Below are 115,343 nucleotides of genomic sequence, written 5' to 3' on the forward strand. Positions count from 1 at the left end.
AAAAGCTGAATTAGGAAATTACCTAGTTCAGTTTTTTATTTTAAAGAAAAGTATTATCTATATCTTTCAGCAAACTGTTCTGAATACATCTTTATATCATATTTCACATACACATAGGCTTTACTGTTACATAGTATGTTTTACCTTTACTATTGTGTACTTTGTATTGCAGTGAGCCGTTTACACTTACTTTCGCATCAATCGTAAATCCTAATCCCGCATCTACAGAACCAGCTCCATCTTTATCCTGCCAAGATGGAGCGTCATAGAAACGTAAATTGTTAATTTTAGAAACAACACGCTTACCTACAATAAATGGAAATTTCATTTTAACAGGTTATCCAGTTGACTAATAGGAGGAAATAAATATATGCAATTAAAAAAAAATCCAGAAGATCCGGTTTATCAGTTCTTAGCAGCTACATTTCACCAAGATACATTTTACGAAGAAGCATTCCAAGAGTTACTTGAAGAAGAAAGTACGGAATATTTACAAGACGCTGTTATTTTTCTAACTGAATTTATTCAAAGCGATTATAGTAATACAGAAAAAAATGAATACATACGGGTTTCTGCAGATGGAATATATTTTGATGGGTTAGAAATAACACCATTCGAATGGCTTGAACAAACAGTTGATTTATTAAAAAAAGCATTAAAAAATAAAATATAAACAAAAAGCCGTCCTTAATTGTAGCGCACTTCAATTAAGGACGGCTTTTAATGTTTATTTTTTAATATACTCATACCACCAGTCCCACTGATCCATCCAAGCTGTTATTTTATCAAGCTCACCATTTGGCAATACTTCTGTTTCTAAGTATGCCAATCCAGTTGACGGGTCAGAAACCACCTTCCCTTTAGTTCCACGCTCATTCATAGCATTTATTACTTCTTGAACCGGTGAAATGCCAAAACCACCAGATTTAACGTATTGATACCCAACATTGGTAACAGATTGTTCAGACTGCTTCTCTTCTGTAAACCAAGATAAAGGTTTGCTTCCTACAAGATAGTTTAAGTCACACTTGCCGATTCCAGGTACATTTCCTGTTTCAGTGTATTGCCAAATATCACAAGGATATGCTGGCTTATTACCGCCATAACGTGGAATCCATACAAAGTCATATTTCACGTTTGCCATTCTACATAATCAATTGCTTTATGATCTATCCCTAAATTAACAAGTGCCTTTCTTGGCGCTCCGATTCCTCCGAATAATTCAAGTATTTTAATCAAAGCCACCCCTCCCTTCTTGCTATTAAAATAGCGTTTTTATTAAATTTCCTAAATACAACCGCTTGTCGATTACACTTTGCCCTATCATTGCATTTACTATTAGTAATACGAACTTTTAGAGGTGAATTATATTGGACGAGTTTTTATCTTCTACTGCATTAAATCCGGGTTCGATTGGGCCGACACTTCCACCTATGCAACCCTTTCAATTCCCTACAGGTCCCACTGGTTCAACAGGTGCTACTGGACCGACCGGATCAATCGGGCCAACTGGGAATACGGGATTGACAGGGAACACTGGACCTACCGGCGACACCGGTTGATTTCCCGCATTATTGTTGGTCCTCTCCATATACCAGCTTGCTTCCATTCCTTTTTCATTTTCCCGACATAAGAAGGACTACGATCATACATAATGCTAATATCTTTATCTGGAATGCCTTGTTGATTCAATTCGCGCACACGCTCCGGAGTAAGTCCGATGGGTTTGTCTTTTCGTTTTCCACCGTGCTCTTTCGGTTGTGTATCAAAATATCTACCCAACTGACGTAATTCTTGACCAGTCGGGCAGTTTTTACAAACACTAATACTAAAACAAGCATTATCTGAACGATTGTAATAACAACGTCTGCATTTCTGTTCGATGATATCGCCAATTTCATATGTGATTTGAATGCGTTCTGCTTTCGTTTCACTCATTAACCAATTGGTTTCACATACACTATTCACTATCGATTCCATTCCTCTCTTCGCCCCTTGAATATTTTTTCAAAACCAATACATACTATTTTCAAGCCGCCGTATCCACGGCTAATACTTCTTTCTTTTGTTACAGCAGAAGCAGGTAGGTTCTTCACTTATCTGCTTTCTCTGTATATTTTTTAAGATATCGAAAAGACTACCTACAAGCTGTTTGAACTAGCAGCTTCACTCTTCTTGTAATGGGAAAGCAATTTATCACAATTGACTAGCTCATTCGACTCGCTGGCAGACAACCAAAATTGTTGTCTGCTTTTTGTATGAGATTTTTCACTATACATATACTACTCTTGAGCCTGTTTACCAATGCAAGCCATTTTGGTATTTTGAATTCCGACTAAGCTTTTTTATTGCATAGATTATTACATCTTTGACAACACTGGTTAAAAGCGCGTTTTCTGGTTATTCGTAGTTTTAATCCAGAATAATTTTTCTCCTATAAAGGACAGCAGGTACGACTGCTTGTCCTTTTTTACTTATACTGCGTACTTTCCTTTTGGGTAGCCTCGAACAACATTGCTCACGCTGCTCCCCTTTTCCCATTCTACAAACCTTTGTAACCAAGCTCCCCCAACGTTCTTGTATGGAAGGATATTGATTTTGACAGACGTACCTTATCTGTTAATCATTCCCTCTCGCATATTACCAAAGAGTTTCATGAGCCTAAAACATCTTCAGGAAAGAGATTAATTGTTTTACCTGAAATTACTCTGCTGGCTCTTCAAGGACATCTTCAAAAAATCAATGAAGAAAAAGAACGGTATGGCGATGGAAATAATAATTATGATTTAGTTTGCCCAACCTATAATGGTAACCCGTGCAATTTCAGAAGTTTGACACAGCTCCTGAAAAAGCTTATAAAGAAAAGTGAGGTTCCTAATATTCGTTTGCAGGATATAAGGCGTAAATCCGAAAATCGTAAGTAAACGATTAGGACATAAAAGAGTAGGGATCAAATTAGACACCTACTCATATGTATACCAGACCTACAAGAAAAAGCAGTCGAAGATTTTGCAGTTACGGATTTTGCATAAAAAATACTAGCTTATCCGTGTGACATTGAGAGGAGTCAAAAACATGAAAGAAATCAAATCTGAACAAGAATTCAAAGACATCATCGCGAGCGAGGAGCCAGTAGTTGTTAAGTTCTTTACTACATGGTGCCCGGATTGCGTGCGAATGGACAACTTTATCGGAGATGTAATGGAGGAGTTCAATAAGTTTGAATGGTATTCTATTAATAAAGATGAGTTCCCAAGTATCGCGGAAGAGTATCAAGTAATGGGTATTCCAAGCCTGCTTGTTTATCAAAATGGCGAGAAGCTAGGCCACTTACATAGTGCTAACGCAAAAACTGAAGAGCAAGTTACTGAGTTTTTAGAAGCATACTAAGATTAAAACCCTCTGAAAAATATTTTCTAGAGGGTTTTAATCTTTTTTCACAATTATCTTTCGTAGTTGTTTCGTCATTTCTTCAGAAGTGTAGTATACAGTTTCTTCATGACCAATGTACATAATTACACTCCTTTCTCCTTCATCTCCGAGGTATAAGTGTATACCCTTCGTATCACTATTTTCATATGTAATTAGTAGATCGTATTGTGGTGTTTCGCCTCTTCTCTTTTGTTTTTTCATGCCATTAAACATATTATTAATTTCATTGATTATTTGTTTGTCTTCTATGTTTAGAAAATAATTTTCATTTAATCCACCGTAGCCATTAAAAGTAGATATGGATACTTTAGAAATATTATGTTCCTTCACATTTTCAATATTTGATGAATTACACCCAGTCATTATAAGAACAATACATAGTAAGAAAAATATTAGTTTTTTCATTCTCTTCCCCTCCCACACCTTTAATTGTAAAAGAATTCTAATTAATTCCACACCCTAACTTTGCACTTTACAACATATTTTTCCTTAACGAAACTTTGTTATCCCCTTCTTAAAAAGCTATAAAACGTCAACAATGTTTGTATAGACCCACACGAGTTTCGTTTGATACTCTATGTATAGAAAGAAATTCCTTATAGGAAGGTGAGTGATTAAATTGGATTCTCTTTCTCATAAAGAAGCTGATAAAGGTGCTATTGTCAGCATTATGGCCTACATATTTTTATCCTCTTTGAAAATTATCATCAGTTATATTACCCTCTCTAGCGCATTACGTGCTGATGGATTGAATAACTTAACGGATATTGGTGCTTCTTTAGCAATATTAATTGGCCTGAAAATTTCTCGTAAGCCTCGCGACCCAGATCATCCATATGGGCATTCGCGTGCAGAACAAATCGCATCACTTGTTGCTTCTTTTATTATGGCAACAGTCGGATTAGAAGTTGTGATTAGTGCAATTCAATCGTTTTTAAATCCGAAACAAGCAGCGCCTAATGTACTCGCTGCGTGGGTTGCTTTATTTTCTGCCGTCGTAATGTATTTCGTATATAAATATACGAAAAAGATTGCGATTCAAACAAAGAGTAAGTCGTTAGAAGCCGCTGCAAAAGATAATTTATCAGATGCACTCGTAAGTATTGGTACAGTAATAGGTATAGTCGGATCACAGTTCAAAATGCCTATTTTAGACCCTATTGCCGCTTTAATTGTCGGTCTTATTATTTGTAAAACCGCATGGGAAATTTTTGTAGAAGCTTCTCATATGCTAACAGATGGAATTGACCCTGAAAAAATGGATGAATATGCTGATGCTATCGGGCATATTTCAGGTGTAGAACATATTGTAGATATTCGCGCTCGTATGTATGGAAATCAAACGTATGTAGATATTACAATTGAGGTTGATGCTCGAATGGATGTACGCGAAAGCCATTGTATCACTGATAATATTGAGGAAATGCTTCGAAAGAAATTCGGAATATACCATGCTCATATTCATGTGGAGCCCATGCAAAAAGAACCTATTATGACATAGGTTCTTTTTTAATGAACGCCTTATGAAATATAACACATAAAACGAGCCAGCTACCGCCCGCTGCCCACCCGGCCAATATATCAGATGGATAGTGCACGCCAAGATAAATTCGGCTAACTGAAATAGATAATACAACGAAGCTCGCTATAAAAATAATCAGCAACTTTTTATGCAATGAAATACGATCTTCTGTAATTGTGACGTATGCAATAAATCCTAAAAAAGCAGTAGCATTCATCGTATGCCCGCTCGGAAAGCTATATCCAGTTGCCGTAACAAGCTGTGTCACATCTGGTCTTGCCCGTTCATACCATAGTTTGAGCATACTGTTCAAATAACGAGATCCGTAATAATTTATTGTTAGAAGTAATGCACTTAGCAGTTTTTTTCTAACGAGAAAATACATTACAAGTATAATGAGTAACGGGAAATATATTCTTTTTGAACCGATAAAGGACATCCAAGTAAAATAGGTTGTCAAATAATCGTTTCGGAAACTTTGAATAAAGTGTGCGACTACATTATCAATTTTTTCAATACAAGCGGTATGATACGAAAGTGATAGTGCGACAAAACAAATGAGTAATGTACAACTTAACAAGTATAAATGTCGATATCGTTTCACATACATAACCTCACTATGCAAAAAAATGGAGCGGTTGTTTTAGTTTTCCTCTCCATTTCTTTTTTATGCATAGTTTATTAAAAAATATAATTGTTAATTTTTTGCTGCATCGTTGGAATATCTTCGCTTGTTACTGTAAAGCGAATAACCTTCTCATCAAGATCAAGCGCTTCTGCGAATAAACCAGCCAATCCACGTGATTTTCTATCTACTTCCATAATAATTTCTAAACGGTCGTAAGCACTTGGCAAGATTAATAATTCTAGTTCATCTAATTTCCCATAATACTCTCCGGAAACAGGCACAAACTCAAATTCTTGCGCAAATGGGACTTGCTTACGTAATCGATACGGTAATTCTTCGCATTCTATATGACGCGCTTTAAAACCTAATTGATTTACACTGTTTAATACACTATTCAATAGTGCATTCGGCAACACTTGGATATAGTCGCGGTCACTTGGATCAATACTACGTTTAATATCAAGGCCTGTATGAACCCAAACCGTTTTCATTCCAAGTGTTAGTGGCGCTTCGATTGGCATTGAAAACGAAAATGGAATTTCCACTTTTTCATTTGGCTCTACAGAAAATGGATCTGTTAAACGAACTCGCTCTAAATCATACGTTGCCGTTACTTTTTTATCATCCACTTCTCTTACATAAGACGTCGATAACGTTAAGTAAATGCTTTCAATTTGTTGGCTAACTGAGCCTCCAGTTATATGAACCTTTCCTACTATCTCTTCACCAACTATATACTCATCTTTTTCAAGAACAGTATCTACTTTTGCACTACCAATACCAACACTTGCTAAAAACTTTTGAAACATGGGGCCTCCATCCTTTCTAAAGCGTAAGCTACATCTTTTTTCAAGTCTTGTACATTCTCATAGTATGGCGCTTTCATTTGTAACATTCGCATTAGCATTTCGCGGTTATACTCTTCCAATATTAACTCTTCATACCAAGGTTTTTCTTTTTTTTCAGTGGATTCATAACCAGCATACAGTAAAAATAATACGAAATGACCGAGCGCATAAAAATCGCTACGAAAGTGAACTTCTCGCATCAAAGCTTGTTCTCCTTCATAAGTTGTAGCTCGCTCATCACCCTCACCTTTCAATTTAGCCAATCCAAAATCAATAATACTAATTTGATTTTCTTTCATTAATATATTCGGAATACGTAAATCTCGGTGAATGATACCTTTACTATGAAAAACCGAAACAATTCCTAATATTTCATATAAAATTTCAAAAACTTCTCGTTCTTCATATACATGCCCATCTAAGAAAATATAATCTTCGAAATTTTCTCCCGGCATATACTCCATCACAAAAAAGCTCTTTTTCTCCCATACGAAATGATCATATAGACTAGGAATTGCATGATGATTTAATGTTTGTAAAATCATTTTCTCTTGTTCAAATGATTTTCTACCAGACTCATATCTTTGTTTACTTTGTCTTAATTGTTTTAAGACTTTATATTTATTTATTTGTAAATCATTAACGACATATGTAACCCCATAACTGCCCATTCCAATTACTGATTCAATGCTATAACGTTCTGCAACAATTGTATTTTTTCGCAGTGGTCTATCAAATAAAGCTAGTATACGACGCCATTTCATCAGCTACTTGAAAAGAAGCTACGGCTTTTACGTTTTCTTTTATAATGATGATGCCCATAATCAGATGAACGTCGTTTATAATCGCTACTTGAATAAGAGCGCCCTCTACGGCGATAATCACTACTTGAATACGAACGATATTTTTTCTTTCCTAATAAAGAATCAATAATTTTTTTGAACATCCCTTCACCTCTTGTATAAAATTTCTTTTAATTATACCAATAATTGTAGTCTCTGTTTGTGACAAGTTTGTAAAGAGTAAAAAACGACGAGTTAAGCCCGTCGTTACTTTCAATCTTCCTCTTCATCAAAAACTTCATCAATCATGCATTTCTCTAATAAATACTCAAATGTAATATCTGCTAGGTCCTCAACTTCTTCTCTTTTTGGAACGTATCCTCTTTCAATTAGTTGCTCATAAAAAAACTCCGCAATCTCTTCCGTATCAATTACGACTTCAATTTCCTTCATGAGCATCACTCCTTTATTTCTGTTTTATGAAAAAATCTCAAAATTATGTATATGAGATTAGAAAAATAGTTTTTCTTTTTTTATAGGTCATATCTTTTGGACGAGGTGCATACGATGGTAGTACAAGCTATCAAAAAGGGGGAAATAATTATGGAATACCAATATGAAGTAGATCAAGAAGTAGGGCAAACAAAAGAAGAGTTCATGCATGAAGATCAATGGGCAGACTCTCTTATTAAATGGCTTTTTATTTTTTTAATAATTGTAGGCATACCTTATACTGCATATGTTGTTGTTCAATTTATTCTCTCTTTCTAGTTAACTATTTTTTCTCTGTCAATTTAACTAAATAATTATGAACAACATCCATAACAATTTTGTATTCTTCATCTTTAAATGTATCGAATAACAAATGATAATCATTATAAATATCTAATAATCCATCAATAATTTCTTGGCGATTCGTCTTTACACTTACTTTTTTCGAATTGTTAATTGACTTCAATTTTCCTAAATCCAATTTATTCATACCAGCTTTATCTTGTTTCATTTTCTTCAAAATTGCATTTGCCGTTTGTGCATTAGCAAGTAATGTTAAATCAGATTCATCAGCTTCTAACCATTCACCATCCGTAATTCGTGACAATTCATATATAGTATCTTCCCATGCATCATTTTTATATCTCCATACTTCTGTACGAAAACCAACAATACGAAAAACGTCTTTATCATACCCAGTTACTTGCACGAGATCACCAAACGTAAAGTTATAATTTAATTCAATCCACTCTGTGTCGCCCTTTTTCATTTCTTGCTCTGTTACGTGCTGCAAAGTTTGCTCAACGTAAAACCCATCGTGATTATTTACTTCGTATACGTAAACTCCATCTAAAACTTTCATATTTGTAACTTTCCCAACGGTTCCATATAGCGTAATCACGACAATGTCCCCTACGTTGTATTTAGGTTGTTTTTTCCTTGCCATCTATATCTCTCCTTTTTTTAACGTCGTGATTTTGATAACAGTATATGCAACCTACATAAAAACGCTTATCACAGAAGCTTATATTCATAAATTTTTTCAATAAAAAAAGTAGAATGTGTGTATAACTCAAAAAAGCTAGTAAATATACTAGCTTTTACTTAACATTTATGTTCTAACAGCAAAACGAACTTTAATAAAAAAACATAAGAAATACTTCACTTATTTTAAGTAATGTATTCCTTATGTTTTCATTTACGTAGCACTTCAATATCGTTATCTCTCTTGTATATATAAATCCCATGCTTCATCAAATATAGACATACTTTCTATCATTCCACTTAACTCTAAATATGAACTAATTTCATCATAGTCTTCAGATTGCTTCGGAAAGCTTAAATCATCATACATAGCCTCTGCTAAATCTGATATTTCATTTTTAAATAAAGCTGCACGGTGCTTCATCATATAATGGTAAAATGTCTTATTCAAAAATATTCCCTACCTTTCTAACTTGGGTACATTATACAAGGCGAAATAGAAAAAAACCAGCATAAAAGCTGGTTAAAAGTCGAAATAATTTCTTTTTAATAAACGTGGTCTTCCCATCAACTCTTCGTATGTTAGTTGTTTTGGCAAATCTTTCGTATAAATTAAAAACAACTGATCTTCAATTTCTTTTACAGTATGGTCTGATTGATAGTCCATTCCACATGAGGAACAAGTAATACATGGTGTCTTTTGGATTTCAATGGCTTTCGTACCATCTGGTAACTCCCAATATACAGTATTCAAGCTTTCTTTCGCTTCTGTACTGTCACACCACATACAATTCATACTGCGTCACCCTCATTTTTTTTGTCATCATCTAACTTTGCCATTTGCGCTTGATATTTTTTATCTTTTAATTGATCACGCTTATCACGTTTATCTTTTAAAGAAGCATGCGTTTCATTGACTTCATAATCTTTACGGCGATTCATACGTTGTAAATCATCTGGAACAAGATTAAATTTCTTATCACTCATCAATCCTGCAACACCGATATCAGAACGTTTCTCTTCATAAGTCGGATAAATTTCTTTAAAGTAGCCTTCTGCTCTTCCTGGGATATAGTTTTCTGGTTCTGGATACGTTGTAATAACCCCTTCAAAGTTACGAAGAACAACTTTATCCGCACTTTGTGAAATTAAATAGTTTGGCTGAAGCGCAATTTTTCCGCCTCCACCCGGTGCATCGACAACGAAAGTTGGTACTGCATAACCAGACGTATGTCCACGTAAGCCTTCAATAATTTCTAATCCTTTAGAAACTGGTGCACGGAAATGACCGATACCTTCTGATAAATCACATTGGTAAATATAATATGGACGAACACGAATTTTCACTAAATCATGCATAAGTTTTTTCATAATTGGAACGCTGTCATTAATTCCAGCTAAAATTACAGCTTGGTTTCCAATTGGAACACCTGCATTTGCAAGCATTTCACATGCTAGTTTCGATTCTTCTGTAATCTCAATTGAAGTATTAAAATGCGTATTTAACCATACTGGATGGTATTTTTTAATTATGTTACACAGGTTTTCTGTAATACGCTGTGGGAATACAACTGGCGCTCTCGTTCCGATACGAATAATCTCAACATGCGGGATTGCTCGTAAATTCTTTAATACATATTCTAAAATTTTATCATTAATTAGAAGTCCATCACCGCCAGAAATTAAAACGTCACGTACTTGTGGTGTTTCACTAATATAAGCAATCGCATCATCTAATTGCTTTTTCGGTACGCCCATCCCAATTTGTCCACTAAAACGACGACGTGTACAGTAACGGCAATACATAGAACATTGATTCGTTACTAAAAATAGTACACGGTCTGGATAACGATGCGTTAATCCTGGAACTGGTGAATCTTCATCTTCATGAAGAGGATCTTCTAAATCATATTTTGTTTTATATAACTCTTCCGAAATCGGTACTGATTGCATCCGAATCGGACAGCGTGGGTCATCAGGATTCATTAGCCAAGCATAGTACGGTGTAATGTTTAACGGGATCGTTTTCGTTGAAATTTTAACGCCTTCTTCTTCGTCAGGTGTTAAGTTAATTACTTTCTTTAAGTCATCTAAAGTTTTGATCGTATTCGTTAATTGCCAAACCCAATCATTCCATTGTTCTTCTGTAACATCTTTCCATAATTCAATATCCTTCCAGTGACGATTTGGTTTGTATACATCATGTAACATTGCTATTCCCCCTTTTTATACGCTCATCCTTTATATAAGCAATAATTATGCCAACTTCATATTCTTGATAAGTAAATGTGAGAAATACCCTATTATATATGAGGAAAAATATTTTCAAGTGCAGTACTAACACAATATTTACTATCATATTCATTACTTTTTATATATGTAAACGCTCTTTTATTGGTGCAAACACACAAAAACCGCCGATTATTCGGCGGTTTTGTCGTACTTGCTCAGTTTATATTGAAGCGTTTGACGCGGAATACCTAACATTTTTGCTGCTTGCAAAATATTCCCTTCCGTTTCAATTAACGCTTGATCTATTAATTCCTTTTCCGTTTGATGAAGAGCTTCCCTAAGCGGTAATATACTTTTATTTTTCGGAAGTTTCTCTTTCCTAAATGTACGTGGTAAACACTTTGCGGTTAATGAACTCCCTTCCGCAATAATGACAGCATGTTCAATCGTATGTTTTAACTCACGAACGTTTCCAGGCCATTGATAAGCTTGTAATCTTTCTTTCGCTTCCTTATCCATTTGAAGTACACCTTTTTTATAACTTTTATTATATTCTTTCAAAAAGTAAGACGCTAATAACAGTACATCCTCAGTTCTTTCGCGAAGTGGCGGGATATATAATGAAAACACATTTAATCGATAGTATAAATCAGTGCGGATTTTATTTTCTCTTAAACATACTTCTGGAGGCTGATTCATTGCAGTAATAACGCGAACATCTACTTTTCTCGTCTTATTATCACCAATGCGACGAATAACTCCATCCTCTAATACACGTAGCATTTTCGCTTGTAAATCGAGCGGCATTGAATTCAGTTCATCTAAAAACAATGTTCCACCATCCACAAGTTCAAATAATCCAGCTCGTTCAATTGCCCCTGTATAGCTTCCTTTTGTCGTTCCAAACAATAAACTTTCTAATAGCGACTCTGGCAAAGCTGCGCAGTTTTGTGCAATAAAGGGCTTACTTTTCCGTTTTGAAGCTTCATGAATCGCTTGCACAAATAGCTCTTTACCTGTTCCGGTTTCACCATATATTAAAACATTTGCATCAGTTGGCGCTACTTTTTGCGCTAATTCTTTCGTCTGTTTAAACCGAGCATCATTAGTTACTATCGTCTCAAATGCAACATGCTTTTTTAGCGCTTTTTTGCCAGATGATCGCTTTATTTTTGACTGTAAATCAACTATTGTATCAGTAAGTTTTTGAATTGTAGAATAGTCCTTTGCAATTTCAACAGCACCAGCAATATTCCCATCTATTAAAATAGGTAACGTCGTATTTACGGTACAAACATCTTCTCCATTTAAATTTTGATAATGCTGCACTTGATGTACAATTGGTTTTTTTGTATCTAGCACCTTCATCAATGTACTCGTGTCCCTAGATAAAGAAGGGAACGCTTCTAACAAATGCTTTCCTAACACTTTTTCAATTTTCGATCCATCATGTTTTGCCGCAACGGTATTGTAAAAAATCGTAATACCATTTTCATCTACTGCGTGTATAGCCTCATCAATACTGCCCAAAATCGCTTCAATGACTTCTTGTGTCGAAACTGCTAGCAATGTCATCCCCCCTTTTGCCGAAAATCCGGCAAATGCATGCCGGATTTTCGGCATCCCTCTGTGCGATTATAAGCATGACGATTCCGTTCTATTATTTTGATGAAATTTGTATATATTTCTATTGCTTATTTATAGTTAAGTGAAATTTTAATCAGTGGGGTTTTATTCATCCCCACTGATTATTATCCCGACTCCCACCTAACTGCTTTGCTTTACAGCCGAATTTTGAGGCGGGAGTCTTACTGCTTTCGAATAGCTAGATAAATCTTTCACCCATATATTCATATCTTCCAACTTATCAAAAATGTAGCAATTATTCGCGAGCCTTCCCGTATATGCATAGCCTAATTGATGAAAGGCTGCATTCATACCGAAAGATAGCGAACGAGCAATTGTATAGGAACAAAAAATAGATCTTTCTTGAAGTTCTTCCTCTAACTTAATTAGCAAACTTTTCATAAAACCATGTTTTCGATATTCAGGTAATGTAGCACAATTCGTTAATTCTGCATTACCTTCTTTTACATTCATTTCAGCAGATGCTGTGCTAATAATTTTCCCTTTGAATTCATAAACATAGTAAATTGTATCGTCTTCCTTCATCGTCTGCTTTACATAACTCGCTTCATTTAAAGGTGTCGGATAAACTTCAAATACTTTCCCAAAGACAATTGCTAATTCTTCCGCGTCCTCTTCTGTCGCTTTTCTTAACACAAACTCCTCAGGGACTATTTTTTCTTTCACTTCTTTTGCTTTTACACCACTTAAAATGCTATCTTCCTCATTCCAATGAATACTATTTCGTCTTTCATTGGAATGATATTTCACGAAAAAGTACGCATCGTGTCCTTGAAAATAATGAGGTATCGTTGCTTCCAATAAGAAACCGAAAGAGAGCCATGTTGAAACATGCTCTCCCTTTCCTTTAATAATACATTTAGTGAAAGAATGTTTCTCTGCTAATTTATCGATTGTTTGTATAATGTGCTCAACATTTCCTGTATAGTGATCAACTCTAACACGTTTATTAAAATAGTCTAATACCCCTTCTACTGTGTAATACTTTGTTTGTTCACTAAAAGATTCATAGTATTTCATTTCTTCACCTCACACCAATCTAGTAATGTACATGCAATTATTTTCGCGGCAGCAATCATTTTATCAACTTCTATATATTCGTTTGGATAATGTGCTACTTTCGTCTCTCCTGGACCAAATACTATCGTTGGTACGTTAGCGATTTGTGTGAACAAACCTCCATCTGTTCCCCATGGTGATGCTTCTATAATCGGTTCGTTCCCTTCAATTTCAACAAAATTTTGTTGAAGCGTTGTAATAAGCGGATGATTTTCTTCTAGTTCACCAGGAACCCATCTCGCTCCAAACCATTCTACTTCTACAGGATTTTTTACAAACCAACTATCCACCTCTTTTAATTCACCAATCCAGCCTTCAAATTCTTCTTTTGCTGCCTCTATAGTCTCATTCGGCGCAATACCACATCTTCCTTCTAAAATTAATGAATCGGGAACAGAACTTGGCCAGCTTCCCCCTTCAATTTTCCCAACGTTAATTGGAATTGGAATCGGAATCCCCTTAAATAATGGATCTGTAATTCGACCATTTCTCTTCTCTTCTAATTTTCTCAAATGATCTACAACAAACATACTTTTTTCTATTGCACTTACTCCTTCATAACGTGTACCACCGTGTGCTGCTTTGCCTTTTATATGTAGACGAAACCACATTGACCCTTGTTGTTTCGGAAAAAATTTCATATTCGTCGGCTCAGGAATAATAACGCCATCTGCCTTATACCCTCGTAAAATAGTTGCTAATGTTCCTGCCCCACCGCTCTCTTCTTCTATTACACTTTGAAAATGTATATCACCTTTTAGTTCAATACCACATTCAATAATTGCTTCCATCGCAAGCATAAGTGAGACATTGCCGCCTTTCATATCTGTTGTTCCACGTCCATATATGCGGTTTCCTATTTTCTCTCCACTATACGGATGATGGTCCCACTGATTTACATCCCCTTCTGGCACGACATCAATATGGCCATTTAAAATCATAGATTTCCCTTCGCCACTTCCTTTTAAAGTCGCTACAATGTTCGGGCTATCTGTAAAGCTCGTACGAGGTGATACGAAATAAGGGTGATCTTTTATTTCATTAAAAGCAGGCTCCCAAATATCGAGGTCTAGACCTAACTCACGCAACTTTTCAATAACAATTGCCTGCGCACCACTTTCATCACCAGATACGCTCTTTTCTTGAATTAATCGTGTTAAAAATTTTACGCTCTCTTCTTCATGACTCTCAATATAATCACAAACTTGTTTTTTTAATTGCTCCATATATTACAACTCCCCTCATTCAATTACTAGTAAATTTGAGCTTATTTGAAAATCAGCCGTCGTATGTCGTTTTACATCTTCTACAGTGTACGGACTCATTAATTCTTGTAAGACTAGTCCACTTGGAGTCACTTCCATTACAGCCATGTCTGTAATAATTAAATCTACACATTTTTTCGAAGTTAATGGCAATGTACATTCCGAAACAATCTTTGCATTTCCGTATTTATCAACATGATTCATCACAACAACGACCCGCTTCGCTTTTTGCGCTAAATCCATCGCTCCTCCAATACCTGGAACGCGTTTTCCTGGTACAATCCAGTTTGCTAAATCACCATGTTCACTTACTTGTAACGAACCAAGTATCGTAACATCAAGTAATCCTTTTCGAATCATGCCAAACGCCATGCAGCTATCGAAATAACTTGCTCCTGTAATAAGAGATGTTGGTAAACCCGCTGCATTACATAAATTCTCATCTTCATTCCCTTTACTTGGCGTTGGTCCCATACCGACAATACCGTTTTCTGCATGAAACATAACTTTCATATCTTCTGGCAAATGATTCGGTACAAGCGATGGAATTCCAATACCTAAATTTACAATCATGCCATTTTGAATTTCTCTCGCTGCACGTCTTGCAATCTTATCTCTCACTTCTACGCCCATACCCATTTCCAATTCACTCCTTCCGATGGCACGATATAATTTACAAATACACCTGGGACGACAATTTCTTCTGGATCTAAACTTCCAAGTGGAACAATTTCTTCTGCTTCTACAATCGTTATGTCCCCAGCCATAGCTACGTGCGGATTCATATTACGAGCGCTTTTATCAAATACCAGATTGCCAAACGGATCCGCTTTTTTCGCATATACAATTGCGACTTCAGCCGTTAAAGCTGTTTCAACTAAATATGTCTTTCCATTCATTTCAACTGTTCGCTTTCCTTCTTCTACAATCGTATCAACACCAACATCAACTAAAATACCACCTAGGCCTACACCACCAGCGCGAATACGCTCTGCTAATGTTCCTTGCGGAGAAAATTCAATTTGCAATCTTCCTTCATTTAATTGTCTTCCCGCATTTGGGTTTGATCCAATATGAGAAGTAACTAAAGATTTAACCCTTTCATTCGTAACAAGACGACCGATTCCTACATCAGGAAATCCAGTATCATTTCCTATTAAATTTAAATTTGTAATGCCTTTATCTAAAACAGCTTGAATTAAAGATGGAGGAGATCCAATCCCTCCAAATCCCCCAAACATTAATGTCATATCATCATGGAACAAAGAAATTACTTCCTCTACTTCTTTTAATTTACCGAATGTATTTGTAATAGTTGTCATGCGATACTATGCCCTCCTTTTTGCATCATCTCTTCCACGCTCTTTACAAAAATTGAAAGTAATTCATCTAACTCGGAATATGTAGTTGTCATTGGTGGTGCAACAAGCAGTGCACTATCCTCTTTTCCTGCTTGCCCTGAAACAGCTTGGTATAAGAGTAATCCATTTTTAGCCGCAACCGAAATAAGTTCCGACGCTTTTGTAAACGGTTGCAATTCTATTCCAATTAGCAATCCTTTTCCACGTACATCGGCAATGATTGTCGATTGCTGCTGAACTTTCTGTAAACCTTTTAATAAATACTCTCCCTTTTCTGCTGTTTTTTCAGGTAGATTATGTTTCTCCATATATTCAATAACAGCTAAAGCCGTTGCTGCAGACAATGGATTGGCACTAAGCGTATGTCCGCTCATTACAGAACGTGATCCACGTAAAATCGGCTCCATAACACGGTCACTTACAACTGTCGCTGCCATTGGTGTATAACCCGCTCCTAGCCCCTTACCAAGCGTCATAATATCCGGTTCTACACCCCAGTGCTCCATCGCAAACCATGCACCAGTACGACCAAGTCCAGTCATTACTTCATCCGCAATAAATAATATATCGTAATGACTACAAATATCTTTAATTACTTTATAATATTCTTTCGGCGGGACAATCGCGCCTCCAGCAGCCCCAATAATCGGTTCAGCGATAAAAGCTGCAATATGTTCTGCACCAATTCGCTCAATCGCTCTTTCTAGTTCAGTCGCACAAGCAAGCTGACAAGTTGGATATACCTTCTGTACAGGGCATCTGAAACAATAAGGAGCTGGAATAGTTGGATAATCTTCCAAAATAGATACGAAACGTTGTCTGCGCAGTGGATGCCCAGACATTGATAAGGCACCCATAGTAATACCATGATAGCTCATCCATCGTGACAAAATTTTATGTTTCCCTTGAATACCGCGCTCCTGAAAATGCTGAATTGCGATTTTCATAGCTGTTTCATTTGCTTCCGTACCACTATTTACAAAAAAGCTCCAGTTCAAATCTCCTACACTTAAATCACTTAACTTCTTCGCTAATTTTTCAGCTGGTTCACTCGTGAACTGTGACCTATATACGAAAGCAATCTCCTCTGCTTGTTTTTTAATAACGTCTGCAATCTCCTTTACGCCATGCCCAATACCTGCCGTAATTGCTCCTGACGAACCATCAAAATATTTATTTCCGTTTTGATCATACAAATATACACCTTTTCCATGTGAAATCATTGGATACGGCTGACCAACAAGTGGTTTAATTAAGTAATCGCGCATAGCGCTCCCCCATTTCTCCAATTTGTATATATATATGAAGAAAATTGACGTTTCTTTCATAAAAAAGAACCCTCTGCGAAAGCAGTGAATTTATCAAAAAACTATTATAAAATATACAAATGAGTGCAAAATATTAATTTAAAAACAGAAAATTCAGAACTCAAATCGAAGACCAACCCTTATCTGTACGCTTAAACACCCCTCCTTGATTTAAGATAACAACTAATTAAATGCTTTTTTAACATAATATCAGCTTCTCTCAATTGCCGACATTGTGTAAACTTCGACGGAACTCCCGTTATTCTCCTTCCTATTATCCTACTTTATATTGCATATTTTCAAACAAAATTCGACATTTCACTTCACTATATAGATAACAAACCACAATTGTCATAACTATTACTAAACAAGTAGCACCATCTATTTATAACAATAAAAAAAAGAACCGATTAACGACAGTAATCAGTTCGGCACGACGCTCTTTTATCCGATATTACCTTTTCCAGCCAGTTCACTTATTGGAAATAGAAATACTTATAGTGCAAATCCAACATTTGTTCCACAGCCTAAAGCACGAAATCCTCCATAACTAAATTCACACTACATACCCGGGATATCCAGATCCCCATTGTGCTCCTTCCTTCAAAGTCAAACTACCTTTCCTTTATAAATTATGTAGGACAATTACCAATTTGTATGTGTGTTTGCCTATAAATAAAAAAATCCCTATTTAAACTTTTCCTTTTAGAAAAACAGTTTTTTTCGCATATCTTCTTTCCAGCTTCGCATATAGTTGTAATGATGAAGGAGGAATGTTTTATGACTCAATCCGAAATTGAAAAATACGGACAAGAAGCTGCACGTTACGAACAACTTGCTCGTTACTACCAATATAGCAATCCTAAAAAGTATGTGGAACTCTATATGAAATACCATGATGCAATTACAAAACTTGTACAAGCATACGAAAAGAGAGATTCACAAGAAGCGACTTTGCCGTCACATATGAGAATTTTCCACACAGCTCCCCACACACCGGCAGTTGATATTATTGTAAATGGACAAAAAGTGATTAAAAATATTTCCTTTAAACAATTCAGTCCTTACTTATCATTAGTACAAGGTAAATACCGTATTGATATTGTCCCTGTTGGAAACGAAACTCCAATATTCTCAGCATTAGTACCCATAATGGGGAATCACACTTATACCCTTGCAGCGGTCAATAGCGATAATCATCTCCAATTACAACCTATTCTTGATAATACTCATTTACCATCTGGTCAAGCAAAAATACGGTTTGCACATTTTTCACCAGACACTCCCGTTGTAAATGTTAATTTGAAAGATGGGGATCATTTATTTGAAAATGTACTTTTTAAACAAGTAACAGATTTTTTACAAGTTAGCCCTGGTACAGCAGATATTGAAGTTTCACTTGCTGATTCAAAAAAAGTACTATTAACCATTCCTAAGTTCAACGTTGAACCAAATTCAATTTACACAATTTCAATAATAGGTTATTCGGCCGAGGACCCAAAGTTAGAGGCCGTTATACTTACAAATTAAAACAGTCTACACCATTCGTATGGTGTAGACTGTTTACTTTTGAAACTCAATTTGAAATTCTGTCCAGTCGTTATTCGAACGACACAATATGGATCCTTTATGCTTTTCTACAATTTGTTTACATACAAATAGTCCAATACCAGTTCCTAGCTTTTTAGTAGTTACAAATGGCTCAAAAATGGTTTCTACACTTTCCGCTGGAATCATAGGTCCATTATTTTTTATAACAATACGAATTGTGGTATCCTCTTCAAATACATCAATGATAATTTTCCGCTCTTCTTTCACCGATTCAAGAGCATCAATTGAATTCATTAAAATATTTAAAAATACTTGTCTCACTTCACTTCGGTAGCCAATGAGTGGAATAGGATACGGCAAATTTTTTTCAATCAAAACATTTGCATTAACTAAACTTGGATACAAGAATTGTATAATATCTTGAAACAAGTCATTTAGCCAAAAACGTTCCGATTCATTCCACATTTCTTTTTTCGACACAAGTAAAAATTGTGAAATCCTAAAATTCAATTGATCTAATTCATGTGAAATAATATCTAAATACGATAGATTAGGATGGTCTGTCTTCAATAACTTTACAAATCCCATAATTGAAGTTAGCGGATTACGAAATTCATGGACAAAACTAGCCGACATTTGCCCTAGAATCGTAAGCCTTTCTTTATGTGTTTCGTTTATATATTGCTGTTTTTCTTCTAAATTTCTCGTTATAATTTCTGAGTATTTTAAAACGGTATAATAAATTAATTTGTCAAAACAAGTATGTATTTTGGCCATAATCGGTTTCAGTTCACGAGCGCTTACATCCAATTCGCACATTGCTTCAAAAAGTTCATTTCTTCCCACATTTGCATTGTAGACAAAATCTCCAATATTCGCATCTGCCCCTGCACGCTCAATGGCAATTTTCTCACATAATGGTTGAAGATAATTAATATCTTTATCTTCCATAACAAGTTCGATAATTAACTCTAATAAATTTTCTCCATTTTGAACTACTTCTTGTTTAAATGGATCTTTTTCGGAAATTATCATTTTGTTTTTCCAGTTCTCTACGAATTGGTGCTTGTTGTTTTTCAAGTGCGAACAAAATACTTCTTTAATATCCTTATCGATTGGAAAAACCTCCATTCCCTCCATTTCCATACGACGAATACCCTTTATATTTTGAATATTAACACAAAAAATACATTTCGTTAATAGATTATTGTCACATTTTGTTAATTTCTGTTGATAAAATTTATTTTTCCTTTCTTATTAAATAAGTTTTATTCATATATCTCTTTTTCTTTCTCATTTTTTAATTATTTTTCTGTTCAAAACTACTTTTTTTTGCATCCTTTTTAATTCTTGCGTACAATAAGAATTGAAAGGTGTGAAAAATATGGTAAATAAAAATGTGGAAGATTATCTCCAAGAAGGCATATATGGCCAAAAGCAAAACAAACCAGAAGAACGTAATATGTATTTAACTACATTACGTGAGCGTGTAGAAATCGCTTTAACAATCGGTCAAGTAATGCAAAGTAATGTATATTCTGAAGTAGCTAGTAGCATGCGCTCTTCTCAATCATTACAAATATTCCTAAATGGTAGCATTGCTTACCCACATTTATCAAAATACATTAAATTAGCAAATGAAAAAAATGTTCCTTTTACAATTGTTCAAAATAAAGGTATTGAAACACCAATCGGTTTAGTACTATCTCATAGCACTGCTGTAGATAAAGAACAAATTTATGTAGAAGATGCTATTTTCAAACAAGAAATGAAGTAAAAGGTACACTTACTTAAATGAAATCGTTCCGTGAAACGTAAAACAAACAATAAAAAACGAGTATGGAATCGTAAACATTTCCTGCTCGTTTTTTATTGCGATGTTTAAGCTCAATCCACTTTATTTTTTAATACACACTAATTTCATTTCTGTCATTTCTTCTATTGCATATTTAATTCCTTCACGTCCAGTTCCGCTTTCTTTCACACCACCATAAGGCATATGATCTACTCTGAACGTTGGAATATCATTAATCATGACACCACCGACTTCTAATTCATCAATGGCACGCATTGCTTTACATAGATTGTTTGTAAATACACCTGCTTGTAATCCATAACGTGAATTATTTACTTGTTCTAAAGCCTCATCAAATTCTTTAAATGTATTTACTGTCATAAGTGGACCAAATACTTCTTGGCACTGAACAGATACATACTCTGGAACATTTGTTAATACAGTTGGTTCAAAGATCCTTGCATCACGTTTGTTACCACCGTATACAACATTTGCTCCTGCCTTAACTGCCTCTTCTACCCATGAACTTACACGTTCTACATCTTTTTTTGAAATAAGTGCTGATACATCTGTTTCTTCATGAAGCGGGTCTCCTACTACAACGTTTTCCATTGCTTTTGTTAATTTTGTAATAAACTCATCTATTTTGCATTCATGTACAAAAACACGTTGTACAGAAATACAAACTTGTCCATTATTCACAAACGCGCCCCATGTTACACGTTCAATTATTTCGTCTGTCAATTCAACGTCTTCATCAATGATAACAGCAGCATTTGATCCTAATTCTAACGTCACTCGTTTCAATCCAGCTTTTTGCTTAATTCCAATACCTACTTTTGGACTTCCTGTAAAAGTAATACAAGCAACGTTCTCATCTTTTACTAATGCCTCACCTACAACAGGTCCAGGTCCAGAAATTATATTGAAAGCTCCCTTTGGTAAACCAGCTTCTTCAAATAATTCCACCAATGCATATGACGAAAGTGGCGTTTGGTCGGCTGGCTTTAGCACTATAGTATTTCCAGCCGCAATTGCCGGACCTACTTTATGTGCTACTAAATTAAGTGGAAAATTAAACGGTGTAATAGCACCAATAACTCCGATTGGTTGTCGAATTGTATACGCTATACGGCCCTCTGCTCCTGGTGCCGCATCTAATGGTAACGTCTCACCATATATTCGCTTCGCTTCTTCAGCTGCAAACTTATATGTTTGAACAGTGCGATCTACTTCTCCCCGTGCAGCACGAATTGGTTTTGCAGCTTCTTTTGCAATAATCACTGCAAACTCTTCTCTTTTCTCATCCATTTTTTGTGCAACCTTTTCTAAAATAGTTGCGCGATCGTATGAAGATAATTTTTTCATTTCTTTCATTGCATTTTTAGCCGAAACTATTGCTTCCTTTACGTCATCTTCTGTACCTTGCGCAATCTCCGCTAATATTTCTTCAGAATATGGTGCATACAATGGTTTATACGTCCCTACTGATTTCCATACCCCATTTATATATAAATGCTTTTTCATAGTGGTTCTCCTTCCGAATATATATATACAATAATACATTGCATTTACTTCACCTAGTGAAAGGTCTAACTTATGTAATTGTATCATAGCCCTAACACCCCCAAAAACATTTTGCTCAAAAAAAACTCTGCTACAAAGCAGAGTTTATGAACTAATTTGTTCTTGGAGCGAAATCTTTTTTTCATCCCCCACAATAACAATCGATTCTGAAGGTTTCGTTACTTCCAACCTCTTAATATAGTGCCCATCTAATTCCTTCACACAAAACTTGTAGTTTTCAATTTCAATGGTATCTCCTTCGGCGATCTCAATATTTTTGGTTAGTATCCAGCCGCCGATCGTATCGACATCATCGTCGTCAATAGTCAAACCTAATAATGCATTCACTTCACTAACAAGTACTTTTCCTTCTAAAATTGTTTTCGTCTCACTAACTTGTTGGATTTCTGGTTGTTCATCAGTATCGAACTCATCTTGAATATCCCCTACAATCTCTTCTAAAATATCTTCAACGGTTACAAGACCTGATGTACCACCATATTCATCAATCAATATAGCAATATGCGTCCTTTCCCTTTGCATTTTTAAAAATAGATCATGAATGGGGATAGATTCAATTACTAGAATAATTGGCCTAATATATTGCTCGACTGTCTTTTCACTAACAACTCGATGCTTCACAAAATCTGTAAATATATCTTTAAAATTCACAAAGCCTATTACATGGTCCTTATCACCATCAACCACCGGATACCTCGTGTATTTTTCATGAGACATTTTTTGTAAAGCCTCTTCGGCAGGCATTTCTTTATTTAAAATATTCATTTCTGTTCGTGGTACCATTATTTCTTTCGCAATACGATCGTCAAATTCAAATATTTTATTTACATACTTATATTCAGATTGATTAATCTCACCGTTTTTATAACTTTCTGAAACCAACAACCGCAATTCTTCTTCTGAATGCACTTCGTCATGCTTTTTTGGTGGTTTCAACCCAAAAAATTTCGTAATTAGCCGCGCTGATCCATTTAAAATCCAAATGAATGGGAATGCAATACGATAAAACAAAATGAGTGGCTTAGCAACAAAGAAACTCACTTGTTCTGCTTTTTGAATCGCGAATGTTTTTGGAGCTAGCTCCCCTACTACCACATGAAAAAATGTGATAAACAAAAACACTAAAACTATAGCCAAAATATCTGCGAGTTGAGTGGGGACATTCCAATTAGCAAACAACACATCAAACATGTGCTTTAGCGCCGGTTTACCAGACCACCCAATCCCAAGAGCTGTAACAGTTATTCCTAACTGACAAGCTGATAAATATTCGTCTAAGTTTGTAATGACTGTTTTGACAGATATCGCACGATTATTTCCTTCTGCAATTAAATAGTCAATTCGTGAACTCCTCACTTTAACAATTGCAAATTCTGCTGCAACGAAAAATGCCGTCAAGGCAATTAAAACAATCACTATACTTATACTATATATGTCCAAATACTTTTCCTTACTTACAGTGTAAGCAAGGAAGCCACCTCCTACTTAAATTTATTCAAGTGAAGTAAGCATTCTTATACTCTAATAAAATTCTACATTAGCAACCACCTTTTTATATATTATATGCATACATAAAAAAGATATTTATAATTATGATAATCTAATTAACTTATTATCGTCAAACTATAATAATCTCAATTTTTCGATAAATAAAAATAATTTATATAAATCGTATATGCTAAACAGCTCAATTTCGTGAAAAAACACTTTCTTTGCCGATTCCACACTTCTTTTGTCACACCTGAAGGGAACTTACTACATAACTAGAAATCATTCAACAGGATATATATAGGAGGGATTATTTTGGAATATAAAACACCATTTATCGCGAAGAAATTAGGTGTTAGCCCAAAGGCTGTTGTCCGGATTGCACAACAATTAAATCTTACGATAGAAAAAAATAAATATGGTCATTTTATTTTCACACAAGGTGATTTAGATCAAATGTTAGAATACCATCGTTCTCAAGCAGACCAACCTCACAACGTTCAACCTACTCAAACAACATCATCAAATGATTTTGAGCAATTAGCAGCTCAATTAAATTCAATTACGAGAAGACTAGATCGAATGGAAGAACAAATGCTAGATAAAGCAAATGATGTCGTTACATACCAACTTTTACAACATCGCCGTGAAATGGAGGAAATGTTAGAGCGGATTCAAAAACTAGAAGCTGCCTTAAAAAAAGAAGAACCAATATATATTACTCCTGATTCAAAACCAACATATGAAAGAGAAAAGAAACCTAAGCGCCGCAAAATGATTTTTAGTATATTTGGACTATAAAATTGTAGACCCTTATTACAAGAATAAGGGTCTACTTTTTGTATGAAGAAAGAAGGCTGTAACATGACACCCTTCTTCATATATACATATTCATATATTTTTATTTTGTTAACATAATATTTTTACTGTATTCTGCAATAAGTGCCTGCGCATGAGCATTCCCTTGAATAATATCACGGAATTCTTTCAAAGAATACAAATGTGTAGCCCCTTTTCGAGCATGGATCCGTACTGGTACACCTTGTAAAGTATCATGAAACTGGAATGGATTATCTATCGGCTCAATTGGAAAACCGAGTGTAAGTAAATACATATACATTCTTTTTGTAACTGCTGCAATATACCATTCAGCTTTCGTCTCTAGCGCATGCATAAATAAAATAGCTGCCAGCCTTTTGAAATGTCCTCTCCCCCGAGACGTTTTCGCAATGCTTAACTTTCCTATTTCATATACATTTTTCAAATCTTTCACTAAATCATTTTTAGAAAACGGATAGAAAAACTCCGAATTTGATTGTTCAGGTACTGTATACTTAATACATTCTACTGTACCAATATGATGTTCATCTTCTATTAATAAAAATCGTGATGGATTTAAATTACGTTCTACAAACATTAAATTTCTTTCTTCACAAAAATCTCCCCACAGTTGCTCGAACCAAAAATGTTCTTCCTTTGTTTGAACACGCTGGAACATATTTACCCGCCTTTCCCATCGCCGCTCTGTTTTTTGATAACGCTTTCACTTACTATCATATAAGAACAAATCTTCGTATGCAACTAAAAATATTTACGTCTTATTATATTCTGCAAATTGAATTAAATTCCTATTTCACACTCTGTTCCCCCGTATGTACCATTTCTTACTTTCTTATACAATCGTACATACAAAGAAAGTTAATTTCTCTAATGAAAGATGATTATCATTTCAAATTCGACCCATGTTATGCCTCTTTCCTTATGGCATATAATTCTTCTTAACATAAAGAAATCCTTTATAAAAAGGATTTCTTTTACATTTTATTGCTTTTTAACCATTTTTCAAAAATTTGAATCATCCCGTGCTTTCCCGCCAACTTCTCTTCTCCTTGTTTCGTCTTATACGGATATAATTGTAAAAACACACCACAACCAGATTCTATTTTTTTACTATGCATATGACTCCCTGGATATACACAAATCACTTCATAAATTGCCCTACGATGAAAAACTCGTTTTCCACTTTGTTCTTCTACATACTTAATAGACCAGTATTTATACATTTGCTCCGTCGCTTTCGTATTACCAATAGGTTGAAAAATATTATACATAGGGCTATATTTCACTTCAATAATTATAGATGATTTATATACGTACTCCTCTTCTTCCTTTACATAACAATCTAGACGTATATCTGGCTTCTTTGTGTCTTCTCCATTATAAAAATTACTTCCTTTGCTAAGTGCAATAAGGGGATGTGTTTCAATTAGATCATTAAATGCGACGTGTACTTTTATATTATCTCTATGCAAGATAACTGTCGTTCCATCTTGTAATCCGTCTAAATAAAAATGTTCTTGTATTTGTTCACGGATAGGATTCTTATCTTCAAATCCGATTTGTTCTAATATAGAAATAACGATAAAAAAAGCGTAATACTCATACACTAAAAACGTTGGTTTATATACGAATAATAAAGATGGGGATTGCTCCGTTTGCTGCGGTAACAATTCTAAATGATGGAGTAATTGTTGATGTGGTATAGATAAAGTGTGCGAATTAATGTTAGCTGTTTCAGAAACTTCCCTCCAAAATGGAGAATACAATAAATTTCGAAAGTATTGCACGCTTTCATGTACGATATGAGCTAATATTTTATATTCTTGTATTTTCACAGAACTTTTACGTAAATCTGCTTCTTTCAGTAAATGTAGATTTCTATATTTTTGTTTTTCTCTGTCCGTGACGGATCCATTTCGTTCAATCGTTTTCATAATTGTTTTAACAGCTTGAAATTCGTCTGACTTTTTCTTCTTTTCTCCTTCTAGTATTTCAATCGTTTTACGTACAAAACTTTCTGCTTCAAGTAAATAATAATAGAATTGCATTGTTTTAAATTTAAGGAATGCATTTTCAATACTATTTTTTTTCTCCTTAAATTTACGGTTGTAATATTTCGCATAAAGCTTTCTTTCTGTCATAATGGCAGCTTTTCTCGTTGTCTTCCGCTCTTTCGTTTCCCAATTAAATTCGTGTACAAATTCCGCATTCGATTCTACTTTCTTAAAAATTTGTTTTATTCTTTTCATTTTTTGTGGCAATTTTCTTAACAATACCAAATAAGAAGAATCTTCAATATCGCTCAGTGCTGAGAAAGTTTTCTTGTAATAACCTCTATCTAAAATTAACTCGTTTAAAATTGACTTCACATAATCTTGAATCATTTCAAATTGGTCATCAAAAAAGTTTTTAGGAACAACTTGAAACGCCCCATAATAAGTTTTATCTTCTATACGCACTTCAAAATGATATAAGCCACAGCGCCACGGATAAAAAAATTCAGTTTTTCCATGTTCATACACTAATACTCTTTGTTTTTTTTCATTTAATTCATATTGTGATTCTTTTATATTCTTTTGTCCCTCATATACTTTATTCCATATGAATGTAATATCCATTGGATTTTGATAATGGAAATGCAATTTCAGTGGTTTTAATTCCTGTACCTTATAAATACATTGAACTAATGCTGTAGTAGACGTACAAAGGCGATTTAAAAGGATAAAATCGCCTTTCCCCTCAGTACCAATGATTAGCTTCAATACAAACGGGAGCGTTTCTTTCGTATCGACGATTGCTGTTTCATAACGCTCCTCATTTTGCATATCCATACAGCTCCAGTTCTCTACGCTTTTGTCTTATATAAGCTAAAGAATGTTCAAATGTAGATACACGATTTGCAAGCGGAGACTGTAAAAGTGGTATCAATATCGCTCCCCTTTTTGCTTCTTCAGAAAGTAGAGAGCCCACTGTCATTTCTGTCCCCCTTAATTTCGTTAATACGCGTTGCTTTATTTGCAAGTCAAAGCCTTCTTCCCTGCTAATCATATAGGACTGATTATTTTGGAACGGTATATTTTGCAAATACGTAGCGATTGCGTTTGCACATCGGAAAGAAATTCCTTTTGATGTATCGTGTGATGATAATACATCATGTAACTTATCCAATAACTCTAATTCCTCTTCAGTAAACACTTCAATCATCTCTTTATTCCTAAACCAATTAATTCGAAATTCTCCCGTTGTTACTTTCAGCGGAGGTTGCTGAACTACTTTCTCTTGTTCTATACTCATCTCGCAAAACGGAATTTTTTGTAACGTAATCAAATTTGTTCGATCTAATAATCGATCGGAAAGTTCTTTCGTCGTTTCATCAAAATTTACAGTGCCTACGAAAATAACATTCTCACCAATTTCCACTGAAGGCGGAATTTGATTTTCTATTTCTTGTACTTTCTCATACAAATTCAAAATACGATTTTGCTTTTCAAGTTGAAGAACGGATAGAAATGGAGTAAACCAATGCTCAATATGTGACATGTTCATTTCATCAAACACAATTATATACAATTGATTTGGGTTTTCTTTAGCCTGCAGCAATGTCCGAACTAACTTCGTTTCACTTTCAATAAAATTACCATTCGGATGAAGGTAGCCGAGAATATCATGTGGTTCTTGATACGATGGTGAAATTGGAATCCAAATTAATTCTTCACCATAACGTAACCCAAGTGCTTCTGCATATGCTTGCACAAAGCGTGATTTACCAACACCTGGTATACCACCAACAATCGTTAACATATTGGTTTTAACACTAATGTGAAAATTATATATATCTGTATCATCCAAATATAGTCCTTTTTTACGAACCATACTTTGTACATACTGCAAAAAAGAGGATTCACGCTCATCCCATTCCCAGTCCTCCTTTTGCATTTTAATATCCTCTGCTTCAACTAACTTACCTTCTTCAACAATTCGTTTATTTAGTTGCTCATACACATTCTCACTTACAAAATATAAATGATCATCTACCGCTATTTCTATATGTTTCATCCAATCGTTTATTTCAATATATTTGCATTCTTTTCTTTGCTCAAAATATGAAATTGAACTTATTGATGATTTTAACGATAAATTCCCATATAGTCTTCCTTCATACCATAATAATTCTGGAGGCTCAAAGTCTTTTGGTAATTTAGGCATAAGAAATGATAAATAACCGTTGCTTAACTTCCGTTCCAAAGACGCTCTCTTTTTATAATTCGAGACCTTTGGTGAAGGAATCAATTTATATGAAGATGCTATCTCCCTAGGCTCTTCTGTACATATTAATTCCAAAAATAAATTTCCTCGATCATAATAAAGACGAAACATAACTAATTGCTTTTCTAATTTACGCTTCTTTAAATCAGTAAAGATTTTTTCATTTTTTTTATTACTGCATAATCCTTCAAATAAATATTTTCCAGCCGGAAATAACTCTTGTAAAGTTAAGGGTAATGGAGAAAGGCATTGTACAAAGAAATTTTCTCCATTCTTCTCTCCCTCCGCTTTAGCAAACGTTCCAATAAACCTCATATAATACATTCGTTTTATAAAACTTGGATGAAGAGCTTTATGTAATTTCAACGTAGTCACCTTCTTTTTTCATACTATTCTTAGTGTATGAACTACAATCTAAAACTAGAAATAAAAAACCTGACGTCATCCGTCAGGTTCAAAAATAAAACGTATATTAATGAGAAGGAAATGCTTTTTTCTCTTGCAAAATGGCATTATGAGCGATTTTCATTTTAGCAAGCACGTACCGCAATCTATCTTCGGCATTTTCATCTTTATTTTGCTGCAACTCCGCCAAATTCTCTACAGAACTCGCTAAATTTTCAATCACTCCTCGTAGTTCAGGATGATGATTAAAAAAAGATTCTTGCACCAGTACTTTCCTTAAATCACTAGCTAACTCCATTATTCTAGACAACTGTTCTTTTTCTCCCATTTTCATCCCTCCTGAATATCTTATGTATTAAATATTCTCTAACCAAAGAAAAAAGCCCTTTAAATGAAAAGGACTTTTACATTTTTATATTTCCTGTCACAAGCATATAAAGTGATGTAATAGCGGCAATAACAATCGCCCACATCACATATCGCTCTTTACCTGCAAAACAACGATTCCCTTTTTCTTTTCTTGCAAACATATACACGAGAATCCCAATACCATATACGATTGAAACAAGCAGTAAATTCTTTAAACCAGCTGCGTAAATGAGCCATACAGAATATACAGAAGCAATTAATGCTAACAAACCATTCTTCACTCTCGCAACTTCCAGCTCTTTCGTAATGACTAATTTCAATTGATATAACGCTGATAATAAGTACGGCAGTAATATAGATGTTGACGCAATAAAATACATAATTTGATATGTCGATTGTGAAAACAGAACGATTATAAATATAGTTTGGGCAACGATATTTGAAATCCACAATGCCATATGCGGCGTTTGTTTCTTATTTGTTTTCGTAAAGACTTTCGGAAACACGCCGTCTTTTCCTGCTACGTGAGAAATTTCAGAAACAAGTAAAAACCAGCCAATTAATGTACCTACAAGTGACGCAACTAATCCAATATTAATTGCCATTGCACCCCATGGCCCAACAACATGTTCTAATACATGTCCCATTGAAGGAGTTTCTAAAACGGAAAGTTCTCCTCGTGTCATTGCTCCCATTGACAGAACAGAAATTAAAATATAAATAGACATTACTAAAATAAGTCCAAGTACTGTCGCTTTTCCAACGTCCCTGCTATTTTTAGCTCTTCCTGATAATACAACTGCTCCTTCAACCCCAATGAACACCCAAAGGGTTACAAGCATTGTATTTTTCACTTGACCTAGTACAGAGGAAACTGAGATAGTTCCTTCGCCCCAAAAGTCATGTGTAAATGTATCCCAGCGAAACGCTGTTACCATCACGACAATAAATAGTAAGATCGGAACTAATTTCCCAATCGTTGCGATAACATTCATAATGGAAGCTTCACGGATTCCAAATAAGATAAGAAAATGAAGTGTCCATAATAAAAGTGATGCACCTACGATTGACGCAACATTATTTCCACCTTTAAAAATTGGGAAGAAGTAACCTAATGTACTAAACAGTAACATAATTGTTGCAACATTTCCTAAAATACCTGCTAGCCAGTATCCCCAAGCACTGTTAAAACCAATATATTCACCGAATCCAGCTCGTGCATAACTATAAATTCCGCCCTCAAGCTCCGGTTTTTGTCTTGCTAACGTTTGATATACGAGCGCGAGTGGAATCATTCCCATTGCTGTAATACACCAACCAATTATCGTTGCACCACTATTTGCTCCTACTGCTAAATCATGCGGTAAACTAAAAACACCGCCACCAACCATCGTTCCAACTACTAATGCGATTAACGGAAAAAATCCTAACTTCTTTTCTATTTGTACCACCCCATCTGTCATTCTAGGTGTTATGTTCGTTCAACTATTAAAGTCACCTTTTTCTCTAATAGACGTTTCTCTTATATTTTTTCAGGAAAACATTACTTATTCTAAAAGAAAATGAAGAAAAATGGAATACTTTTTTGAAAAAATGTATAAGTATGCACGAAAAAACCGTTCATTTTGTAATAAACGGTCATTTCATACATATAAAATTGTATATTTATTGTAAAATTAACGAAGTAACTTCTTTTTTTGTAAAAATTGTTTTGCGACTTCTTCGCTACTTTTACCTTTTACGTTTACTTCATAATTCATTTTTCTCATTTCTTCATCTGTAATCTTTCCAGATAATTTATTTAATACTTTTTCGAGTTCAGGATATTTCTGTAACGTCTCTTTTCTTAATAATGGTGCTCCTTGATAAGGCGGGAATAGTCCTTTATCATCTTTTAGCACTTTAAGCCCATATTGCTCCAATTCACTATCTGTTGAATATGCATCGATTACGTTAACATCCCCCGATTGTATTGCACTATAGCGCAGTTTCGGTTCCATCGTTTTAACATTTGAAAACTTATAGTTATATAATTTTTGCATTCCTTTATAACCATCTTCACGATCAGCAAATTCTAATGTAAATCCTACTTTAGCTTCCTGTGCAATTTTTCCTAAATCAGAAATTGTATTTATGTTATTTTGATCTGCTATTTTTTTCGGCATGGCTAGTGAATATGTATTGTTATACTCCATTGGTTTTAACATAACCATATTATATTTGTTTTCCATTCCAATACGAGCTTGTTCATATACTTCATCACGATTTGTACTTTTCGGTTCTTCTTTCACGAAAGTAGATAAAGCTGTACCTGAAAATTCTGGGTATATATCTACTTCACCTGATTTTAACGCTTCAAATACAAATGCTGTTTTTCCAAGTCCCGGTTTTAATTCCACTTGTAAATCTGTATCCTGTTCAATAAGTTGCTTGTACATTTGAATTAATATTTCAGGTTCTGATCCTAGTTTACCGGCAATAACAATATCTTTCTTTTGGGTATTCCAAAGAAATGGAGCAGCTATCATTACTACAACTATACATATCGTCAATATAACGCGCTTAGAAGAGCGTTTCGGGCTCTCAAGTATGCGAAGTACTATATCAAAGAATAAAGCGAGTAACGCGGCTGGTACGGCCCCTAAAATGATAAGCGCATGGTCATTTCGATCTATGCCTAATAATATGAGCTTACCGAGCCCACCAGCGCCTATTAAAGCAGCTAATGTAGCTGTTCCAACAATTAATACCATTGCTGTACGAATACCAGCCATAATAATTGGCAATGCGAGCGGAAGCTCTACCTTCCATAATCTTTTCCAGCTATTCATCCCCATAGCTCTCGCCGCTTCTATAAGTGATTCATCTAATTCCCGTATTCCTGTATATGTATTTCGTAAAATAGGTAATAGTGCATACACAACTAATGCGATTATAGCTGGCAGTTTTCCAATTCCTACTAACGGAATTAATAGTCCAAGTAAAGCAAGTGAGGGCACTGTCTGCATAACAGCAGAAGTCCCTATTATAAATTCAGCCATCCGTTCTTTTCTTGTTAATATAATGCCAAGAGGCACCGCAATAATTACTGCAAAAAATAGTGAAATAAGCGATATTTGTAAATGCTCACTTAATGCACTTAGCAATTCTACTTTTCGTTCTTGGAACGTTTGAATAAAATCAGTCACTGTTTAGCCTCTTTCCTTCATTTGTTCAACAATGTAATTGACAATATGATGACTTGTTAATGCTCCAACATATTGACCATGCTCTTCAACCGGCACTGACTCTTCAGTTTGTAAGCGGACTAGTGCTTCTTGTAATGACGAATGTAAAGATAAAGCATTCCCTTCAACTCGTATACCCTCGTCTAGCGGCAATACCTCTTCTATACTCTTCCCCTCATACCAAGGTCGTCCACGATTTCCAATGAACTCCTCTACAAACTCATTTTTCGGGTTATGTATAATTCCTTCTGGTGTATCTAATTGAACAACTTTTCCTTCTTTCATTACACAAATACGATCACCAAGTGATAAAGCCTCTTGCATATCATGCGTTACGAACACGATTGTTTTTTGAATCTTTTTTTGCAGTTGTACGATATCCTTCTGGAGCTGCTCCCTACTTAACGGATCTAACGCACTAAATGGTTCGTCCATAAGTACAATTTTCGGGTTTGCGGCTAATGCCCGTACGACACCAACACGTTGTTTCTGCCCTCCCGACAATTCATCTGGCATACGATCACGATATACATCTGGATCGAGCCCAACCATCTGTAGCAAGTCATCGACACGTGCTTTTATTTCCTTTTTGGTCCATTTTCTCATTTCAGGGACAACTGCAATATTTTCAGCAATTGTCATATGTGGAAACAGCGCAATCTGCTGCAACACGTATCCTATATTCCAACGTAATTCATTTATATTATATTGTTGAATATCTTTTCCATCGATTAAAATTGAACCTTCTGTCGTTTCAATTAAACGATTGATCATCTTCATTGTCGTTGTTTTCCCGCAACCACTCGGACCAATGAGAACAAAAAATTCTCCTTTTTTAATTTCTAAATGCAATGAATCCACTGCTTTTGTGCCATCTTCATACGATTTGGACACATGATTAAATTGAATCACAAATACAACTCCTTTATTGTTGTTTCCTTTATTTTGATGGAATATGGAATTCATTTCAAATGATACGCATTATTTCTATATAAAAAAGAGCTCACATTTGAGCTCTAACGGTCGAACAATATTGTTTTCATAATAGCAGCATATTCACGCACATACATTTTTCTCTTAGAACGCATTGGTGTTTCTGCAGCTAATGCCTCCATCTTCATTCCTAAACGCCTTGCAATTATTTTCGTTCGATATAAATGATACGTATTACTGACAACTACCGCATGTTTTACATCAAATAAATCCATACTAAACTTTAAATTTTCATACGTATTTGTCGAACGGTCTTCCATTAAAATACGACTCTCATCTATACCATGTACCATTAAATAGTTTCTCATACTGTGAGCTTCCGGTATATCTTCATCTTCCCCTTGACCACCTGAAACAATTACTTTTACTTCAGGGTGAGAATATAAATATTCCAACGCTACATCCAAACGGTTTTGAAGTGATAAAGACGGTCTATCTCCAAATAACTTTGCACCTAATATAAGAACGTATGGAGAGTGATTACTCAATGTTTCACGAGCAACTTTATTCATTCGAAACGTCATATAAATAATGTATAGTGGCGGTAGTAATAAGATTATAAGTAATATCCATTTGTTCATAAATAAGTTAGCACTCCCTTTCTTTTTATTATATAGAAAAAGAAAGGGAGTAAGAAGTGTTTTTTAAACGATGGATTTATTAGACACATTCGCTTCCATTTTACGTTTTGAAATTACATAATAAAAAGCAATCCCTAATGATAGGATCAATATAAAGCTTAGTGCGTAAAACGGGATCATCACCCCTGCCTTAGATACGCCTGCCGTAAACAACATTAATAATACAATTCGAATTCCTGTACCAATTAATCGAAATAAGCTGTCCACACGTCCCATTACTTCATTTGGGATTTCTTCCATCATCAATACATTTCTCGCCACTCTCGTTCCAGCATTTCCAATCGCATGAAAAATCGCAAGTCCATATAATAACATAATGGAAGGCTCAATAATCATTGCGGTAATTGAAATTACATAAATGAACATCGTCATAACGATTGAAACTTCTGTTTTGACATATTTCATCATGATTGGAATACTTATTCCTGCAAGAACCGCTCCGACACCGTACATCATACCTTCAATTGCGTATACAGAGGCACTAGCTTTGAGTATATCTGAAATATATACTGGGATTAAATAATTTGCCATCATGACACCGATAAACGGCATATAAGTCGCTAGTAAAAACCAAAATAACTTAGGGCGCTTTTTCATAAAGTGAATTCCTTCGAACAATTGCTTCTTAAAGGTTACTTTCCCTTTTACTTCTTTTTTCTTTACATATGGTATACATAAGAACAGGAAAAATGCTCCTGCAAAAGTTAACATATCCACTAACAAGATCCATTTCAGAGAAATAATCTCAATTAAAAAACTAGCAGCTGCACCTGAAATAACTTGCGTTAATTGTCCTTGTATTTCCATCGTGCCACTTAAACTTTTATAATGCTCTGATTGAAATATTTCTTGGTTAAATGCAAATATTGTGGGATAGAATAATAGATAATAGAAAGAACCTGCTATATAAATAATAATGTAATGAATAGAATTGTATGATTGCCCAGCAAATCCCCAAATAGCCATCATTCCTATAATGGCTATCCCGATACCTTCGTTACATAACAATAAAGATTTTCTTGAAAAACGATCTATGCTTTGCCCAATGAATGGTGTTAGTAAAAACATGATGAGAGTTGCAACGATAGAAATATACCCAAACGTTGTCTCTCCCCCACTTTCCTTAATCAATAGCCACGGAATCGTAATCATAACAATCCCAGAGCCAATAGCAGATAAACTATTGGCTCCTAAAATGTAGTACAAGCGAGAATCATGATAAAGAGAGGACATATCACTCAACTCCTAGTTGTTTTTTCACCTCTTTATATACGCTCATATATGCTTTTAATTCTTTAACTAAATCATGAATCAATGGTTTTGCATCTTCTCCCAGTTCACCATCTTGCACATGTAATCCATCAAGTACTATTTGTTTTGGGATTGCATTTGCGTAAACGCCTCTAGCGACAATGCGCATACTATTTAATGCGTTTATTCCCCCTTTACCTCCTCCAGCAACTGCTAGCAATGCGACAGGTTTATGGATGAATTCACTGCTACTTAAGTAGTCTAACGAATTTTTCAGCGCTCCGCTCATCGCGTTATGATATTCTGGTGTACATAGTACTACTCCATCCGCAGCTTTCACTAAAGCTTTTAATTTTTTTACTGCCTCTAATTCACGTTGTGATTCTTCTCCATTATATAAAGGCAATTCCGCTACTGCTAAATCGTATAACTCCCCTTCAAATTGCTCTGCAATATATTTTGCCACAACGCGAGTTCTACCGAATTTTCTTGGTGTACCGTTAATTACGACTAGTTTCATAATTATTTCTCCCCTTTGTTTTCAAGTTATATTTATATATTATCAGAAATTTCTATACAAAACACAGTAAAAAGAGGGAAAAACTTTCATTAAATAGTATGAGAAATAAAAAAAACTCATACTTTCGTATGAGTTTCACAAAACTAATATTTCCTATTTTTTCACAACCTCATGTCCACCGAATTGATTACGAAGTGCAGAAACCACTTTTCCGTGGAATGTATCATCTTCTTGTGAACGGTAGCGCATAAATAATGACATAGCGATAACTGGTGCCGCTGCTTGTAATTCAAGCGCAGTTTCAACAGTCCATTTCCCTTCTCCTGAAGAGTTCATTACACCTTTAATGCCATCAAGTTTTGGATCATCTGCAAATGCTTTTTCAGTTAAGTCCATTAACCAACCACGGATAACTGATCCGTTCGCCCATACTTTTGCAACATCTTCATAATTGAAATCAAAATCACTTTTATCCAGTACTTCAAATCCTTCAGCGATTGCTTGCATCATTCCGTATTCAATACCGTTATGAACCATTTTTAAGAAATGCCCACTACCGACGCGGCCTGCATATGAATAACCATTTTCTACTGCTAAATCTTTAAATAAAGGTTCTAATTGATCATAAATTTCTTTTTCTCCACCAACCATTAAGCAAGCGCCGTATCTAGCTCCTTCTACACCGCCTGATGTACCGATATCTACATAATGTAAGCCAAAGCTTTTCGCTTCTTCAGCACGGCGTAACGTATCCTTATAGAATGAATTTCCACCTTCAATAACGATATCGCCTTCCTCTAATAATGGATATACATCTTTTAGTACTGACTCAACAACTTCTCCTGCAGGTACCATTACCCAAATTGTACGAGGCGCTTCTAATTCAGAGATCATTTCTTTTAATGTATGACGAGCAGTAATCCCTAATTTTCCTGCCTTTTCAACAAGCTCTTTATTTACATCGTATACAACTACTTCATGCTTATCTTCATGTAAGTGTTCCGCTAATGGGAATCCCATTTTTCCTAATCCAATTAAACCTAGTTTCATATTAATCAATCTCCCATTCTATACAAATATATTTAATAACGAAATTAATCCAAGTGCTACAACAGATAATATTGTCTCCATTGCGGTCCATGTTAATAATGTTTCTTTCACAGTCATTCCGAAATACTCTTTAATCATCCAAAATCCAGAATCATTTACATGCGATAATATTAATGACCCTGCTCCTGTTGCAAGTGCCAGTAACTCTACATTTACTCCTGGTGTACTTGCTGCAATCGGTGCTACAATTCCAGCTGCTGTCATCATAGAAACAGTAGCCGATCCCGTTGCAACTCGGATAAGTGCAGCAATTCCCCAACCTAATAATATCGGTGAAATATGCGATTCTTTCGCCATCTCCGCAATTGTAGTTCCGATCCCAGAATCTAATAACACTTTATTAAATGCGCCGCCTGCACCGATAACTAACAGTATGTTTGCAATCGGCCCTAAGCAATCGTTTGTAAATTGTAAGACTTTGTCTTTAGAAAATCCTTTTGCATAGCCAAGACTAAAGAAAGAATATATCGTTGCAATTAATAATGCGACTATTGGATCTCCAATAAAGTGCAATACTTGTGCAAGTTGACTCGTTTTGCTTAACGCTACTTCCGCAATGGATGCACCAAGCATAAGGAATACTGGAAGTAAAATAGTAAACAATGTATTTCCGAAACTAGGAAGTTCCTTCTTCTTATCTCTTTCAATAAATTGCTCCGCTATTTCTAATGGTACTTCTTTATGTATACGAGCACCGATCCATTTCCCATAAAGCGGACCTGAAATTATTGCAGTTGGAAGTCCGACAATTAATGCATATAAAATTGTCTTCCCTACATCTGCTTTAAATATACCTACCGCTGCCATTGCTGCTGGATGCGGTGGAACAAGTCCGTGTACAACCGACAGACCTGCTACTAGCGGAATTCCGATTGTAATAAGTGATACCCCTGTTTCTAACGCAATTGTAAATACTAACGGAATTAATAGTACAAATCCAACTTGGAAAAACACCGGAATCCCTACTAAAAATGCAACGAACATCATTGCCCAGTGAACACGCTTTTTCCCAAAACGTCCAATTAATGTGTTTGCAATTCGTTCAGCACCGCCAGACTCAGCCATCATTTTTCCAAGCATTGTTCCTAAAGCTAAAACAATCGCCAAAAACCCTAACGTATTACCAAGACCTAATTTAATAGAATCGATAATCCCCGGATGTTGTGGTGAAGTTCCAATTAAGGGCATCCCCATCGCTAGCCCTACACCAATTGCTGTTAAAATTAACGCGACAAATGGATGCCATTTTACTACCGTAATTAGTAAAAGTAATATGACAACAGCCGCTAGTACAATCCCAACTACCATTTCTCCCAATCCCCCTATTGTTTACGTTGGAAAGCAGCTATACAATCAAATTCTTCTTTCAAACGATTGTAAAGTCGTTCATACATATAAAACATCTCTAAATATAAAGCCGTATTTTCTTTATTCGGTACATGGTGATGGACAATATCAATCCAATCCTTCACCTCTTCAAGAGAATCAATTTTCCCAATTGCATACAAAGCAAGTGCCGCTGCCCCAAGCGCAGATGCTTCATGACTTTCTGGAACAAGCAATTCTTTCCCCATCATGTCAGATAACATTTGTCTCCAAAATGCAGACTTTGCAAAGCCTCCTGAAACACGTATTTCAGTAAGTGGCCCCGTACAATCACGAATGGCAAGTGCAACTGAATACACACTCATACAAACTCCTTCCATGACAGCACGTATGAAATGTTCACGTTTATGCTGAAGGTTAATTCCGAAGAATGTACCACGAGCATTTGCATTCCAATAGGGTGCACGTTCTCCAGATAGAAACGGTAAAAATAGCAATCCATCTGCTCCAGCTGGTACACTTTCTGCATACTTAATTAATAAATCATAAGGATCAATCCCAAGCTTCTTTGCAACTTCTTGCTCTGGGCTACCAAATTCATCACGTAACCATCTCAGTAATATTCCGCCGTTATTCGTTGGCCCACCGATAACCCAGTGCTCATCTGTTAATGCGTAACAAAACGTTCTTCCCTTTTCATCTGTATTGACATTTGATGAAATTGTTCGAACTGCACCACTTGTTCCAATCGTAATTGCAGCTGAACCAGGCGATATTGCACCAACACCTACATTTGCAAGAACACCATCACTCGCACCAATAACAACTGGAGTATCTTCATGAATGCCCATCTTTTGTGCTAATTCCGGTTTCATTCCCGATAAAATATATGTAGTTGGTACAGGTGTTGATAATTGTTCTGGTGACATATTTAACATAGTTAAAACATCTTCATCCCAGTTTAATGTTTCTAAATTAAATAACCCAGTAGCTGATGCAATTGAATGATCAACTACATAGCGTGAGAATAATTGATAAATGACATACTCTTTAATGGAAATAAATTTATAAGCAGTTCTGAATAACTCCGTTTCTTCTTCTTTCATCCACAGTAATTTAGAAAGTGGTGACATCGGATGAATCGGTGTACCAGTTCTTCTATAAATGTCATGACCATTCATTTGTTGTAATAGTTTTTCTGATTGCTTTGTGCTTCTATTATCTGCCCAAATAATAGAGCGCGTTAACGGCGCACCGTTTTCATCTACTGCAATTAAGGCGTGCATTGCTGTACTAATACCGATTGAAGAAATATCCTCTGGTGACACATTACTCTTTTCAATGGCAACGCTTACAGTTTTATATACAGCAGCACATATTACATCAGGATCTTGCTCAGCCCATCCGACGTTCGGTTGAATAATTGGATAATCAACTGCATGTGAAGCAACGACTTTTCCTTTTTCTGTGAACACAACCGTTTTTGTACTTGTGGTACCGATATCAATCCCGATTACTCTCCCCCTTGTTTCCATGCGAATCTTCCCTTCGTTTCTAGCAAAATACGATCTAGTAAACCGTTTACATGAATTAGTATATAAAATATTTTTTCATAAATCAAGTTATGAAAAGAAAATTTTTTTCATAACGAAAAATAAATCCCCTCATTCCATTTCACCTACATACTAAATTTAGCTTTTTCTTGCGGTAAAGTTACCTTATATTCCTTACGCAACACACTCTTTTTCTCTCATTAACAACGCATATTTGGTCCTTCCATACTTGCTACTCATTTGCATGAAAAGGGCGTTAAAAAACAATATTCATTATTAGGGGTCACGTCACATAGCCCACCAAGCTAAGAAAAGCAACTACCTCCAAAATGGGCATTCTGTGCATTTTGCTCTTTTTTTATTGTTTTAGTTTCACTCGTTCTTTTATCTTGATGGACATAGGGCGTGGCTCCCTACTATCACTTTTTCACCTTGTAAATATATGTTCCATACTATAAAATCTAATAGAATTTATATTTTTCTGAAAAATCAAAAATAAAATATGAACTTTATTGTATAATGTTGTAAAAAGATGTCGGAGGGATTTAATGTTATATAAAATATCTCAATTCACAATAAAACTTTCATCAATTCTTTTATCACTCTTACTATTACTAAATTTACCTTATTTATTTATCACTCAACAGGGATTCACTTTTCAACCAATTCATTTTTTTAATCAGATCGTTACTATGTTAAAACAGGTTTTCTCCCCTGAATCATTAGTAGTTATAGGATCAGACCCGAAATTTGGTCATTTCAAAAAGACACCATTATTTCCAACTGTTTTAGAACCTTACCTCTATTCATTTACTGTATTATTTGTAGCCTTTTTGCTTGCACTCTTTCTATCATCTAGTATGGCATTTTTTTATTTTTTAGCAAAAGATTATATAAAAAAATGGATAAACCGAATTGTATTCATATTAGAAGCTGTCCCTGATATGATGATGATGATTTGTTTGCAAATATTTTTCATATGGGTACTTCAGAAATTCGGGGAATCTCCTGTCACCATTATTTCTTTTAATGAAAATCGAGCTTATTTACTCCCTATTTTATCTTTAGCAGTCTTACCTACATTACAAATGTTTCGGATGATGGTGTTATACATAAAAGAAGAACATGAAAAACATTACGTAGAGGTTGCATATGGAAAAGGACTTTCATCAAGTTATATACTATGCATTCATTTATTCAAAAATATATCTATCCACTTCTTTCACCATTTAAAAACGATTTTTGTTTTCTTACTTTCTAACTTATTCATTTTAGAATTTGTTTTTAATATGGAAGGCATTATCCAATTTTTATTTAAGAAGGCGTTTATTTCACCTCCAGCTGCATTTATCATACTTGTTATGATTATTTTACCGTTTTATGCCATTTTTCAAATAATCTCATTCATGATGAATAGATGGCAAAAGCAATTGAAAGGAGCAGCATTATGAAATCTATTTGGAAATCAAAACGATTTTTAATCGGCTTTACTTATTTATTCATACTTGTTTCAGCTAGTTTTATTTATAGTTGGTTCTTTAAAGATAACATCCCAAAACCTCCTCAGTTACTTTACAATGACAATAACGAATTACTTGGAAAGGCCCCCTTTTCGCCATCGTTAATGCCGCCTTTTGGATCTGATCGTTTTGGAGAGTCTGTTTTCTTACAAATTGTAGAAGGAGCAAAATTCACCATTTTATTAGCCGTGGCAATTAGCTTCTTTCGAATTTTATTCGGAACATGTATAGGAATCCTCTTAAGTTTATACGCTCCAAAATTCAAGAGATTTTTCCAGTCATGCTCAGAAGTTTTTTATTATATTCCAACTCTATTTATCGCATTTATACTCATCACGCCCGTTAATATTGTAATCACATCAAACGCTGATAGATTAGACCCAAATATTTCATTTATGTTTTATCAAGTACTCGTACTTATTTTCGTCGCTCTACCTACACTTTCTTTATATATATCCTCAGAGGTTGATGAATTTATGAAACAAGATTACATTTTAAGTTCTCAATTGCTGGGTGCTAGCCGTTTTCATATTATCAAAAAACACTTACGAGTCTTATTACTTGATCGCTTATTTGTGTTATTCATGGAACATATCGTCCAAACACTCATACTCGTTATCCATTTAGCGTTGCTTAACATTGTAATTGGCGGGATACAAATGCGGGAACTCTATGACGGAGTGCCCAAACCTGTTTCTATATCTAATGATTGGGCAGGTCTTATTGGATTAAATCGTTATGAAATGAATCTTTCATGGTGGATTATTTTTTATACTCTCGTTTCATTCTTTATTACGATTATTTTTATTAAGCTTATGACAATCGGGATTCAAGATGCACTGAAAGCAAGAGATTCGCAAGTTGTAGCAATTAAAACCGTTCCAGATCATAAAAAATTTGTTAAAAATAAAGATTCTTTTTCGTTTGCAAATAAATTGAACCTTTAATCATTTCTCATTAATCGGCATTGCTATTAATGGAATATAAAGAAGATGATCCCCATTGAATACAGGGACCATCTTCTGCATGCCGTCTAACTTTTTTACATGTCCTTTGCTAGACTCATGCTTTTTATATTTAAAGTGAATTATTTACAATCACAATTATGCTGTTTAAAATCGATTACCATACGTCCTTGAATTCTACCTTGTTCCATTTCTTCAAATACATTTTGTACTTTATCTAGAGAACATGTTTGAACAACCGGCACTACTTTTCCTTCTGCTCCGAACATAAATGCCTCCTCCAGATCCTTACGAGTACCAACTAGAGAACCAACTACTTCAATTCCATCTAGTACAAGTCGCGGAATGTTTAAATCCATAGTTTCTACTGGTAAACCGACTGCAACGACTTTACCACAAGCACGTACTGCATCAACTGCTGAGTTGAATGCTACTTTAGAAACGGCTGTTACTACAGCAGCATAAGCACCACCAAACTCATCTTGAACAATCTTATCAGCAGGACCTTGAGAAATTGGATTGATAGTCATATCCGCACCAACCTCTTTTGCTAAAGCTAATTTATCGTCATTAATATCTACTGCAATTACCTTTGCACCAAATACGTTTTTAGCATATTGGATAGCTAGGTTACCTAATCCACCACAGCCATAGATGACAATAGGTTGACCAGGTTTAATGTCTGATACTTTTATAGCTTTATATGTAGTTACGCCCGCACATGTGATTGATGATGCTTGAGCAGGATCTAATCCTTCTGGTACTTTCACCGCATAATCAGCTGTAACAATACATTGTTCAGCCATACCACCATCTACTGAATAACCAGCATTTTTCACTTCACGGCAGAATGTTTCTCTACCCGTTACACAATATTCACAACGTCCACAAGATTGGAACATCCATGCAATACTTACACGGTCACCTATCTTTAGTGAAGTAACATCATCAGCTATTTTAGTAACAATACCTACACCCTCATGACCAAGAATACGGCCATCTGTATTTCCAAAATCATGATTTGCAACGTGTAAATCAGTATGACAAACTCCACAATACTCTACATCTACAAGCGCTTCACCCGAGTGTAACGGACGTAATTCCTTTTCAATAACTTCAATGTTTGCTTTGCTGTTTTTATTAACTACTACTGCTTTCATATGTGATCTCCCCTTTAGTGTTTTAGAGTTTTAATGAGTTTATCTCACAACTACTGTCCTCACTATTTTGGCTAATTATTGTACCAAATTTAAGTGTTCAATCATCATTACAGGTTCATCATAACATGGAATTTCATAAGCTTATTGTGAAATATTGAACAATATTTGAATTATTACCAAATACGTATTTTGATGTATCAAGCTATTTCTTAAATTTCATATGCAAAATATCGAGATTTAACAAATGAATGGTCTAAAAGATGAGAGCTTATTACTATAGGTAATATAGACACTTAGAACAAGTAGATCTAGAGGGTATATCAACAGACTACTCGCCAATATAAAAAGCTCTTCATTTGAAGAGCTTTTTATATTCGCTTCATTGAAATTGTTTCACGTATACTTTGTAAATTTTGTAGTGTTTCCTCTTGTCGCTGCAATGACAATCCCACATACAAAGTATCTAATAAACTAAGCTGCGCTAATCGTGACGAACTTGCTTCTGTACGAAATTCCGTCTCACGCGTCGAAGTATATAGCGTTATATGAGCAAGTTGGCTTAATGCCGATTTTTGATAGCTTGTAATCGCAATAATGCGAGCCCCTCTTGCTTTCGCTACTTCTAATGCTTCAAGTAATCCTTTATTACTGCCCGAATGAGAAATTGCAATGACCACTGCTTCTTTTGTCAGCAAGCCAGCTCCCATAATTTGAAAATGTGAATCCGTATGAGCAATACAAGAAATACCCGTTCTCATAAACTTATGATAAGCATCCATCGCAATAATACCTGAACCACCATTTCCATAAAACTCAATTCGTTTCGCTTCATTCAGCGCACTTACTGCCTGTTCCAACGCGTTATCATTTAACAAATGTAATGTATCTTGCAGTCCTGTAATATGTGAATGAAAAACCTTTTTAGCGACAGTGACCATATTATCTTCTACCGATACTTCCTCATGAATATTTTGCATCGGGGTATGTACAATCTCACGAGCTAATGTAATTTTCAGGTCTTGAAACCCTTGAAAACCTAGGTGTTTGCATAAGCGGAATATCGTTGCTTCAGAACTATTCGTAACTTCAGCTAACTCCGTAATCGATTTATGTACAACATCTTGTGGATGTTTCAAAATATGTTCGGCAATACTTCGTAATTTCGGTGATAGACCATTTAACGAAGCCTGAATCTTTCCAATCCCACTTTTTGTACCAGGCATATCGTATCTTCCCCTTCCATAGTAGCTATATTGTACCTAATAATCGAAAGAAGAAACACCTTTATTTAGCGATTTTATTTGCTCCTATGTATTCTACCGTAACATATGACACAATTATTCATACTTATTTCTAGTGTTCCCCATGCTTTACTGCGTATAATGCAGCTTGTGTACGATCATCTACTTCTAATTTAGCCAATACGTTTGAAACGTGTGTTTTCACAGTTTGTTCTGTAATATGAAGCTCTGCTGCAATCTCCTTATTGCTTCTTCCTTTCGCAATTTCACGAAGTACTTCTTGCTCCCTTTTTGTTAACATAGAAAAAGGATTCTCTTTTTTTTTCTTGGCTGCTGATCGTCCTAATAGTGCAGGTGTTACTTTCGGGTGAAAATTTGCATTCCCTTGATATACTGCAACGATTGACGCAACAAGCTGATCTGGCTGCACTTCTTTTAATTGGTAACCATCTGCTCCCGCTTCTATTGCTGGTAAAACATAATCTTGTTCTGAAAAACTACTGAGCATAAGTATCTTTATCGTCTCATCGTATTGTTTTATACGTTTTGTCGCTTCAATACCATCCATTTTCGGCATTGATAAATCCATTAATACTACATCTGGCCTTTCTGTTTGGACGAATGTTAATGCTTCTTCACCATTTTCTGCTTCCCCAATAATTTCAAATTCTTCTCTCGTCTTCAAAAAAAATACAAGTCCCCTTCGAACGATATGATGATCTTCTACAAGTAATAATTTAATTTTCACAGACGTTCTCCCTCTCAAACCGGTAATTGAATTTCTATCTTCGTTCCCTTTTCTGGTTCTGCTTTTATTCGAAAAATTCCCCTCATTAATTCAATTCGTTCTTTCATACTTTTCAAACCCAGTGCGGACTCTCTTACTTGATCCTGTATAAATCCTATTCCGTTATCTTCTATGTAAAAGTGCAGCTTATTCTCTTCAATCCTTAAATGAACACATACTTTTTCACACGAAGCATGCTTTTTACAATTATGTAATGCCTCTTGGCTTATACGCCATAAAACTTCTTCTATTTCATCTTCAATTAAAACCATTCCATCAATTCGAACTTCCACTTGAATCCCTAACAGTTTTCCGTAATTTTGTATCGCTTCTGCTAAACCTTTCTCTAATCCTTCAGGCCTTAATTGCCAAATTAAAAGTGTCATCTCTTGTAATGCTTCCTGTGATAACTCTCCAATATAACTTAACAACTCTTGCAAGTCTCTATCCTTCGTCATATTTAGAGTCCCTTTCGCTGTTAGCATAATTGAAAATAACAATTGTTTAACGGAATCATGTAGGTCACGTGCAAGTCGATTTCTTTCAGCTACAACTACATATTTCCGTTCTTTCTCAACTAATTGAATACGTTGTATTGTCGTTCCAATTTGAAATGCAATCGCTTCTAATAACGCTAACTCTTCCTCAGAAAAATGTGTTTTATGGGGCGAGGCAACATTTAATAGACCAAATTTCTCTGATCCAGATCTTAGTGGGATTGTCGCATGATGTGTAACATCTTCAGTCTCTCCCCAATTACATTCAATCGCATCCTCTATTCGTTTACATTCAATAATATTTGTCGCTTTTTCCAATCTTCCATTCACAAAACGTTCTACACACCAACAATCTCCTTCACACATCGGCTTCTTTTCTTGCCACGTAAGAGCTGGTGGTAAGTTTTGGTCTACAAGCATACGATGCTTTCCACTTTCATCAATAAAGAATATCCACCCTGTTTGTAAATTCATAACTTGTAATAATGTATGTAACACTTTTTCTAACATTTCCTGTAAGTTTGTCGCTTCATTCAGTAACTCAGCAATTTTTTTTAATGCTTCTAAACGATGCATCTCTTTTTCATCTATGTTCATTCTCATCACCAACTATCATTATAACATTAAGAAATTTCTAAATACTATAAACAAAAAAAGAACTGAATTCCTTCAGCTCTTTTTCAGGAGATATCCCATACAGTTCATTCAAATCCAAATTCTAAATAAAAACAGACATCAGCTAATTTTCTTTAACTGTCTGATAAAGATTGTCCTCTATGAATATGCTGTAAACTTTCAGTGTTAACGAACATATTCGCTGCTGGCATTTGCACTTGATTTTTATGGAACATAGACATTAATTCAAATCTTACTTGTCTAGAAGTTTCAAAATAATCTTCCGGTTTAATCAAACCTGTAATACAAAATTCATATCCAACATATTTAAGGTTAGGATTTAAGTCTGTAACTCCAACATATTTAAATGGTTCAACAGTTTCATCATCTACTCTATAAAGGTTTTGGTCCAATTTTTCATTACAAATAACACATACTTCTTCTAACAATTCCTTAACTCTTGTAGGATCTTCCTGATAACTTACCGTGATACGTTCAATAACTCGCATCCACCCTTTATTAAAATTCTGTATCGTTCTAATCTCTCCATGTGGTATGGTAAGGAGTTTCCCTGACCATTCACGAATTTGCATAAAACGAATACTAATTTCCTCGATAGTTCCTGAATTTGTTCCGTTAAAAGTTACAAAATCGCCAACTCGAAACTCTTTGTCCGCTAATCTTGCGAAGCCTAATATAACATCTTTTAGCATCTGTTGTGCAGCAAAACCGATGACAACTCCCGCTATCCCTGCACCTGCAATAATACTTTTTATATCTACAAATTGACTAATTAAATATATGATCAGACTGATGATAATGATATATCTAAAAATAGATCGAATAACACTTTGAATCGTCTGCTCTACCTCTTCATCAAAAAAGCTTGATTTTTTAAAAAACCAATCAATAATGCGGTTTATGACAAAAGAAATAATGATAAGAACTAAAGCAAATAGTAAAAATCTTAAAAGTAAAAATTCCCTTACATAATTAAAAAACTCCTCAGTATACGTTAATAAACTCATCCATCCACTTCCTTACTAATGAAAATTTCATGCAAAACTGATTTATTTGTATTACTTTTTGATTACCTTCAAACTTGTTATACATTCTTCTATAAATATAACCTTTTTCATTATCTAAAGGGAGCTGACAATTGAAAATTTTTTAAATGACTTTATTTTAAGACTGCACTACTCATCTTAATAAAAGGAAAACATTCACATGACACCGAATAGTTCATTTGAAAATATTTTGACTCGCGAAGGTTACTAACAATGGGCTATATCGAAGAACTAAGAGAAGTTATTGGATCAAGACCACTCAATTTAGCTGGAGTAGCTGTTTTCAATGAACAAGGATAAATATTACAGAATTTACATGTGGCTTGTTAAAAGCAGACGGAGTTGAATCATTGCATGTACAATTTTCCGATTTAAACCGACTACCAGAAAAGATTAGTCCGTTCATTAAAAAGTTAATTCAAAAACAAGTCGTTTCTATATAAATGTAAAAAAGAGGCCTTATCGAAGGCCTCTTTTTTTACTTCACTTCTGCATTTAAACAAGATTTAAAATGTCCAAGTGCATATTCATGTCCTTGCGCATTAAAAGATGCAACCGCCTTTTCATAAACGACAATTTTAAATCCTTTATTATAAGCATCTACTGCTGTATGAAGAACACAGATGTCGGTACAAACACCTACAAGATGAACTTCTTCTATTCCTCGTTCTCTTAACTTCATCTCTAAATCTGTTCCAGCAAATGCACTGTATCTTGTTTTGTCCATGTAATATACATTCTCAGCATTTTTATATTTTTCGTATACATCTTGTAATTCACCGAATAAGTCTCTTCCATTTGTATCTGCTATATTATGAGGTGGAAACAATTTGGCTTCAGGATGATATACATCATTGTCTTCATGTTTATCGATCGCAAACACTACATAATCTCCCTCTTCAATATACTGCTTCGTTACATGCACAAGTTCTTTCTCAATTTCTTGACCTGGCTTCCCGCAAGTTAAAGCACCTTTTTCAGCTACAAAATCATATGTATAGTCGATATTAATAAGAGCTCGTTTCATTACTACTATCTCTCCTTCTTCTGTTTCACAGTAAACAATAGAAAATTTGTTATTACGACATCGTATGTACTATTCGACATTTCAAATGAAATCCCTACATTTCCAACTTAATACTTACCTTAATCCGAGTTTATCATGAAATCGGTACACAATGACAAAACATACAGCTCCTATTAGCATGTCATGGATTTGATAATTGAGCGTCATTTGAATAACCTCTTGTATAGTAAGCCAAACTACTGACATTATCATACTAATCAAAAAGATACGAACAAACCGATTCACATCATCAACCACTTTCTCTGTCGTAGTAGTAAAGAGTAATTTCTTACTATTCATTCGTACTAGAAAGTGAAACATATTATTCTCAACAACCTAATTCTATCCAAATTAAAAAGTACACTACCACTTTAAGCAATGTACTTTTTATCCCTATTTAAGACGCAGGCTTCGTTTCAAATGTCGCTTGATTAAAGCTAATGACTTTTCCTTTCGGGTCATTGTTTTCAAACTGGGCTGCGGTAATCGTATGACTACCTGTCTCAAGCATTTTTTCTTTTAATTGTACTGTTGTCTGTGTTGTACTAGTTACTTGATGTTTATCTGCAAATATTTGATCTACAAATACGAATGTTTCTTTATCGTTTTGAAAATTAGAAAGTTCTAACTCGACTTGCTGAATTAAAGTATCTTTTTTGATAAATACAGTCGGTATATTTCCATTTTCAGAAGTACCATCTGGTGTAATGACTTTTACTTTCCCTTCTCCAACTGGTATTGCCCCTTCAGGAAATACAACCATATTCTCATCACTTGCATTTACAACTTGTTCTTCCTGATTTGACTGTGCATCCTCTTTTTCCTTTGGAGCACCACAGCCTGCTAATAACAATACAGACAATCCAGCGATTATGAATTTCTTCAAAATTCATCCCCCCTGTAATTTCATTATAATTTATTATACAAAAATAATTTATTAATTTTAAAACTATTTTTAACACTTTCATGAACAAATACTAGTAGCTTGCTCACGACTACTGTACCATACTTTCCTTAATAGAACATTAATTTTTTTTAATGAAATAAATAGTAATTTCATCTTATTTATCATTTTAGCCCAACAGATTAATAAAATACCTGTCCAAAATAAAAAGACATTGTTATTTCAATGTCTTTTCTATATAGCAATTAAAAAATAAATGTTGTAATCTCATCTACTTCTTTTCTTGGAAGTTTCTTCGGTTTATCTTTCGGATAACCGAGTGAAATTACCATATTAATTTGTTTTTGAGGCTCAATTTGTAAATATTTTCGCAGTTCATCCTGAGCTAATAATACAGGTCCTGTCATTGGACACGTACCAAGACCCTTCGCATGTGCAGCCAGCATTAAGTTTTGTGCCGCTAAACAGCTACTCTTAATTCCTTCTTCTTCCCATACTGAATCAGGAACGAAGGCAATTGGATCAAATATCTTTTCACGGAACTTTGATTCATATGGTGTTGCCAAACATACGATTAATACTGGCGCCTCAGAGAAAGCTGTCGCATACGGTCCGAAAGAACGTGTAAGTAATTTCCCTGCTTTCTCTTCTCCATTTTCTGCTGCTTTTGCCGCAAGTTTATGTAATGCATCCCATGTCATTTGTTCAATTTCTTTAATTTTCTCTCTGTTCATAATGACCAAGAACTCCCACGTTTGTGAGTTCGTATCACTCGGTGCATAACGAGCACAATCAATAATTTCTTTTATATCACTAGTGGATACTTCTTGTTCTGTAAACTTTCTAACACTTCGTCTACCGTGAATTACTTCTTTAAAATCTTCATAATTCATATATTAAATCCCCTTTTTACAGCGTTTTCAAAACTTGTCCTATGGTTGAATTATATCATGAAAAAAAGCTGGAGGAATACCAGCTTTTTTCCTCATTATTAATTTTTCACTTTAAACAAACTAATACTTTCTTCATATGCAGCTTGTAGTTTTTTCGTAATTGGTCCTCTTTCACCACTTCCAAACTTCTCATCACCAATTTGAACAACTGGGAATATTTCAAGTGGTGTCGCTGTGAAAAAACACTCATCGGATTCGTACACTTCCTGTAATGAAAATTCACGCTCTTCTACCTCTATATGTAACGCTTTCGCTAATGTAATAACGTAGTGACGAATAATGCCGTGTAGAATGAAATTATCGGCTGGATGTGTAATTAATTTATTATTTTTCACCATAAAGAAATTCGAATGACACCCTTCTGTTACAACTCCATCTCGTACTAATATCGCTTCTTGATACCCTTGCTCGTTTATTTTATTTTTAATCATGATATTAGGTAGAAGGTTCAAAGATTTTATATGGCAAAACTTCCAGCGTATATCCTCTTCTACTGTAACCTTTATTCCTTGTTCCATAGTAGCGATAGGTCTTGGAAACGAAACAATATTCGCAAAATATGTTGGCTGTAAATCTTTTTCATACACATGATTTCGAGCTTGAGCTCCACGTGATATTTGAAGATACACATTCCCATCTTCTTGAAATTGATTTCTTTCAATCATTTGATGAAGTTCTTCAACTAACTCTTCCTTTGTAAACGGAGGAACAATATTTATTTCCTTCATAGATTTAAAAAAGCGTTCCAAATGTAAGTCTAATAAATGAGGCTTCCCATCGTATAGCCTAAATACCTCATATATGCCTTCACCAAATTGGAGTCCTCGCTCTTCTAACGCAACCATCGGCTGTTCTTCTTTCGTATTTACAATTCTTCCGTTAAACAAAATCCAATCTTTATGAGTAGCTTTCATTCCTTCCCACTCCTTTATTCCATGATTGATTTTATTGTACAACTTATCCACACTCTAAAGAAGGAATTTTCTGTATTTAAATAAATTAAAAAGTACATCACCTATTTAAAGTGATGTACTCAACCATTCATTTATTTCAGAAAATATTTTTCAATATCATCTAACATTAAATTTGCCGCTTTAATACCGCCTGCTGTATTCCAAATTACTTCATCCACTTGGAATACTTTATTGTCTTTAGAAGCTTGTAGCTGCTTAAAGAGTGGATCTTCTGTCCATTCTTTTGCTAACGTATTTCCTTCGTTATTCTTATCTGCATCTTTATCAGATGTAAAGTAGAATATGTAGTCCCCATCCATATTCGGAATTTGCTCTTTTGTAATTCCTTTTATCGCAAATTCATCTTTATCTTGAAGTGGTGGTCGCTTAAATCCAACATCATTTAAAACAGCACCTGAGAATGAGTTTTTCTGATAAATACGAACATCACCTGGTACGAAGCGAATAATAGAAACTTTAGAATTCAATTTATCTCCTAACTTCTCTTTCATTCCTTCAATACGTTTTTTATAATCTTCAAGAGCCTTTTGCCCTTCTTTTTCTTTATTTACAGCTTTTGTATAGAGTGTAAAGTTTTCTTTCCAATCCCCGCGCAATGTTTCAGCGTATACAGTTGGCGCTATTTCGTTCAATTGCTCATATATTTTTTCATGACGCATTTTATTCCCGATAATTAAATCCGGCTTAAGTTTCATAACTGCCTCTAAATTAATATCACGCTCAGTTCCTACAACTTTCGTATCTTTTAAATCTTTCGCTAAATGAGGATACCATTCATCACCAGCACGTGGTTTTGTAGTTCCAACTGGTGTTACTCCAACAGCTAAAAGTGCCTCCGCACCCTCATTTGTTAAAACAACTACTTTTTTAGGTGTACCATTTACTGTTGTTTCACCCATTGCATGCTTTACAGTATACGAATCTTTTGCTTTAGCTGATGTATCATTTTCTTTTTTCTCTTCTTTGCTACACCCTGCGATTATTACCATAAGTATCATAATGCAGAACATAAATATTTTTTTACTATGTACCATATGTCCTCCCTAGATGAAATCGATTATCATTAACAATTAAAGGTTAATGTATATTACATACATTGTCAATGTATATCAGAAAACTTTTTTAATATATACAATTTAGATTCTATCCGCTATTCAAATGTTTATTTTTAAAATAAAGTGTATACGTATGAAAATAATAAACATTCTTAAAATGCGTATCTACGTTATACATAAATACGCATTCGTATTACATTATAAATTAATTTCCTAATATTGTTTATATTTAATATATGATGGATCATTGTACACCCATTGATTACCACCAAGGTTCAACCAACCGTTTTGATTCATATATACTAAATAAGATTCTGGATTATTTAATTTACGAATAACTGAAGAAGATGTTGATGGACCACTTCTTAAATTCACATTCATTCCTTGTATATATGCGACACCAATTGCACTTCCATCACTATTGCTCGTCTTTACAAAATTAATGTACGAAGGGTCATTATACACCCATTGTCCATTTCCTAAGTCCAACCATCCATTACTTTCCTGATATACGACATACGACTCTTGGGAGTTTAGTTGACGAATAACTGAAGAAGACGTTGATGGACCACTTCTTAAATTCACATTTTTCCCAAGTATATAGGCGATCCCCTTCGTTTGTGGTGTTGGCTGGGGGTTTGGAGGTTGTGGATTTGGAGGATTAGGATTTGGAGCAACTCCAAAAATAGCTGCTATCCCATTTGCATACGCTTGACTTAAGTCTTCAATAAATTGTGGATTTTTCAATAAATTAGCATCAAACGTTGTATCAATAAAAGCAGTCTCAGTTAAAATTGCATCCATTGCAGTCTCTCTTAGTACCGCATAATTTGCTTTTTTGGCTCCTCGGTCACGAAGACCATATTTAGTTAATACAGGATTGACTGCTGCATGCATTTTTTGTTGCTTTTCATATGCGGAACTACTATTAGATAGCGCATTGTAAATATAACTTTCAAATCCAGTGCCACCGCCGCTATTAATGTGAAATGAGATAAAATAATCTGCACCAAATGAATTAGCAATATTAGCACGTTCTGATAAAGAGATGAATACATCGCTGTCACGTGTCATTTTAATATTGATTGGATAATTTGCAGATAAAATATCTCGTACACGTCTAGCAATTTGAAGTGTTAACTCTTTTTCCACTAACCCATTACCAACAGCACCAGAATCATATCCACCATGCCCTGCGTCTATAACAAGTTTCATATATCTTTTTCGTTCCTTTCGTTAAGGTAATAAGCTTACATTTCTACTCGTCCTATTTTATGTTAGTTGTACAAGTTCCGTTACAAATACAAAGAAAAAACCCCCTTATGTAAGGCGGCTTCTATCACTTTTCTTTAACCAATTTAAAATGAATATGTACGATTGATAGTGGATGTAACGTATACAAAACAAAATACATATGAGAGCTATTCCAACACCGCTGTATAACAACCCAAACTTTAAAAAGATGTTCAAAAGAGGTGAAAAATGAATTGCGTTTTGTAATGCAAATAACATGCAAAACAAAATTACAAACACGGGTACATATTGTAATTCATATGGTCTTCTCTTCTTATACATTCTTTTTCGAATAAAAATCTGGCATAGTTCTGCTACAATAAAACAACTTCCAACTAATAAAAGACCAGCAGTCATTGTCATACATTCACCTGCCCCATATTCATTTCATCAAGTGACCAATATTCACTATATTTTCTTTACATATATTCCATTTTCCTCAATAAAACCAGATCCCACTATGAAAGATTTAGCTTGTTCCGTAAACACCTCTTGCAATACTTTTATTTCATTCACATTTCTCTGTTTCATTATTTCTTCAAATGTAAAATACGTATTCGTCCCGTATCCATAACCTTGATAATCAAAATGAATAATTAACTGTGACAAAATAGCACTCTCTTCTTGGACACTATAATCTATTACACCAATATATGTATCATCAACTTTTACACAATACTGAACCTTTTTCATATCTAAGCTGTGTGAGTGAAACATTTCTTTTACAACGCTTTCATTTTCTGTATTTACTTTCTCAAACGTAATCATATGTTGTCCATCCTTTTACTATTATTGTATCAATTATAATTACAATTTATGAAAAAAACCTTAAAGCCGAATACGACCTTAAGGTTTTTTTATTAAACTAAGCTATACGCACGCTTTGTTTCTTCGTGGAACTTATTCGTATCGTATTTATGCTCAACATAAATTTGATGCCATACCATAAACGCAAGTACAGTCCAAATTTTACGGCTATAATCGCCTTTATCTGCACAATGTGCTTCCAGTAAGTTTAATACATACTGTTTGTCGATTAAATGATCCGTTTTGCTTTCTTTAATAATATTTATAGCCCAATCGTGCATTTCATCTTTTAACCAGTGACGAATTGGTACTGGGAATCCAAGCTTTTTACGATCTAATACGTGATCTGGAACAATGCCACGTGCTGCTTCACGTAAAATAGCTTTCGTAGTTCCGTTAGCAATTTTAAATTCAGTCGGAATTTTAGATGCAACGTCAAATACTTCTTTATCTAAGAACGGTACACGAAGTTCTAATGAATTTGCCATCGTCATTTTATCAGCTTTTAATAAAATATCGCCGCGTAACCATGTGAACATGTCAATGTACTGCATTTTACTTACATCATCATAATCTTTAATTTCGTTATACAATGGTTTCGTGATATCCATATAGTTAACACTTTCATCGTAATACTTCATTAATTCAGCTTTCTCTTCTTCACGGAAGATTTTCGCATTTCCATAGTAACGCTCTTCAATTGGCGTACATCCACGCTCTAAGAAGCTTTTCCCTTTAAATCCTTCTTTAAGAGCACCACTTAATGCCTTTAGAACGCTCTTTCCTGGGCTAGGAATGTAAGAGAACATTTTTAAAGAGTTTGGCTCACGATAAATGTTATATCCACCAAATAGCTCGTCTGCACCTTCACCAGAAAGAACAACCGTTACATGTTTACGTGCTTCTTTCGCAACGAAATACAATGGTACAGCTGCTGGATCTGCTAAAGGATCATCCATATGCCAAATGATTTTTGGGAACTCATCCATAAACTCTTGCGCTGAAATGAATACGTTATGGTTTTTAACTCCTAATTTCTCAGCAGTTTCTTTCGCAACGTCAACTTCACTGAAACCGCGTTGCTCAAAACCAATAGAAAATGTTAAAAGATTTGGGTTCATTTCTCTTGCGATAGAAGCAATAATAGATGAATCGATACCACCAGAAAGGAATGAACCTACTGGTACATCACTACGCATATGCACTTTTACAGAATCGTATAATACATCACGAATTGCTTGGATATGTTCCTCTTTCGTTGCGCTTGAAGCGTTGAAATAAGGATTCCAGTAACGATGGATTTCCATCTCTTTACCGATTTCTTTTACGAAGTAATGACCAGGCTCAATTTTATTAACATCAATTGTTAATGTTTCTGGCTCTGGACCATATTGGTACGTAAAGTAATGTTGTAGTGACGTTGGGTTTACCCCTTTGTCTTCCATTACATGCATAATACTTTTCTTCTCAGATGCGAAGAATGTAGTATCACCTTGTTGTGCGATGTATAAAGGCTTAATGCCAAAGTGGTCACGTGCACCGAAAAGTGTCTTTTCTTCACGATCCCAAATCATAAATGCGAACATACCACGAAGGTAGTCTACACATTTTTCTTTCATATGTGCATACAATGCAATGATAACTTCTGTATCAGATTGCGTTGCAAACGTTGCGCCTTTTTCAAGTAACATTTCACGTAATTCTACATAATTGTAAATTTCACCATTAAAAATAATTACATATCGATCATTTTCATAAGTTAGCGGCTGATGTCCTGCCTCTAAGTCAATGATGCTTAAACGGCGGAAGCCAAATTGTACATGTTCATCACGAAAATATCCTTCGTCATCTGGACCGCGGTGGAAAATCATCGTGTTCATATTTTCAAATTGATGTTTTTCTGTTTCTGAAAACTCTCTAGGGTTTTCACATAAACATCCTACAAAACCACACATACTTCTTACCCTCTTTCAGTTTTCATTCTGTCTCTATACTACTATATCAACCCTATTTATACTAGCATAATCAACTGAATATGGCGACCAAAAACTATAAAAAAATCACTCCATTTCACATTTTTAACAATTTTTTATGAAAACATGAAAACTAGGCAATCACCTTTCTCCGCTTTTGTCATATGATATTGCATATTGATTTCTAGGAGGGAATACCATGAGTGAAGAAAAAAAAGATTCTTCTCGCCCACCGGTTCGCAATTATTTAAAGCAAATTGATGATTTCTTCGAGCAAACACCACTTCGCAATGTAATCGCTGATTTAAATCATTTTTTCCAAAAAGGAAACCGTTTATTAACATTCCCTGTAGATTTATATGAAGTTGGTGAAGAACTCGTTGTTACAGCTGAACTACCAGGTATACAAAAAGAACAAATTCGAATTGAAATACAAAGTGAATACTTAAAAGTCTCTGTAAAAGAAGAGATACTTGATGAGGAAGAAGAACAAACATCTCATAACTATTATCGCCGAGAACGTTCCATTTCAGAAGCATCAAGATTGATTAAGTTACCATACTCAATTAATAAAAAAGCAGCGAAAGCTTCTTATCAAAACGGCGTATTAGAAATTCGTGCACCAAAACTTCCACAGCAGCATGACATTTTATCCATAGACTAATGTAAAAAAAGAAGGGTGCTATGCACCCTTCTTTTTAATCCGCTAATCGCTTCATATCACGTATAATATCTTCGTATGGCGTATTACTAATGCCACTATACTTTTTCATTACTTTTCCATTTTGATCGATTAAATAAAAAGATGTACCGTGTATTACTTGCCCATCTTCTGGTTTATCTACAAGCGATTGGAAGTTATCTTTTGAAAACTTTGTAATTTCCTCCAGTGAATACCCTGTTAACAAGTTCCAGTTACTTGTATCTTCTGTAAACTTTTGAATGAAAGCTTTCAAATTTTCTGGTTTATCAAGTTCAGGATCTACACTAAACGAAACAAACTCAACATCCAGTTTCTCTTCCTTAGCCATTTTCTGTAATTTAGCCATATTAGCAGTCATTGGCGGACAAACTGTTTGACAGTTTGTAAACATGAAATCCGCTACCCAAACTTTCCCTTTTAAATCTTTTGTACCAAATGGCTTTCCTTCTTGATTTGTAAATTGGAAAGTTTCTAAATCCCAGTTTAACGGTTTACGTAATTTTGAACCTGAACTGCTACAACCTGCAAGTACAAAGAGACAAAATACAACCATAAGACCAATTAACTTTTGATAACGCTTCATTATTAAACCTCTTTTCTCTTTCCTTAATTTATGTAAGTAATGTATATCATAACAAAAGTAAACACTATGAGAAAATTGTTTACGTCATTTGTTCACGAAATCGTACGATTTTACGTATGTTACTTCTTTATTTAAAGCTAATTACTAGACAAAATATATTTTACTACTATTATTTCTCTTAACATTATGTACGAAACAAAGTTCATTGTTAAATTTGTAAATACCTATCCCCTGTTTTTTTACAATTACTTAAACATTAATCCATGTTAAACACTGTATTCCTTAACAACATTTCGGTACAATACAACTACAACGATTTTAAATGAGGTGATGTTCATGGCTAAGCGCTATGAAAATATGGATAATGTAAGTACAAAAAAATCGATTCGCTCCTTCCTACGCTGGCGTAAAGAGAGAAAGCAAAACAAAAAAGACTTTTCTTTTCTAGTAGAACAATCACCTGTTAAACAAAGTAAATTTTTGCTTAATAACTTTGAAAAAACAACTGTCACATGGATTGGTCATTCCACTTTTCTCATTCAAACGAACGGCTTAAATATTTTAACAGATCCAGTATGGGCAAATAAATTAAAGTTGGTTCCACGACTTACTGAGCCAGGGCTCTCTATAAAAGAACTACCGAAAATTGATATCGTTCTTATTTCACACGGTCATTACGATCATTTAGACTTTTCATCTCTTCGCCAGCTAAATAATGATGTTCTATACCTTGTACCTATTGGGCTGAAAAAATTATTTACTCGCAAAAAATTCACTAACGTAGAAGAGTATAATTGGTGGGAAAACACAACAATTAATGATGTTTCCTTTCACTTCGTACCCGCCCAGCACTGGACGAGAAGATCCTTATTTGATATGAATACATCTCACTGGGGAGGATGGATCATTGATAATATGACTTCTTCAGAAACCATTTATTTTTGTGGTGATAGTGGTTATTTCCAAGGTTTTAAAGAAATCGGAAACCGTTTTTCAATTGATATTGCACTTATGCCAATTGGTGCCTATGAACCAGAATGGTTTATGAAAGTGTCCCACGTTTCACCTGAAGAAGCTGTGCAAGCCTATTTAGATATAAAAGCTACACATTTCATTCCAATGCACTACGGTACTTTTGCTTTAGCAGATGAAACACCAAGAGAAGCAATAACAAGACTACGAAATAACTGGAATTTACGAATACTACCATGGGAACAACTGCATGTTCTCTTTTTAGGTCAAACTTTCACTTATAGCCCTATTATTTCAGAGGAAAGAACAGAAAAAATCACAGAAACCACTCATGTATAACTACGCTACTTTTTTTAAATGATTTATCATATACTTTAGAAAATCGAAAAGGGTGATTTCTATGAAAAATTATTTACAGACTCGCTATATTATTAGCGGTAGCGCCTGTATAGCCCTTCTCATTTCCTATGTTATTTTCACATAAAAAAGCTACTTGAAAATTCATTTCAAGTAGCTTTTTTATTACTCTGCTAAATACATAAATCCGATTGCTCCCGGACCTGTATGAGTACTAATAATAGGCGTTGTATAGAAAATTTCTGATTGAGCAAATCCACTCACTTTTTCAACAGCCGCTTTTACATTTTCAGCTAAAGGAATTGCTTTCGCATGTGGAATTGCAACAGCTTTTACAACTTTTCCAGCTGTATCTTCCTCAAATAACTTAGCTAACGTTTTTACAATTTGACCTTGGCTACGCACTTTCGTTACAGGGTTATAAACACCATCTTCAAGGCTAGCAATTGGTTTTATATTAAGTAGCGAACCGATAAACGCTTTTCCTTTACCGATACGCCCACCCTTCACTAAGTTTTCTAATGTATCTACTACTACATATAAACGAGTATTCTTTCTCACTTCATCTACACGTTTTATAATTTCTTCTAGTGAGCGTCCTTCATTTGCCATTTTCGCAGCTTCAACTACTTGATATGCTAAAGCATGTGTAATAAATTGAGAATCAACAACTGTTACTTTTGTATCGGTCATTGATGCAGCACTATTGGCAGTTGCCACAGTACCACTCATTCCACTTGTCATATGAATGGAAAGTACTTCACTTCCATCTTCACCTAACTTGTCATACATTTCTACAAATGTACCCATTGCCGGTTGTGATGTTTTTGGTAATTCCTCTGATTTGATCATTTCTTCAATAAATTCATCAGGTTGTAAATCAACACGATCTAAATATGTTTGTCCATTTACAGAGATTGATAATGGTAGCACATGAATGCCATACTTTTCGATTACATCCTGCGCTAAATCTGCAGTTGAATCTGTTACAATTTTAATTTTTTGCATATTATATTCTTCCCTTTCCAATACGCTCTCCCTGTTATTATACTAGCATTCCCAGTGCTTTCAACAATTTAGAACAAATTTCACCAAATTAATTATATTTTTATACCTAAAATGAAAAAGACAGAGCCTATTTAACTCTGTCCCTGCTGTATATTATGCATTCTTTTCCAGAGTATTTGTTTTATATACATTTGAATAATCATTCCACTTCAAACAACTTTGTAAATATTCACGGAAAGAGTACGAGAATCTTGGATTTTTATGTTTTTGAATTTTTGCAATAAACAATTGAAGACGAGACTGAATTAGAAACGCTAATGGATGCTGTGTTTGTAGGACAGGGATTTCAAATATTTTAATACAACTCCCTGTTGCATGAGTGAAATAAAAACTTTTCGTAATCACAATATCAATCCTCTTTTTCGTTGGATTTTTGAACTTCCTCCACTTTATTCTTTAACACGTTTTTCAAGTGTAGGTTTCCTATGAAAACTAAAATATTCTTAAGCGGCCCCCGTTTAGAAGTTAATACTTCATTTATATCCACCTAATTCGGCCCCTGTCCTATATATCCCTTGAGACGGGAGTCTTATTACCCATATATAGCTAGATAACTTCAGTATAAACTTATAAAAGTGAAAAGTTTGTCTAAATTTTGGAGATTCTATAATTTTTTTCTTCTATATATTGTATACGATTATATCTAGAGTATAACAAATAAATTAAAAAGTGCCTTTATAAAGAGGCACTTTTAGACTGTATTTCTTCTCTTTTCTTTTTGCGTTTACTAACAATCTTTGATAGAGCGATACTAATTTCATAAATACAAATCAGCGGTACCGCTACTAAACTATGTGATAAAAAATCAGGCGGCGATATACACGATGCAATGATAATCAATGCTACGTATGCATACCTTCTTATTTTTATTAGAAATTCCGCCGTCAACAGTCCAATACTCGTTAAAAACATTACTACTACAGGCAATTCAAAAATTACAGCAAATGGAACTGTTAAATTGAGAACAAAATGAAAATACTTTTCTGTCGTAAACATCGTATTAAACATTTCATTACCTATCGTAGTTAAAAAATGAAATAAAAACGGCATTACAATGAAATATCCAAAGCATAAACCTGCAATAAATAATATAGACAATACCGGTATATACATCACTGTCATCTTTTGTTCATTTGGATGTAAACCCGGTTTTACAAATAACCAAATTTGTATAGCAGCAAAAGGAATTGTACAAACGATAGCAAATACTGTGGCAATCGAGAAAAAAATCCACAATACATCACTTGGACCGAGAACAGTTAATTTCATTGGTAAATCTTTTACAAGCCAAAAATAAATATCCTTCGTAAAAGTAAATCCAATAATTAAAAATAGCACAAAGGATAGCACTGTATATATTACTCGTTTGCGAAGCTCAACTATATGTTCTACTACGCTCATTTCCCGATCTTCCATCTCGTTCACCACACTTTATTTATCCATTACAAGGAAAATTCATTACATTTTTTCTTTCTTTTCCTTCTCTTGAAATGCATCATCTGTCAATTCTTTCGTTGATTTTTTGAATTCTTTTAACGTTTCCCCTAAAGCCTTCCCGATTTCCGGCAATTTTTTAGGTCCAAATAAAATGAGTACAGCTACTAAAATTAAAATTAACCCTGGAAAGCCAATATTTGAAAACATTTCCCCATCCCCTTTTTTAGTAGATTTCTTGTCCTACTATTACATAATTTTATTTTGTCAAAAAAGTTTGAAAACGTCAACAAGTCCGTTGTCTTTTGTCAAAAAAATTCAAAAATATAATCAATTATACAAATTTCATTTTCTATTGTCTTTGTGTATGATATGGTAAGGGAAACGACATATTATTTTATCCCGCATTAACGGGCAGTAAGACCCCCACCTCAAAATCCAGCGAAAGCAAAGAAGTTAGGTGGGGATCAACTGCCCGTAAAAGCCCGATTGGTTCAACTAATAATCAATGGGGGATGAACAAAACCCCCACTGATTAAAGTTTCACTTTATGATAATAGAAAGGATTTGCATTATGACTGAAAAAATGACACGAATGACACATTTTGTGAAAGAAGAAATTGCAAATGCAATTACACATGGTATCGGTGCCATTTTAAGCATCCCTGCCTTAATTATATTAATTATTCATGCTTCTAAACATGGTACTGCATCTGCTGTTGTTGCATTTACTGTTTATGGTGTAAGCATGTTCTTACTGTACTTATTTTCAACGTTGCTACATAGCATTCACCATCCAAAGGTAGAAAAATTATTTACTATTTTAGATCACTCAGCCATCTATTTATTAATCGCTGGCACATATACTCCGTTTCTACTTATTACACTTCGTGGACCTTTAGGCTGGACGTTACTCGCTATTATATGGACACTTGCAATTGGCGGTATTGTCTTCAAAATTTTCTTTGTACGTCGCTTTATAAAAGCATCAACTTTATGTTATATCATTATGGGATGGCTCATAATCGTTGCTATTAAACCACTTTATGAAAATCTAACTGGACATGGTTTTTCACTACTTTTAGCAGGTGGCATTTTATATTCAGTCGGGGCAATCTTCTTCCTTTGGGAAAAGCTACCTTTCAACCATGCCATTTGGCACCTCTTCGTTTTAGGCGGTAGTGCAATGATGTTCTTCTGTGTACTCTTTTACGTCTTACCTGCAGCGTAATAAAAAAGGTTTCAGCTTATATTAAGCTGAAACCTTTTTTATTACTTATGTAATTGTGATGCGATAACATCCTGTGTATGCTTCGTTAACTCTTTAATATCCATATTCGCATACTCTTCAGGTGTAATCGGCTTAGAAATTGTTACTGTTGCATGAGCTGATTTCATACGATTTCCATTCGCTTCAAACATTTTATATGTACCATCTAACGTTACAGGTAAGATTGCTACACCAGATTTTACTGCTAGGTGAAAACTACCAGCTTTAAACTCTCCAATTTCGCCACCCTTACTTCTCGTTCCTTCAGGGAAAATTACGATAGAATGTCCATTCTTTAATAGTTCAATTCCATCTTTAATCGCTTGAAGAGATTGACGACGATCATTACGAACCATAAATACACAATTCATAAGTTCCATCCAAGTTGGTACAACTGGAAATTTCTTAATCTCTGCCTTTGAAACGAATCCAATTGGTTTATTTAAGTAACCTAGTAAAACAGGGATATCCATATTACTTTGATGATTACTTACAACTAGTACCGGCTTGTCTTTCGGAACATTTTCAAGCCCTTTTACTTCTACTGCCCCACCAGCTACACGTACCATTTTTTTACCAAACCAATTTGTCGTTTTATACACAGCATTATCTTTTTCTTGCGGTGACATCGTATTTACTTGTTTTTTAAGACGCCACATTCTCGGTGTAATCGCAATTACGATTAAAATTAAATAAAAGATTTTAAAAAACGTTTGAATCATACAGAACCCCCACCTATTATCATTCCGACCTTCATTATACTAGACAAACGAAGGAAAAAGAAGAAAAAATGTCCAAACAACAAGTGTTTGGACATCTTTAAGTAGTCTATATTAGAAACGTTTTGCTAATTCACGTGCGTTAGCAATTGCTGCTTCTTTAATTTCTGGTGCTTTTTCAGGATTTGCATTCATACCTTCAACTGCAATATATTCAGTTTCATTTACACCGATGAATCCTAATACTGTTTTCAAGTGATTACGACCGAAGTCTACAGCTGCGTATGCTCCTTCAGAATAAACGCCACCTGTCGCTTGAATGTGAAGTGCTTTTTTGCCTTCTAATAAGCCAACTGGACCATTTTCAGTATATTTGAATGTTTTACCTGCGATCGCTAAGTTATCTAAGTATGCTTTTACTACTGGTGGATAGCTAAAGTTCCACATTGGAGTTACGAATACATAACGATCTGCATGCATAAATGTTTCTAAGTTTGTGTTCATTGCTGCAACTTTTTGTTGTTGAACTTCTGTTAAAGTTTCAAAGCCTTCACCTGCTGCAAATTTACCCCAAGCAGCAAATACATCTGCATCAATTGCTGGTACAGTAGTATTGAATAAATCAACTGTTACAACTTCGTCTTGTGGATGCTCGTTTTTATAAGCTTCGATGAAAGCTTCTCCTACTGCCATACCGAAAGAACCTTCTGCTGAATTTGGATTTGCTGTGATAAATAGTACTTTTGTCATTGTATTCTCTCCCTTTTTCTAATTTATCTTTAATTCAAGATTTATAATTTGAAAGTAAATAACTTACCTTATGTAAGTATAATACGAAAAGTTTTAATTGTTGTCAATAAAAATAGCTACTTTTTTTTCGTAAGTTAATAAATAATACTAATATATTAAGTTTCTGACGAAATAAAAAACTACCTCCATATTCCATGGAGGTAGCTCTCATCATTTTCTATTTTTGAAAAACATGTTTAACTTTTTCAGCTGGAATATTACTTCCACCTCTACCTTTTACGTCTTCAATCATCATTGTAATGACCATATCAGGTGAATTTAAATCAAACGCAGCGAACCAACCTAGTTCTTTTCCTTCGGCCTCTTTTGATACTTTTAATTCCGCTGTACCTGTTTTTCCAGCAAGCGTCTTACCATCAATTTTAGCAATTTTCCCAGTACCATCTGGATCATTAATTACTTTCGTCATAGCAGTCTTTAATATATCCTGATTGCCTTTTGAAATGACATTCTCTTTCCAAACTTTTGGTTGCTTATCTGTTTTAATAATATATGGAGAAGGTATGTTTCCATCATTAACAATTGGTGCATACGTTAACGCTAGATGGAGTGGCGTCATTAATACTTGCCCTTGTCCATAACCTGTGTCTGCCATTTGAATATCATTTTTAATCCCATCATTTGCGATTTTAGAAGCTGGGAATCCATATTCAATTGGTAATTTCTCATCGAATCCGAATTTTTTCGCTTCACTCATAAATTTATCTTTTCCGATTTTCAAAGCTTCTTGTGCGAAATAAATATTATCCGAGTATTTCATCGCTTTATCAAAATCAATCGGATTTGCATCTTTTACACGCGTTACATAATAATTACCCCAAGAAGAATCTTTTGTCCATTTCAATCCTTCAATTTTCAACTCTTCTTTCGGATCGATTGTTTTCGTTTCAAGACCGATTGCAGCTGTAATAGGCTTAAATACAGAACCTGGTACCGATAATTGTGTAAATCGATTCGTCATTGGTTTTTTCGGATCATTATTTACCGCATCGCGTTGCGCTTTTGACGCCCCTCTTGTAAGGGTATTTGGGTTATAAGCTGGCGTGCTCACAAGTGCAATTGTTTCTCCAGTCTTTGGATTAATTGCTGCGCTTGACCCTGCCTCATTTTTCATTTCATTATAAATTTCGAATTGAACAGCACTATCAATCGTTAAAGTTACATTTTCTCCATCAACAGCATCTGTTTTCACTAAATTTTTAATTTCTTTTCCTTGCGCATCTTCTACAAAGACACGGCCACCTTTTTTACCGCGCAGCTTTTCTTCTAATACTTGCTCTAATCCAGCTTTACCAACTGGCTCATCGGCTTGATAGCCTTTCTTTTGTAGCGTTTTTAAGTCTTCAGCATTCACTTTTCCAATATAGCCAGTAAGATGCGCCGCTGCTTCTCCTAACGGATATGTACGAACATTTACAGGTTTTGTTACAACACCAGGTAAATCAAGATACGTATTTTGAGTTGCCCCTTCAGGTAAAATTCCAATTGGTACGAGATACCCTGGTTTTACCCATTTAGCAGCTAGTTTTTGATCAATTTCTTCTACAGACATATTTAACAACTTCGCTACCGTTTCTTTCGATTGCGGAGCAGCATCCCCTAACTTTTCAGGAATCATTCCGATTTCAGAAGCTTTACCATTTACCGCAAGATATTTACCGTTACGGTCATATATTTCTCCACGTTTTGGTTGCGTCGTTTGCATACGCACTTTACTATCTTTTGTCATACCTGGGAATATAAAATCAGGAGTCCAATCTATTTTCCAAGATTCTTTATCTCCATCTTTTTCTTTCACCATTTTTGCTTCATGGCCAAAAGTGATTTTACCACCAACAGTATCCATGCTTACCTTAAAAGGAACAGGGCCTTCATCTTTTTTATCTTCTTTTACTTCCCCTGTTTCTACCTTTAAGTCTTTCACTTCGATACCAGAATAAATCTTTTCATATTTCTCAGTAAACTCTTTCTTTGAAATATCTTTTTTTGCATTTTCTGATAATTGATCATACATATCTGCAAATTTTTGTTTATTCCATGCTTTTGCATATGTATCAAACGCTTCTTGTGGTTTTTCTTCTTTACCGCATCCGACTAACATGAATGTTAAGCAAAGAAATAGAATCCCCCATATCTTTCTCAATCGATTCTCCTCCTCTTTCTATATGAATACTTTTGAAAATTTTAGCATTTTTACATGCTAGATTTCATTATAGCACTATTGAATATCATCTATAAACTTATATTAATGAATACAAATAAAAAGATTGATGTGAATGTTCACATCAATCTTTATTATTATTGTTGCTTCTCATATACATGGTAATAGTACGTATACGGATTTTTTTCATCCGTTAAACCTTTTTCTACAAAAATCTCTTTCCAATTCGTCATATCCATTTCTGGGAAGAATGTATCCCCTTCAAATGCATGGTGGATTTTTGTTATATATAATTTGTCTACGTAAGGTAAAAAGAGATCATAAATTTGCGCTCCACCAAAAATAAAAATCTCTTCTTCATTTTTACATAGTTCAAACACTTCTTCTACAGTATGAGCAACTTCACAACCTTCTACATGGTAATCACCGTTACGTGTTACGATAATATTACGTCTTCCTGGAAGCGGTCTACCAATCGCTTCATAGTTTTTTCTTCCCATAATAAGCGGGTGGCCCATCGTCGTTTTCTTCACGTATTGTAATTCACTCGGTAAACGCCAAGGTAAGTTATTATCTTTCCCAATTACTCTATTCTCGTCCATTGCGACCATAAATGAAACAATCATTTTGTCATCTCCTCTACAATTATACTGCAACCGGTGCTTTAATTGCTGGATGCGGATCATATCCTTCAATAGTTAAATCTTCCATTTCAAAATCAAACACTGATTTTACATCTGGATTTAATGTAAGTTTCGGGAATGGACGTGGTTCACGTGCCAATTGCTTTTCTACTTGTTCAAAATGATTCGTATAAATATGTGCATCTCCAATTGTATGAACAAATTCTCCTACTTCAAGACCACATTCATGTGCAATTAAATGTGTTAGCAATGAGTAACTTGCAATGTTAAATGGAATTCCAAGGAATATATCTCCACTTCTTTGATATAGCTGACAAGAAAGTTTTCCGTCCGCTACATAAAATTGAAATAGCGTATGACAAGGCGGTAAAGCCATACTTGGTACATCCTCAGGATTCCAAGCAGAAACAATTAAGCGACGTGAATCTGGCGTTTTCTTAATCATTTCAATTACATCTTTTAGCTGATCAAGTGTTTCACCAGCTGTCGTTTTCCAAGCACGCCATTGTTTTCCGTATACGTCTCCTAAATATCCAAACTTCGTTGAGAATTCATCGTCTTCTAAAACGCTCTTTTTAAACAATTCCATTTGCTCATCGTATTGCACTTTAAATTCCTCATCTTGTTGTGAGCGAAGACCGAAATCTGTCATATCAGGGCCAGTATACTCATCGCTTTCTACCCAGCTCTTAAACGCCCATTCATTCCAAATATTATTATTATGTTGCAATAAATAACGAATATTTGTATCACCTTTCATAAACCAAAGCAGTTCACTTGCTACAAGGCGAAACGGTACTCTCTTTGTCGTTAATAAAGGAAAACCTTTACTTAGATCAAAACGCATTTGATATCCAAATACAGATACAGTGCCTGTCCCTGTACGATCTTCTTTCTTCGTACCATGCTCCATTACATGGCGGCATAAATTTAAATATTCATATTCAGCATGTTTCATATGTAGTAAAACCTTCTTTCAGTCGTATATGAAATTTATCATAACATGAAAAACAGTGAATTTAATAATCCTGATTAATAAAATTTCATTTCAATAATTCTTACAAAATTATTAACTTTCCATAATTAAAAAGGTTTTCATTTTCTATTACCGAAAGTATAGTGCGGTAGAACAAAATTTATATTTGGAGGTTAGAAGTATGTCTAAAATTGAAACTCCTGTTATAACTTCTTTACAAACAACGGTTGAAAAAATGATGAAGGATCTAAATGTTCCTGGTGCTGCTGTAGCTGTGATAAAAGATGGTGAAGTTATTATTTCAGAAGGTTTCGGCTATCGTAATATAGAGACAAAAGAGGCTGTTACACCGAGTACTCGGTTCGCAATTGGTTCCTCAACGAAAGCTTTTGGCACACTTTCCTTAAGTTTATTAGCACAGCAAACAAAGTTTAATTGGGATACTCCTGTCCAGACTTATATACCTAAATTCTCTTTATCTGAACTACTTGCTAGCTCACAAGTTACTGGACGAGACTTAGCTTCTCACCGTACTGGGGTAAGTCGTCATGATGCTCTTTGGTACAGCTCTTCTTTAACTCGAAAAGATATAGTAGAAAAAATAAAACATTTATCACTTGATGCTCCGTTCCGTACAGCATTTCTTTATAACAACTTAATGTATGCGACAATTAGTTATATTGTAGAAAACATTACGAATCAAACATGGGAACAATATGTTACAGAACATATTTTAGAGCCTTTAAATATGGATCAAACAAACTTCTCTGTTACAGACTCACAAAATACAGATGATTACGCTTTACCTTACGTTGAAAACGAGGGTGAAATAAAAGAAGTTCCATTCCGTAATATTGATACAGTTGGCGCTGCTGGATGTATTAATTCTACAATTGAAGATATGGCAAATTGGGTACTTCTTCACTTAAACAAAGGGAAATTTGGAGACCATGAACTAATCTCTCCTGAATTATTACAACAACTGTGTACACCACATAATTCAATTCCAGATCAACCAGCTTTATCACTTCCTGAATCTCCATTAAATAGTTATGGGCTTGGTTGGTTTATTAGCGCTTATCGTGGTTATAAAATGATTCATCACGGCGGTAATATCGATGGATTTTCAGCGTTTGTTTCATTTATGCCAAATGAAAATGTAGGTCTTGTTATATTAACGAATGCTGGAGGTACATTACTTCCTATTTATCTAGCAAACCAAATTTACGACGAGCTACTCGGATTAGGGTCCATCGACTGGCATAAACGTGCTGTAGAAGATAGTGAAAAAATGAAGGAAATGATGAAAGAAGCAACCGAATCCATCCCTGATCAAATGAAAGGGACTACACCTTCTCACAAGTTAGAGGACTACACTGGTACGTTTGAACATCCTGCTTACGGGACATTACAAGTATACAAACGAGATGATTCGTTATATGTACAATTTATGGAGCTGGATATTCAATTAGGGCATCATCATTACGACATATTCTCTGCAGAAGTTGATTTATTCCAAATGAAAATGAGTTTATTATTCTCTTATGAAATGAATGTAAGTGGTGAATTCCCATCGCTGCAGTTACATGTACCTGCAATGCTAAGTACCCAACCTCTTACATTTACTAAAATTTAATAGTTAATTTTATAGAGGGAAGCTTTCGCTTCCCTCTATTTTTTCACAAGTAGAAATCCCATCTACAACTATTAATTTGATTATCTAATTAAATTAATGATATTTTAGTACTACTCAAACCATTCATCATTATATAATCTCAAAATAATCCTTCATGAAGCATTGTTTTCTTATTATCATTTTACTGAATATGGAATAACATCCTTGTTATCGGCGAATTTAGTGTTCTTATCTCTCCAAACAACTTTTTTCAAACACATAAATACAGTTACCGAGATAGCGACTCCAACTGTAACATCCGAGGCAAAATGAGCCCCTACCATAATACGACTAATTGGCACCACTATCATCCACAACAGAATGAGAATCCACACACCTATTTTCTTTCTCTTTAATGAAGCGAAATATTCCGGTAACAAGCTAAACCAAATGATTAACGCAGCATTGGCACTATGACCTGATGGAAACGACATAAACTCATCACTTTTAGCGATTCCCTGAGGTACAAACCATTTTGAAAACCCTTCAAACGATCCAATAGAAACCATATGACGATAGCGTTCTCTACCCCATCCTAATTTTATTAAATTAAATGTAATTAATACAATAACTACACTTAACAATCCCATTAATGCAATGTCTCTCAATCTTGCATCATCATATTTACTCCATGATTTAGAAATCATATAACAAGCCACAATAAAGCAAAGCATAAAAATTGGAATTAAAAATTTTGAAATGGTTAAATAATGCACTAGCATAAATGAAGCAATAAAAGCAAATAAGAGACTGGTTATACCATAGCCAATTCCAGATAGATAATATCCTCTTGAACCTGTATTCTTTCTAGTTTCAAATAAATATATACTAGAAAATAAAGCAATAAGCATAGCAGGAATTTCTCCTATAGCTTGTAAAAAAAGAGCGATCTTATTAGTTGGTTCGTATAAACTATTGGATATTTGTAAATCTGTAAACGCAAAGATACATAGTAAAATAGCAAAGCTAACAATTAATATCACTTTTCTATTTTTCATCATTCTCCCTACTTTCTACTATGCTTTAATATAAAATTCCCCATTTCAATTGCTAAATCTTCACTTTGAGGATAAACACCTACGTTATCTCCATAAGCATGCCCTAAACCTCGATAAAGGACTGTTTCAGTATCAACTCCTTTGTTAGTTAATTTAGCTGCATACGCTAAACATTCTATCATTAGAAAATCATGCTCTCCTACCGTAATAAATGTACTTGGATAATCTGGGGATACATCAACATATGGGCTTAAATACTTAGAATTAATTTCTTTCGTACCCAGTACTTCTGACATACCTCCAACCATTGAATGCATAATATTAAGCATTTTTTCTAATCCTTTTTTATACTTTGGAGCAATTTCATATTTATCTATACTCCAAGAATAAAACTCATCTTCATAATCACACATATTAATTGTAGGATACAGTAGCAACTGTCCCTTCACGTACTTCCTACCATCTTCCAAATCTTTAGTTGTACAATACTGTGTTAAGTTCCCTCCTGCACTATCACCTGCCACAAAGATATTATTCTTATCACCACCTAATGTGTCAGCATTCTCATAAATCCACTTTAAAGTAGTGTAACAATCTGTATGCCCAGTTGGAAAAGGATTTTCTGGAGCTAATCGATAATCCACAGAAACAGCTAATATATCTGTTTTTTCCACTATCAATTTCACAAGTTCTTCTACTACATCTGGTGAACCTGCCATAAATCCACCACCATGAATAAAGTATAGAATTGGTGCATTCTCTTGTTTAGAACTACTATTATAAATTCTTACCGGAATATCATATCCATCTTCCGCTTTCACTGTTTTATGCGTAATATTTATGTCTTTAGTGACAATGGGAACACTTTTAATTCCATTAAATTGTTTTCGCATATTCTTTACTGATTTTTCAGAAGCATCCATTTTCATCATATTTTTAGGCATAAACCTCATTACATTCATTTGAACCTTCATATCCTTATAAAGACGTGGATCCATAGCACCTTTTTCATCACAATCTGGTATGTTTTTTACTAAGATTTTTGCCCCCTGCACATTGATGATTTCTTGTTTTTCTTGCATTTTTTCTAATAAGTCTAAGTCATATTTTCTAGTCATCTAATATTCATCCTCTCTCATTTTAAGCGTTTTCATTTTTAGGGATTATATAAATCCCCTTTGAAACTTACTTCAAACGCTATTATTAAATTAAAAACGTTCCATGTACAAAATGTACCATGGAACGTTTTTTTATTGTTGTTCATATCTGATTCAATTATTGTCATTTTTTGATGTGCTATTTTTCCTATACTGTAATGGTGTATATCCATATTTGTCTTTAAACTGTGAAATAAATGATTTCACATTTGGAAATCCATGTTTCAGCGCTATATCTTGTATAGAATTTGTACTTCTAATAATATCTTCATACGCTTTATAGAGCCTGTATCTCGTTAAAAAAGTGGTGAAATTTGATCCGAACGATTTTTTAAACATACGTGAAAAATGTTCTTCACTTACAAAAAAACATTTGGCCACATCTTTCAGTTTTAGTTCCTCATCATAATGTTTGTAAATATACGTAATCATTTCTTTCTGTCTATTTCCAAGTTGAAAATCATTGTCTATATTCTCCCCATCTTTGCAATATCGCAATAGAATATAAACAATTTCATAAATTAAACTATTAATTTTTATGTAAGTTAAATCATCAGAATTTGTGACTAACCCCTTTAATTCATAAAACATTTGCTGGAGGTTAGTTTTCTGAACAACTGATTCCTTTATATTGAATCTATATTTATCAAAATCTTCATTTAGCTCTTTAAGGAATTCATAAGAAATAATTAACATCATTACTGCACAACTTGTATTTTCAACTTTTTCAAATTCATGAACATCTCCACTATTTACAAAAATAAATTCGCCAGCAGATACTTTCTTTTTTTGCCCATTCACATACAAGAAAACTTCTCCATATACGACTAGGCTAATTTCAATACTTCTATGCCAGTGCGGAGGAATATAATAGTGAAAACCAGTAGGTAACATTGTGTCTTCTATATATTCAACCATTCCTGGAATTTTATCACGTAATTTTATTTCTTCATATTTACCTTGCCTGAATTTCAATAATCCACCCCCTTTTTTTATTATAATGGAGTCGTCAAGTTTCTCATTATAGATAAAGGTGAAGGAATGTCCGGAATTGGTATACAACCGCATATACATATCCCGTGGACTCCGGAACATATACAAGAAGATGTCGATTTAAAGTTAGCATTACAACTGCTTAAAAACGAAGAATGGTAAAAAAATAAAGGTAGATGTGAATCACACCTACCTTTTCTATTTCATATCAGCCTTTTCTGGTTGAAACCAAATTGGCTTTGATAGCTCAAAGTTTTTATGATCCTCTAAAACGATAGTAAGGCGTTCTAACGTATCATCTAACATATGTGGTGCTGCTCGTAATGACCAGACAACTGAAGAGAAAACTGTCATGCCAACGTACACCGCATATAAATTCCAAAACTCCTCTGGTATTCTCCCATTAAAGTAGCCTTCTATTTGTCCGATTGAATAAGGAATACTAATGTCCCTTGCAAATAGTGCAATTTTTACGAAATCATGAAGTGGATCGCCCCAGTCGTAGCCATTAAAATCAACAACACCTACATATTTCGCATCACGTACAATTATATTCTCTAAATGAAAATCATCATGTTGAAATCGATTTGGGCGGTTCTTTACATATATTTCATTTTCATCTATAAACTTTATGATTTTATCATCATTTTTTATTTTTATTCCACATGTTTTATATGCCTCTACATATTTTCGATGTTTTTTCATTGCTCTTTCATACCATGGAAGTATGTCCTTAGGAGCTTCATATGTATGCATTTTTGCTAAATCTTTTCCTGCCTCCATACCAATTTCATATTGTTCTTTTGGTGTATATGTAGGCAACAATTTTTTCGCATCTTCCCCCTCTATATATGAGAAAATACTATATACACCTTCTTCTTCCAATATACCTATTTCAATCGGCCTTTGTGCCTGTACGTTACGTTTTACCATTTCATTTAAAATTTGAAATTCTATTTTCCTTCTTTCATACTCTCGTATATCGCCAATCCGTAACAAATATTTTTCATCATCAATTGTCGTAACTATATATTTCTTATCAGGAGAGAAACCTTTAGAAATTTCTTCAATATTAACTGCATCTTTTACTATTTGTATATTGTTTTGCCATGCTGTAATTGTTTTCATATTTATTCCCCTTACATTTCTACATTTGGTGTATACGCCACTTCTATAATAAACCCATTCGGATCGTAAAAAGAAATGGATTCCTCTAGATTTGCTACCCAAAATTCTATATGATGAATACCTGCTCGAAGTGTATTCATATTAAGAATACGCCCCTTGTACTACTTGCACAATTTCCATTGGTGTATTGACCATATAATCTGGTGCATCTTTTTTCACTGTTTCAATGACATCATACCCCCAAGATACCCAAATTACGTTCACCCCTGCCTTTTTACAAGCGGCTACATCTCGCTGTTCATCACCGACATATAACATATCTTTCTCTGTTATCTTTTTCGATTTTAAAAATCTTTTTATCATTTTATCTTTCCCGAACAAATTTTTAGAGCAATACACTTCTTGTATATTTTCTATATCATTATTGTGTAAAAATGCCCGAATATGCTCTTCTGAGTTCGATGATATGACTGCAATTCCGTAGCCTTTTTTATGTAGTTCATCTAATACATCCTTCATCCCATGGAACAAAATGAGATCTTTTATAGCAGGTTGATACAATTTATAAAACTCCAGCGCTAATATCGGTAGTTTATACAGTGGTACATCGAGTTGTTTACATCTCTCTGGCATCGTTAATTTACGTAAATACTCAATTTCTTCTTCCCTTACCGTTTTATATCCGTGCTTTTCAGCAAGTTGATTATAAATCGGTACAAATATATTTTGTGAATCTACTAATGTGCCATCAAAGTCAAAAACGATATATTTTTGCATTCCCTTACTCCCTTTGCTTTTTTTCCTAAACATATGTTATTCAACAACATAAATGTCTTACCCTTTCATAAATATAAAAAAAGAACAAGATTTTCTCTTGTTCTTTTTTAAGACAGCCATTTCGGCGGTACATTTGTATTCCAATAAATATTTCCTAACTCATGGTGTCCTGAGTATCCATCATCAAAACGATGATAGTGGAAATTAAAATAATATCCATCTTGCGGCGGATGATCTCTCCTCACATGAAATCTCAGTAAGTCATTTCCTGATTTCGTATCATAAACATGAAAAATCTTTTCATTATTTCCGCCAGCTGGTCTTTGAGAAATCGCTAATGATTGTAACGATTCTTCTGGCACATCATTGGCAAGTTCCGCAATTGCCTCTTCAATTTTAGGTAATACAACATCTTTAAATTCATCTTCAATTACAGGCCCAATTTTAGAGCCGAATTTTTGCATAGATTGCTTCTCTGCTTCTTGCATCGCATAATTAATAAATGTATCGGTGGTTAACCTATCATTCGTTTCTTCATATGTATAGGACGTACTCTCCAAATTTTGTTGCCCAGCTGTGCTCGTAGGCTTGTCCGCAGCTTTGGCATTATCAAGTAATATGGAAGGAGGCGTCACTAAACCAAATGTAAATACGGTAATTAATGCGACTAAGGTTTTTCTAAACCAATTTGGCATTTATGTTCCCTCCCCTTTCGCTCATTATATTTTATATAACGATTGTTTCTTCTATTATACAAAATGATTGTAATTTTTGCACTTTACAATTTTGTTAACGTTCACATATTTTTCACTTGAATATGAAATTGTAAGATTTCATACACTATAAATACAACAACAACGAGGAGGCAATCAGATGACTTTAGATGCCCTGTACTCCGCCGCAAGCATACTCCTTTTAGTATATTTTATTTATCAGTGTGTTACAGACTAGAAAAAGAGCCGTTTCCGGCTCTTTTTCTATGGTAAAAATACAATCCAACCAATGAATACTATAAAAATAAACCCAATAATAACTGCTGGCAATAAATAAAACTGAGAAAGGATAACTGTCCCGTATATGAATACGGCTGGAAAGAGCAAATAACGATCTGCCTTCCATCTTAACAATAGTAATTTTCCTTCATCACAATATAAATGAAGAAACATTTTTTTCGTAAATTCATTCCAATAATCGCGCGCATAACGAGAAATTCCAACTAAAGCAAATGCAAGAATAATAGCTGCAATCCACCTCGGACTCATGATAATACTGACAGTGCTTATACATACAATTTGAATATAAAATATTCGTGCACTACTTGTACGGAAAAATTCTTTTAAAAAGGATTCAACAATACGAGAATCCTTTTTCTTCCCTAAAAACTTTTTAGAACGAGGAAACATCCACGGTTTTTTATTCGAACTACTCGGTTTAGCTGTATGACCACCAACTTGCATAATCCCACTCGTCCAGCGCATACTTTCTGCTTTCTCTTTCTCAACTTCTTTAAAAAAGTAATTTTTATAATTTAGTTTTTCTTTTATCAATATGATAATTAGAAAAACTGCTAGACCGATACATAGTATAGAATAAAATGGATTTTTATAAATAAGAAACAGACTCACTCCAAAAAAGGATAGACTTATAGAAAATATTACATTTTTAATAATCCATAGTAGCCATCGTTTCCCCACACGTACATGAATAAATCTCGTGAATAACGACAACATAAATCGAAATACAGTAAAGAATAGCCAGAATAATACGACTTGTACCTTCGTCACTCCAATACTTTTCATCAACACCGGTAACATAGCAACTACTACCACTACATTCGTTATCGCTATTCGAATAAACGTATATGTCATACCATACTGAATTAACTTTTGCATGTGAGCGAGATACGAAATTAAAAATAAACTATCCGCTTGTTCAAAAAACGAGCGTACACCTCTCGAATATGTTACAAGATAAAATGCGAGTAAACCTAATCCGAAATACACCGTCTCTTCCATCGATAATGTTTCCGTCCATAGTGATCGATAATAGATTCCCATAAATATAAGTGCTGGAATAATTATATATAACGCAACTGTCCAATCAGTTACCGAACGTATGGACTTCCATTTCCGCTGGAGTTCATGGCGTAATCTTTTATAAAATTGTTTTTTAATCATGCTGTTCACGCCTTACGATTACATCAAAACAGTCTAATAATGAACTCCCTGGCATTTCTGCTAATGTTTGGATTGCCTCTAAATGACCATCTGCGACTAATGTACCTTTTGATATGAGTAAAAATCTTTCACAAATTCTTTCAGCAGTATCTAATACGTGCGTACAAAGTAAAATTCCTGCACCGCGCTCTTTTTCTTTATATAAATAACTTAAAAACTCTTTCGTAGCTACTGGATCTAAGCCGATAAAAGGTTCATCAATGATATAAAAATCTGGTTCAGTTAAAAACGCCAAAATGAGCATCGATTTTTGTTTCATTCCTTTTGAAAACTTTGATAAATACTCATGTTTATGTTTATCCATTCGAAACATATGTAATAATTCTTCAGCTTTCCTTTCCCAGCTTCCTCCCTCATTCTCACGAGCAGCCATTAATAGTTCAATATGTTCCCATAGCGTTAAATAATCATAATATGTCGGATGCTCCGGCACATATGCATAAGGGTTCTTTTTTTCACCGAATGATATTTCACCATTCATATTTACAAGTAAACCGAGCATCGTTTTAATCGTCGTACTCTTCCCAGCACCATTCGCACCAATAAGTGCAACTAATTCACCTTTTTCAATCGAAAAGTCAATATCATGAATTGTCTTTTCCCCTATATCATATCCGGCAGAGCGGATATTCACGTCTAACATACATTCCCCTTCTTTCCATTTCCAATACAATCAAGGAAAAGAATAACATATAACTATCTATATATCATTATAAAATATTTATTTTCATAGCAGGAATAAATATTTTTTTACAGAAATACTTAATGTTTGATTACATTTTATTGGAGTGGATAATATGTCTTTTCAAATTCGTGAAGCTACGATAGACGATATAGATGCACTTTGTTCTTTAACGAAAGAGTTAAAAGGTTCCTCTATTTCCTATGAAGATATGAACAACCGATTGCAATTCGTACAAGTGAGTCCCTTTGATTTTTTATATGTTTATGAGGAAGAAGAAAATATATATGGATTACTTGGATTTCGTATACGTGAAAATTTAGAAGATATAACTCGTTATGGAGAAATTTCAATTATTAGCGTTGATTCTACAATACGGCGAAAAGGCATTGGACAAATATTAATGGATTATGCAGAGCAATTAGCAAAGACACATAATTGTATCGGCACTTGGCTAGTCAGTGGTACAAAAAGAGTAGAAGCGCATCCATTTTATAAAAAATTAGGGTATGAAATAAATGGATATCGATTTGTAAAACATTTTTAAACTACTTATAAATTGAAAGGACTATAACTATGACAAACATCGAAGCTATTTTTATTGATCGTGACGGTACAATTGGCGGTGACACTACAATACATTACCCAGGCTCTTTTACATTATTTCCTTTTACAAAAGCAGCATTACAAAAACTAAAGGCTAAAAACATAAAGGTTTTCTCCTTTACAAATCAACCAGGTATCGCAGATGGGATAGCCGCTGTTGCTGATTTTGTACAGGAATTAAAAGGGTTCGGCTTTGATGATATTTACGTATGTCCTCACAAACACGGTGATGGATGTGAATGTCGCAAACCGAGCACAGGTATGCTCCTAAAAGCAGCGGAAAAACATGGGCTTGATTTAACAAAATGCGCGGTAATCGGTGATCGCTGGACGGATATTGTTGCTGGGGAAAAAGTAAATGCAACGACTATATTAGTTCAAACTGGCGCTGGATATGATGCTTTACATACGTTCCGAGATAAATGGGCACATATTGAACCAAACTACATTGCAGAAAACTTTGAAGATGCTACAAATTGGATTTTAAATCATCAATAAAAAATTAAATGAGACGTCTTCACTTTGAAAACGTCTCATTTAACTATGTATATTTCAAAAAGTTAATTCATAATGGAAATAACGATTATCTCTCAAATAACCATTTTCAGCGTATAATCGCTGTGCTGATAAATTATCAATCTCCGTTTGTAATTTTACACCTTTTGCACCATTTTCTAATGCAAATTCTTTAGCGGCTTCTAATAATTTTTTACCTGTTCCTGCTCCGCGCTTCGCCTTTTGTACAAACAGGTCATTTAAAATCCATAGCTCTTTCATCGAAATAGAAGAAAATGATGGATATAGTTGCGTGAACCCGATATATTCTTCATCTTCAACTGCCACGAAAATAATGGATTCTTTTCTCTCGATTCGATTTCGTAAAAATCCTTTTGCTCCTTCAATATCGGAATCTTGTCGATAAAATACGCGATAATTATTAAAAACCGATGCTAGTCCATCTAAATCTGCAATTGTTGCCTCATATATTCTCATTTTACTTTATTCCCCTTCCAATATTGTTTCATAATATCCGTTGCCCATTCAGGCTGCTTTATTTCTTCTCTCGGTATAAATTCTTTCATAACAGGCTTAATATCCAATATAGGTGTACCGTCAATTGCATCTAATCCTTCAACAACGATTGTTTTTCCATCTCTTCTTATCACTTTAACAATTGTCGCTCCTATTCGGTTCGGACGATTTTTTCCACGCTGTGCCAAAATCCCTACTTTTGGGTAATTACTATTATTTCTAGGGTGTCTAGCAGAATATTGAATTTGTTCATCTGTTACTTTATGAAAATAGAAAATAACTTCAATATGGGAAAAGTCTTCAATCCCTTGTATACTTTCCTCTGTATACATATCAGTTAAAGTAATACAGGATCTTACATCTCCCCACTCATCATCTTTTATTTCCTTTCTTTCATTATGTACAAATGCGATTGGTTGAACTGAAAACATCCGCATTCCCCCTTGAATGTAACCACTTACATTATAAAATATTTTCTGAATGTTTTCCACTCACATGGTCATTGTTTACATAATAAAATTATCTTTACTTTTTAAAGACATATTCACAGCTTCAATTGCGTGTATGCGTGCTGTATCAAATAAAGGAACTAATGAATCTTCCTGTTTTACTAATAGTCCTATTTCTGTACACCCTAATATTATGCCTTTTGCTCCTCTTTGTACTAAATCTTCCATTACACTTTTAAAATATTCTCTTGATTGTTGGTTTATTTTTCCTAAGCATAATTCGTTATATATTATTTTATTTACTGTCTCTCTATCTTCTTCTGTTGGTACGATTACTTTTATATCATTTTCCTCTATACGTAATTTATAGAAATCCTGCTCCATCGTGTATTTTGTCCCAAGTAGACCAACTGATTGAATTCCCTGCTGTTTTATTTCCTTCGCTGTTGCATCAGCAATATGTAATATTGGGATACTGATTCTATTTTTTATATGCTTAATAACTTTATGCATTGTATTTGTACAAACTATTATAAAATCAGCACCACCCTTCTCCAAAGAAGCAGCTGCATTTCCCAATACTTCTCCCGCTTTATCCCAATCCCCTTCAGATTGATATCGCTCAATTTCTTCAAAGTCAACACTGTAAAGTAGACATCTCGCTGAATGTAATCCACCTAATCTCATTTTAACTTCTTCATTTATTATTTTGTAATACTCAGTAGATGACTCCCAGCTCATTCCGCCAATAAGACCTATTAATTTCATCTCATATTCTCCTTTAAATTAATATTTTCAAACAGACAATTCATACTGTAATTTATATATAATAAATAATGTTTCACTACTATAATAAATCAAATCCCCATTCTTAATATTGCGATCGAATGTATAGAAATATTATTCATTTCCACGGAAATAATTATAGAATATTCAGAAAACATCTCTTGAAGTAGACTCATATTGATAATCAAAACACTTTCGATACAATTCTTTTATTTCTTCATATGATGGAACTCTAGGGTTATTGCTTGGGCTACCACTTGCAATTGCATCTTTCGCCATTTTAGAAATAGCATTTTCAAATTCAACTTCTCCAATTCCATATTCTCTTAAATTAGGAATACGAAGATCAAAGCAAAGTTTCTTAATTTCAGCAATCGTATAGTTGGCTACTTCTTCATCAGAATGAGAATACAAATCTTTGTTTAAGTTATGTCCTATGTCAGCTAACCTTCTTACCGCTTTCGCTTTTGTATATTCTAAAACTGTAGGTAATAGTATTGCATTCGATATTCCATGTGGTACATGGAATAATGCTCCCACTGGACGAGACATACCATGCACTAATGTAACTGATGCATTTGAAAAAGCGATGCCAGCTTGCAATGAAGCAATCATCATTGCTTCTCTTGCTTCCATATTATCTCCATCTTCATATGCGATTCGTAAATATTTCATAATGCTTTCAATAGCCGACAGAGCAAGAACATCTGTAAGAGGTTGTGAAACTTTAGAAAAATAAGCTTCAATTGCATGACATAATGCATCTACCCCTGTTGCTGCAGTAATATAAGGTGGTAACGAACGTGTTAAAATCGGGTCAATAATCGCTACTTGTGGGGTGAAATTCGGATGCTTTATCATCATTTTTACATCCGTTTTTTTATTCGTAATTACTACTACACTTGTTACTTCCGATCCAGTACCAGAAGTTGTTGGAATTGCGATAAGCGGTAGCGGATCTTTTTCTATTTCAACATCCTTTTGTACGTAATCTTCAATTTCCCCACCATTTGTATATAACACTGCAATTGCTTTCGCAACATCAATACAACTTCCTCCGCCGATACCGATAATAAAATCACATTTTCCTTCTTTACAAATAGATAAAGCTTCTAATACGTGTATATTTGTAGGCTCAGCGTTCACTTTATTATATGTACTAACAGTAATCCCTTTCGCATTTAATTGCTTAATACAACTTTCAACATACCCCAATTTCTCCATAATTGTATCACTCACAATAAAAGCCCTTTTCCCTAACTTCTTTGATTGCTCCCCTAGTTTTTCAAGCGAATTTCTTCCATATAATACAGACTTCGGCATACGAAATTCAGCAACTTCTTGCAAGTACTCCACCCCTTCTTATCCTAATTAATATTTTCTTTTCGTATATTAACTCTTATTAATAGATTCCTGTTAAAGTATAGAATGCGATAACTACAAATACAGCAAGTGTTTTCAAAACTGTAATAGCAAAAATATCTTTATATGATTGCTTATGTGTTAATCCCGTTACCGTCAATATTGTAATAATTGCACCATTATGCGGCAATGTATCCATTCCACCTGACGCCATTGATACAATGCGGTGCATAACTTCTAATGGAATGTTATATTGCGTTGCTGCAGCAATAAATTTATCCCCCATCGCACTTAACACAATTCCCATTCCGCCTGATGCTGAACCTGTAATTCCAGCTAAAATATTCGTCGTTACTGCCCCATTCACTAATGGGTTAGTAAACGTTGCAGAGATGCCATCTCTCATTATCGCAAAGCCAGGAAGTGCGGCAATAACACCACCAAACCCAAACTCAGCTCCTGTGTTCATTGTTGCAAGTAGCGCTCCACCAATACTTGTATTCAATCCAGCTTGGAATCCTGTTACTACTCGTTTCCAATATAATAATAACGTTGTTAAAATACCTATAATAAGTGCCAATTCTACTGACCAGATTCCAACTACTGCACTTAATTCTACTTTTCCAAATGCTTTCATACCAATTGCAGAAAAATCAAAACCATTCGGATACCACTTCGGTATCATAATAGTAAACACTTTATTCATTACACCTACTAAAATAAGTGGTACAAACGCAATTACCTGTTGCACTCTTGTGATTTCAATACTTTTAAGTAATGGCATATCTTTTTGCTCTACTTGCAAAGAAGCTGCCATTTCAGTATTCCCATCGCTAAAACCAAAATATCCTTCACCTGCTTCTTTTGCCTTCTTACGTCTACTCTCTAAATACAGTAAACCTAATGTAAGAACAAAAATTGCCCCTACAATACCAAGTATCGGCGCAGCATAAATGTCCGTTTTAAAAAAGGTTGTAGGTATTACGTTTTGAATTTGTGGTGATCCAGGTAGCGCATCCATTGTAAACGTTACTGCTCCAAGAACAATCGTTCCAGGGATTAGACGCTTTGGAATATCCGCTTGTCGAAACAACTTAGCTGCGAACGGATATACAGCAAACACTACTACATAAACACTAACACCACTATACGTTAAAATAGCACCCATTAATACAATCGCTAATATCGTACGCTTTTCACCAACTAACTCTATAATTGTCTTTGCAATCGAGTCCGCGATCCCTGACATTTCTACTACTTTCCCAAATATTGCTCCAAGTAAAAACACAGGGAAATATAATTTAATAAATCCTACCATTTTCTCCATAAAAATATTTGAAAAGAAAGGTAATACAAAACTAGGCTCTGTTAAAAATACCGCAAATAATGCAAAAATCGGTGCGAATAATATTACAGAAAATCCTTTATATGCTACAAACATAAGTAAACTAAGTGCTAATAAAATAATAACTAGCTCCAATTATAACCCTCCTTTTAAACTGAAAATTCAATCTTTTAATAACAAACTTTTACTGGGATTTCGAACCCTTTTATTTCATGACATTCCTCCTCTTTTTATCCCTCTATTTGCAGGCAGTAACTCCCAGCTTAAAATTCAGCAAATGCGCGGGAGCTAGGCAGGAGATCAACTACCCGTAAAAGCCCGATTGGTGAGGGCTGATAATCAGTGGAGGATGGACAAAACTTCCACTGATTAAAGTTTCACTTTATTACAAATTTTTCATGCTAAAATTGTCTAATTATAGTATTCGATTACATATGTAAAATCCCTTTAAACAAAAACGATTTCATCGCCATATGTTATAAAGGGATTTCTCGGTTCTATTTCTATAGTTTTATCGTACTATTCTCTATACAAAATCTTTGTAACTCTTCGACATCTTTCACTATATGAACTGCCCCAGCATCACTCAATTCAATCTCACTACCATATCCATACAATACACCTATTGAAGCAATTCCGTTACGGTTCGCACCGATTACGTCATGCTTTCTATCACCAATCATCACCATTTCTTCTTTTTTAAGTTCTTCATTTGTTTGTAAAATATGAGCAATTATTTCTTCCTTTTTTATTCTTGTCCCATCTAAATTACTCCCCACAATCTCTTCAAAAAAAGTTGTTAACTGAAAGTGCTCTATTACTTGTTTCGCAAATACAGTAGGTTTTGATGTTGCTACAAACAAACGATTGCCAGCATCCTTTAATTCTTGCAATAGGGTTGTAATTCCATCGTATACTTTATTCTCTAATAAACCACTTTGCTTTAAATATTCCCGAAAGTAAAACACTGCTTGTTCTACTTCTATTTCGTTCATATTATATCTATCTATAAAAGATTGTTGTATTGGTGGGCCGATAAATGAATCTAGCTCGCTTATATTTACTTCTTCAATCCCGATTTTTTCTAACGCGTATAGAACAGAATTTATAATCCCTTCTTTCGGATCCGTTAATGTTCCATCTAAATCAAATAGAAATGTTTTATACACACTTAATTCCCCCACTGATTTTATATGTACCCCATTAAAGCCATTCTCCTACTTACCCCCTTTACTATACTATCACCATTTAACTTTTCAGAAAATTGTTTTTTCTAACCCTTATACTTTCAGTTACAAAATCACAAAAGATATGATAAAGTGAAAAAGTTATACTTAATTTAATAGAAACTGGTGAATCAAATGTCAATTACATTAATTTTTATAATGGCTTTCACAATTGTTATCCACGCGGTTGAAACTAGCTCTTATAGTATTCGATTAGCTGGGGTACGTTTAAAAAAGATTGCCGTTGCCTTATCCGTCGTAGGAATGGTACTGCTTATTTCAAGAACATCTAACTTACTACAAGCCTTTTTAATCGGTGGTATTGTCGATGAAGCAAAACTAGATTCTTCTATTGATTTAGAGCATATTATACGGCTCGTTCTATTATCTGCTTCTGTCGGTACATTGCTCGCGATTATACTCTATCCAACTTTGACAAAGATATTTGGATACGTCATTCAAAACTTTGAAACAGATGGTTCATTCATTCGAATGATGAAGACGAATAACATTCAAAAATTAAAGTACACAAAAAAATATGTACGCTTCCCCAAATTCGAAATGATTCATCGAATGAGGATCGGTGGTATCCCAAAGCGTATTATGCTTATTAACATGTTTGCTACTGCAATTTATACAGCGGGGGTACTTTCAGCCCTTTACGCTTCCTTTTTAAACCCAGATTACGCAACAAATGCAAGTACAGCTTCTGGTCTGGTTAATGGTTTTGCTACCATTTTATTAACAGTGCTACTCGATCCACGCATTGCTCTTTTAACAGAACGAGCTTTACAATCAGAAAAGGGTGCTGAAGCAATGAGTAAAATGTATGGTTGGCTAATGATTTCTAGACTTCTCGGCACATTATTAGCACAACTTTTATTTGTACCAGGTGCTTACTGGATTTTATGGATTATTGAGCTGATGCATTAATCTACTAGGAAGGTGTATTTATCAATGAATATAAAAACGGAGCAAGATTTAATTCACTTAATAGAAAGCGACGAATGGATGATGAATGTATTACAAATGGCAAAATCACTAGAGCTACCTGATTGGTGGGTTTGCGCTGGATTTGTCCGCTCTAAAATTTGGGATACTTTACATAACTACGAAGTGCGAACAGCTACACCCGACGTCGATGTCATTTATTTTGATCCATTACATAAAGATGAGGTATACGAACAATCATTAGAACAGAAGCTGACGAATCTGGATGCCTCTATCCCTTGGTCAGTAAAAAATCAAACGCGCATGCATGTAGTGAATGGAATGCCGCCATATTCTTCTTCTGTTGATGCTATTTCTAAATTTCCTGAAACAGCAACCGCTCTTGGTGTTTCTTTGGACGAGCAAAACAAAGTCATATTAACATCCCCGTGCGGAATAGAAGATTTACTTTCATTACAAGTGAAACCTACACCTCATTTTCTTGAAACGAAAGAACGAATACATATTTATAAAAATAGGGTTAATAAAAAGAATTGGCAAAGCAAATGGCCTAACATTACAATCACTTATCCCGAAATTTAAAAAAGGTGCTTCTCATTATTAGAAGCACCTTTCTTTTTTATTTCAAAAAATGAATGATTGTTTCTGCGAACCTCTCTGCTTCTTCATAATGCGGTGAATGTCCACTTTCTCCGAATACAATATACTTCCCATTTGAAGCATCATTATTAAATATTTCAATTTGTTTTTCACACGTGACTACATCGTATTTTCCTACAATTAATAACATTGGATTCTTTACTTCTTTTATTTTTGATAACAGTGATATATGACATGCTCCCTCTAATTTTAGTCTATCAAAATGAATTTTGGAGCGATTTGAAAATACTTCCCACTCTTCATCACTATATAAACTATCGTCTGTCTCATCTTTTTTATAATTGTAAATCTCCATTCTTTTTTCTTCTAATTCAGCGCTTAATCTTATATAAGCTTCTAACAACTCTTCTGAACTAGCATTATTAGATGAATAAGCAAAGCAGTCTTCTGCCGCTAATTCTTTTCCATACTTTTTTAATAACGTTCCTGTCTTTTGTAGTAAAGCTCTACTTGTTAATGCAAAATCGAAAGTCGGACCTTCAAATATTATTTTCTCTATTGAATTTGGATACGCCCTTGCATATAACAATGCTAAATATCCACCGAAAGAATGTCCAATTATAGACCATTTCTCAATTTGTAGTAGTTTTCTTATTTCCTCACAGTCTTCAACTAAATCATTTAATCCAAAAGATTCTTCCACAGTAATTCCTTCTGATCGACAAACGCCTCTTTGATCTATCATAATTACATATAAGGAATCTTTTAATCGCTCTGCTTGATGAAATGAAAAATCATAACAACTTTCACCTGGACCACCGTGTAAAAATAATACTGGTTTATTTTTAGGACTTCCATGTGTTTCAACGTATAGCTTTTTTCCTCTAATGATCATATATTTCCCAACTTCAATCAAATTCTTCTTTATGATTATCACCTTCTTTTTTACTGAATATTATAACATTTAAACTTAAATAATCCCTATTACATTTAAAAATACGATAACTATCGCAAGTGGTGCTACAAATCGAAGTAAAAATACCCAGATCGTAAATACTATCTTTCCGTAATTTCCACCTACAAAAAATTCAGCTTCTAGCACTTTCTTTTCCATCTTGAATGATACGAAAATACTAATGAATAGCGCTCCAAGCGGCATTAATATATTACTAGATAAGAAGTCTACTGCATCAAAAATATTCTTCCCAAAAATCGTAATATCACTCCATACTCCAAATGATAAGGCAGATGGTATACCTACTAGGAAAATGCAGAAACCGATGATCCATGAAAGTTTAGCTCTTCTTTCTTGTTCACCATTTGCTAATGCTGAAACTACCGTCTCTAGTAGAGAAAATGCCGAGGTTAATGTGGCAAATGTAAATAGCGCAAGAAATACAGTTAAGAACAATCCTCCGAATGGAATTTGGCTAAATACAGATGGCAATACAATAAATAGTAAGCCCGGCCCCTCTGTCGGCTCCATTCCTAATGAAAATACTGCTGGAAATATAGCAAGACCTGCAAATAAAGAAACGAATAAATTCAATCCGACAATCGTAACTGCTGATTTTGGTAAACTTTCTTTTTTATTTAAATACGAGCTATACGTAACCATAATCGAAATCCCTATGCTAATCGCAAAGAATGATTGGCCCATTGCGAACAAAATACTTTCTGAAGTAATCTTTGAGAAATCTGGTTGTAAGAAAAACTTCACACCTTGCATTGCATTATCCAGTGTTAATGAACGAATAATAAGGGCGACAAATAAAACGAACAATGCTGGTAGCATATATTTACTTGCTTTTTCAATTCCGTTTTGTACACCTTTTGATACAACCCATATCGTAATGAACATAAAAGCGAAATGTCCAGTAATAGCCCAAACCGGATTTCCAATTGTTTCAGTAAATAACGAACCGTAATTTTGTCCCGGAGTAATAAGTTGTCCAGTTACTCCTCTGAATAAATAAATTAGTACCCATCCACCTACAACACTATAAAATGAAAGTAATATAAAACAAGTCCCAACCCCAAGACGCCCAATCCAGTGCCATCCTGTATTTGGTGCGATACTTTTAAATGCTCCAACTGCTTGTTTCTGTGTACTGCGTCCAATCATAAATTCAGCTATAAGTAGCGGTAATCCAATTAATACAGTAAATAATATAAAGATTAAAAAGAATGCTCCTCCCCCGCTCTTTCCAGCAATATAAGGAAACTTCCATATTGCGCCAAGTCCAATTGCTGATCCTGCTGCTGCCATAATAAAACCTAATTTCGAAGTCCATTGCTCCGTCTGTTTCATCTTATTTTCCTCCTAATTAAATCCTTTTATATAAATGAATAAATTTTATATACCTATCCGAATAAACCCTCCATTTCTATTTCCATAAAATAAAAAAATGGCTCAACGTCTCTATATAAAGAGACGCTAAGCCATTTACTTAACGCGGTACCACCCTTATTGATTCCATTATGAATCCACCTTAGTAGTAATCGTTTGATTACAAACCTAATATCGAAGGTTAACCGTTAAGATTTACTAAGAATGTGATTCCGTTCCACCTTACTGCTCCTAGGCGAGTTCAGGATGTCATTTGACTATGTCGCACCAACCCATAGCTCTCTGTACAAATACATGACCTTACTACTCCTATTCAATGCATTTTAATATTTAGAATATATTTTCTTTTGAAATTAATATGAAGTATATCGGTTATATTTATAACTGTCAAGGGCTATATTAAAATTTGATGAGAAACCTTTTTATTATCCTTCGTCAGACAAAGCATCATCGTAATCCTGTAATTCTTCCATAATTTCTTTTAACCGGTCAATATTATTTATAAATTCGCCGTAAGAAATTTCTTGGTAATCGAAAATTCCCTCACCGTATTCATCGCTATCAAACATTTTCACTTCCGCACCTAACTTCAACAAGTTATCAACTAATTCCTTTAAATCTTCCATATCATCAATATCATTTGCATCTGTTTCGGCAAAAAAATCTTTGTTTTCAATTTTATTTTTTATCTCTGTAATTCCTAAACCGGTGTACTTTCTTAATGGTACTACACATTTACTAAATAAACCATTAGAGCTTATTTTAATTGCCATTTTACTCATCTATTATTCTCCTTTCCATTAAAATTCTTCTAAATAGTTTGGATTAACAGGTTTACCAGGTGCATTTTTACTATACCTTCCGCCATGCCACCAATTTTCAAATGATTTCCACCAGCTACTTGATCAGGATTATGAAGAGCTGCTTGTGTCTTCATCCATTTTTTAGCATTTTTTTCAACTTCTCCTCTAGATAGCCCTTCTCTTCTAAGTTCTTTTGTTTTTTGCTTAATTGTTTTCCCTTTCAGCTTGTTGAGATGCATTTCCTTCTATTGCTCTACCTTTATCAATAAAATGCTCTCGATTTTTCTGGTACTCATATACAGTTAATTCATTCATACCTTTTTCTTAATCCTTTAACTGTCTTGCAAATTTCTCTGAATCGAATTTAGTTTTATAATTAAAGTTTATTTCAATTTCATCAATTCACGCAACGTTATCTAGCTTCCTCACTTCACCCGTACGCTTATAGTTGTTATCTCACGCTAATTTTTAATTAGGGATTTTTTCAATACACTCAACAAAAGAGATCTCAAATATGAGGTCTCTTTTGTTGAGTCTTCTTCATCTATAACTTCCTCTTTACTTATTCAATATCAGACAATCTTCCTTATTGAAATATAATAAAATCCTAACTCTCCATATACTGATAAGCCTCTTTCAGGGAATACTGTCCTCCCCCTGAGACATTTCCTACTTCAGCCATGGCGAAGCCTTTTCCCTCGCCTGGGATCCATTTGTACTCCAGTAATGTTTTTACTGCGTGCTGAATCTTTTCATTCCCCTGCAAGAAGGTTGTTTTTACGGTTGTGGCACCTTTGTTCCATAGGCTTCCGATTTTGTCGGCAAATCCTTTTGCTGTGGAGGCTACAAAGTTTACACCTTCTGTTACTTTGTGGCTGGCTGTTTTTATACCATCGACAGCTGCTTTTTAGTAGATACTTTTTATTTTCTCAATCTAACGAAATATTAACTTTTTTATTATATCTTATTTCTATACTAAGACGAAAAAAGCACTTGTTGCCTTTAGTCGACAATCAAGCGCTTTAAGTTCATATGTTTTTAAGTAGCATAAATTTGTAAATCTTGCAGTAAAAATACGATACCTTTTGTATGTCATAAAAACTACTACGTTAAAACTTACGAGTTTGTACGAGTTCATTAGTTTAATATACATTCCATGTGTTTATATTCATCACCCAGTAAAATGTCATCTCGCCTAAACTCGTACTTCGTTTTCTATTCTATCATTGCACATAGTACTCCATGATGGTACAACCATCATGAAGTACGTACCTTCTAACAGCCTATGCTTTTTTTCACTGCAAATATACTTTATTTTTTACTCATCTACATATATGCTTGTTATCTTTAACCATGCACCACAACTTTTGACATTCTCATGTGTAAAGTCACTGTAATTCATTTCGTATATTTGCTTAACCTCTTAAATTATTAATTACAATATACAAAAGTTAATAATTAAGGATTCTTCAATCCATTAATAAAATCCTTAAAGCTATTAGCTATTTTATACGTATTTTCTTCTTCACTAGAATGTGGAAAATAAAAAGAGTGATCCCAATAATATACACCATGGTTTTCAGTATCTGTAATAAGTACAATTAACCCTGAACTCGGATCATCTCCTATTATTAAACTGTTCGGTAACATATCTTCTTCAAACTCTTCATAGCATTCACTTAAATCAAAAGTTTTTTTTACACCTATACCATACAAAACATCTAAAGGGATTTCCTGATTTAATTCTTTAACAAAAAATTTACTATACCTAACTTTCGAAGTCCCTCCGTTATATTCACTTAAAAAATTTTTATAATCTTCCGGAAGTAAAAATCCTAAAAACTCTTCTAATTCTTTAATTGATTCTTCAGTTGCTTTACCAAAAGCATTTAAATTCATTTATTTCACTCCTATTTAATCTTTTAACTTCTTAGCTAATGACATTCCACCCATATGTCGAAATCTTCTGTGCATCTCTTTACTAACTTCTTGCATTGTTGTTAAATCTTGATGATGGTGCCATGTGTTTTCATCTAATTTTGGTCCATTTGGAGCTAATTCATCAGCCTTAGCAAAATCAATGTCATATCTATTAAATTCACCTATCGGAACTTCTTGTCTTACCAACCCAGCAGATTTAAAGTCGGGAAAACCTCCAGGATAAGAAACTCGATTTGGAGGAATCTCCCAATCAATATAAGTCCATATTCCTTCCTCACTAATTTCGATTTTCCCACCTTTTTTCTGCCATTTTTCAGGATCCCTAGAATATAAGGGTTTAGTAGATAATTGTTCCTCTGTAAACTTTACTATTTCTGGATTTTTACCCGTACCCTTATTTAAAACCAAAAGCGATAATTGGGTTACCAATTATCGCTTACTAAGTCAAACCATTTGATGTACTATAAAGTAACAAGTATTTTATTATCTATGATAGTTCTAAAATTGGTGTAATTCCTCATCATGTTATTACCATATGCACTAACTGCTTCATTACCATACACCATACTTTCATAGTTATCTTTAAATTCTTTTTTTATTGACTCTTCCAAACTGTCATAGTATCTTTTGATAGCTTCCTCTGCCAATTCACGTGACCCGTGCTTTAATATAAAATTAATATCTACCATATAACCCTTTTGAGGATAAAAACCCCTTTCAACAACCTCTTTTACAAAGTTGTTCAAATCATTCGTGCACCTTTCTACAATTGGCATAAATACACTATTTAACCAATTGGTGAATTCGTTAACTGTCCGCTCCCATTCTTCCTCATTTGCTATGTTCCAATATAACTGATTGCTTGGTACATTGCACTGACGTGTATTAATATGAAATATTTTATCTTTAGATTTTAAAGGAAGAATTGCGCATTCACCATAAAATACTACATTTTTATCAGATATATTATTCCAACTTGTATAAAAGAATACCTTATAAATGAAATTTTCATCTTTTTTACTCATCCAATGACCCGACTTAGAATATTTCCAACCATTATCTAAATACTTTTCAGATATTAGATTACATACGCGCTCAAATGCTTTATTCGCTTTCATATTACATCTCCAATTCAAACTACCTAAGATTCATATATTTTAAACTCAATCCTCAAATCTTGAGTATTCTTCCTAAAAACCTCTAATAATTTATTACAATTTTCAGTCGGTTTATATTTAAATCTTAAATCAATTATAAAGCCATCTACTAACTTAGCATCCGGATAAACACTATAGATTTGCCCACTTTCAATAAAAGATACATAGGCATTAATTTTATCTTGTAACAATGCTAAGTGCTGAAGTTCATCTTCCCAATCTAAATGATCTGCAATCATTAATGCTAACTTATTTTCACCCATACTCTTGCCAATTCCATCTATCTTATTTTTGTCTAATATCGACACTTATCTCTCACCTCATTTATTCATCAAAATAAGTTGTCCCTTCAGGACGAACAATTTGCGGTCGTGTTCCACTAGGCACTTCGTATCCCCCTGAAAAATCTCCCTTTCCTTCACCTACGACTGCCCCACCAGAATTCTTCAATTCAGGGAATCCCTTTCCTTGATTAGTAGTATATGGAGCAGTAGCGGAACTTTTATATTCTTGTATAATAACATTCCCATATTCATCAGATGCAATTGCGTCAACTCTCACCTTAGTTCCTTCATGCGTAACAATGGTTATTTCTCGTTGAGCATTTTCATACTGCTGTGAAAATAGATTAAAACTTTCATCAGAAAATTCTTGCCCCTGCTCTTTAAGTGATGCCCATTTTTCACTTGCTTCTTTCCACTCCAGTGGCTCTTTAGGCGCTTCACCATTCTTATATTTCCTTTCACAATATACATCATACTTCGTTTGCAACTCAGCATCTTTAAACCTACCGGTATTATCAAGTAAATCAGAATTCCCTTTTCCAACTTTACCCGTACCCTTAACAACCTTACTCTCCATATACTGATAAGCCTCTTTCAGAGAATACTGTCCTCCTCCTGAGACATTTCCTACTCCAGCCATGGCGAAGCCTTTTCCCTCGCCTGGGATCCATTTGTACTCCAGTAATGTTTTTACTGCGTGCTGGATCTTTTCATTCCCCTGCAAGAAGGTTGTTTTTACGGTTGTGGCACCTTTGTTCCATAGACTTCCGATTTTATCGGCAAAGCCTTTTGCTGTCGAGGCTACAAAGTTTACTCCCTCTTTTACTTTGTGGCTGGCTGTTTTTATGCCATCAACAGCTGCTTTTCCAGCTTTTCCGGCTACCATTGTTACGCCTTCGCCTAGTCTTTTTCCTGCTTTTACAATCGTCTTCCCAAAGCTAGAAGCGACATACTTTATTCCTTTTCCAGCAAGACTCGCGACTTTTCCGATAGGAACAAAGTTTAGGAGTGTTCATCCTGCAGCGATGAGTCTTTCTTTTGTTGATAATTCTTTTCCTGTAATAGGGTCTTTACCGGTAACTGCACGAATTGCATCATTTACTCCAATGAATTCAGCTGCTCCTTCTATTCCTTTTTCCCACCATGATTTTTCATGTTTCTTTTCTTTTGTATGGGTTTCTTTCAATTTTTCGGTTTGTTTCTTTTGATATTCTTCATCTGCTTGGCGAAACTTTTGAGCAATACGCCGTAATTCTTTTTCTGTAACTTGTAAGTTACGTATGTAAGATTCCATGAGTCTCATTGATCTCATATATTCCCCGTAAAAATGTTGACTCGTTGCTCCTTACCATTGCATTTGAATACTAAACATAGATTGATTGAGATTTTGTTGTATATTCTGGCTGTGTGTTTGCATCTCTGATATGTTTTGGCAATTTGTTCGAGTTGTTCAGGTTTGACCTGGATCTCCAAACCTTCCTCTTTTTTATACCAAAAAGAAATAGAACTGCATCAATTTTCACTTATTCTCTTTAGAGAAAACATCAAAAATACTGTCATCACAAATCGCTTCAATTTCTTCCTTTACAAATAATTTTTGAAATTTTGTTCCTGGGTTCAATATGACATTTGCCTCTAAATCTATCGTCTTCAATAATTCAACTGCATTCATTGAGACATACGGACATTCTTCTGGAATAACCATTTCTAAATGCCTTAAATCTGAATACAGTGGTAACATTAATCCTTCTTCCATTTCAAAATAATGAATTAGCAATTGTGTATTATCAGTTGAAACCAAATCCCCTTCTTCATCTACAGTTGTATCTCCCTCGACAGAAGCTACAACGTATAAATTTGATTTCTGTAATATCTCATAAAAACGAACTCTTTTTTCTTCATTCTGTAAAGCTTCCACTAATGCCTCATCTAATGGGCAAATTTCTAGTAAACTCATTGAACTTCACTCCTTATGTGAAATAAATTCGATTATTTTTGAACATTAATAACTGGTACTTCTTTTGTATTATTAGTTTTATTCACTAGATTTAAGTAGAAATGTGATACTGTAGTAGTATAATATGGCGAAATCCAAAGATACGGGAGATTTAGTGTAAATATTCCCACCAATGAACCTAAAATAAACCAACCAATGAAACTTAACCAAGTGATAAATAAATCTAACTTATGTCCTTTCATCATCACTTTACTTTTTTTAATTGCTTCACTTGCTGTACATTCTGGATCCTCTAACATAATGTAGTAAGCCATAGAATAAGAGAAAAATTTAATAATACCTGGAACAATGAACAAAAGACTCCATAAGCTAATAAATATTGTTTGTAAGATACCTAGTTTCATAGCTCTAAATATATTACTTGAATTGAAACCAGCAAATAAATCACCAATTGTGGTAGATTCATTTTTTGCTAAACCTAATGTGATATTATAATAGCCGTAACTCATAACACTTTGTACAACAATATAAAGAATAAAAATAATAGCCCATATAATAATTTGAGATAAAATAACTCCAAAATTAATTTGAGGTTCGCCATATGAATAATATACAAGGTTCTCAGGTCCTAAAACGTCTATGAACAAGCCAAAAATTAGAAATACTACTATACCAATGAAATACATACTTGCTGCGGGAATGAGGTAATTAAGAAACGTTGAACCTACCCCTAATCCCCATCGGCCTTTCAATGAGGATAATGCTTCCCTTTTTAAATTGCTAATCATCTTTTTTCCACCTTTCAAATTCTTTATTATGCAAAGTGTGACTTTAATGAATAATTAATGAGTTTAGTAGAATTCAAATTTCTACTAAACTCATTAATACTTACTCCTTATGCGAAATTTAAATCTAATTATTTTTGAACATTCATAGCTTTAATTGTATCTGCATTCTTTTTTGCTTGTTTAGTTATTTCCCCATTAATAGCATTTGCATATTTATCACGAGTTAAAAATTCAAAACATTTATATGCATTATTCGTATCATTTGACGACATGTATCCTACACCTTTATTCAGCACTATTAAAGCTACCGTATTCATCCATTCTTTTGCATCTGCTTCTGGATATCCTAGTTCCATCGAATGATAAGTTAATTCAATCGCTGAAGCTAAATCTTCAATCGTATCTTTCTTCCCGCTTACATTTGCAGCATCAAATGTACTCAAGTACTCAATTTTCGCTTTTATCCCATCCTTAATTCCTAACTCTTCAATTCCTGGTGTTTTATATAAAATTTGATATTTGTTTAATGCAGCTTTATATTGAGTTTTTTCTAATTCTTTTGCTTCTTTGATTACACGACTAGTAACATCAGAAAATCCTGTTTTTTCAAGAACACCACGGGAAGCTGCTTGACCATAATAATGTAAAGCATTATCAAGGCTCGTTTGTCCTTCTTTATTTGCTTCATCACCTGCTAATTGTACAAGTTGAATTCCCTCCATTTTTCTTGATGCATTATCAATCATATTCATACCACTAATTTGACCAATCGTTTTATCAATATCTTTTAACTGTGCAAGTAATGTGTATGAAGGTAATACTGTTTTTCCTACTTCACTTTGCCATCCTGTCGTTCCATTTATTTTATTCCATTCATTTTCTGTATCTGTCCATAATTTATTCGCATAATTAACCATTTCTTCTCTTGAACGTTCCAATGGGTGCTTTGTACGAATTGCATTTGCAATATTTAATACCGCTGTATAATATTCTCCCTTATTTGCAGCATCGTTTGCTTTTCTTTCAAACATTAGCGACATTAATAACTTATGAGATTCATCTTGAACAGATTTTTCTACTCTTGCCGTATTTGCTAATAAATTTGCTTTCTTTATAGCATCTTCCACTGTAAAATTAGGATCTTTTATTTGTCCACGAAGTCCCTCTACAGCCATACTAAATTTCTGTTCTATTGTATTTTTTTGTTGACCTGTTGCCTTATCGATCCATTCATTTGCTAATAGTAAAGCATTTTCATAATGTGGATTCTCTGGATTTAAATATACATCAATTTGAGCAATTGCTTCTTCAACCGGGTCAGATTTCACTTTTTCTTTTTGATTACTTGAATCTGCATTATTTGTTTTATCGTTATTTGTGGCACCTTCAGTTATTGAATCTTTTAGATTTTTCTCGCTTGATGTAGCTGTTGCCTCATTTTCACTTACATTTTCTTCTTTAACTACTTTTCCTTCATTACTGCTAGTAACTTCTTTCACTGCTTTTCCTTCATTACTACTAGTATCTTCTTTCACTGGGCTTGCATTTTCTTTTGTTTCAGTTGTAGACATCACTACTGATGTTTGGATATTAAGGTTCTTTATTTCTTCTTCTAATAGCTGTTTGAAAATATCTTCTACATCTTGATTCGCTTTTTCTACTAATGTAGGATCTACACTTTCAAATACAGACGTGACTAAATAAAATTTACTTAATGCCTGTTCTAAAGATGCTACATCCCCTGTATTTGACCACTCTCTTTTTTCTTCTATTGCTGTTTGATAAACTTTTTCTGCTACAGATTTAATGTAATCTTTCTTATTTTCACTTAAATACTTTTGTAACTCTTCTTGTGTAGTAACCGATTCATTTAATACATTCATTTGATTACGTAAATAAAATAGTGCTCTCTCATTTGAATATTCACCACTTGAGAGTATTTGTGCTAAATTATCTAATGCTAACTTATGTTCAGCTATCGATTTTGATTTTGATGGTGTATTCAATTGGCTAACAAGCGTCCAGTCTTCCTTTTTACTATCATAATTCGTTAGATTATTTAATGCATTTTGATTCGGTTCTTTTTGATTCGTATAAAAATCATTAAAGAAGACAGATGAGTAGTATTGTCCATTTCCAGCGTACCACTCAACTAAAATATCACCCGTTTTTGGTGATATTGTAATTGTTGGTTGTGTTGGATCTGGTTTTGGATCTGGTTTTGGATCTGGTTTTGGATCTGGTTTCGGATCTGGTTTCGGATCTGGTTTCGGATCTGGTTTCGGATCTGGTTTCGGGTCTGGTTCCGGATCTGGTTTCAGATCTGGTTTCGGATCTGGTTTCAGATCTGGTTTCGGATCTGGATTTGGACTTGGGTTTGGGTTTGGATCTGGCTTTAAATCTGAATTCGGATTTGGTTTTTGCCCATCTCCTTCTTGCCCATTAAGTTGCTGTTTATTATCATTCACCTTACCCGGTTCTGCCACAGGTCCTACCATATTAGTTGGCAAATCTAGCTTTTGTGGAGTTGGTGCATCTGATAATTTGATTTGTGGATCTTTCTTTTCCACCGACACTTCATCTGGTTTATACGTTACTGGCGTAATTGGTGATTTATTATTCCCAATTAAGTCTGCTAAATTAATAGTTGGTTTTTCGCCAGGTTTTACATCTTTTTTTGCAGGATCAGCGACTAAATTTGGGAACATAGACTGTAAATTCCCCCCTGTAATACGATCATCTTTTTTCTCTTCTGTATTACTTGCTAATTTCACTTGTTCTTTTCCTGCTGTATTAAAACCTTTGTCATAGACAAGATACCCTGATGTTCCAAATAAAGCCACTGACATTACAGATATAGCAACTTTTTTTCCTAGATTATTATAATTGTTTTCTTCCATGTTCTTTTCCCCTTTTCCTATCTTTATTGAATCCAGCCGTTTGTTTTCATTTCTGCTAGTTTTTCTTGCGCCGCTCTTACTTCAGATTCATTTTCATTTGCTTGTACAGTTTTTCTTAAGAAACGACTCGCCTCTTCATATTTTTTCTGTTTGATTTTAAACATCCCAAATGCAAAATTCACATGCGCATTTTCATCATTTTGTGAATATGCTTCTGTGAAAAATTTCTCTGCTTCATTTCCTTGTCCCACTTTATCGTATAAAATCCCTATATTCACAAGCGTATTTATGTCGCGAGTCCCACTGTTGACAACTCTATTGTAAGCTTCTAGCGCTTGTTGATATGCGGCATTACCCTTTGCACCATCTCGCGTTTCGTAAAATTGACCCGCTTCATAATACACAATTCCTAGCTGATTTAATAACTCTATATTTTTCATATCTTTTTGAATCGCTGCTTGTAATATGTAAGATGCTTGTTGATAATTCATTTCTTTCTTCGCACTATCAATTAAATTTGTTTTATTCCAAAGCACATATAAATTTGAAAGTTCAATTGTATATATAGCATTCTTTGAATCCTGTTTAATAGCTTCTTTAAAGAAAGACTCCGCTTTGTCTAACTGCACAGTTGCGGTTGATAGTTGACCTTTTAAATACGAAACAATTGCCTTATCCTCATTTGTTTTCGTGCTCATTTTGACAATAACATCTTCAGCCTTTTCAAATTCTTCCATTTTCATATGACTTACAGCTAAATCTCGCATCGCATCTTTTTTGTATGGTTCAATTCCTTTTGCATTATTCGCTAACGCTTGTTCAAAATTTTGCACTGCTTCTTGATATTTTCCGATACGGAAATTCGCTGAAGCTAATAGATAAGCAGCTTCATTATTTTCTTTATCTATTTCCCTATCTTTTATTAGTTTTGTAATATAATCGATTGCAATTTTATTTTTCCCTTCAGCAACGTAAATCGTTGCTAATTGGAGATATGCCTCGTTTTTTCCCTTCACAGCAATTGCATGACCAACAGCTTCTTCTGCTTTTGTATATTTTTTATCATCATAAGCTTGTCGCGCTTGTTCCATAAACTTTTGATATTTAGCGTTTGTTGTGTAGAAATAAAATAACGTTGAACCACCTATAACAACAACTACAGTTGAGCCAATAATCAAAATCCGTTTTTTATTCTTTTTCCACCATTTAGAAAAAGAAGACGGTTCACTTTGTTCATGAGTTAATGTAAGTGGTTGATTCGATGCTTTTGCATTTAAAATCTCATCATCTATATCATATTCCACTTGTTTTTTCGTTTGTTTTCGGCTTTGTAGAATGCTATTTGGAACTGTAATTGTAGCTGCTACTTCTTGCTGCGGCTGTGTTCCTTGTTCTTCTTTTATCTCTTTAATAATGCTTTCAATTTCCTGTTTTAACGCATGATCAATGTTTGGAAATTGTACGATTCGTGAATAGACGAAACAAGCAAATTCTGCATTGTTTTCTCGTTCCAATTCAGTAGCTAGTTCCAAATAATTTTGTAGTACCATTTTTTGATTTATTTCAGGCTCTTGACTCTCCATAGTTTGAATGATATATGCGAGTTCTTGTTTTAGAGCTGTTGATGGATTGAGTGAATTGAAAATTATTTTATATTCATATAATGCAGCTTGTTTAGACCCTCTCTCTTCTAGTAATCTTGCAATTTCCAAACATTTCGATACAAAAAGAGACTGTTCTTGTTCTGACTGCCTTTCCGCATCAATTTTTATTATTTCTCTTGCACTTTTAAATACATCGTACCATTGTGCAAAGCTTGGGCATTCTTCAAAAACATTACTATTCCATGCCCGCTTAAATAACTGTGCGATTTCCCCATTCCATTGATCATGTAATACTTGCTGAAGTAACGTATATCTCTCACATTCAGTCTGCATTTCTTCCGTTCTAAAGTAACTTGCATCCGTCCATTTTTTATTTCGAACCTCTTCACTACACCAACTTAATATTTCCCCTAATAAAATGGCACCTGCAAATCGATCGGCTTCTTTTTGCCATACCCCACTTTTCAAATACATTGGCGCATAGCCCGCTGAACCTGCTGGCAATAATGAAGGTCTTTTACTTTTTGGTCCATACATTTGCTCAACATCAACAAGTTCAATATAGTGTTGGCCTTTAATTGGATTTTCACTTAAAAAGGGTATAAGTACGTTGCTAGACGATAAATCATTGTGAGCAACCTCATTTCCCTCCATCATTTTAAGTGTTTTAAGAAGTGCTTCTGCAATACAGAAACATTGTTCTTTTGATAGCATTCTTTGCTCTTGTAAAATATCAGCCCAAGTTGGCCCTTCAACCCAAGGCATTACAATACTATTAGCAAGGTCTTCTGACTTTTCAATAACAGATAGATGTTCTTCTTTTGTAACCGTGTATCGTGAGCATACTTTAAGACCAACTAAAGAAGACAGTGGTTTTAAAAATGCTAGTTGATGCTTTTCATCACGATAGCGCTCTTTAAAAACTTTTAACGCAATTCGTTCCATACCATTTTCATGTTGTAGTTGATAGACTGTTCCTTGTCTACCTTCTTGCCCATATGGCATTTCAATCCCAACTACTGCTGGATGTTTCTCAACACGATAAACATCTTTATTAAAAATAATTCTTTCTCCTACTTCCGGTCGGAATCCCATTTTATCCCCTTACTCTCATATGACAATTTTTCATAAAAAAAACCAGGAACAATAGCTCCTGGTCTTTTGCAATTGTTCTATTCTTAGTATGTGTTATCTGTACTACGGAATTTCTCAGCAATACGTCTTAGGTCCCTCGAAATTCCTTCTAAAATCGGAATGTATTGTTGCATTTTTTGTTTAGAATTTTCAAATTCCCCTTTGAATTTCGATTGTGTTGACCTTTTATATTCATATTTTATTATAACTTATGAATTTTCTTTTTCTCAATTCATTATAAAATTTTCTTGATATAATTTACATTTTTTCACACAAAAATCCATTATTATCTCCTTTAACTTATGTTGAAATGCATAAAACCCTTCTATAATATAGAAGGGTTTTAATGTTATGGTATAAGACGTGTACAATCTCTCGGAAAAGCGCTCGCCTCTCGTACGTTTGTTAATTCTAAAAGTTTATATACGATCCTTTCTAATCCAATTCCAAAACCGCCATGCGGTGGACAACCATATCGGAATGTATTTAAATAAGATTGAAATTTCTCTGGATGTAATCCTTTTTCTTTAAAAGATGCGAGTAACATTTCATGATTATGAATACGCTGTGCACCTGACGTTATTTCTAATCCTTTATATATTAGATCAAATGAATCCGTTATGGCTTCGTTCTCCTTATTCGGCATTGTATACATCGGTCGCGCTTCTTTCGGATAATGTGTAATAAAGACAAATTCACTATTATATGTTTCCTTCACATATTTCCCTAATAACTTTTCACCTTCTGTATCTAAATCCCCAATCGGCGATTCTTTCCGGTATTTATTTTTCAAAATATCTTGTGCTTCTAACAATGTGATTTTAGGAATTTCAGTAATGACAGGTACTTCTATTTGGAGTAGTTGTAATTCTTTTTCGCAATTTTTTGCTACTTGTTGAAACATATATCGTAAAACATCCGTTTCTAATTGCATCACTTCATAAAAATCATGAATAAATCCAAGTTCTACGTCTAACGATATATATTCATTCAAATGACGGGAAGAATTATGGTGTTCCGCTCTGTAAACAGGTGCAACTTCAAAAACACGTTCTAACCCTCCAGCTACCATCATTTGTTTATAAAACTGTGGTGATTGCGCTAAATAAGCTTCTTTTTGGAAGTATGGAAGCTTAAAAACATTCGCTCCTCCTTCTGCCCCTTGCGAAACAATTTTTGGAGTAAATATACGTGTGAAATCGTTCTCTATAAGAAATTCACTAAAGCTCTGAACAAGTGTAGATTTCACTTTAAATATCGCCGCGATTCGCTCATGTCTTAATGATAATACCCGCTCATTCAGTAGTTGATCTAAGCCAACTTGTAACTTCTTTTTATTCATTTCAAATGGAAGTGGTTCTGCGCCATTTAATATTTTCACTTCATGTGCAAGCACTTCAACCCCTAATTCTGTTTTCGAAGTCTCTACTATTTGACCAACTATTTGAACGACACTTTCCACATCTACTTTATATCCAGCTAACCCGTTTTCTAATACACATTGAATAACTCCCGTTCGGTCCCGTAATAATAAAAAACTAACATTACCTAGATGACGAACCTTTTTTACCCATCCTTGAAGTAATACAACCTTTCCGCTTTGTTCCTTACATTCTTTTATGAGTGAACGCTTCATTATTGCATCCATTACATTTCCCTCCATTAATTTTATTTTTATTTACGTTATTGTTGTTGTCATCGTCATCATCCACGGTCACTCACCTCCTTTCAAAGAATACAAAAATCCGCCCCTATAAATAGGGACGGATTTTTCCGCGGTACCACCCAAATTGTCATAATGACCATCTTAGCCCTGATAACGGTAGGTACCGTTTGCTTTTACTAATTATCACGTTCAAAGCAACACTCACAGGTGTCTTTCCATCATGCGGTATCGCAATCTTCTCAACAACCGATTGCTCTCTGTAGACCTTTGCACCATGTACTTTTCCTGATCATCACTTTTTATATTTACAGAGTATTCTATCTCTTTAACTTGTAAAATGCAAGCCCCTTTAAAAAATATTTCGATTTCTCACTAAACAGACCCTTCTAAAGATATGTAATATGAACATTGAACTCTATACAATTATCATTTGACAGCTTAGAAATATGTCACTTTACCTATAAGTTGGCCGCAGTTGGAAGCATAACTTGGCCGTGAGTTAATTATTAACCCATAAGCTTGCCGTGTGTTTTATTCATGTAGCTTTGGAATAATGTTTGGTCAAATTGATACTAATAACCTTAATAAAAGAGAAAGTGGAACTGACGCTTCCGTGAGTTAATAGATCACTGTGCTCTCTTGATATGCTTTCTTTACCCGTTCAATTTGAGCGAGGTGTCCTTGTATATGTTGAAGATCTTTCAAATGAAAATAACCTTAATCTCGGATACATAAATTATTTATTTACAAAGGTGTTCTTTGGCAAGTTTACCCAAATATATATAGAAATGTGAAAAAGTAAATCTTAATCTGACCAAAGGAGATGAAGAAATTGTTTAAAAAATTCGGTATAGGAGTATTTTCTACAGCAATTGTATTAAGTGCCAGTATAGGTTTTTCAGGTATTGTATTAGCAGATAGTCCCTCTGCAAATGAACAAGTTAGGAATGGAGACTTTGAGGATGGGCTAAATAACTGGATTTTATCTAATCCTAATTCTTCTACCGAGAATATCGGCACTTCTGAACCAGGCAATCATTATCTCAAATTAATACATGCAGACACAGCCTATCAGCTTGTTACTGTAAAGCCGAATACAGAATATACATTAACATTTGATATAGCGGGAAGTATAGTTTCCCCATCAGAAGTAACAGTAGGTAATCTGAATGCCAATCAAGAAATCGTTCCATTAACAAAGAAGCAGTATACAGGATTTAAGCCGGAACATCATGAAATAAAGTTTAAAACAGGGGAAGATGTGTCAAACTTTGCTGTCAAACTTGCTTCTACAACAAATGGGAGGGTTAAGTTTGATAATGTACAATTAAAGGAAAAGGAGAAATCTTATATTTTTAATATTGATTTTGACTACAATTCAAGTTTAGAACCTTTTAAACTTGAGGGCTATATAAATTACAATATTGAAGAGCATGCAGGAGTAAATAATTCTAAAGGACTTCATTTAAGTGGATATGGCGGTGGATTTAGGGGGAGAGTTACTTTGAAGCCTAATACTACATACATACTGTCCGTATCTGGAAAAGTAACTACTCCTGGTAGAAGTATATACGTAGAAGCAGGGGGGCCTGATGTAATAAAAGTAGTCGGCATTGGATTTACTTCCTCACAGTATGAACAAAAATCGTTCGAATTTACTACTCGAAATTATAGTTCTCCAAGTCCAAACCTCATCATTTTTACTGATTCCGTATTACCAGGCGATGATAATGAATATCTTCATGCCTATCTTGATGATATCGTACTAGTTGAAAAGTAGCCATATGCCTATCGACTTGAGACTTTGAAATGTATCCAAAACGAAGTTTGTTCTTGCTAGATTTATTTATGGGAATTCAGCTCGTTTTTTCATTTTGAGGAACAATGAATTTCTTAAATTGATGGCAATGTGATGCTATCCCTAAAAGTCGCGACTTTATTAAAAAGCGACATTAAAAATATTCTTCAAATCATGGAAGCATAAGTTGGCCAAAACGGCCGGCTTATGCTTCTTTTTACAAAACATTCCATCTTTCTCAAATCCATTCAATTGTATTTTTTCCATTTTATTACATAAAATAAACATTTCCCACGCATATTATTATTAAAGTTTTATCGGAGGTGTACATATGAAAAAAACAATTAGTTTCTTTCTCCTATTATTATGCTTAGTTGTAGTTAATGAAACATACGCCTATTCACCAAAATCTTTACCAATCTCTCAAAACTCTGATCAATGGCAAGTGAATATTGATGAACCGAAAAAAACAAGTAAAAATATGCTTCAAGCTAAAAAAGATAAATTTCAAACATATCAATTTTCAGTAAAGAATGTTGGAGAAAACGAAGTATATAACGTACAAGTTGAAGTCTTCCGCAATGAACCAAATATGAAAACAAAATACGAACTCTTTTCCCTAAAAGAAGGTCGTCTAGCAAGTGGAAAAACTGGATTTAGACATGCTAACTTCCCTGTTTCTACAAAACCAGATGCGGTTGACGTTATAATCACTTGGCAAGAACACCCTTTCCGATCTATGCGAAACGGCCAAAAAGTTGAGTCTAGAAAATTTAAAGAGCATTTTGTTTTTAAAGAAGCAGTAAAATAAATTTATTGGTATATGTACATTATTACCGATACCAATAAGTTTTCCAGTACCAGTTCTTAAGCAAATTAAAAAGTCGTGGCTTATAAACGCCACGACTTTTTATATTAATTTGTGCTAATTCCTCTCGCTGCCCAAATGCGATCAATTTCAGCCGCATGTTGTCCGCCATATAAAAGAGCATCCGCTTGCTTAATTGCTTTTGCCCCGTCACGGAATTTAGCATTTGGCGTTAATGACCAATGTGATTGTAAAATAATTTTTGTTGCTACATCACGTCCAAAAGCTTGTGCCATCTCATATTGACCTTGTGCCCAAATTTCCCCATCATCATGTACCTCATTTGTAACATCTTTCGGATACACTTTATTCGTATCTAATCGGCGCAAGCACGTCGGATCTGAACTAGAATAAGCAGTCGCATCCCATTCTCCAACACATGCTTTTCCGTAGCCTGTTGTCGATACTGCATCTTCATACGTAGCACCTAAGAAGTCTCCAAACCCTTCTCCCATCGCTCCACCTTCTGGTGAACTTCCGAATCCTGGTACTTGATTATCTTGAATAGAATGACCATATTCATGCGCGATAATGCCCGCATCTTCTGCGTCATCTACACCGCCAGTACCAAAAGTTAAAGCTTTCGTTGATGGAGAATAGAATGAATTATCGTCAGTTGTACCATTTACATTTACTTTAATCGAACGATTATTAATATTTTTAAAGCCTAATCCTTGAATGTAACGCTGTAATGTATCAATATGATAATATGACATAACATCTTCAAAACTATCATTTGCACGTGTATAGTTAAATTGTAAATTTGTAGATTTCGTCTTCGCTTTTGAAGAAATCGTGACATACTCCCCAATTAAAGATCCGCTACCATCTAGACCTTTTAAAGTAACGGTCTTCAATTGATTCGTTAGAGCTGTAGAATCTGCATCGTTATTATCTTTTAAGCCTACTTTACTACCACTAGATACGACTGGATTAGGTAAAAATACTTTTCCTGATCCTTCTGCTTTTCGGTTTATATCAACCTTTTTAATTAACTTTCCATTTTCTGCGTCAATAAATGTTTCCCATGCACCGAAAGGTTTATTAGAATGGACTAAAACTTTGTATACTGGGATAGCTACTCCATCCTCAATAATATATCCAAACTCTTTCTCTGTAGGAGCCCATAAGTTTTGCTCGCTTTCTCCTCCAACATACGCCATTGATTTTTGTTCAGCATCTTTTTCACTAATCTTATTCGCTATTTCTTTCACACTTTGAACTGCCTGGTAATCAGAAACAGCAAGTAATCCCTGCCCCTGTCCATTAATAGTAACTGTAATTTGTTTTGAAAATACAGGGGCACCATTAACAACTTGCTGAAACCTAACATATGAAGCTACTGACGTTTCTGTTGTAGAAATATATTGTAAGTCTGAAAGGTCTGCCTTCAATCCATATTCCGTAGCATGTCCTTTTAAATATTCAATTGCTTTTTTCTGCGGCGAATAAGCTTCTAGCTTTACTTGCTGCTGTTTTTCCAATGCCGAAACCGTAGAAATCGTCCCCATTACTAATGGCACAGTCATTGCCATTGCCACCATTTTTTTGTTTAACATAAAACCACTCCCCCTAATAAATTGAAACCTTTACCCCATTCCCAGTGGGCTATTACTGTCCACAAGTAGCCGGATAAAAATTGAATCTACGAGTAATTCTATACAAACAATTCTATTACCTTTACATTTTGGGTAAGTGAAATTTTCTCAATATTTATGTGCAAAATGAGAAAAATACTGTAGAAATATATTTTTACAGTATTTTATTTAGGTGCTATGAAGAAAGAAATTTTCTAGAGGCTCTATCGAATGGATTATGAGGAAATTGGCCGGATAAATTCCCATCATACAAAAAGGAAGTTGGAATCATTCCAACTTCCTTTTTCTTTAATGAGCCGCGCTTAATTTAATTCGGACTTTTGTCTCACCTAAAGATAATTCATCATCTTCATTCGTTAAGTTTCCAAATGTAAATCGCTTAACGAGTAAGTTTTCTTCCAACAACTCTTTATGGTTCGTTAATGTTCGCTTTAGTTCTTCCGCTGTATCAAGAATAACATCGACTCGTAAATTAACCGGTAAATTCAACTGTTTACGATATTCTTGAACCGCTCGAATGAATTCGCGCGCTACTCCTTCTTGTAACAATTCTTCCGTTACATTCGTATCTAACATAACTGTATATTGTCCGTTAGTCGTATTAGAGAATCCTGATTTTGCAACTTTCTCTACTAATACATCTTCAGCTGTTACCACTACTTCTTCTCCTGGTGCTACTTCGTAAACAGCTCTTTCTGTAGATACAAAGTGTTGTACTTCTTCTTTTGATAATTGTTTTAGCCAGCCATTTACTGCATTCACACTTTTACCAAACTTCGGCCCAGCTGTTTTAAAATTCAGCTTTAATTGATAGGACGTGTATTTCGTTTCATCGAGTTCAACATGGAACGCTTTTACATTTAGCTCATCCATTACAATATCACGATAAGATTCCCAATCCATATCATTTTCATTATGCGCTAGTAATACAAGTTCTGCTAACGGCTGTTTTACTTTTAATGAATGCTGATTACGATTACTTCTTCCAAGTTCAACAACTTGTAAAACAGCATCCATTTCCGCTTCTAATTTCGGCTGAAGTAGTGATTCATTTACAACTGGATAATCCTCTAAATGAACGCTACTTCCAGTTAAATTCAAATGAATATCTTCAGCGACAAACGGTGTAAATGGTGCAATTAATTTACTAATTGTCACAAGTACTTCATGAAGTGTCTCATACGCAGCTGCTTTTTCAGCATTCATACCAGACTCCCAGAAACGATTACGTGATCGTCTTACGTACCAGTTACTTACTTCATCTACAAGCGCCGCGATTTCACGAGCTGCATTCGTAAATTGATAATCATCAAGTGCTGTTCTCACTTTTTTCGTTGTGCTATGCAATCTTGATAATACCCATTCATCCAATTTCGTTCGCTTTACATCATAGGTTTCATTCGGATTATACTCATCTAAATTTGCATATAAAACGTAGAAGCTATACACATTGACTAACGTATCTACAAATTTAGATTTCGCTTCCAGTACTGTTCTTTCAGAAAAACGTTTTGCATTCCACGGAGCACTGTCAACAAGTAGAGCCCATCTTAAAGCATCTGCACCAAACTGATTTACTAAATCGACTGGATCTAGTGCATTTCCTTTACTTTTAGACATTTTCTGTCCTTCCTCGTCTAGAACATGCCCTAGTGATAACACTCGTTTATAAGGTACTTTTCCTGTATATAGTGCTGATACTGCTAATAAACTATAAAACCATCCGCGTGTTTGATCAATGCCTTCTGCAATAACATCCGCTGGAAACTGTTCTTCAAATAACTCTTTATTTTCAAATGGATAATGATATTGTGCAAACGGCATCGAACCACTATCAAACCAAACATCAATTACTTCTGGTGTACGATTCATTGTACTTCCGCATTTTTCGCAGCAAACTTGCACTTCATCTACATACGGCTTATGCAATTCTAAATCTTCAGGTGTTTCTTTCGTACTATGCTTTCTTAATTCGGCAATGCTTTTCGGTGCGAATTGATGATCGCAGCTTTCACATTCCCATACGTTTAAAGGTGTTCCCCAATATCTATTCCGGCTAATATTCCAGTCCACCATGTTTTCTAAAAACTTACCAAACCGGCCATGTTTCATATGGTCTGGATACCACGTAACAGAATCATTATTTCGTAAAAATGTTTCTTTAATCTCAGTTGTTCGGATTAACCAGCTTTCTCCTGCATAATAAAGTAATGGTGAATCACAGCGCCAGCAATGCGGATAGCTATGTTCATATTTTTCTTTATGATATAGTAACCCTTCTTTCGCTAAATAACGAACGATATCCACGTCACAATCTTTTACAAACTTACCTTTAAGAAATGGTACTGCATCCGTATACTCACCTTTCTCATCTACAACATGTAAGAATGACAATCCTTCACTTTGAACGACTCTATAATCGTCCTCCCCATATGCTGGAGCGATATGAACAAGTCCTGTACCACTATCTGCCGTGACAAAATCTGCTGCAATTACGTGGTACCCATTCGTAACTTCCTTCATCGGAAACGGTGCTGTATAAGATGTGTTTACTAATTCTTCGCCTTTATGAACAGATAATACTTCATAGTTTTCTTTTAATACATCTTGTACACGTTCTTTCGCAACAATGTATACATGACCTTCTTGTTTCGCTTTCACGTATTCCATATTTGGGTGTACAGCGAGCGCAACATTTGCTGGAAGTGTCCAAGGTGTCGTTGTCCAACCTAGGAAATACTCATTTTCACTATCTTTCACTTTAAACTTAACTGTTGCACTTAAATCTTTTACTGTTTTATACCCTTGTGCAACCTCATGTGAACTTAATGAAGTTTGACAGCTTGGGCAGTATGGTGAAACTCTATGCCCCTTATACAATAATCCTTTTTCATGAATCGTTCCTAAAATATGCCATACACTTTCGATATATGGATTCTCTAACGTAACGTATGGATCATCCATATCTACCCAATAACCGATGCTTTCAGTGAATTCACGCCACTGCTTCTCATATGTGAATACACTTTCTTTACACTTTTGAATAAATGGCTCAATTCCATACTCTTCGATTTCATGTTTACCAGAAATACCGAGTTGCTTCTCAACACCTAATTCTACAGGTAAACCGTGTGTATCCCATCCCGCTTTTCGTAACACTTTATATCCAGCCATCGTTTTATATCTTGCTACTACATCTTTAATTGTCCGTCCAAGCGCATGACCTACATGCGGTAATCCATTCGCCGTTGGTGGTCCTTCATAAAATACAAAAGACTGTGCGCCTTCTCGATTCTGAATTGATTGCTCGAAAATACTTTGCTCGTTCCACTGCTTACGAATACGTGTTTCTCTCCCTACAGCTGACTCTTTTACATCTACTTTCTTCATCTACAATCACTCCTTTGAATGTTTTAAAGCACACAAAAAACCCGTCCCTATGAAGTAGGGACGGGTTTAACCGCGTTACCACCCTAATTCTATTAGCTCTTCGCTAATAGCACTTAGCAACGTACTAACATACGCGTTCTTTGTAACGGTAGACATCCGTCCGAGCTTACTTTATTCAGCCACGGCTCCTCGGAGATGATTTTCAAATAACGTCTGCACACCGGCTTTCAGCAATACACCGGCTCTCTGGAGAACAGTTCACTATTTTACTCTTTCTCGTCTTCAGATTTGTATACTTTATTAAAAGTTATTTTATGCCATTGGGCAATTAATTGTCAACTAATTCAAAATATATTTTTATTTATATCCTTTTTATCTATTTCTATACAATTAATTTTCAAATTCTCGTAATCCCGCTAAATCTTCATCTTCCTCTGCAAGTTCAGCAAAGAATCCCGTCTCATCTTCACGAAGCACAATTTCAAGTTCTTCTTTCGCCTCTTCATTTCTGTTTAATAACGCTAAGTAGCAAGCGTGGTCGTATCTTGCTAACAAGTGTGTAGCATCAATTTCTAATATATCATTTGTTATTTTTTCTGCTTTGACAGTTCGCCCAGCTCTATGATACGAAGATGCTAAAGCAATAAGAATTGCCGTTTCATTTGGATGATCTACAGCAGCATCTTCTAATAAATGAATCGCATCCTCAAACCTCTCTTGACTTTGGTATATTTCTGCTAAAGTAAGGAATCCTCTACTTACAAACGGTGTTTTTCCCGTTAATTGTAAACATATTTTTTCTGCTTTTCTTTCTTCCCCAGCTTTCAAGAATACTTGTGCTTGCAAAAGAAGCGTATCATAATCATCCGGTAGTTCTCGAACCATTTGCTTCGTTAATTCCAAAGCATCTCGTAACATGCCTTCTTCTTCACACTCAATGAAAAGATTTACAAGTTGCTTCGCTACATCATAATCCCATTTATTTTCTAGCGATGTTTGCAATACTTCTATTGCTTCTTTATTCATTGCCGCATTCTCGTAAAATATTGCAAATCGCCTCGCTGCCATACTATTTTTCGGATTTAATTTTAACGAGATTTCATATAAATCAATGATTGTAGTAATCATTGAAATTTCTTTCGCGCGATTTTTCATACGATAAAAAGCTCTCGTAAATATAGATTTTTTCGGCTGTTCATTTTGTTGGCGTTCAATCCATCTTTCTGTAATCGCAGCTGCTGCATACATAAATGCCATACTTCTTTCTGCTTTTTTCACCTTTAACGTATGAAGTGCGTCTCGTATTTGAGATATTTTTTTATGTTGTTCTACTGCTTTTACATATACATCAAATATACGTTCATTATTTAATTCTTTATGCATTACTTTCATTGCAACTTCAATTGCACTCGCATCTCTTTTTTTCACTAATACTTTCGCATAATGATATAGAACTTCTGTATGTCCCTCATCTAATTGTAACGCTTCTTCAATTCGCGCCTGTTCTTTATCTATTTCATTCATCGCACCATATACATATGCAATCGCATCTAAACGCCATATTTCGGGTACTTCTCCTGCTAATTGTTCTAATTCAGTCAGCAAATCTTCATGAAGATTCAAATCTACTGAAAGCTGTGCCAAATATTCCATATTAATATGCAAAGGCTCTTCTTTCATCGCCTGGACCATATGACTTTGTTCTTTAGAACGATCTTCTTCTTTTTCGTATATTTCTGCTAGTTGCAAATGTACAGCTGGGAAGTTTTCATCCAGCTCTAAACATATTTCATACGCTTGCTTTGCTTCTGTCAATTGTCCTAATGCCATATATGTTTCGCCGATTCGATAATATGGCAAAGCAGTTCTCTTTTGTTCGATTGCCTTATTATATCTCTTCATTGCCTGATCATACTGTCCAATAGATTCATATAAAATACCAGCATAACAACCGTATTCAATTACTTCCGTTTTTTCTTTTTGTAACGTTCTTAAAAATGCTATGCCTCGTTGCACGAAAGCTGTTCCTTTTATTCTATTTACATACTCTTCTAACACGTTCTCTATATTACTGTATAACTTTCGTATACCGTCCTCTAATTTAGAAAGTGCAGTTTTCAACTCAGCTTCATTCCCGCCTAACGCAATTTCAGCATCCCACAGCACCATACCAGCATTCATAAGGAAATCTTGATTGCCCTCAAATTGCTTATTGATATTAACAATATAATTTTTTGCATCCTCATATTGTTCCTTAGCCATGTATACTTGAATTAAACCAAAATGAGAATATACATCTTCATTATTTTCTTCTAAAGAGCGCTTATAAATAGTTTCCGCTTCTTCAAGTTCATCATTTTGAAAATAAAAATCTCCTAAACGAACATATAAAGACGCCTGATCTTCACAATTTTGAATTCCTTGTAATAAAATTTCCTTCGTACTTTTCTCATCATCCAAATCTGATTCATAGATTTCCGAAAGCTTCGTATATAAATAGGCTGCTGTTTTATCTAATTGAATTGCTACTTTAAGTCCTTTTACCGCCAAATACACTTTTCCTAAATGTTGAGCACATCTTGCACGTTCATACCAAATGTGCGCTTCATACTTATATTCTTTTAATAAATCATTAAAGAATCCATATGCTTCTTCATATCGTTCTAAATCTATTAAAATTAAACCGTGATTAACAAGTGTAAACCTTTCTGGGCTACGTTCTATAGCTGTTAGAGAATACTCTATCCCTTTTTCGGATTGATCCATATACATGTATGATAATGCTAAGAAACTCCACGCAACTGGTTGGTCTGCATCCAGTTGTAATGATGAACGAAAACTAGCAATCGCTTCTGCATAATTATCTTGCTCAAAAGAATACCGTCCATTTATAAAATGATACAACGCTTGATTGCTTTTCTTCTCCACACTTTGAAGCATATGTCCTGCTTTTTCCATATCTTGCAGACGAATAAAACACTGTGCACTATGCAATTTCACAAAGTCAGAGCTCGGAAACTTTTCCATTAATTTTTCTATACAAAACTGAATAAACTCTTTATCTACTTCCGCATCTAAATGTTTAATCGTATATAACCAAGTGTTTGGATTTTCACTTGTTTCTTTTAAAAATAGTACTAACTTTTCAATTCCCTCTTTATCTTGCTCAGCTAAATGATCAGTAAGAGAAAAAATTGATTTATAATAATTATGTTCTTCCTCATCTAAAAATGAAAGTTGTTCCATTCTATCTTTTGGTGTAAAAGTAATAGCTAAACAATCTGTATAACGATATTTTTCTTGCAACTTATCATATTCCACAAAAATCGGTTCTAAGAAATTCGGATCTTGAATATAAAAAGCTTGCAGCACGTCGTCATAACCAGAAAGTACTTGTACATGGGAAGCGTGCTCAATATCTATACTTAATAAAACGGGAATACCTTGATCAAGTAATCTCTTATAATTTTCCACATTCCCTTGAAAATAACGATATTCGTAACCTTGCTCCTCTATATATGTAACTGTATCTGAAAACTTAGAACCTGTTACATCAAAAATATGTTGTGCTATTTCATCTTGCGTACGTTTTTCTCCCCATACCCCTAACATCATTTCTAAACTTGTCGGAACGCAGTAGTTATCCTTTTGTACAACCGGAACTATTGGTAAACGAACCTTTTTTCCAGCAGGATTTTTTTCTATATGATGATATAGAGAATTTTTCAAACTCTTTTCACTTTTCAATAGTGCTTGCAAATCGTGAATATTATTTATTTTATAAAATGCCTCTGCACGTAAATGTATAAAATAAGTTGTATATGCATGATGCGGAAGCATGTGATTAATTTTATCTATTACCGCTAACATTTCTTCATAGCGCTCTAAATCTAATAAATATTTTACTTTCTCAAAATAGAAATATGGTACTTGAGGGAACTTTGCAATCGCATCATTTATGAGTTGTAATGCTCGTTGCTGTTCACCTTTATATGCATATAATTGCGCCAATAGGTACGTAGCTAACTCTTCACAATCTTTATGCT

General features: G+C 34.5%; 106 protein-coding genes, 12 pseudogenes and 3 other annotated features (1 of these 121 running past the window's edge). Of the genes and pseudogenes, 23 read left to right on the plus strand and 95 right to left on the minus strand.

Features of this window, described 5'->3' with window-relative positions:
- Positions 1-53: 53 nt before the first annotated feature.
- Positions 54-313, minus strand: a pseudogene (locus Q3V31_RS00005) (hypothetical protein); the annotation flags it as partial.
- A gap of 57 nt (positions 314-370) precedes the next feature.
- Here Q3V31_RS00005 and Q3V31_RS00010 point away from each other — a divergent pair.
- Complete coding sequence (locus tag Q3V31_RS00010) at positions 371-673, plus strand: hypothetical protein (RefSeq protein WP_001176175.1); 303 nt, start codon at positions 371-373, stop codon at positions 671-673.
- A 54-nt stretch (positions 674-727) separates the two neighbouring features.
- Here Q3V31_RS00010 and Q3V31_RS00015 read toward each other — a convergent pair.
- A pseudogene (locus tag Q3V31_RS00015) lies at positions 728-1,144 on the minus strand (N-acetylmuramoyl-L-alanine amidase C-terminal domain-containing protein); the annotation flags it as partial.
- Positions 1,144-1,239, minus strand: a pseudogene (locus Q3V31_RS00020) (DNA (cytosine-5-)-methyltransferase); the annotation flags it as partial. The pseudogenes Q3V31_RS00020 and Q3V31_RS00015, both read right to left, overlap by 1 nt.
- A gap of 131 nt (positions 1,240-1,370) precedes the next feature.
- Here Q3V31_RS00020 and Q3V31_RS00025 point away from each other — a divergent pair.
- Positions 1,371-1,559, plus strand: a pseudogene (locus Q3V31_RS00025) (exosporium leader peptide-containing protein); the annotation flags it as partial.
- Here Q3V31_RS00025 and Q3V31_RS00030 read toward each other — a convergent pair.
- The gene (locus Q3V31_RS00030; RefSeq protein ID WP_000443987.1) at positions 1,543-1,980 is read right to left on the minus strand and encodes a hypothetical protein; all 438 of its coding nucleotides are present in this window, start codon (positions 1,978-1,980) and stop codon (positions 1,543-1,545) included. The pseudogene Q3V31_RS00025 and the gene Q3V31_RS00030 sit on opposite strands and share 17 nt — an antisense overlap.
- A 728-nt stretch (positions 1,981-2,708) precedes the next feature.
- On the opposite strand from Q3V31_RS00030, the pseudogene Q3V31_RS00035 reads away from it, so the two are divergent.
- Both Q3V31_RS00035 and Q3V31_RS00040 read left to right on the plus strand, forming a co-directional pair.
- Positions 2,709-3,032 (plus strand): annotated as a pseudogene (locus Q3V31_RS00035) (site-specific integrase).
- Between the two features lie 43 nt (positions 3,033-3,075).
- Positions 3,076-3,390 (plus strand): thioredoxin family protein, encoded by a 315-nt coding sequence (locus tag Q3V31_RS00040; RefSeq protein WP_000658777.1) that lies wholly within the window; start codon positions 3,076-3,078, stop codon positions 3,388-3,390.
- Between the two features lie 36 nt (positions 3,391-3,426).
- Here Q3V31_RS00040 and Q3V31_RS00045 read toward each other — a convergent pair whose 3' ends face one another.
- Positions 3,427-3,837 (minus strand): YhfM domain-containing protein, encoded by a 411-nt coding sequence (locus Q3V31_RS00045; RefSeq protein ID WP_000733265.1) that lies wholly within the window; start codon positions 3,835-3,837, stop codon positions 3,427-3,429.
- 214 nt (positions 3,838-4,051) lie between these two features.
- On the opposite strand from Q3V31_RS00045, the gene Q3V31_RS00050 reads away from it, so the two are divergent.
- Positions 4,052-4,933: a cation diffusion facilitator family transporter gene (locus Q3V31_RS00050; RefSeq protein WP_000377834.1), complete on the plus strand. Its 882-nt coding sequence runs from the start codon at positions 4,052-4,054 to the stop codon at positions 4,931-4,933.
- Here the strand turns inward: Q3V31_RS00050 and Q3V31_RS00055 are convergent.
- The 5 genes from Q3V31_RS00055 to Q3V31_RS00075 form a co-directional block, all read right to left on the minus strand.
- Complete coding sequence (locus Q3V31_RS00055; protein ID WP_016129318.1) at positions 4,923-5,558, minus strand: phosphatase PAP2 family protein; 636 nt, start codon at positions 5,556-5,558, stop codon at positions 4,923-4,925. The genes Q3V31_RS00050 and Q3V31_RS00055 overlap by 11 nt on opposite strands.
- A 77-nt stretch (positions 5,559-5,635) precedes the next feature.
- On the minus strand, positions 5,636-6,391 hold the full coding sequence (locus Q3V31_RS00060) for a sporulation protein (protein ID WP_000486615.1): 756 nt from the start codon (positions 6,389-6,391) through the stop codon (positions 5,636-5,638).
- Positions 6,373-7,194, minus strand: coding sequence for a serine/threonine protein kinase (locus Q3V31_RS00065; RefSeq protein WP_000872042.1), 822 nt, complete (start codon positions 7,192-7,194; stop codon positions 6,373-6,375). Before Q3V31_RS00065 ends, Q3V31_RS00060 begins: the two co-directional genes overlap by 19 nt.
- Positions 7,194-7,376: a hypothetical protein gene (locus tag Q3V31_RS00070; protein WP_002075813.1), complete on the minus strand. Its 183-nt coding sequence runs from the start codon at positions 7,374-7,376 to the stop codon at positions 7,194-7,196. Before Q3V31_RS00070 ends, Q3V31_RS00065 begins: the two co-directional genes overlap by 1 nt.
- A 109-nt stretch (positions 7,377-7,485) precedes the next feature.
- The gene (locus Q3V31_RS00075) at positions 7,486-7,665 is read right to left on the minus strand and encodes a YozD family protein (RefSeq protein ID WP_000658453.1); all 180 of its coding nucleotides are present in this window, start codon (positions 7,663-7,665) and stop codon (positions 7,486-7,488) included.
- A 150-nt stretch (positions 7,666-7,815) separates the two neighbouring features.
- On the opposite strand from Q3V31_RS00075, the gene Q3V31_RS00080 reads away from it, so the two are divergent.
- The gene (locus Q3V31_RS00080; protein WP_000456534.1) at positions 7,816-7,983 is read left to right on the plus strand and encodes a DUF3930 family protein; all 168 of its coding nucleotides are present in this window, start codon (positions 7,816-7,818) and stop codon (positions 7,981-7,983) included.
- A gap of 4 nt (positions 7,984-7,987) precedes the next feature.
- On the opposite strand, the gene Q3V31_RS00085 is transcribed toward Q3V31_RS00080, so the two are convergent.
- From Q3V31_RS00085 to Q3V31_RS00130, 10 genes are all read right to left on the minus strand, one after another.
- Positions 7,988-8,650, minus strand: coding sequence for a hypothetical protein (locus tag Q3V31_RS00085; protein WP_000101504.1), 663 nt, complete (start codon positions 8,648-8,650; stop codon positions 7,988-7,990).
- 273 nt (positions 8,651-8,923) lie between these two features.
- Entirely contained in the window at positions 8,924-9,139 is a 216-nt protein-coding gene (locus Q3V31_RS00090; RefSeq protein ID WP_001044016.1) for a YozE family protein, read from the minus strand.
- Between the two features lie 72 nt (positions 9,140-9,211).
- Positions 9,212-9,484: a YokU family protein gene (locus Q3V31_RS00095; protein WP_000995768.1), complete on the minus strand. Its 273-nt coding sequence runs from the start codon at positions 9,482-9,484 to the stop codon at positions 9,212-9,214.
- Positions 9,481-10,899 (minus strand): lysine 2,3-aminomutase, encoded by a 1,419-nt coding sequence (gene kamA, locus Q3V31_RS00100; RefSeq protein WP_000902139.1) that lies wholly within the window; start codon positions 10,897-10,899, stop codon positions 9,481-9,483. The genes Q3V31_RS00095 and kamA overlap by 4 nt, the downstream gene beginning before the upstream one ends.
- 210 nt (positions 10,900-11,109) lie before the next feature.
- Positions 11,110-12,495: an arginine utilization transcriptional regulator RocR gene (gene rocR / locus Q3V31_RS00105; RefSeq protein WP_079999262.1), complete on the minus strand. Its 1,386-nt coding sequence runs from the start codon at positions 12,493-12,495 to the stop codon at positions 11,110-11,112.
- 192 nt (positions 12,496-12,687) lie between these two features.
- Complete coding sequence (gene ablB, locus Q3V31_RS00110; RefSeq protein WP_016129316.1) at positions 12,688-13,587, minus strand: putative beta-lysine N-acetyltransferase; 900 nt, start codon at positions 13,585-13,587, stop codon at positions 12,688-12,690.
- Complete coding sequence (locus tag Q3V31_RS00115) at positions 13,584-14,852, minus strand: peptidase (protein WP_000436706.1); 1,269 nt, start codon at positions 14,850-14,852, stop codon at positions 13,584-13,586. The genes ablB and Q3V31_RS00115 overlap by 4 nt, the downstream gene beginning before the upstream one ends.
- A 15-nt stretch (positions 14,853-14,867) precedes the next feature.
- Positions 14,868-15,530: a CoA transferase subunit B gene (locus Q3V31_RS00120; RefSeq protein WP_000525297.1), complete on the minus strand. Its 663-nt coding sequence runs from the start codon at positions 15,528-15,530 to the stop codon at positions 14,868-14,870.
- Complete coding sequence (gene atoD / locus Q3V31_RS00125; protein ID WP_000208113.1) at positions 15,515-16,213, minus strand: acetate CoA-transferase subunit alpha; 699 nt, start codon at positions 16,211-16,213, stop codon at positions 15,515-15,517. Before atoD ends, Q3V31_RS00120 begins: the two co-directional genes overlap by 16 nt.
- Complete coding sequence (locus Q3V31_RS00130) at positions 16,210-17,520, minus strand: aspartate aminotransferase family protein (RefSeq protein WP_001205876.1); 1,311 nt, start codon at positions 17,518-17,520, stop codon at positions 16,210-16,212. The genes atoD and Q3V31_RS00130 overlap by 4 nt, the downstream gene beginning before the upstream one ends.
- An 819-nt stretch (positions 17,521-18,339) precedes the next feature.
- Here Q3V31_RS00130 and Q3V31_RS00135 point away from each other — a divergent pair.
- Positions 18,340-19,089, plus strand: a complete 750-nt coding sequence (locus tag Q3V31_RS00135; protein ID WP_016129314.1) for a DUF4397 domain-containing protein — start codon at positions 18,340-18,342, stop codon at positions 19,087-19,089.
- A 33-nt stretch (positions 19,090-19,122) separates the two neighbouring features.
- Here Q3V31_RS00135 and Q3V31_RS00140 read toward each other — a convergent pair whose 3' ends face one another.
- Positions 19,123-20,256: a BA2291 family sporulation histidine kinase gene (locus Q3V31_RS00140; protein WP_000425092.1), complete on the minus strand. Its 1,134-nt coding sequence runs from the start codon at positions 20,254-20,256 to the stop codon at positions 19,123-19,125.
- A 238-nt stretch (positions 20,257-20,494) separates the two neighbouring features.
- Between Q3V31_RS00140 and Q3V31_RS00145 the strand changes: the two genes are divergently transcribed.
- Positions 20,495-20,887: a YueI family protein gene (locus Q3V31_RS00145; RefSeq protein WP_000247573.1), complete on the plus strand. Its 393-nt coding sequence runs from the start codon at positions 20,495-20,497 to the stop codon at positions 20,885-20,887.
- 120 nt (positions 20,888-21,007) lie between these two features.
- On the opposite strand, the gene Q3V31_RS00150 is transcribed toward Q3V31_RS00145, so the two are convergent.
- Together Q3V31_RS00150 and Q3V31_RS00155 are read right to left on the minus strand one after the other, a co-directional pair.
- Positions 21,008-22,432, minus strand: a complete 1,425-nt coding sequence (locus tag Q3V31_RS00150) for an aldehyde dehydrogenase family protein (RefSeq protein ID WP_033670142.1) — start codon at positions 22,430-22,432, stop codon at positions 21,008-21,010.
- Between the two features lie 144 nt (positions 22,433-22,576).
- Positions 22,577-23,932 (minus strand): hemolysin family protein, encoded by a 1,356-nt coding sequence (locus Q3V31_RS00155; protein WP_000356242.1) that lies wholly within the window; start codon positions 23,930-23,932, stop codon positions 22,577-22,579.
- A 363-nt stretch (positions 23,933-24,295) separates the two neighbouring features.
- Here Q3V31_RS00155 and Q3V31_RS00160 point away from each other — a divergent pair, with 363 nt between their 5' ends.
- The gene (locus tag Q3V31_RS00160) at positions 24,296-24,781 is read left to right on the plus strand and encodes a polar chromosome segregation protein (protein WP_000456025.1); all 486 of its coding nucleotides are present in this window, start codon (positions 24,296-24,298) and stop codon (positions 24,779-24,781) included.
- Positions 24,782-24,881: 100 nt separating this feature from the next.
- Here the strand turns inward: Q3V31_RS00160 and Q3V31_RS00165 are convergent, their stop codons facing one another.
- From Q3V31_RS00165 to gntK, 13 genes are all read right to left on the minus strand, one after another.
- Positions 24,882-25,478, minus strand: a complete 597-nt coding sequence (locus tag Q3V31_RS00165; protein ID WP_000487800.1) for a hypothetical protein — start codon at positions 25,476-25,478, stop codon at positions 24,882-24,884.
- 316 nt (positions 25,479-25,794) lie between these two features.
- Positions 25,795-27,645: a hypothetical protein gene (locus tag Q3V31_RS00170; RefSeq protein WP_071734105.1), complete on the minus strand. Its 1,851-nt coding sequence runs from the start codon at positions 27,643-27,645 to the stop codon at positions 25,795-25,797.
- The gene (locus Q3V31_RS00175) at positions 27,635-29,452 is read right to left on the minus strand and encodes an AAA family ATPase (protein ID WP_071734103.1); all 1,818 of its coding nucleotides are present in this window, start codon (positions 29,450-29,452) and stop codon (positions 27,635-27,637) included. The genes Q3V31_RS00170 and Q3V31_RS00175 overlap by 11 nt, the downstream gene beginning before the upstream one ends.
- 106 nt (positions 29,453-29,558) lie before the next feature.
- Positions 29,559-29,819, minus strand: a complete 261-nt coding sequence (locus tag Q3V31_RS00180; RefSeq protein ID WP_000504036.1) for a hypothetical protein — start codon at positions 29,817-29,819, stop codon at positions 29,559-29,561.
- 76 nt (positions 29,820-29,895) lie between these two features.
- Positions 29,896-31,323, minus strand: coding sequence for a basic amino acid/polyamine antiporter (locus tag Q3V31_RS00185; protein WP_000129456.1), 1,428 nt, complete (start codon positions 31,321-31,323; stop codon positions 29,896-29,898).
- Between the two features lie 213 nt (positions 31,324-31,536).
- Positions 31,537-33,048, minus strand: a complete 1,512-nt coding sequence (locus tag Q3V31_RS00190; RefSeq protein ID WP_071734101.1) for an ABC transporter permease/substrate-binding protein — start codon at positions 33,046-33,048, stop codon at positions 31,537-31,539.
- A 3-nt stretch (positions 33,049-33,051) separates the two neighbouring features.
- Positions 33,052-33,999: an ABC transporter ATP-binding protein gene (locus Q3V31_RS00195; RefSeq protein ID WP_000614087.1), complete on the minus strand. Its 948-nt coding sequence runs from the start codon at positions 33,997-33,999 to the stop codon at positions 33,052-33,054.
- A gap of 104 nt (positions 34,000-34,103) precedes the next feature.
- On the minus strand, positions 34,104-34,661 hold the full coding sequence (locus Q3V31_RS00200) for a YdcF family protein (protein WP_001045787.1): 558 nt from the start codon (positions 34,659-34,661) through the stop codon (positions 34,104-34,106).
- A 63-nt stretch (positions 34,662-34,724) separates the two neighbouring features.
- Complete coding sequence (locus tag Q3V31_RS00205) at positions 34,725-35,954, minus strand: MFS transporter (protein ID WP_000097152.1); 1,230 nt, start codon at positions 35,952-35,954, stop codon at positions 34,725-34,727.
- 1 nt (position 35,955) lies between these two features.
- Positions 35,956-36,492: an NADPH-dependent FMN reductase gene (locus Q3V31_RS00210; RefSeq protein WP_000780365.1), complete on the minus strand. Its 537-nt coding sequence runs from the start codon at positions 36,490-36,492 to the stop codon at positions 35,956-35,958.
- A gap of 153 nt (positions 36,493-36,645) precedes the next feature.
- The gene (gene gnd, locus Q3V31_RS00215) at positions 36,646-37,542 is read right to left on the minus strand and encodes a phosphogluconate dehydrogenase (NAD(+)-dependent, decarboxylating) (RefSeq protein WP_000765986.1); all 897 of its coding nucleotides are present in this window, start codon (positions 37,540-37,542) and stop codon (positions 36,646-36,648) included.
- Positions 37,543-37,560: 18 nt separating this feature from the next.
- On the minus strand, positions 37,561-38,910 hold the full coding sequence (locus Q3V31_RS00220) for a GntP family permease (RefSeq protein ID WP_000260210.1): 1,350 nt from the start codon (positions 38,908-38,910) through the stop codon (positions 37,561-37,563).
- Positions 38,911-38,924: 14 nt separating this feature from the next.
- Positions 38,925-40,463, minus strand: a complete 1,539-nt coding sequence (gene gntK / locus Q3V31_RS00225) for a gluconokinase (RefSeq protein ID WP_000450019.1) — start codon at positions 40,461-40,463, stop codon at positions 38,925-38,927.
- A 566-nt stretch (positions 40,464-41,029) separates the two neighbouring features.
- Here gntK and Q3V31_RS00230 point away from each other — a divergent pair.
- Together Q3V31_RS00230 and Q3V31_RS00235 are read left to right on the plus strand one after the other, a co-directional pair.
- Complete coding sequence (locus tag Q3V31_RS00230; RefSeq protein ID WP_088292711.1) at positions 41,030-41,932, plus strand: ABC transporter permease subunit; 903 nt, start codon at positions 41,030-41,032, stop codon at positions 41,930-41,932.
- Complete coding sequence (locus Q3V31_RS00235) at positions 41,929-42,948, plus strand: ABC transporter permease (RefSeq protein WP_016129305.1); 1,020 nt, start codon at positions 41,929-41,931, stop codon at positions 42,946-42,948. Before Q3V31_RS00230 ends, Q3V31_RS00235 begins: the two co-directional genes overlap by 4 nt.
- Positions 42,949-43,088: 140 nt before the next feature.
- Here Q3V31_RS00235 and adhP read toward each other — a convergent pair whose 3' ends face one another.
- From adhP to Q3V31_RS00260, 5 genes are all read right to left on the minus strand, one after another.
- Positions 43,089-44,126, minus strand: a complete 1,038-nt coding sequence (gene adhP / locus Q3V31_RS00240) for an alcohol dehydrogenase AdhP (RefSeq protein WP_000649118.1) — start codon at positions 44,124-44,126, stop codon at positions 43,089-43,091.
- Positions 44,127-44,494: 368 nt separating this feature from the next.
- Positions 44,495-45,349, minus strand: coding sequence for a MurR/RpiR family transcriptional regulator (locus Q3V31_RS00245; RefSeq protein WP_001119626.1), 855 nt, complete (start codon positions 45,347-45,349; stop codon positions 44,495-44,497).
- Between the two features lie 130 nt (positions 45,350-45,479).
- Complete coding sequence (locus tag Q3V31_RS00250) at positions 45,480-46,115, minus strand: response regulator (RefSeq protein WP_000694635.1); 636 nt, start codon at positions 46,113-46,115, stop codon at positions 45,480-45,482.
- A gap of 14 nt (positions 46,116-46,129) precedes the next feature.
- Complete coding sequence (locus Q3V31_RS00255) at positions 46,130-47,248, minus strand: GAF domain-containing sensor histidine kinase (RefSeq protein WP_001017799.1); 1,119 nt, start codon at positions 47,246-47,248, stop codon at positions 46,130-46,132.
- 152 nt (positions 47,249-47,400) lie between these two features.
- Entirely contained in the window at positions 47,401-48,294 is an 894-nt protein-coding gene (locus Q3V31_RS00260; protein ID WP_016129304.1) for a mechanosensitive ion channel family protein, read from the minus strand.
- 252 nt (positions 48,295-48,546) lie between these two features.
- Between Q3V31_RS00260 and Q3V31_RS00265 the strand changes: the two are divergent.
- Positions 48,547-48,776, plus strand: a pseudogene (locus tag Q3V31_RS00265) (hypothetical protein).
- A gap of 35 nt (positions 48,777-48,811) precedes the next feature.
- Here the strand turns inward: Q3V31_RS00265 and Q3V31_RS00270 are convergent.
- The 10 genes from Q3V31_RS00270 to asnB all read right to left on the minus strand — a co-directional run bounded on the left by Q3V31_RS00270 (position 48,812) and on the right by asnB (position 57,340).
- Positions 48,812-49,360: a cysteine hydrolase family protein gene (locus Q3V31_RS00270; protein ID WP_000816790.1), complete on the minus strand. Its 549-nt coding sequence runs from the start codon at positions 49,358-49,360 to the stop codon at positions 48,812-48,814.
- Positions 49,361-49,474: 114 nt separating this feature from the next.
- Positions 49,475-49,720 (minus strand): hypothetical protein, encoded by a 246-nt coding sequence (locus Q3V31_RS00275; RefSeq protein WP_016129303.1) that lies wholly within the window; start codon positions 49,718-49,720, stop codon positions 49,475-49,477.
- Positions 49,721-49,796: 76 nt separating this feature from the next.
- Positions 49,797-50,285: a putative periplasmic lipoprotein gene (locus tag Q3V31_RS00280; protein ID WP_000713447.1), complete on the minus strand. Its 489-nt coding sequence runs from the start codon at positions 50,283-50,285 to the stop codon at positions 49,797-49,799.
- 263 nt (positions 50,286-50,548) lie between these two features.
- Positions 50,549-51,196: a nitroreductase family protein gene (locus Q3V31_RS00285; protein WP_001105298.1), complete on the minus strand. Its 648-nt coding sequence runs from the start codon at positions 51,194-51,196 to the stop codon at positions 50,549-50,551.
- 98 nt (positions 51,197-51,294) lie between these two features.
- Complete coding sequence (gene dat, locus Q3V31_RS00290; protein WP_090813241.1) at positions 51,295-52,170, minus strand: D-amino-acid transaminase; 876 nt, start codon at positions 52,168-52,170, stop codon at positions 51,295-51,297.
- Positions 52,171-52,301: 131 nt separating this feature from the next.
- Positions 52,302-53,264: an ABC transporter substrate-binding protein gene (locus Q3V31_RS00295; RefSeq protein ID WP_000233707.1), complete on the minus strand. Its 963-nt coding sequence runs from the start codon at positions 53,262-53,264 to the stop codon at positions 52,302-52,304.
- 234 nt (positions 53,265-53,498) lie between these two features.
- Positions 53,499-54,500, minus strand: a complete 1,002-nt coding sequence (locus Q3V31_RS00300) for an N-acetylmuramoyl-L-alanine amidase (protein ID WP_000779872.1) — start codon at positions 54,498-54,500, stop codon at positions 53,499-53,501.
- 105 nt (positions 54,501-54,605) lie between these two features.
- Entirely contained in the window at positions 54,606-54,941 is a 336-nt protein-coding gene (locus Q3V31_RS00305; RefSeq protein ID WP_016129298.1) for a hypothetical protein, read from the minus strand.
- A gap of 45 nt (positions 54,942-54,986) precedes the next feature.
- Positions 54,987-55,346 carry a GNAT family N-acetyltransferase gene (locus Q3V31_RS00310; RefSeq protein WP_000627497.1) on the minus strand — a complete coding sequence of 120 codons (360 nt, stop codon included), beginning with the start codon at positions 55,344-55,346 and terminating at the stop codon, positions 54,987-54,989.
- Between the two features lie 92 nt (positions 55,347-55,438).
- Positions 55,439-57,340: an asparagine synthase (glutamine-hydrolyzing) gene (gene asnB, locus Q3V31_RS00315; RefSeq protein ID WP_000333827.1), complete on the minus strand. Its 1,902-nt coding sequence runs from the start codon at positions 57,338-57,340 to the stop codon at positions 55,439-55,441.
- 217 nt (positions 57,341-57,557) lie between these two features.
- Here asnB and Q3V31_RS00320 point away from each other — a divergent pair, with 217 nt between their 5' ends.
- Complete coding sequence (locus Q3V31_RS00320; RefSeq protein ID WP_001288090.1) at positions 57,558-58,022, plus strand: Hsp20/alpha crystallin family protein; 465 nt, start codon at positions 57,558-57,560, stop codon at positions 58,020-58,022.
- A gap of 34 nt (positions 58,023-58,056) precedes the next feature.
- On the opposite strand, the gene Q3V31_RS00325 is transcribed toward Q3V31_RS00320, so the two are convergent.
- Complete coding sequence (locus tag Q3V31_RS00325) at positions 58,057-58,644, minus strand: SCO family protein (protein ID WP_000833350.1); 588 nt, start codon at positions 58,642-58,644, stop codon at positions 58,057-58,059.
- A gap of 336 nt (positions 58,645-58,980) precedes the next feature.
- Here Q3V31_RS00325 and Q3V31_RS00330 point away from each other — a divergent pair, with 336 nt between their 5' ends.
- Complete coding sequence (locus tag Q3V31_RS00330; RefSeq protein WP_016129296.1) at positions 58,981-59,955, plus strand: MBL fold metallo-hydrolase; 975 nt, start codon at positions 58,981-58,983, stop codon at positions 59,953-59,955.
- A 183-nt stretch (positions 59,956-60,138) separates the two neighbouring features.
- On the opposite strand, the gene Q3V31_RS00335 is transcribed toward Q3V31_RS00330, so the two are convergent.
- From Q3V31_RS00335 to Q3V31_RS00350, 4 genes are all read right to left on the minus strand, one after another.
- Complete coding sequence (locus Q3V31_RS00335; protein ID WP_033656734.1) at positions 60,139-60,981, minus strand: DegV family protein; 843 nt, start codon at positions 60,979-60,981, stop codon at positions 60,139-60,141.
- Positions 60,982-61,134: 153 nt separating this feature from the next.
- Positions 61,135-61,386 (minus strand): DUF2535 family protein, encoded by a 252-nt coding sequence (locus Q3V31_RS00340; RefSeq protein WP_000629009.1) that lies wholly within the window; start codon positions 61,384-61,386, stop codon positions 61,135-61,137.
- 330 nt (positions 61,387-61,716) lie between these two features.
- Positions 61,717-62,457 carry a twin-arginine translocase subunit TatC gene (gene tatC, locus Q3V31_RS00345; RefSeq protein ID WP_000390123.1) on the minus strand — a complete coding sequence of 247 codons (741 nt, stop codon included), beginning with the start codon at positions 62,455-62,457 and terminating at the stop codon, positions 61,717-61,719.
- 42 nt (positions 62,458-62,499) lie between these two features.
- Positions 62,500-62,685 (minus strand): twin-arginine translocase TatA/TatE family subunit, encoded by a 186-nt coding sequence (locus Q3V31_RS00350; protein WP_000492443.1) that lies wholly within the window; start codon positions 62,683-62,685, stop codon positions 62,500-62,502.
- A gap of 364 nt (positions 62,686-63,049) precedes the next feature.
- Here Q3V31_RS00350 and trhA point away from each other — a divergent pair, with 364 nt between their 5' ends.
- Entirely contained in the window at positions 63,050-63,706 is a 657-nt protein-coding gene (gene trhA, locus Q3V31_RS00355) for a PAQR family membrane homeostasis protein TrhA (protein WP_000136879.1), read from the plus strand.
- Between the two features lie 41 nt (positions 63,707-63,747).
- Here trhA and Q3V31_RS00360 read toward each other — a convergent pair whose 3' ends face one another.
- From Q3V31_RS00360 to Q3V31_RS00380, 5 genes are all read right to left on the minus strand, one after another.
- A complete protein-coding gene (locus Q3V31_RS00360; protein WP_000616567.1) occupies positions 63,748-64,467 on the minus strand; it encodes a lysophospholipid acyltransferase family protein in 720 nt (239 codons plus the stop codon).
- 111 nt (positions 64,468-64,578) lie between these two features.
- Positions 64,579-65,214: an FMN-dependent NADH-azoreductase gene (locus Q3V31_RS00365; RefSeq protein WP_000170036.1), complete on the minus strand. Its 636-nt coding sequence runs from the start codon at positions 65,212-65,214 to the stop codon at positions 64,579-64,581.
- 217 nt (positions 65,215-65,431) lie between these two features.
- Positions 65,432-67,417, minus strand: coding sequence for a penicillin-binding protein 3 (gene pbpC / locus Q3V31_RS00370; RefSeq protein ID WP_090813239.1), 1,986 nt, complete (start codon positions 67,415-67,417; stop codon positions 65,432-65,434).
- A 155-nt stretch (positions 67,418-67,572) separates the two neighbouring features.
- A complete protein-coding gene (locus Q3V31_RS00375) occupies positions 67,573-68,061 on the minus strand; it encodes a dihydrofolate reductase (RefSeq protein ID WP_000637210.1) in 489 nt (162 codons plus the stop codon).
- Positions 68,062-68,080: 19 nt separating this feature from the next.
- Entirely contained in the window at positions 68,081-69,037 is a 957-nt protein-coding gene (locus Q3V31_RS00380) for a thymidylate synthase (RefSeq protein WP_000679625.1), read from the minus strand.
- A 199-nt stretch (positions 69,038-69,236) separates the two neighbouring features.
- Here Q3V31_RS00380 and Q3V31_RS00385 point away from each other — a divergent pair, with 199 nt between their 5' ends.
- A complete protein-coding gene (locus tag Q3V31_RS00385; protein ID WP_090813238.1) occupies positions 69,237-70,691 on the plus strand; it encodes a serine hydrolase in 1,455 nt (484 codons plus the stop codon).
- A gap of 176 nt (positions 70,692-70,867) precedes the next feature.
- On the opposite strand, the gene Q3V31_RS00390 is transcribed toward Q3V31_RS00385, so the two are convergent.
- From Q3V31_RS00390 to Q3V31_RS00400, 3 genes are all read right to left on the minus strand, one after another.
- Positions 70,868-71,728 (minus strand): phosphatase PAP2 family protein, encoded by an 861-nt coding sequence (locus tag Q3V31_RS00390; RefSeq protein WP_000797320.1) that lies wholly within the window; start codon positions 71,726-71,728, stop codon positions 70,868-70,870.
- An 8-nt stretch (positions 71,729-71,736) separates the two neighbouring features.
- Positions 71,737-72,846 (minus strand): alpha/beta hydrolase, encoded by a 1,110-nt coding sequence (locus tag Q3V31_RS00395; RefSeq protein ID WP_000197320.1) that lies wholly within the window; start codon positions 72,844-72,846, stop codon positions 71,737-71,739.
- Between the two features lie 153 nt (positions 72,847-72,999).
- The gene (locus Q3V31_RS00400) at positions 73,000-73,860 is read right to left on the minus strand and encodes an AraC family transcriptional regulator (RefSeq protein ID WP_016129291.1); all 861 of its coding nucleotides are present in this window, start codon (positions 73,858-73,860) and stop codon (positions 73,000-73,002) included.
- Between the two features lie 42 nt (positions 73,861-73,902).
- On the opposite strand from Q3V31_RS00400, the pseudogene Q3V31_RS00405 reads away from it, so the two are divergent.
- Positions 73,903-74,040 (plus strand): annotated as a pseudogene (locus Q3V31_RS00405) (S41 family peptidase); the annotation flags it as partial.
- A gap of 36 nt (positions 74,041-74,076) precedes the next feature.
- Here Q3V31_RS00405 and Q3V31_RS00410 read toward each other — a convergent pair.
- The 6 genes and pseudogenes from Q3V31_RS00410 to Q3V31_RS00435 form a co-directional block, all read right to left on the minus strand.
- A complete protein-coding gene (locus Q3V31_RS00410; protein WP_090813237.1) occupies positions 74,077-75,006 on the minus strand; it encodes an aminoglycoside phosphotransferase family protein in 930 nt (309 codons plus the stop codon).
- A gap of 29 nt (positions 75,007-75,035) precedes the next feature.
- A pseudogene (locus Q3V31_RS00415) lies at positions 75,036-75,146 on the minus strand (aminoglycoside phosphotransferase); the annotation flags it as partial.
- A gap of 1 nt (position 75,147) precedes the next feature.
- Entirely contained in the window at positions 75,148-75,783 is a 636-nt protein-coding gene (locus tag Q3V31_RS00420; RefSeq protein WP_001174998.1) for an HAD family hydrolase, read from the minus strand.
- A gap of 107 nt (positions 75,784-75,890) precedes the next feature.
- Complete coding sequence (locus Q3V31_RS00425) at positions 75,891-76,478, minus strand: YpjP family protein (RefSeq protein WP_001134410.1); 588 nt, start codon at positions 76,476-76,478, stop codon at positions 75,891-75,893.
- 282 nt (positions 76,479-76,760) lie between these two features.
- Positions 76,761-77,960: an ABC transporter permease gene (locus Q3V31_RS00430; protein WP_000592573.1), complete on the minus strand. Its 1,200-nt coding sequence runs from the start codon at positions 77,958-77,960 to the stop codon at positions 76,761-76,763.
- The gene (locus tag Q3V31_RS00435) at positions 77,953-78,663 is read right to left on the minus strand and encodes an ABC transporter ATP-binding protein (protein ID WP_000887841.1); all 711 of its coding nucleotides are present in this window, start codon (positions 78,661-78,663) and stop codon (positions 77,953-77,955) included. The genes Q3V31_RS00430 and Q3V31_RS00435 overlap by 8 nt, the downstream gene beginning before the upstream one ends.
- Positions 78,664-78,817: 154 nt before the next feature.
- On the opposite strand from Q3V31_RS00435, the gene Q3V31_RS00440 reads away from it, so the two are divergent.
- Positions 78,818-79,249 (plus strand): GNAT family N-acetyltransferase, encoded by a 432-nt coding sequence (locus tag Q3V31_RS00440; protein WP_000009786.1) that lies wholly within the window; start codon positions 78,818-78,820, stop codon positions 79,247-79,249.
- Positions 79,250-79,278: 29 nt separating this feature from the next.
- Positions 79,279-79,806, plus strand: a complete 528-nt coding sequence (locus Q3V31_RS00445; protein ID WP_016129290.1) for an HAD-IIIA family hydrolase — start codon at positions 79,279-79,281, stop codon at positions 79,804-79,806.
- A 54-nt stretch (positions 79,807-79,860) separates the two neighbouring features.
- Here Q3V31_RS00445 and Q3V31_RS00450 read toward each other — a convergent pair whose 3' ends face one another.
- The 6 genes from Q3V31_RS00450 to Q3V31_RS00475 all read right to left on the minus strand — a co-directional run bounded on the left by Q3V31_RS00450 (position 79,861) and on the right by Q3V31_RS00475 (position 85,451).
- A complete protein-coding gene (locus tag Q3V31_RS00450; protein WP_001223880.1) occupies positions 79,861-80,301 on the minus strand; it encodes a GNAT family N-acetyltransferase in 441 nt (146 codons plus the stop codon).
- Positions 80,298-80,771 carry an SAM-dependent methyltransferase gene (locus tag Q3V31_RS00455; protein ID WP_000493231.1) on the minus strand — a complete coding sequence of 158 codons (474 nt, stop codon included), beginning with the start codon at positions 80,769-80,771 and terminating at the stop codon, positions 80,298-80,300. Before Q3V31_RS00455 ends, Q3V31_RS00450 begins: the two co-directional genes overlap by 4 nt.
- 75 nt (positions 80,772-80,846) lie before the next feature.
- The gene (locus Q3V31_RS00460; RefSeq protein WP_000766635.1) at positions 80,847-81,557 is read right to left on the minus strand and encodes an aspartate/glutamate racemase family protein; all 711 of its coding nucleotides are present in this window, start codon (positions 81,555-81,557) and stop codon (positions 80,847-80,849) included.
- Between the two features lie 165 nt (positions 81,558-81,722).
- On the minus strand, positions 81,723-82,922 hold the full coding sequence (locus Q3V31_RS00465; protein WP_001158507.1) for an iron-containing alcohol dehydrogenase: 1,200 nt from the start codon (positions 82,920-82,922) through the stop codon (positions 81,723-81,725).
- A 55-nt stretch (positions 82,923-82,977) separates the two neighbouring features.
- A complete protein-coding gene (locus Q3V31_RS00470) occupies positions 82,978-84,417 on the minus strand; it encodes a GntP family permease (protein ID WP_000424296.1) in 1,440 nt (479 codons plus the stop codon).
- A 368-nt stretch (positions 84,418-84,785) separates the two neighbouring features.
- Complete coding sequence (locus Q3V31_RS00475; RefSeq protein WP_090813236.1) at positions 84,786-85,451, minus strand: HAD family hydrolase; 666 nt, start codon at positions 85,449-85,451, stop codon at positions 84,786-84,788.
- 192 nt (positions 85,452-85,643) lie between these two features.
- Here Q3V31_RS00475 and Q3V31_RS00480 point away from each other — a divergent pair, with 192 nt between their 5' ends.
- Both Q3V31_RS00480 and Q3V31_RS00485 read left to right on the plus strand, forming a co-directional pair.
- Positions 85,644-86,441 (plus strand): lipid II flippase Amj family protein, encoded by a 798-nt coding sequence (locus Q3V31_RS00480; protein WP_000028913.1) that lies wholly within the window; start codon positions 85,644-85,646, stop codon positions 86,439-86,441.
- A 24-nt stretch (positions 86,442-86,465) separates the two neighbouring features.
- A complete protein-coding gene (locus tag Q3V31_RS00485; RefSeq protein WP_016129288.1) occupies positions 86,466-87,041 on the plus strand; it encodes a nucleotidyltransferase family protein in 576 nt (191 codons plus the stop codon).
- 37 nt (positions 87,042-87,078) lie between these two features.
- Here the strand turns inward: Q3V31_RS00485 and Q3V31_RS00490 are convergent, their stop codons facing one another.
- The 16 genes and pseudogenes from Q3V31_RS00490 to aspS form a co-directional block, all read right to left on the minus strand.
- Complete coding sequence (locus Q3V31_RS00490) at positions 87,079-87,954, minus strand: alpha/beta fold hydrolase (protein WP_016129287.1); 876 nt, start codon at positions 87,952-87,954, stop codon at positions 87,079-87,081.
- A gap of 75 nt (positions 87,955-88,029) precedes the next feature.
- Positions 88,030-89,370, minus strand: coding sequence for a sodium-dependent transporter (locus tag Q3V31_RS00495; RefSeq protein ID WP_000814558.1), 1,341 nt, complete (start codon positions 89,368-89,370; stop codon positions 88,030-88,032).
- A gap of 116 nt (positions 89,371-89,486) precedes the next feature.
- Positions 89,487-89,735, minus strand: a binding site (T-box leader).
- A gap of 99 nt (positions 89,736-89,834) precedes the next feature.
- Positions 89,835-90,191: a hypothetical protein gene (locus Q3V31_RS00500; protein WP_090813234.1), complete on the minus strand. Its 357-nt coding sequence runs from the start codon at positions 90,189-90,191 to the stop codon at positions 89,835-89,837.
- 77 nt (positions 90,192-90,268) lie between these two features.
- A pseudogene (locus tag Q3V31_RS00505) lies at positions 90,269-90,599 on the minus strand (polymorphic toxin type 15 domain-containing protein); the annotation flags it as partial.
- 223 nt (positions 90,600-90,822) lie between these two features.
- Positions 90,823-91,119 (minus strand): annotated as a pseudogene (locus tag Q3V31_RS00510) (WXG100 family type VII secretion target); the annotation flags it as partial.
- A gap of 551 nt (positions 91,120-91,670) precedes the next feature.
- The gene (locus Q3V31_RS00515) at positions 91,671-92,111 is read right to left on the minus strand and encodes an SMI1/KNR4 family protein (RefSeq protein ID WP_016129282.1); all 441 of its coding nucleotides are present in this window, start codon (positions 92,109-92,111) and stop codon (positions 91,671-91,673) included.
- Positions 92,112-92,126: 15 nt separating this feature from the next.
- The gene (locus Q3V31_RS00520; protein WP_240514182.1) at positions 92,127-92,582 is read right to left on the minus strand and encodes an HNH endonuclease; all 456 of its coding nucleotides are present in this window, start codon (positions 92,580-92,582) and stop codon (positions 92,127-92,129) included.
- A 32-nt stretch (positions 92,583-92,614) separates the two neighbouring features.
- Positions 92,615-93,271 (minus strand): hypothetical protein, encoded by a 657-nt coding sequence (locus Q3V31_RS00525; protein ID WP_016129280.1) that lies wholly within the window; start codon positions 93,269-93,271, stop codon positions 92,615-92,617.
- 23 nt (positions 93,272-93,294) lie between these two features.
- Positions 93,295-93,618 (minus strand): DUF6572 domain-containing protein, encoded by a 324-nt coding sequence (locus Q3V31_RS00530; protein ID WP_016129279.1) that lies wholly within the window; start codon positions 93,616-93,618, stop codon positions 93,295-93,297.
- A gap of 16 nt (positions 93,619-93,634) precedes the next feature.
- A pseudogene (locus Q3V31_RS00535) lies at positions 93,635-95,067 on the minus strand (WXG100 family type VII secretion target).
- Positions 95,068-95,113: 46 nt separating this feature from the next.
- Entirely contained in the window at positions 95,114-95,551 is a 438-nt protein-coding gene (locus Q3V31_RS00540) for an SseB family protein (protein ID WP_000054420.1), read from the minus strand.
- Between the two features lie 32 nt (positions 95,552-95,583).
- Positions 95,584-96,339 carry a DUF975 family protein gene (locus Q3V31_RS00545; RefSeq protein ID WP_000625110.1) on the minus strand — a complete coding sequence of 252 codons (756 nt, stop codon included), beginning with the start codon at positions 96,337-96,339 and terminating at the stop codon, positions 95,584-95,586.
- Positions 96,340-96,467: 128 nt separating this feature from the next.
- A complete protein-coding gene (locus Q3V31_RS00550) occupies positions 96,468-99,239 on the minus strand; it encodes a ring-infected erythrocyte surface antigen domain-containing protein (protein ID WP_329761796.1) in 2,772 nt (923 codons plus the stop codon).
- 23 nt (positions 99,240-99,262) lie between these two features.
- Entirely contained in the window at positions 99,263-101,938 is a 2,676-nt protein-coding gene (locus tag Q3V31_RS00555) for a tetratricopeptide repeat protein (protein ID WP_329761797.1), read from the minus strand.
- Positions 101,939-102,021: 83 nt separating this feature from the next.
- Positions 102,022-102,156 (minus strand): annotated as a pseudogene (locus tag Q3V31_RS00560) (WXG100 family type VII secretion target); the annotation flags it as partial.
- Between the two features lie 170 nt (positions 102,157-102,326).
- Positions 102,327-103,625: an aspartate--tRNA(Asn) ligase gene (gene aspS, locus Q3V31_RS00565; RefSeq protein ID WP_329761798.1), complete on the minus strand. Its 1,299-nt coding sequence runs from the start codon at positions 103,623-103,625 to the stop codon at positions 102,327-102,329.
- A gap of 108 nt (positions 103,626-103,733) precedes the next feature.
- Positions 103,734-103,945 (minus strand) — a binding site (T-box leader).
- 530 nt (positions 103,946-104,475) lie between these two features.
- On the opposite strand from aspS, the gene Q3V31_RS00570 reads away from it, so the two are divergent.
- Both Q3V31_RS00570 and Q3V31_RS00575 read left to right on the plus strand, forming a co-directional pair.
- Positions 104,476-105,423 (plus strand): carbohydrate binding domain-containing protein, encoded by a 948-nt coding sequence (locus tag Q3V31_RS00570; protein WP_000473027.1) that lies wholly within the window; start codon positions 104,476-104,478, stop codon positions 105,421-105,423.
- Between the two features lie 349 nt (positions 105,424-105,772).
- Positions 105,773-106,252 (plus strand): hypothetical protein, encoded by a 480-nt coding sequence (locus Q3V31_RS00575; RefSeq protein ID WP_000751335.1) that lies wholly within the window; start codon positions 105,773-105,775, stop codon positions 106,250-106,252.
- Positions 106,253-106,356: 104 nt separating this feature from the next.
- Here the strand turns inward: Q3V31_RS00575 and Q3V31_RS00580 are convergent, their stop codons facing one another.
- The 3 genes from Q3V31_RS00580 to Q3V31_RS00590 all read right to left on the minus strand — a co-directional run.
- Positions 106,357-107,868 (minus strand): M36 family metallopeptidase, encoded by a 1,512-nt coding sequence (locus Q3V31_RS00580; RefSeq protein ID WP_000932731.1) that lies wholly within the window; start codon positions 107,866-107,868, stop codon positions 106,357-106,359.
- 327 nt (positions 107,869-108,195) lie between these two features.
- Positions 108,196-111,297, minus strand: coding sequence for an isoleucine--tRNA ligase (gene ileS / locus Q3V31_RS00585; RefSeq protein ID WP_000754921.1), 3,102 nt, complete (start codon positions 111,295-111,297; stop codon positions 108,196-108,198).
- Between the two features lie 53 nt (positions 111,298-111,350).
- Positions 111,351-111,589 (minus strand) — a binding site (T-box leader).
- A gap of 98 nt (positions 111,590-111,687) precedes the next feature.
- On the minus strand, positions 111,688-115,343 hold the 3' portion of the coding sequence (locus tag Q3V31_RS00590) for a tetratricopeptide repeat protein (protein WP_329761799.1). 547 nt of this gene lie beyond the right edge of the window; the window shows 3,656 of its 4,203 coding nt (coding positions 548-4,203); its start codon lies beyond the right edge, outside the window; its stop codon occupies positions 111,688-111,690.

Origin of the sequence: Bacillus nitratireducens, assembly GCF_036320425.1 — a bacterium.
Classification (GTDB): domain Bacteria; phylum Bacillota; class Bacilli; order Bacillales; family Bacillaceae_G; genus Bacillus_A; species Bacillus_A nitratireducens.

Bases quoted from the DNA above. Each gene is read 5' to 3' on its own strand.
- Q3V31_RS00010 (WP_001176175.1), top strand. From the start codon at position 371: ATGCAATTAAAAAAAAATCCAGAAGATCCGGTTTATCAGTTCTTAGCA.
- Q3V31_RS00030 (WP_000443987.1), bottom strand. From the start codon at position 1,980: ATGGAATCGATAGTGAATAGTGTATGTGAAACCAATTGGTTAATGAGT.
- Q3V31_RS00040 (WP_000658777.1), top strand. From the start codon at position 3,076: ATGAAAGAAATCAAATCTGAACAAGAATTCAAAGACATCATCGCGAGC.
- Q3V31_RS00045 (WP_000733265.1), bottom strand. From the start codon at position 3,837: ATGAAAAAACTAATATTTTTCTTACTATGTATTGTTCTTATAATGACT.
- Q3V31_RS00060 (WP_000486615.1), bottom strand. From the start codon at position 6,391: ATGTTTCAAAAGTTTTTAGCAAGTGTTGGTATTGGTAGTGCAAAAGTA.
- Q3V31_RS00065 (WP_000872042.1), bottom strand. From the start codon at position 7,194: ATGAAATGGCGTCGTATACTAGCTTTATTTGATAGACCACTGCGAAAA.
- Q3V31_RS00070 (WP_002075813.1), bottom strand. From the start codon at position 7,376: ATGTTCAAAAAAATTATTGATTCTTTATTAGGAAAGAAAAAATATCGT.
- Q3V31_RS00075 (WP_000658453.1), bottom strand. From the start codon at position 7,665: ATGAAGGAAATTGAAGTCGTAATTGATACGGAAGAGATTGCGGAGTTT.
- Q3V31_RS00080 (WP_000456534.1), top strand. From the start codon at position 7,816: ATGGAATACCAATATGAAGTAGATCAAGAAGTAGGGCAAACAAAAGAA.
- Q3V31_RS00085 (WP_000101504.1), bottom strand. From the start codon at position 8,650: ATGGCAAGGAAAAAACAACCTAAATACAACGTAGGGGACATTGTCGTG.
- Q3V31_RS00095 (WP_000995768.1), bottom strand. From the start codon at position 9,484: ATGAATTGTATGTGGTGTGACAGTACAGAAGCGAAAGAAAGCTTGAAT.
- kamA (WP_000902139.1), bottom strand. From the start codon at position 10,899: ATGTTACATGATGTATACAAACCAAATCGTCACTGGAAGGATATTGAA.
- rocR (WP_079999262.1), bottom strand. From the start codon at position 12,495: ATGACATTGCTAGCAGTTTCGACACAAGAAGTCATTGAAGCGATTTTG.
- ablB (WP_016129316.1), bottom strand. From the start codon at position 13,587: ATGAAATACTATGAATCTTTTAGTGAACAAACAAAGTATTACACAGTA.
- Q3V31_RS00115 (WP_000436706.1), bottom strand. From the start codon at position 14,852: ATGGAGCAATTAAAAAAACAAGTTTGTGATTATATTGAGAGTCATGAA.
- Q3V31_RS00120 (WP_000525297.1), bottom strand. From the start codon at position 15,530: ATGGGTATGGGCGTAGAAGTGAGAGATAAGATTGCAAGACGTGCAGCG.
- atoD (WP_000208113.1), bottom strand. From the start codon at position 16,213: ATGACAACTATTACAAATACATTCGGTAAATTAAAAGAAGTAGAGGAA.
- Q3V31_RS00130 (WP_001205876.1), bottom strand. From the start codon at position 17,520: ATGCGCGATTACTTAATTAAACCACTTGTTGGTCAGCCGTATCCAATG.
- Q3V31_RS00135 (WP_016129314.1), top strand. From the start codon at position 18,340: ATGACTCAATCCGAAATTGAAAAATACGGACAAGAAGCTGCACGTTAC.
- Q3V31_RS00140 (WP_000425092.1), bottom strand. From the start codon at position 20,256: ATGGAAATGGAGGGAATGGAGGTTTTTCCAATCGATAAGGATATTAAA.
- Q3V31_RS00145 (WP_000247573.1), top strand. From the start codon at position 20,495: ATGGTAAATAAAAATGTGGAAGATTATCTCCAAGAAGGCATATATGGC.
- Q3V31_RS00150 (WP_033670142.1), bottom strand. From the start codon at position 22,432: ATGAAAAAGCATTTATATATAAATGGGGTATGGAAATCAGTAGGGACG.
- Q3V31_RS00165 (WP_000487800.1), bottom strand. From the start codon at position 25,478: ATGTTCCAGCGTGTTCAAACAAAGGAAGAACATTTTTGGTTCGAGCAA.
- Q3V31_RS00170 (WP_071734105.1), bottom strand. From the start codon at position 27,645: ATGCAAAATGAGGAGCGTTATGAAACAGCAATCGTCGATACGAAAGAA.
- Q3V31_RS00180 (WP_000504036.1), bottom strand. From the start codon at position 29,819: ATGGGAGAAAAAGAACAGTTGTCTAGAATAATGGAGTTAGCTAGTGAT.
- Q3V31_RS00185 (WP_000129456.1), bottom strand. From the start codon at position 31,323: ATGACAGATGGGGTGGTACAAATAGAAAAGAAGTTAGGATTTTTTCCG.
- Q3V31_RS00200 (WP_001045787.1), bottom strand. From the start codon at position 34,661: ATGAACAAATGGATATTACTTATAATCTTATTACTACCGCCACTATAC.
- Q3V31_RS00205 (WP_000097152.1), bottom strand. From the start codon at position 35,954: ATGTCCTCTCTTTATCATGATTCTCGCTTGTACTACATTTTAGGAGCC.
- Q3V31_RS00210 (WP_000780365.1), bottom strand. From the start codon at position 36,492: ATGAAACTAGTCGTAATTAACGGTACACCAAGAAAATTCGGTAGAACT.
- gnd (WP_000765986.1), bottom strand. From the start codon at position 37,542: ATGAAACTAGGTTTAATTGGATTAGGAAAAATGGGATTCCCATTAGCG.
- Q3V31_RS00220 (WP_000260210.1), bottom strand. From the start codon at position 38,910: ATGGTAGTTGGGATTGTACTAGCGGCTGTTGTCATATTACTTTTACTA.
- gntK (WP_000450019.1), bottom strand. From the start codon at position 40,463: ATGGAAACAAGGGGGAGAGTAATCGGGATTGATATCGGTACCACAAGT.
- Q3V31_RS00230 (WP_088292711.1), top strand. From the start codon at position 41,030: ATGTTATATAAAATATCTCAATTCACAATAAAACTTTCATCAATTCTT.
- Q3V31_RS00235 (WP_016129305.1), top strand. From the start codon at position 41,929: ATGAAATCTATTTGGAAATCAAAACGATTTTTAATCGGCTTTACTTAT.
- adhP (WP_000649118.1), bottom strand. From the start codon at position 44,126: ATGAAAGCAGTAGTAGTTAATAAAAACAGCAAAGCAAACATTGAAGTT.
- Q3V31_RS00245 (WP_001119626.1), bottom strand. From the start codon at position 45,349: ATGCCTGGTACAAAAAGTGGGATTGGAAAGATTCAGGCTTCGTTAAAT.
- Q3V31_RS00255 (WP_001017799.1), bottom strand. From the start codon at position 47,248: ATGAACATAGATGAAAAAGAGATGCATCGTTTAGAAGCATTAAAAAAA.
- Q3V31_RS00260 (WP_016129304.1), bottom strand. From the start codon at position 48,294: ATGAGTTTATTAACGTATACTGAGGAGTTTTTTAATTATGTAAGGGAA.
- Q3V31_RS00270 (WP_000816790.1), bottom strand. From the start codon at position 49,360: ATGAAACGAGCTCTTATTAATATCGACTATACATATGATTTTGTAGCT.
- Q3V31_RS00275 (WP_016129303.1), bottom strand. From the start codon at position 49,720: ATGTTTCACTTTCTAGTACGAATGAATAGTAAGAAATTACTCTTTACT.
- Q3V31_RS00285 (WP_001105298.1), bottom strand. From the start codon at position 51,196: ATGAATTATGAAGATTTTAAAGAAGTAATTCACGGTAGACGAAGTGTT.
- dat (WP_090813241.1), bottom strand. From the start codon at position 52,170: ATGAAAGCTACTCATAAAGATTGGATTTTGTTTAACGGAAGAATTGTA.
- Q3V31_RS00295 (WP_000233707.1), bottom strand. From the start codon at position 53,264: ATGGTACATAGTAAAAAAATATTTATGTTCTGCATTATGATACTTATG.
- Q3V31_RS00300 (WP_000779872.1), bottom strand. From the start codon at position 54,500: ATGAAACTTGTTATAGACGCAGGGCATGGTGGATATGATTCTGGTGCT.
- Q3V31_RS00305 (WP_016129298.1), bottom strand. From the start codon at position 54,941: ATGACAATGACTGCTGGTCTTTTATTAGTTGGAAGTTGTTTTATTGTA.
- Q3V31_RS00310 (WP_000627497.1), bottom strand. From the start codon at position 55,346: ATGATTACGTTTGAGAAAGTAAATACAGAAAATGAAAGCGTTGTAAAA.
- asnB (WP_000333827.1), bottom strand. From the start codon at position 57,340: ATGTGTGGTTTTGTAGGATGTTTATGTGAAAACCCTAGAGAGTTTTCA.
- Q3V31_RS00320 (WP_001288090.1), top strand. From the start codon at position 57,558: ATGAGTGAAGAAAAAAAAGATTCTTCTCGCCCACCGGTTCGCAATTAT.
- Q3V31_RS00325 (WP_000833350.1), bottom strand. From the start codon at position 58,644: ATGAAGCGTTATCAAAAGTTAATTGGTCTTATGGTTGTATTTTGTCTC.
- Q3V31_RS00330 (WP_016129296.1), top strand. From the start codon at position 58,981: ATGGCTAAGCGCTATGAAAATATGGATAATGTAAGTACAAAAAAATCG.
- Q3V31_RS00335 (WP_033656734.1), bottom strand. From the start codon at position 60,981: ATGCAAAAAATTAAAATTGTAACAGATTCAACTGCAGATTTAGCGCAG.
- tatC (WP_000390123.1), bottom strand. From the start codon at position 62,457: ATGGAAGATCGGGAAATGAGCGTAGTAGAACATATAGTTGAGCTTCGC.
- Q3V31_RS00350 (WP_000492443.1), bottom strand. From the start codon at position 62,685: ATGTTTTCAAATATTGGCTTTCCAGGGTTAATTTTAATTTTAGTAGCT.
- trhA (WP_000136879.1), top strand. From the start codon at position 63,050: ATGACTGAAAAAATGACACGAATGACACATTTTGTGAAAGAAGAAATT.
- Q3V31_RS00360 (WP_000616567.1), bottom strand. From the start codon at position 64,467: ATGATTCAAACGTTTTTTAAAATCTTTTATTTAATTTTAATCGTAATT.
- Q3V31_RS00365 (WP_000170036.1), bottom strand. From the start codon at position 65,214: ATGACAAAAGTACTATTTATCACAGCAAATCCAAATTCAGCAGAAGGT.
- Q3V31_RS00375 (WP_000637210.1), bottom strand. From the start codon at position 68,061: ATGATTGTTTCATTTATGGTCGCAATGGACGAGAATAGAGTAATTGGG.
- Q3V31_RS00380 (WP_000679625.1), bottom strand. From the start codon at position 69,037: ATGAAACATGCTGAATATGAATATTTAAATTTATGCCGCCATGTAATG.
- Q3V31_RS00385 (WP_090813238.1), top strand. From the start codon at position 69,237: ATGTCTAAAATTGAAACTCCTGTTATAACTTCTTTACAAACAACGGTT.
- Q3V31_RS00390 (WP_000797320.1), bottom strand. From the start codon at position 71,728: ATGAAAAATAGAAAAGTGATATTAATTGTTAGCTTTGCTATTTTACTA.
- Q3V31_RS00395 (WP_000197320.1), bottom strand. From the start codon at position 72,846: ATGACTAGAAAATATGACTTAGACTTATTAGAAAAAATGCAAGAAAAA.
- Q3V31_RS00410 (WP_090813237.1), bottom strand. From the start codon at position 75,006: ATGAAAACAATTACAGCATGGCAAAACAATATACAAATAGTAAAAGAT.
- Q3V31_RS00420 (WP_001174998.1), bottom strand. From the start codon at position 75,783: ATGCAAAAATATATCGTTTTTGACTTTGATGGCACATTAGTAGATTCA.
- Q3V31_RS00425 (WP_001134410.1), bottom strand. From the start codon at position 76,478: ATGCCAAATTGGTTTAGAAAAACCTTAGTCGCATTAATTACCGTATTT.
- Q3V31_RS00430 (WP_000592573.1), bottom strand. From the start codon at position 77,960: ATGATTAAAAAACAATTTTATAAAAGATTACGCCATGAACTCCAGCGG.
- Q3V31_RS00435 (WP_000887841.1), bottom strand. From the start codon at position 78,663: ATGTTAGACGTGAATATCCGCTCTGCCGGATATGATATAGGGGAAAAG.
- Q3V31_RS00440 (WP_000009786.1), top strand. From the start codon at position 78,818: ATGTCTTTTCAAATTCGTGAAGCTACGATAGACGATATAGATGCACTT.
- Q3V31_RS00445 (WP_016129290.1), top strand. From the start codon at position 79,279: ATGACAAACATCGAAGCTATTTTTATTGATCGTGACGGTACAATTGGC.
- Q3V31_RS00450 (WP_001223880.1), bottom strand. From the start codon at position 80,301: ATGAGAATATATGAGGCAACAATTGCAGATTTAGATGGACTAGCATCG.
- Q3V31_RS00455 (WP_000493231.1), bottom strand. From the start codon at position 80,771: ATGTTTTCAGTTCAACCAATCGCATTTGTACATAATGAAAGAAAGGAA.
- Q3V31_RS00460 (WP_000766635.1), bottom strand. From the start codon at position 81,557: ATGAAATTAATAGGTCTTATTGGCGGAATGAGCTGGGAGTCATCTACT.
- Q3V31_RS00480 (WP_000028913.1), top strand. From the start codon at position 85,644: ATGTCAATTACATTAATTTTTATAATGGCTTTCACAATTGTTATCCAC.
- Q3V31_RS00485 (WP_016129288.1), top strand. From the start codon at position 86,466: ATGAATATAAAAACGGAGCAAGATTTAATTCACTTAATAGAAAGCGAC.
- Q3V31_RS00490 (WP_016129287.1), bottom strand. From the start codon at position 87,954: ATGATCATTAGAGGAAAAAAGCTATACGTTGAAACACATGGAAGTCCT.
- Q3V31_RS00495 (WP_000814558.1), bottom strand. From the start codon at position 89,370: ATGAAACAGACGGAGCAATGGACTTCGAAATTAGGTTTTATTATGGCA.
- Q3V31_RS00500 (WP_090813234.1), bottom strand. From the start codon at position 90,191: ATGAGTAAAATGGCAATTAAAATAAGCTCTAATGGTTTATTTAGTAAA.
- Q3V31_RS00515 (WP_016129282.1), bottom strand. From the start codon at position 92,111: ATGAATTTAAATGCTTTTGGTAAAGCAACTGAAGAATCAATTAAAGAA.
- Q3V31_RS00525 (WP_016129280.1), bottom strand. From the start codon at position 93,271: ATGAAAGCGAATAAAGCATTTGAGCGCGTATGTAATCTAATATCTGAA.
- Q3V31_RS00540 (WP_000054420.1), bottom strand. From the start codon at position 95,551: ATGAGTTTACTAGAAATTTGCCCATTAGATGAGGCATTAGTGGAAGCT.
- Q3V31_RS00545 (WP_000625110.1), bottom strand. From the start codon at position 96,339: ATGATTAGCAATTTAAAAAGGGAAGCATTATCCTCATTGAAAGGCCGA.
- Q3V31_RS00550 (WP_329761796.1), bottom strand. From the start codon at position 99,239: ATGGAAGAAAACAATTATAATAATCTAGGAAAAAAAGTTGCTATATCT.
- Q3V31_RS00555 (WP_329761797.1), bottom strand. From the start codon at position 101,938: ATGGGATTCCGACCGGAAGTAGGAGAAAGAATTATTTTTAATAAAGAT.
- aspS (WP_329761798.1), bottom strand. From the start codon at position 103,625: ATGGATGCAATAATGAAGCGTTCACTCATAAAAGAATGTAAGGAACAA.
- Q3V31_RS00575 (WP_000751335.1), top strand. From the start codon at position 105,773: ATGAAAAAAACAATTAGTTTCTTTCTCCTATTATTATGCTTAGTTGTA.
- Q3V31_RS00580 (WP_000932731.1), bottom strand. From the start codon at position 107,868: ATGTTAAACAAAAAAATGGTGGCAATGGCAATGACTGTGCCATTAGTA.
- ileS (WP_000754921.1), bottom strand. From the start codon at position 111,297: ATGAAGAAAGTAGATGTAAAAGAGTCAGCTGTAGGGAGAGAAACACGT.